This is a genomic window from Burkholderia arboris, from assembly GCF_038723655.1.
Lineage (GTDB): Bacteria > Pseudomonadota > Gammaproteobacteria > Burkholderiales > Burkholderiaceae > Burkholderia > Burkholderia arboris.
Genome location: NZ_CP109822.1, coordinates 2,220,622 through 2,335,964, shown reverse-complemented (window position 1 = coordinate 2,335,964; position 115,343 = coordinate 2,220,622). Strand labels below are relative to the sequence as shown.

The 115,343-nt window shown below is 67.1% G+C and carries 96 protein-coding genes (1 of these 96 running past the window's edge); 62 read left to right on the top strand and 34 right to left on the bottom strand.

Annotation, left to right across the window (positions count from 1 at the left end; all coding sequences use genetic code 11):
• Window positions 1-289: 289 nt before the first annotated feature.
• Genes OHZ10_RS27735 through OHZ10_RS27720 form a run of 4 tightly spaced genes read left to right on the top strand, consistent with a single transcriptional unit; the run spans window position 290 to window position 8,814 of the window.
• Complete coding sequence (locus OHZ10_RS27735; protein WP_059240374.1) at window positions 290-1,615, top strand: MFS transporter; 1,326 nt, start codon at window positions 290-292, stop codon at window positions 1,613-1,615.
• Window positions 1,616-1,636: 21 nt separating this feature from the next.
• The gene (nirB, locus tag OHZ10_RS27730; protein ID WP_059240375.1) at window positions 1,637-4,234 is read left to right on the top strand and encodes a nitrite reductase large subunit NirB; all 2,598 of its coding nucleotides are present in this window, start codon (window positions 1,637-1,639) and stop codon (window positions 4,232-4,234) included.
• A gap of 31 nt (window positions 4,235-4,265) precedes the next feature.
• Window positions 4,266-4,610, top strand: coding sequence for a nitrite reductase small subunit NirD (gene nirD / locus OHZ10_RS27725; RefSeq protein ID WP_342704984.1), 345 nt, complete (start codon window positions 4,266-4,268; stop codon window positions 4,608-4,610).
• A gap of 16 nt (window positions 4,611-4,626) precedes the next feature.
• Window positions 4,627-8,814 carry a bifunctional nitrate reductase/sulfite reductase flavoprotein subunit alpha gene (locus OHZ10_RS27720; protein ID WP_342704983.1) on the top strand — a complete coding sequence of 1,396 codons (4,188 nt, stop codon included), beginning with the start codon at window positions 4,627-4,629 and terminating at the stop codon, window positions 8,812-8,814.
• 282 nt (window positions 8,815-9,096) lie between these two features.
• Here the strand turns inward: OHZ10_RS27720 and OHZ10_RS27715 are convergent, their stop codons facing one another.
• On the bottom strand, window positions 9,097-9,873 hold the full coding sequence (locus OHZ10_RS27715) for an SDR family oxidoreductase (protein ID WP_342704981.1): 777 nt from the start codon (window positions 9,871-9,873) through the stop codon (window positions 9,097-9,099).
• A gap of 4 nt (window positions 9,874-9,877) precedes the next feature.
• Window positions 9,878-10,315, bottom strand: coding sequence for a heme-binding protein (locus tag OHZ10_RS27710; protein ID WP_342704980.1), 438 nt, complete (start codon window positions 10,313-10,315; stop codon window positions 9,878-9,880).
• Window positions 10,316-10,411: 96 nt separating this feature from the next.
• Between OHZ10_RS27710 and OHZ10_RS27705 the strand changes: the two genes are divergently transcribed.
• The 4 genes from OHZ10_RS27705 (at window position 10,412) to OHZ10_RS27690 (ending at window position 21,842) form a co-directional block, all read left to right on the top strand.
• Window positions 10,412-11,326: a LysR family transcriptional regulator gene (locus OHZ10_RS27705; RefSeq protein ID WP_342705995.1), complete on the top strand. Its 915-nt coding sequence runs from the start codon at window positions 10,412-10,414 to the stop codon at window positions 11,324-11,326.
• 79 nt (window positions 11,327-11,405) lie between these two features.
• Window positions 11,406-11,840, top strand: a complete 435-nt coding sequence (locus OHZ10_RS27700) for a hypothetical protein (RefSeq protein ID WP_342704979.1) — start codon at window positions 11,406-11,408, stop codon at window positions 11,838-11,840.
• A gap of 356 nt (window positions 11,841-12,196) precedes the next feature.
• A complete protein-coding gene (locus tag OHZ10_RS27695; protein ID WP_342704978.1) occupies window positions 12,197-21,556 on the top strand; it encodes a hemagglutinin repeat-containing protein in 9,360 nt (3,119 codons plus the stop codon).
• Between the two features lie 4 nt (window positions 21,557-21,560).
• On the top strand, window positions 21,561-21,842 hold the full coding sequence (locus tag OHZ10_RS27690) for a hypothetical protein (protein ID WP_342704977.1): 282 nt from the start codon (window positions 21,561-21,563) through the stop codon (window positions 21,840-21,842).
• A gap of 170 nt (window positions 21,843-22,012) precedes the next feature.
• Here OHZ10_RS27690 and OHZ10_RS27685 read toward each other — a convergent pair whose 3' ends face one another.
• A complete protein-coding gene (locus OHZ10_RS27685) occupies window positions 22,013-22,333 on the bottom strand; it encodes a hypothetical protein (RefSeq protein WP_256086299.1) in 321 nt (106 codons plus the stop codon).
• A 23-nt stretch (window positions 22,334-22,356) separates the two neighbouring features.
• On the opposite strand from OHZ10_RS27685, the gene OHZ10_RS27680 reads away from it, so the two are divergent.
• From OHZ10_RS27680 to OHZ10_RS27650, 7 genes are all read left to right on the top strand, one after another.
• On the top strand, window positions 22,357-23,796 hold the full coding sequence (locus OHZ10_RS27680) for a UbiA family prenyltransferase (RefSeq protein WP_342704976.1): 1,440 nt from the start codon (window positions 22,357-22,359) through the stop codon (window positions 23,794-23,796).
• Between the two features lie 14 nt (window positions 23,797-23,810).
• Window positions 23,811-25,001, top strand: coding sequence for a hypothetical protein (locus tag OHZ10_RS27675; RefSeq protein WP_342704975.1), 1,191 nt, complete (start codon window positions 23,811-23,813; stop codon window positions 24,999-25,001).
• Complete coding sequence (locus OHZ10_RS27670) at window positions 24,998-25,336, top strand: small multidrug resistance protein (protein WP_342704974.1); 339 nt, start codon at window positions 24,998-25,000, stop codon at window positions 25,334-25,336. Before OHZ10_RS27675 ends, OHZ10_RS27670 begins: the two co-directional genes overlap by 4 nt.
• A gap of 17 nt (window positions 25,337-25,353) precedes the next feature.
• Window positions 25,354-27,099: a ShlB/FhaC/HecB family hemolysin secretion/activation protein gene (locus tag OHZ10_RS27665; RefSeq protein WP_342704973.1), complete on the top strand. Its 1,746-nt coding sequence runs from the start codon at window positions 25,354-25,356 to the stop codon at window positions 27,097-27,099.
• A 120-nt stretch (window positions 27,100-27,219) separates the two neighbouring features.
• The gene (locus tag OHZ10_RS27660; RefSeq protein WP_342704972.1) at window positions 27,220-27,858 is read left to right on the top strand and encodes a hypothetical protein; all 639 of its coding nucleotides are present in this window, start codon (window positions 27,220-27,222) and stop codon (window positions 27,856-27,858) included.
• Window positions 27,859-28,397: 539 nt separating this feature from the next.
• A complete protein-coding gene (mprF, locus tag OHZ10_RS27655) occupies window positions 28,398-30,992 on the top strand; it encodes a bifunctional lysylphosphatidylglycerol flippase/synthetase MprF (protein ID WP_342704971.1) in 2,595 nt (864 codons plus the stop codon).
• Window positions 30,989-32,269 (top strand): virulence factor family protein, encoded by a 1,281-nt coding sequence (locus OHZ10_RS27650; protein ID WP_059240381.1) that lies wholly within the window; start codon window positions 30,989-30,991, stop codon window positions 32,267-32,269. The genes mprF and OHZ10_RS27650 overlap by 4 nt, the downstream gene beginning before the upstream one ends.
• Before the next feature lie 82 nt (window positions 32,270-32,351).
• On the opposite strand, the gene OHZ10_RS27645 is transcribed toward OHZ10_RS27650, so the two are convergent.
• The 6 genes from OHZ10_RS27645 to uxuA all read right to left on the bottom strand — a co-directional run bounded on the left by OHZ10_RS27645 (window position 32,352) and on the right by uxuA (window position 39,280).
• A complete protein-coding gene (locus OHZ10_RS27645; RefSeq protein ID WP_059240382.1) occupies window positions 32,352-32,789 on the bottom strand; it encodes a DUF934 domain-containing protein in 438 nt (145 codons plus the stop codon).
• Window positions 32,786-34,570 (bottom strand): nitrite/sulfite reductase, encoded by a 1,785-nt coding sequence (locus tag OHZ10_RS27640; RefSeq protein WP_059240383.1) that lies wholly within the window; start codon window positions 34,568-34,570, stop codon window positions 32,786-32,788. Before OHZ10_RS27640 ends, OHZ10_RS27645 begins: the two co-directional genes overlap by 4 nt.
• A gap of 205 nt (window positions 34,571-34,775) precedes the next feature.
• Complete coding sequence (locus OHZ10_RS27635; RefSeq protein ID WP_174991197.1) at window positions 34,776-35,171, bottom strand: hypothetical protein; 396 nt, start codon at window positions 35,169-35,171, stop codon at window positions 34,776-34,778.
• 101 nt (window positions 35,172-35,272) lie between these two features.
• Window positions 35,273-36,706 carry a PLP-dependent aminotransferase family protein gene (locus OHZ10_RS27630; protein ID WP_059240385.1) on the bottom strand — a complete coding sequence of 478 codons (1,434 nt, stop codon included), beginning with the start codon at window positions 36,704-36,706 and terminating at the stop codon, window positions 35,273-35,275.
• A 130-nt stretch (window positions 36,707-36,836) separates the two neighbouring features.
• A complete protein-coding gene (locus OHZ10_RS27625) occupies window positions 36,837-38,147 on the bottom strand; it encodes an MFS transporter (protein WP_059240386.1) in 1,311 nt (436 codons plus the stop codon).
• Between the two features lie 71 nt (window positions 38,148-38,218).
• Complete coding sequence (gene uxuA / locus OHZ10_RS27620; RefSeq protein WP_174991194.1) at window positions 38,219-39,280, bottom strand: mannonate dehydratase; 1,062 nt, start codon at window positions 39,278-39,280, stop codon at window positions 38,219-38,221.
• 270 nt (window positions 39,281-39,550) lie between these two features.
• On the opposite strand from uxuA, the gene OHZ10_RS27615 reads away from it, so the two are divergent.
• The 3 genes from OHZ10_RS27615 (at window position 39,551) to OHZ10_RS27605 (ending at window position 43,345) form a co-directional block, all read left to right on the top strand.
• Complete coding sequence (locus OHZ10_RS27615; protein WP_059240976.1) at window positions 39,551-40,273, top strand: FadR/GntR family transcriptional regulator; 723 nt, start codon at window positions 39,551-39,553, stop codon at window positions 40,271-40,273.
• Window positions 40,274-40,442: 169 nt separating this feature from the next.
• Window positions 40,443-41,573: an extracellular solute-binding protein gene (locus OHZ10_RS27610; RefSeq protein ID WP_342704970.1), complete on the top strand. Its 1,131-nt coding sequence runs from the start codon at window positions 40,443-40,445 to the stop codon at window positions 41,571-41,573.
• Complete coding sequence (locus OHZ10_RS27605) at window positions 41,570-43,345, top strand: sensor domain-containing diguanylate cyclase (protein ID WP_059240389.1); 1,776 nt, start codon at window positions 41,570-41,572, stop codon at window positions 43,343-43,345. Before OHZ10_RS27610 ends, OHZ10_RS27605 begins: the two co-directional genes overlap by 4 nt.
• A 98-nt stretch (window positions 43,346-43,443) precedes the next feature.
• Here the strand turns inward: OHZ10_RS27605 and OHZ10_RS27600 are convergent, their stop codons facing one another.
• The 3 genes from OHZ10_RS27600 to OHZ10_RS27590 all read right to left on the bottom strand — a co-directional run bounded on the left by OHZ10_RS27600 (window position 43,444) and on the right by OHZ10_RS27590 (window position 45,783).
• Window positions 43,444-43,743: a DUF4148 domain-containing protein gene (locus OHZ10_RS27600; protein ID WP_059240977.1), complete on the bottom strand. Its 300-nt coding sequence runs from the start codon at window positions 43,741-43,743 to the stop codon at window positions 43,444-43,446.
• 298 nt (window positions 43,744-44,041) lie between these two features.
• Window positions 44,042-44,299, bottom strand: a complete 258-nt coding sequence (locus OHZ10_RS27595) for a hypothetical protein (RefSeq protein ID WP_059240390.1) — start codon at window positions 44,297-44,299, stop codon at window positions 44,042-44,044.
• A 53-nt stretch (window positions 44,300-44,352) separates the two neighbouring features.
• Entirely contained in the window at window positions 44,353-45,783 is a 1,431-nt protein-coding gene (locus OHZ10_RS27590; protein WP_342704969.1) for a D-serine ammonia-lyase, read from the bottom strand.
• On the opposite strand from OHZ10_RS27590, the gene OHZ10_RS27585 reads away from it, so the two are divergent.
• Complete coding sequence (locus OHZ10_RS27585; protein ID WP_256086310.1) at window positions 45,782-46,732, top strand: LysR substrate-binding domain-containing protein; 951 nt, start codon at window positions 45,782-45,784, stop codon at window positions 46,730-46,732. The genes OHZ10_RS27590 and OHZ10_RS27585 overlap by 2 nt on opposite strands.
• 369 nt (window positions 46,733-47,101) lie before the next feature.
• On the opposite strand, the gene OHZ10_RS27580 is transcribed toward OHZ10_RS27585, so the two are convergent.
• Window positions 47,102-47,950: a sulfite exporter TauE/SafE family protein gene (locus tag OHZ10_RS27580; RefSeq protein ID WP_059240392.1), complete on the bottom strand. Its 849-nt coding sequence runs from the start codon at window positions 47,948-47,950 to the stop codon at window positions 47,102-47,104.
• Window positions 47,951-48,262: 312 nt separating this feature from the next.
• Here OHZ10_RS27580 and OHZ10_RS27575 point away from each other — a divergent pair, with 312 nt between their 5' ends.
• Both OHZ10_RS27575 and OHZ10_RS27570 read left to right on the top strand, forming a co-directional pair.
• Complete coding sequence (locus OHZ10_RS27575; protein WP_059240393.1) at window positions 48,263-49,159, top strand: LysR family transcriptional regulator; 897 nt, start codon at window positions 48,263-48,265, stop codon at window positions 49,157-49,159.
• A 118-nt stretch (window positions 49,160-49,277) separates the two neighbouring features.
• Complete coding sequence (locus OHZ10_RS27570) at window positions 49,278-49,910, top strand: LysE family translocator (protein WP_059240979.1); 633 nt, start codon at window positions 49,278-49,280, stop codon at window positions 49,908-49,910.
• A 59-nt stretch (window positions 49,911-49,969) separates the two neighbouring features.
• Here the strand turns inward: OHZ10_RS27570 and yddG are convergent, their stop codons facing one another.
• The 8 genes from yddG to OHZ10_RS27530 all read right to left on the bottom strand — a co-directional run bounded on the left by yddG (window position 49,970) and on the right by OHZ10_RS27530 (window position 59,455).
• Window positions 49,970-50,914: an aromatic amino acid DMT transporter YddG gene (gene yddG / locus OHZ10_RS27565; protein ID WP_342704967.1), complete on the bottom strand. Its 945-nt coding sequence runs from the start codon at window positions 50,912-50,914 to the stop codon at window positions 49,970-49,972.
• A 140-nt stretch (window positions 50,915-51,054) separates the two neighbouring features.
• A complete protein-coding gene (locus OHZ10_RS27560) occupies window positions 51,055-52,557 on the bottom strand; it encodes an aldehyde dehydrogenase (RefSeq protein WP_342704966.1) in 1,503 nt (500 codons plus the stop codon).
• Complete coding sequence (locus OHZ10_RS27555; RefSeq protein WP_342704965.1) at window positions 52,557-53,465, bottom strand: dihydrodipicolinate synthase family protein; 909 nt, start codon at window positions 53,463-53,465, stop codon at window positions 52,557-52,559. Before OHZ10_RS27555 ends, OHZ10_RS27560 begins: the two co-directional genes overlap by 1 nt.
• 81 nt (window positions 53,466-53,546) lie before the next feature.
• Window positions 53,547-54,878 (bottom strand): MFS transporter, encoded by a 1,332-nt coding sequence (locus tag OHZ10_RS27550; protein ID WP_342704964.1) that lies wholly within the window; start codon window positions 54,876-54,878, stop codon window positions 53,547-53,549.
• Between the two features lie 135 nt (window positions 54,879-55,013).
• Window positions 55,014-56,333, bottom strand: a complete 1,320-nt coding sequence (locus tag OHZ10_RS27545; RefSeq protein WP_256086314.1) for an NAD(P)/FAD-dependent oxidoreductase — start codon at window positions 56,331-56,333, stop codon at window positions 55,014-55,016.
• An 85-nt stretch (window positions 56,334-56,418) separates the two neighbouring features.
• The gene (locus tag OHZ10_RS27540; protein ID WP_059240399.1) at window positions 56,419-57,150 is read right to left on the bottom strand and encodes a GntR family transcriptional regulator; all 732 of its coding nucleotides are present in this window, start codon (window positions 57,148-57,150) and stop codon (window positions 56,419-56,421) included.
• A gap of 234 nt (window positions 57,151-57,384) precedes the next feature.
• Window positions 57,385-57,672 carry a hypothetical protein gene (locus OHZ10_RS27535; protein ID WP_342704963.1) on the bottom strand — a complete coding sequence of 96 codons (288 nt, stop codon included), beginning with the start codon at window positions 57,670-57,672 and terminating at the stop codon, window positions 57,385-57,387.
• Between the two features lie 97 nt (window positions 57,673-57,769).
• Window positions 57,770-59,455: a purple acid phosphatase family protein gene (locus OHZ10_RS27530; RefSeq protein WP_059240401.1), complete on the bottom strand. Its 1,686-nt coding sequence runs from the start codon at window positions 59,453-59,455 to the stop codon at window positions 57,770-57,772.
• 301 nt (window positions 59,456-59,756) lie between these two features.
• Between OHZ10_RS27530 and OHZ10_RS27525 the strand changes: the two genes are divergently transcribed.
• From OHZ10_RS27525 to OHZ10_RS27495, 7 genes are all read left to right on the top strand, one after another.
• Window positions 59,757-60,056: a YXWGXW repeat-containing protein gene (locus OHZ10_RS27525; protein ID WP_059240402.1), complete on the top strand. Its 300-nt coding sequence runs from the start codon at window positions 59,757-59,759 to the stop codon at window positions 60,054-60,056.
• 226 nt (window positions 60,057-60,282) lie between these two features.
• The gene (locus OHZ10_RS27520) at window positions 60,283-61,068 is read left to right on the top strand and encodes an RNA polymerase sigma factor (protein WP_256086317.1); all 786 of its coding nucleotides are present in this window, start codon (window positions 60,283-60,285) and stop codon (window positions 61,066-61,068) included.
• Window positions 61,065-61,484, top strand: a complete 420-nt coding sequence (locus tag OHZ10_RS27515; RefSeq protein WP_059240403.1) for a hypothetical protein — start codon at window positions 61,065-61,067, stop codon at window positions 61,482-61,484. The genes OHZ10_RS27520 and OHZ10_RS27515 overlap by 4 nt, the downstream gene beginning before the upstream one ends.
• Entirely contained in the window at window positions 61,481-61,984 is a 504-nt protein-coding gene (locus tag OHZ10_RS27510; RefSeq protein ID WP_059240404.1) for a periplasmic heavy metal sensor, read from the top strand. Before OHZ10_RS27515 ends, OHZ10_RS27510 begins: the two co-directional genes overlap by 4 nt.
• A gap of 224 nt (window positions 61,985-62,208) precedes the next feature.
• Window positions 62,209-63,603: a DUF1800 domain-containing protein gene (locus OHZ10_RS27505; RefSeq protein WP_342704962.1), complete on the top strand. Its 1,395-nt coding sequence runs from the start codon at window positions 62,209-62,211 to the stop codon at window positions 63,601-63,603.
• 2 nt (window positions 63,604-63,605) lie between these two features.
• Window positions 63,606-64,763, top strand: coding sequence for a DUF1501 domain-containing protein (locus tag OHZ10_RS27500; protein WP_059240406.1), 1,158 nt, complete (start codon window positions 63,606-63,608; stop codon window positions 64,761-64,763).
• Window positions 64,764-64,824: 61 nt separating this feature from the next.
• Window positions 64,825-65,043, top strand: coding sequence for a YXWGXW repeat-containing protein (locus OHZ10_RS27495; RefSeq protein ID WP_059240407.1), 219 nt, complete (start codon window positions 64,825-64,827; stop codon window positions 65,041-65,043).
• 34 nt (window positions 65,044-65,077) lie between these two features.
• Here the strand turns inward: OHZ10_RS27495 and OHZ10_RS27490 are convergent, their stop codons facing one another.
• Both OHZ10_RS27490 and OHZ10_RS27485 read right to left on the bottom strand, forming a co-directional pair.
• Window positions 65,078-66,271 carry a tyrosine-type recombinase/integrase gene (locus tag OHZ10_RS27490; RefSeq protein ID WP_059240981.1) on the bottom strand — a complete coding sequence of 398 codons (1,194 nt, stop codon included), beginning with the start codon at window positions 66,269-66,271 and terminating at the stop codon, window positions 65,078-65,080.
• Between the two features lie 152 nt (window positions 66,272-66,423).
• Entirely contained in the window at window positions 66,424-67,599 is a 1,176-nt protein-coding gene (locus OHZ10_RS27485) for a helix-turn-helix transcriptional regulator (RefSeq protein WP_059240408.1), read from the bottom strand.
• 222 nt (window positions 67,600-67,821) lie between these two features.
• Between OHZ10_RS27485 and OHZ10_RS27480 the strand changes: the two genes are divergently transcribed.
• Entirely contained in the window at window positions 67,822-68,202 is a 381-nt protein-coding gene (locus OHZ10_RS27480; protein WP_059240409.1) for a DUF4377 domain-containing protein, read from the top strand.
• 9 nt (window positions 68,203-68,211) lie between these two features.
• Here the strand turns inward: OHZ10_RS27480 and OHZ10_RS27475 are convergent, their stop codons facing one another.
• Window positions 68,212-69,600 carry a DHA2 family efflux MFS transporter permease subunit gene (locus OHZ10_RS27475; protein ID WP_342704961.1) on the bottom strand — a complete coding sequence of 463 codons (1,389 nt, stop codon included), beginning with the start codon at window positions 69,598-69,600 and terminating at the stop codon, window positions 68,212-68,214.
• Between the two features lie 158 nt (window positions 69,601-69,758).
• Between OHZ10_RS27475 and OHZ10_RS27470 the strand changes: the two genes are divergently transcribed.
• Window positions 69,759-70,619, top strand: a complete 861-nt coding sequence (locus tag OHZ10_RS27470) for a LysR family transcriptional regulator (RefSeq protein ID WP_059240411.1) — start codon at window positions 69,759-69,761, stop codon at window positions 70,617-70,619.
• Between the two features lie 47 nt (window positions 70,620-70,666).
• On the opposite strand, the gene OHZ10_RS27465 is transcribed toward OHZ10_RS27470, so the two are convergent.
• Complete coding sequence (locus tag OHZ10_RS27465) at window positions 70,667-71,017, bottom strand: VOC family protein (RefSeq protein ID WP_047903137.1); 351 nt, start codon at window positions 71,015-71,017, stop codon at window positions 70,667-70,669.
• Window positions 71,018-71,277: 260 nt separating this feature from the next.
• On the opposite strand from OHZ10_RS27465, the gene OHZ10_RS27460 reads away from it, so the two are divergent.
• From OHZ10_RS27460 to OHZ10_RS27430, 7 genes are all read left to right on the top strand, one after another.
• Complete coding sequence (locus OHZ10_RS27460) at window positions 71,278-72,417, top strand: LLM class flavin-dependent oxidoreductase (protein ID WP_059240412.1); 1,140 nt, start codon at window positions 71,278-71,280, stop codon at window positions 72,415-72,417.
• 168 nt (window positions 72,418-72,585) lie between these two features.
• Window positions 72,586-73,779, top strand: coding sequence for an acyl-CoA dehydrogenase family protein (locus OHZ10_RS27455; RefSeq protein WP_174991180.1), 1,194 nt, complete (start codon window positions 72,586-72,588; stop codon window positions 73,777-73,779).
• A 10-nt stretch (window positions 73,780-73,789) separates the two neighbouring features.
• A complete protein-coding gene (locus OHZ10_RS27450; RefSeq protein WP_059240414.1) occupies window positions 73,790-75,550 on the top strand; it encodes an FAD-dependent oxidoreductase in 1,761 nt (586 codons plus the stop codon).
• On the top strand, window positions 75,547-76,065 hold the full coding sequence (locus OHZ10_RS27445; RefSeq protein ID WP_059240415.1) for a flavin reductase family protein: 519 nt from the start codon (window positions 75,547-75,549) through the stop codon (window positions 76,063-76,065). Before OHZ10_RS27450 ends, OHZ10_RS27445 begins: the two co-directional genes overlap by 4 nt.
• A gap of 15 nt (window positions 76,066-76,080) precedes the next feature.
• Window positions 76,081-77,124: a ferredoxin--NADP reductase gene (locus OHZ10_RS27440; RefSeq protein WP_174991179.1), complete on the top strand. Its 1,044-nt coding sequence runs from the start codon at window positions 76,081-76,083 to the stop codon at window positions 77,122-77,124.
• Window positions 77,125-77,163: 39 nt separating this feature from the next.
• On the top strand, window positions 77,164-78,750 hold the full coding sequence (locus OHZ10_RS27435) for a FadD3 family acyl-CoA ligase (RefSeq protein ID WP_275054990.1): 1,587 nt from the start codon (window positions 77,164-77,166) through the stop codon (window positions 78,748-78,750).
• Between the two features lie 32 nt (window positions 78,751-78,782).
• Window positions 78,783-79,556, top strand: a complete 774-nt coding sequence (locus OHZ10_RS27430; protein WP_059240418.1) for an SDR family NAD(P)-dependent oxidoreductase — start codon at window positions 78,783-78,785, stop codon at window positions 79,554-79,556.
• A gap of 131 nt (window positions 79,557-79,687) precedes the next feature.
• Here the strand turns inward: OHZ10_RS27430 and OHZ10_RS27425 are convergent, their stop codons facing one another.
• Both OHZ10_RS27425 and OHZ10_RS27420 read right to left on the bottom strand, forming a co-directional pair.
• Complete coding sequence (locus OHZ10_RS27425; RefSeq protein WP_233464091.1) at window positions 79,688-80,884, bottom strand: acyltransferase family protein; 1,197 nt, start codon at window positions 80,882-80,884, stop codon at window positions 79,688-79,690.
• Between the two features lie 11 nt (window positions 80,885-80,895).
• Window positions 80,896-81,561 (bottom strand): class I SAM-dependent methyltransferase, encoded by a 666-nt coding sequence (locus OHZ10_RS27420; RefSeq protein WP_342704959.1) that lies wholly within the window; start codon window positions 81,559-81,561, stop codon window positions 80,896-80,898.
• A 691-nt stretch (window positions 81,562-82,252) separates the two neighbouring features.
• On the opposite strand from OHZ10_RS27420, the gene OHZ10_RS27415 reads away from it, so the two are divergent.
• The gene (locus tag OHZ10_RS27415) at window positions 82,253-82,993 is read left to right on the top strand and encodes a hypothetical protein (protein WP_342704958.1); all 741 of its coding nucleotides are present in this window, start codon (window positions 82,253-82,255) and stop codon (window positions 82,991-82,993) included.
• A gap of 136 nt (window positions 82,994-83,129) precedes the next feature.
• On the opposite strand, the gene OHZ10_RS27410 is transcribed toward OHZ10_RS27415, so the two are convergent.
• On the bottom strand, window positions 83,130-84,374 hold the full coding sequence (locus OHZ10_RS27410; RefSeq protein WP_342704957.1) for an acyltransferase: 1,245 nt from the start codon (window positions 84,372-84,374) through the stop codon (window positions 83,130-83,132).
• A gap of 314 nt (window positions 84,375-84,688) precedes the next feature.
• On the opposite strand from OHZ10_RS27410, the gene OHZ10_RS27405 reads away from it, so the two are divergent.
• The 20 genes from OHZ10_RS27405 to infA all read left to right on the top strand — a co-directional run bounded on the left by OHZ10_RS27405 (window position 84,689) and on the right by infA (window position 105,455).
• Window positions 84,689-85,585 (top strand): VOC family protein, encoded by an 897-nt coding sequence (locus OHZ10_RS27405; RefSeq protein WP_059240422.1) that lies wholly within the window; start codon window positions 84,689-84,691, stop codon window positions 85,583-85,585.
• A 9-nt stretch (window positions 85,586-85,594) separates the two neighbouring features.
• Window positions 85,595-86,488, top strand: a complete 894-nt coding sequence (locus tag OHZ10_RS27400; RefSeq protein WP_059240423.1) for a CoA transferase subunit A — start codon at window positions 85,595-85,597, stop codon at window positions 86,486-86,488.
• Window positions 86,489-86,498: 10 nt separating this feature from the next.
• Entirely contained in the window at window positions 86,499-87,296 is a 798-nt protein-coding gene (locus OHZ10_RS27395; RefSeq protein ID WP_256086325.1) for a CoA-transferase subunit beta, read from the top strand.
• Window positions 87,297-87,304: 8 nt separating this feature from the next.
• Window positions 87,305-88,225, top strand: a complete 921-nt coding sequence (locus tag OHZ10_RS27390) for an enoyl-CoA hydratase (RefSeq protein ID WP_059240425.1) — start codon at window positions 87,305-87,307, stop codon at window positions 88,223-88,225.
• On the top strand, window positions 88,222-89,322 hold the full coding sequence (locus tag OHZ10_RS27385) for a nitronate monooxygenase (protein WP_342704955.1): 1,101 nt from the start codon (window positions 88,222-88,224) through the stop codon (window positions 89,320-89,322). The genes OHZ10_RS27390 and OHZ10_RS27385 overlap by 4 nt, the downstream gene beginning before the upstream one ends.
• A gap of 19 nt (window positions 89,323-89,341) precedes the next feature.
• On the top strand, window positions 89,342-90,157 hold the full coding sequence (locus OHZ10_RS27380; RefSeq protein ID WP_342704954.1) for an enoyl-CoA hydratase family protein: 816 nt from the start codon (window positions 89,342-89,344) through the stop codon (window positions 90,155-90,157).
• On the top strand, window positions 90,154-91,323 hold the full coding sequence (locus OHZ10_RS27375; RefSeq protein ID WP_342704953.1) for an acyl-CoA dehydrogenase family protein: 1,170 nt from the start codon (window positions 90,154-90,156) through the stop codon (window positions 91,321-91,323). The genes OHZ10_RS27380 and OHZ10_RS27375 overlap by 4 nt, the downstream gene beginning before the upstream one ends.
• Window positions 91,324-91,358: 35 nt before the next feature.
• Complete coding sequence (locus OHZ10_RS27370; protein ID WP_342704952.1) at window positions 91,359-92,429, top strand: acyl-CoA dehydrogenase; 1,071 nt, start codon at window positions 91,359-91,361, stop codon at window positions 92,427-92,429.
• Window positions 92,426-93,577 (top strand): acetyl-CoA C-acetyltransferase, encoded by a 1,152-nt coding sequence (locus OHZ10_RS27365; protein WP_340624894.1) that lies wholly within the window; start codon window positions 92,426-92,428, stop codon window positions 93,575-93,577. The genes OHZ10_RS27370 and OHZ10_RS27365 overlap by 4 nt, the downstream gene beginning before the upstream one ends.
• A gap of 33 nt (window positions 93,578-93,610) precedes the next feature.
• The gene (locus OHZ10_RS27360; protein WP_174991168.1) at window positions 93,611-94,489 is read left to right on the top strand and encodes an SDR family oxidoreductase; all 879 of its coding nucleotides are present in this window, start codon (window positions 93,611-93,613) and stop codon (window positions 94,487-94,489) included.
• Window positions 94,490-94,492: 3 nt separating this feature from the next.
• Window positions 94,493-95,725, top strand: coding sequence for an acyl-CoA dehydrogenase family protein (locus tag OHZ10_RS27355; RefSeq protein ID WP_342704948.1), 1,233 nt, complete (start codon window positions 94,493-94,495; stop codon window positions 95,723-95,725).
• Window positions 95,722-96,918 carry an acyl-CoA dehydrogenase family protein gene (locus OHZ10_RS27350; protein ID WP_342704945.1) on the top strand — a complete coding sequence of 399 codons (1,197 nt, stop codon included), beginning with the start codon at window positions 95,722-95,724 and terminating at the stop codon, window positions 96,916-96,918. Before OHZ10_RS27355 ends, OHZ10_RS27350 begins: the two co-directional genes overlap by 4 nt.
• Window positions 96,915-97,715: an SDR family oxidoreductase gene (locus OHZ10_RS27345; RefSeq protein WP_342704944.1), complete on the top strand. Its 801-nt coding sequence runs from the start codon at window positions 96,915-96,917 to the stop codon at window positions 97,713-97,715. Before OHZ10_RS27350 ends, OHZ10_RS27345 begins: the two co-directional genes overlap by 4 nt.
• Window positions 97,715-98,200 (top strand): MaoC family dehydratase, encoded by a 486-nt coding sequence (locus tag OHZ10_RS27340; RefSeq protein ID WP_342705994.1) that lies wholly within the window; start codon window positions 97,715-97,717, stop codon window positions 98,198-98,200. Before OHZ10_RS27345 ends, OHZ10_RS27340 begins: the two co-directional genes overlap by 1 nt.
• A gap of 17 nt (window positions 98,201-98,217) precedes the next feature.
• Entirely contained in the window at window positions 98,218-99,423 is a 1,206-nt protein-coding gene (locus OHZ10_RS27335; protein WP_059240436.1) for an acetyl-CoA C-acyltransferase, read from the top strand.
• A gap of 149 nt (window positions 99,424-99,572) precedes the next feature.
• A complete protein-coding gene (locus tag OHZ10_RS27330; protein ID WP_174991163.1) occupies window positions 99,573-100,535 on the top strand; it encodes a WD40/YVTN/BNR-like repeat-containing protein in 963 nt (320 codons plus the stop codon).
• A gap of 94 nt (window positions 100,536-100,629) precedes the next feature.
• Complete coding sequence (locus OHZ10_RS27325; RefSeq protein ID WP_342704942.1) at window positions 100,630-103,092, top strand: efflux RND transporter permease subunit; 2,463 nt, start codon at window positions 100,630-100,632, stop codon at window positions 103,090-103,092.
• A 67-nt stretch (window positions 103,093-103,159) separates the two neighbouring features.
• Window positions 103,160-104,239, top strand: coding sequence for a Rieske 2Fe-2S domain-containing protein (locus OHZ10_RS27320; RefSeq protein ID WP_059240439.1), 1,080 nt, complete (start codon window positions 103,160-103,162; stop codon window positions 104,237-104,239).
• 281 nt (window positions 104,240-104,520) lie between these two features.
• Entirely contained in the window at window positions 104,521-104,724 is a 204-nt protein-coding gene (locus OHZ10_RS27315) for a cold-shock protein (RefSeq protein ID WP_006483056.1), read from the top strand.
• Between the two features lie 467 nt (window positions 104,725-105,191).
• Complete coding sequence (gene infA / locus OHZ10_RS27310; RefSeq protein WP_006483034.1) at window positions 105,192-105,455, top strand: translation initiation factor IF-1; 264 nt, start codon at window positions 105,192-105,194, stop codon at window positions 105,453-105,455.
• Window positions 105,456-105,626: 171 nt separating this feature from the next.
• Here the strand turns inward: infA and OHZ10_RS27305 are convergent, their stop codons facing one another.
• Both OHZ10_RS27305 and OHZ10_RS27300 read right to left on the bottom strand, forming a co-directional pair.
• Window positions 105,627-106,436, bottom strand: coding sequence for an alpha/beta fold hydrolase (locus OHZ10_RS27305; protein WP_059240440.1), 810 nt, complete (start codon window positions 106,434-106,436; stop codon window positions 105,627-105,629).
• A 113-nt stretch (window positions 106,437-106,549) separates the two neighbouring features.
• On the bottom strand, window positions 106,550-107,329 hold the full coding sequence (locus tag OHZ10_RS27300; RefSeq protein WP_059240983.1) for an SDR family NAD(P)-dependent oxidoreductase: 780 nt from the start codon (window positions 107,327-107,329) through the stop codon (window positions 106,550-106,552).
• 167 nt (window positions 107,330-107,496) lie between these two features.
• Between OHZ10_RS27300 and OHZ10_RS27295 the strand changes: the two genes are divergently transcribed.
• The 3 genes from OHZ10_RS27295 to OHZ10_RS27285 all read left to right on the top strand — a co-directional run bounded on the left by OHZ10_RS27295 (window position 107,497) and on the right by OHZ10_RS27285 (window position 110,050).
• Window positions 107,497-108,393 (top strand): AraC family transcriptional regulator, encoded by an 897-nt coding sequence (locus tag OHZ10_RS27295; protein WP_342704931.1) that lies wholly within the window; start codon window positions 107,497-107,499, stop codon window positions 108,391-108,393.
• A 170-nt stretch (window positions 108,394-108,563) separates the two neighbouring features.
• Window positions 108,564-109,811, top strand: coding sequence for an alkaline phosphatase family protein (locus OHZ10_RS27290; protein ID WP_174991157.1), 1,248 nt, complete (start codon window positions 108,564-108,566; stop codon window positions 109,809-109,811).
• The gene (locus OHZ10_RS27285) at window positions 109,808-110,050 is read left to right on the top strand and encodes a hypothetical protein (RefSeq protein WP_059240443.1); all 243 of its coding nucleotides are present in this window, start codon (window positions 109,808-109,810) and stop codon (window positions 110,048-110,050) included. Before OHZ10_RS27290 ends, OHZ10_RS27285 begins: the two co-directional genes overlap by 4 nt.
• Before the next feature lie 43 nt (window positions 110,051-110,093).
• On the opposite strand, the gene OHZ10_RS27280 is transcribed toward OHZ10_RS27285, so the two are convergent.
• Together OHZ10_RS27280 and OHZ10_RS27275 are read right to left on the bottom strand one after the other, a co-directional pair.
• On the bottom strand, window positions 110,094-111,473 hold the full coding sequence (locus tag OHZ10_RS27280) for an MFS transporter (RefSeq protein ID WP_342704930.1): 1,380 nt from the start codon (window positions 111,471-111,473) through the stop codon (window positions 110,094-110,096).
• Between the two features lie 409 nt (window positions 111,474-111,882).
• Window positions 111,883-112,959 carry a porin gene (locus tag OHZ10_RS27275; protein WP_340624901.1) on the bottom strand — a complete coding sequence of 359 codons (1,077 nt, stop codon included), beginning with the start codon at window positions 112,957-112,959 and terminating at the stop codon, window positions 111,883-111,885.
• Window positions 112,960-113,598: 639 nt separating this feature from the next.
• On the opposite strand from OHZ10_RS27275, the gene OHZ10_RS27270 reads away from it, so the two are divergent.
• The gene (locus OHZ10_RS27270) at window positions 113,599-113,883 is read left to right on the top strand and encodes an HU family DNA-binding protein (RefSeq protein ID WP_059240446.1); all 285 of its coding nucleotides are present in this window, start codon (window positions 113,599-113,601) and stop codon (window positions 113,881-113,883) included.
• Window positions 113,884-114,026: 143 nt separating this feature from the next.
• Here OHZ10_RS27270 and dmpG read toward each other — a convergent pair whose 3' ends face one another.
• Together dmpG and OHZ10_RS27260 are read right to left on the bottom strand one after the other, a co-directional pair.
• Complete coding sequence (gene dmpG, locus OHZ10_RS27265; RefSeq protein WP_340624902.1) at window positions 114,027-115,058, bottom strand: 4-hydroxy-2-oxovalerate aldolase; 1,032 nt, start codon at window positions 115,056-115,058, stop codon at window positions 114,027-114,029.
• Window positions 115,059-115,074: 16 nt separating this feature from the next.
• Window positions 115,075-115,343, bottom strand: the end of a protein-coding gene (locus tag OHZ10_RS27260; protein ID WP_059240448.1) for an acetaldehyde dehydrogenase (acetylating). 631 nt of this gene lie beyond the right edge of the window; the window shows 269 of its 900 coding nt (coding positions 632-900); the start codon falls outside the window, past its right edge; the stop codon is at window positions 115,075-115,077.

Sequence of the window (115,343 nt, the reverse complement as noted above, 5' to 3'; positions counted from 1 at the left end):
TGCTGCAGCGCACCACATCTGTGCCTCGCTGCATCTCGGCGCATCGTGCGTCGTGTGCCGCAGCGGGCCATACCCTCGCCGCGAGCCTTGTACGGCGGGGCTGTGAGCAGGATTTTCGATGACATGGCACGGCGTTTGCGTAAGCTGGTCCGGGCGGATCAATGGCGATTCGCTCGCAGTACCGATTACAGACGCGCCCGGCAACGGGCTTCATGGGCAACGGCGTCCTACGCATCGGGTCTCGACGAGACCGGGTGCGCAGGACGCCGTTTTTCGTTTGGCGGATGACATGACCGACAAAGCTACCCGTATCGATCTCTTCAGCTTCCGCACCGCGCCGATGCGCGCGTTCCACATGACGTGGATGGCGTTCTTCGTGTGCTTCTTCGCATGGTTCGCGTGCGCGCCACTGATGCCGCTCATCGCGCGCGAATTCCACCTGACCGCGGCTCAGGTCGCCAACATCAACATCGCCGCGGTGGCCGCGACGATCGCCGTGCGGCTGCTGGTCGGCCCGCTGTGCGACCGCTTCGGCCCGCGCCGCGTGTATGTCGGTCTGCTGCTGCTCGGCGCGATCCCGGTGTTCGCGGTGTCGTTCACGCACGACTACCTGTCGTTCCTGATCTGCCGGCTCGGCATCGGCGCGATCGGCGCGGGCTTCGTGATCACGCAGTACCACACGTCGGTGATGTTCGCGCCGAACGTGGTCGGCACCGCGAACGCGACGACGGCCGGCTGGGGCAACGCAGGGGCGGGCGCGACGCAGGCGCTGATGCCGCTGCTCGTCGCCGCCGGCCTGATGCTCGGCTTCGGCGAGGATTCGTCGTGGCGCATGGCGCTGGTCGTGCCGGGCGTGGCGATGCTCGTGATGGCGTGGGCGTACTGGCGCTTCACGCAGGACTGCCCGCAAGGCGACATCGTCGCGCTGCGCAAGGAAGGCGTGACGGTCGACAGTGGCAAGAAGGGGGGCTGGGCGAGCTTCTTCGCCGCGTGCGGCAACTATCGCGTGTGGATGCTGTTCGTCACGTACGGCGCGTGCTTCGGCGTCGAAGTGTTCATCCACAACATCGCCGCGCTGTACTACGTCGATCACTTCAGCCTGTCGTTGAAGGACGCCGGTTTCGCGGTCGGCCTGTTCGGGCTGCTCGCGCTGTTCGCCCGAGCGCTCGGCGGCTGGCTGTCCGACAAGATCGCCGCGCGCCGCAGCCTCGACGTGCGCGCGACGCTGCTGTGCGCACTGATCATCGGCGAAGGGCTCGGGCTGATCTGGTTCTCGCATGCGCAGAGCGTCGGCATCGCGCTCGTCGCGATGGTGACCTTCGGCCTGTTCACGCACATGGCGTGCGGCGCGACCTACGCGCTGGTGCCGTTCATCGACCGCAAGGCGCTCGGCGGCGTCGCCGGGATCGTCGGTGCGGGCGGCAACGTCGGCGCGGTGGCCGCGGCGTTCCTGCTGAAGGGCGTCGGCGACGTCCAGCAGACGCTGAGCATGCTCGGCCTCGCCGTCACCGCCACCGCGCTGTGCGCGATGGCCGTGCGCTTCAGCGAAGAACACAAGGCGCGCGAAGCCGAACTGCGCGACCGCGCGCTGGCCGCCGCCAACGCCGCGAACTGATCGACCGAAGGAATCGTCACCATGAAACTCATCGTCATCGGCCACGGCATGGTCGGCCACAAGCTCCTCGAATGCGTCGCGGCGGAAGCCGGTGCGGCGGGCGCGCTGCAGGTCACCGTGCTCGGCGAGGAGCCGCGTCCGGCCTACGATCGCGTGCACCTGTCGGAATTTTTCTCGGGCAAGTCGGCGGACGACCTGTCGCTCGTCGAACCGGGCTTCTTCGAGCGTCATCCGCAGTTCGACCTGCGCCTGAACGCGCAGGTCGCATCGATCGACCGCGCCGCGCATACGGTCACGCTCGCGTCGGGCGAAACGCTGGCCTACGACAAGCTGGTGCTCGCGACGGGCTCGCGCCCGTTCGTGCCGCCGATGCCGGGGCACGATCGCGCAGGCTGTTTCGTGTACCGGACGATCGAGGATCTCGAAGCGATGCAGGCGTGCGGCACGCACGCGAAGCGCGGCGTCGTGATCGGCGGCGGGCTGCTCGGCCTCGAATGCGCGAAGGCGCTGCGTGACATGGGGCTCGACACGCACGTCGTCGAATTCGCACCGCGGCTGATGGCCGTCCAGGTCGACGACGGCGGCGGCCGGATGCTGCGCGCGAAGATCGAGGCGCTCGGCGTGACCGTGCATACGGGCAAGAACACGCTCGAAATCGTCGACGGTGAGGAGGGTACGCACCGGATGGCGTTCGCCGACGGCACGCACCTCGACGCCGACATGATCGTGTTCTCGGCCGGCATCCGTGCCCGCGACGAACTGGCCCGCGCATGCGGGCTCGACACCGGCCCGCGCGGCGGCGTCGCGATCGACGACGCCTGCCGCACGAGCGATGCCGACATCTATGCGATCGGCGAATGCGCGGCATGGAACGGCATGGTGTATGGCCTCGTCGCGCCCGGCTACGACATGGCGCGTGTGGTCGCGAAGCAGCTCGCCGGTGACGCGAACGACGCAACCGGCGCCGCGTTTGCGGGCGCCGACATGAGCACGAAGCTGAAGCTGATGGGCGTCGACGTCGCGAGCATCGGCGACGCGCACGGCACGACGGCCGGCAGCCGCACCTACCAGTACGCGGACGAGCGCCGCCAGGTCTACAAGAAGCTCGTGGTGTCCGACTGCGGCAAGTTCCTGCACGGCGCGGTGATGGTCGGCGACGCGGCCGAGTACGGCACGCTGCTGCAGATGATGCTGAACCGCATCGAGCTGCCCGAGTCGCCCGAATTCCTGATCCTGCCGTCGTCGGACGGCGTCGCGAAGCCGGCGATCGGCGTCGACGCGCTGCCGGACGGTGCCCAGATCTGCTCGTGCAACAACGTGTCGAAGTCGCAGATCTGCACGGCGGTCGCGGACGGCGCGACGAGCCTCGGCGCGCTGAAGACGTGCACGGGCGCCGGCACGTCGTGCGGCGGCTGCGTGCCGCTCGTCACGCAGATCATGAAGGCCGAGATGAAGAAGCAGGGCCTCGCGGTCAACAACCATCTGTGCGAGCACTTCCCGCATTCGCGCCAGGAGCTGTTCCACCTGATCCGCGTCGAGCGCATCACGACGTTCGACGAACTGCTCGCGAAGCACGGCCACGGGCTCGGCTGCGACGTGTGCAAGCCGGCCGTCGCGGGCATCCTCGCGTCGTGCTTCAACGAGTTCGTGCTGAAGAAGGAACATGCGGGGCTGCAGGATTCGAACGACTACTACCTCGCGAACATCCAGCGCGACGGCACGTACTCGGTCGTGCCGCGCATGCCGGGCGGCGAAGTCACGCCGGAAGGGCTGATCGCCGTCGGCCAGGTCGCGAAGAAGTACGGCCTGTACACGAAGATCACGGGCGGCCAGCGCGTCGACCTGTTCGGCGCGCGCGTCGAGCAACTGCCGTCGATCTGGGAGGAGCTGATCGAGGCCGGCTTCGAATCGGGGCACGCGTACGGCAAGGCGCTGCGCACCGTGAAGTCGTGCGTCGGGTCGACGTGGTGTCGCTATGGCGTCGACGATTCGGTCGGCCTCGCGATCGACCTGGAGAATCGCTACAAGGGGCTGCGCGCGCCGCACAAGATCAAGTTCGGCGTATCGGGCTGCACGCGCGAGTGCGCTGAAGCGCAGGGCAAGGACGTCGGCATCATCGCGACCGAAAAAGGCTGGAACCTGTACGTGTGCGGCAACGGCGGGATGAAGCCGCGCCACGCGGAACTGCTCGCGTCCGATCTCGACCGCGCGACGCTGCTCCGCTACATCGACCGTTTCCTGATGTTCTACGTGCGCACGGCCGACCGGTTGCAGCGCACCAGCGTGTGGCGCGACAACCTCGAAGGCGGCCTCGACTACCTGACCGACGTCGTCGTGCACGACCGGCTCGGGATCGGCGCCGAACTCGAAGCCGACATGCAGCACGTGGTCGACACCTACGAGTGCGAATGGAAGAAGGCCGTCACCGATCCCGATACGCGCAAGCGCTTCCGCCACTTCGTGAACAGCGACGCGCCGGACACGACGATCGAATTCGTCGAGACGCGCGGCCAGATCCGGCCCGCGACGCCCGGCGAGCGCGCGGGCGGCAAGCCCGTGCCGATTCCCGTCGTCGCGGAAAGCGCGACGCAAGCCGTGACCGAACCCGCAACCGCCTGACCGATACCCGCATCACTTCAAGGAGCCCATCATGAACGATCGTCTTCCGCTGTCCTGGACCCGCGTGTGCCCGCTCGACGACATCGTGCCGAACACCGGCGTGTGCGCGCTCGTCAACGGCGAGCAGGTCGCGGTATTTCACGTCGTGCATGCCGACGGCGGCGTGTTCGCGATCGACAACGTCGATCCGGTATCGCAGGCGGCCGTGATGTCGCGCGGGCTGATCGGCAGCCTCGGCGAGCGTGTCGTCGTCGCGTCGCCGCTGTACAAGCAGCATTTCGACCTGCGCACCGGCGAATGCCTGGAAGCGCCCGAGCAGTCGGTGAGCGCGTATCCGTCGCGGGTCGAGGACGGTTTCGTGTGGATCGCGGCCTGACCGTCCCGGAGCGCGCATGACCGCCACCCCCGTCAAGAGCGTGTGCCCGTACTGCGGCGTCGGCTGCGGCATGGTGCTGCACGTCGAGGATGGCGAAGTCGTCAAGGTATCCGGCGACTCCGACCATCCGACCAACTTCGGGCGGCTGTGCACGAAGGGTTCGTCGGCGCACGTCGCGCTGCGCCGCTCCGGGCGGCTCGACCGTGCGTTCGTGCGCCGCGCACGCGAGGACGACCTCGTGCCGCTGCCGGCGCGCGACGCGATCGCCGAAACCGCGCGCCGCCTGCGGGCGGTGCTCGATACGCACGGGCCCGACGCGCTGTCGTTCTACGTGTCGGGGCAGATGTCGATCGAGGCGCAATACCTCGTCAACAAGCTCGCGAAGGGCTTCGTCGGCACCAACAACATCGAGTCGAACTCGCGTCTCTGCATGGCGAGCGCGAGCACCGGCTACAAGCAGTCGCTCGGCGCGGACGGCCCGCCCGGGTCGTATCAGGACTTCGATCGCGCGAACCTGTTCTTCGTGATCGGCGCAAACATGGCCGACTGTCACCCGATCCTGTTCCTGCGGATGATGGATCGCGTGAAGGCCGGCGCCAAGCTGATCGTCGTCGATCCGCGCCGCACCGGCACCGCCGACAAGGCCGACCTGTTCCTGCAGATCCGGCCGGGCACCGATCTCGCGCTGACCAACGGGCTGCTGCACCTGCTGCATGCGAACGGCCGCACCGATGCCGCGTTCATCGACGCGTACACGGAAGGCTGGGACGCGATGCCCGCGTTTCTCGCCGACTACACGCCCGAGCGCGTCGCGGCGATCACGGGGCTCGCGGAAGCCGACCTGCGCACGGCCGCGCAATGGATCGGCGACGCGCAGGAGTGGATGAGCTGCTGGACGATGGGGCTCAACCAGAGCACGCACGGCGTGTGGAACACCAACGCGATCTGCAACCTGCATCTTGCAACGGGCAAGCTCTGCCGGCCGGGCAGCGGCCCGTTCTCGCTGACCGGCCAGCCGAACGCGATGGGCGGCCGCGAGATGGGCTACATGGGTCCGGGCTTGCCAGGCCAGCGCTCGGTGCTGTCCGACGACGACCGGCGCTTCGTCGAGCACCTGTGGCGCGTGCCGGCCGGCACGCTGCGCAAGGACACCGGCAAGGGCACGGTCGACCTGTTCGAACGCATGGCGGCCGGCGACATCAAGGCGTGCTGGATCGTCTGCACGAACCCGGTCGCGACCGTGCCGAACCGGCAGAACGTGATCGCCGGGCTGCAGGCCGCGGAACTCGTGATCGCGCAGGACGCGTTCCTCGACACCGAGACCAACCGCTACGCGGACATCCTGCTGCCGGGCGCGCTGTGGGCCGAAGGCGACGGCGTGATGATCAACTCCGAGCGCAACATGACGCTGATGCGTGCGGCGGTCGCGCCGCCCGGCGACGCGCTGCCCGACTGGCGCATCGTCGCGGAAGTCGCGCGCGCGATGGGCTTCGGCGATGCATTCGACTATGCGTCGGCGGCCGACGTGTTCGACGAGATCGTGCGGTTCTCGAATCCGGCGACCGGCTACGACCTGCGCGGCGCGAGCCACGCGGCGCTGCGCGACGGCCCGGTGCAATGGCCGGTCGCGCCGGGCACCGCGCGCGAGCGGCACCCGGTCCGCTACCTGAACGACGGCGTGAGCCAGACACGGCGCCCGGCCGCCGACGGCAACGATGCCCCGCGCATCGCGTTCCCGACGCCGTCGGGCAAGGCGCGCTTCTTCGCGCGGCCGCACGTCGATCCGGCCGAGCTGCCCGACGACACGTTCCCGATCGTGCTGAACACCGGGCGGCTGCAGCATCAATGGCACACGATGACGAAGACGGGCAAGGTCGCGATGCTGAACAAGCTGAACCCGCGCCCGTTCGTCGAGCTGCACCCGGACGATGCGAGCGCGCTCGGCATTGCCGCGAAGGACAGCGTCGAGATCCGTTCGGCGCGCGGCCGTGCGGTATTGCCGGCCGTCGTGACCGAACGCGTGCAGCGCGGCAACTGCTTTGCCCCGATGCACTGGAACGACGTGTACGGCGACGACCTGTGCATCAACGCGGTGACGAACGACGCGATCGACCCGGAATCGCAGCAACCCGAACTGAAATATTGCGCGGTCGCGCTGCGGCGCGTCGACACGGACGCGTTCGCATCCGCCGACGACGAAACGGCGCAACCCGATGCCTGCGCCGACGACGTGCGGCCCGCGCCGGCGACGGTGCAGGCCACTGCTTCACAGGAATCCGACATGGCAGACATCGACACTTTCGCGGCCGCGCTCGGCGTCGCCGATCTCGCGCCGCCGCCGTTGACCGACACGGAACGGTTGTACGTGGCGGGCCTCGTCAGCGGGCTGAAGGCGAGCGCCGGCCGGCGCGAGGGCAGCGTGCCCGTGCTGCCGGCCGCCGCCCCGCTGACGCCGCCGGTGCGGTTCTGGCTCGACGGGATGCTCGCGGGCCTGTTCAGCCGTTCGCTGCCTGCGCATTCGCCGGTGGCCGCGGCGGCCGCGCTGCCGGCCGACGCGGCCGCGTCCGGCGGCGTGCGGATCGTGCGCACGCGCCCGAAGGTCGTGCTGCTGTGGGCGTCGCAGACCGGCAACATCGAATCGCTGACCGAAGATTACGCGACGCAACTGATGAACGCGGGCTTCGAGATTCGCACCGCGTGCATGTCCGACTATCCGATTGCGTCGCTCGCCGGTGCGCAATACGTGCTGCTGATGACGAGCACGTTCGGCGACGGCGATGCACCCGACAACGGTACCGAGTTCTGGGATGCACTGCAGGCCGGCAGTGCCGCGCGCCTCGACGGCGTGCACTTCGCGGTGCTCGCGTTCGGCGATCGCAACTACGACCAGTTCTGCGGCCACGGCCGCCGGCTCGACGCGCGGCTCGCGGAGCTCGGCGCGGCCCGCCTGTGCGCGCGTGTCGATTGCGACGTGGAATTCCAGCGCGACGCCGACCAGTGGCTCGAGCGCGTCGTCGCGCGGATCAAGGAGGCCGATGCCGCGCTGCACGCGGTGCCGTCCGGCGGGATGAGCCCGTCGGGGCTGCTGCCGACGAAGGCGCATCCGGCGCCGTCGAAGCTCGTTGCGAACCTGCGGCTGAACCGTCCGGGCGCCGCGAAAGATACGCGCTACGTGTCGTTGTCGACCGAAGGCGCGAACCTCGAATACGAAACCGGCGACGCGCTCGGCGTGTGGCCGACCAACTGCCCGGAGCTGGTCGACGAGCTGCTTTCCGTCACCGCGCTGAAGGCCGATGCGCCGGTGTCGATCGCGGGCGTCGGCGACGTGCGCCTCGGCGATGCGCTCGCGCGTCACTTCGACATCACGCGCCCGCATCCGGACACGCTCGCGTTCATCGCGTCGCGCAGCGCGAACGGCGCGCTGAAGTCGCTGCTCGGCGACGACCGCAAGGGCGACCTGAAGCAGTGGCTGTGGGGGCAGCAGCTCGCGGACGTGCTGCACGAATTCCCGGTCGAGCTGTCGGGCACGGAGCTGGTCGGGATGCTGAAGCGCATGCAGCCGCGCCTGTATTCGATCGCGTCGAGCCCGAGCGCGCACCAGGGCGAGATCCACCTGACCGTGTCGGCCGTGCGCTATCACAACGGCCGGCGTGCGCGCAAAGGCGTTGCGTCGACGTTCCTCGCCGATCGCGCGGACGACGGCCGCGTGCCCGTGTTCGTGCAGAAGTCCGCGCACTTCCGGCCGCCGGTGAACGGCGACGTGCCGATCGTGATGGTCGGCCCCGGCACCGGCGTCGCACCGTTCCGCGGCTTCCTGCACGAGCGGCAGGCGCGCGGCGCGCGCGGGCGCAACTGGCTGTTCTTTGGCGAGCAGCATGCGCAGACCGACTTCTACTACGGCGACGAACTGGGCACGATGCACGACAGCGGCTTCCTCACGCGGCTCGATCTCGCGTTCTCGCGCGACCAGGCCGACAAGATCTACGTGCAGGACCGGATGCGCGAGCAGGGTGCGGAACTGTTCGCGTGGCTGGAGGAGGGGGCGCACTTCTACGTGTGCGGCGACGCCGCCCGGATGGCCAAGGACGTCGATATGGCGCTGAAGGCCGTCGTTGCCGAACACGGCGGCATGTCGGACGAGGCCGCGAACGACTACGTCGCGCGGCTTTCGAAGGCACGGCGCTACATGCGGGACGTGTACTGAACGCGGGCGGCACGGCTTGACGCGGCCCGCCGGCAGGCGGGCCCGGCTTCGGCAACGCGTGGGCCTGCGACGGTCGGGGGCGGGAGGGCCGTCGACGGCGAACGCTTCCAGTACACGAGCGCTGCGATCCTGTCGTCGTCGGCTGATCTCGCGCGCGTCAGCATCGACGATGCCGGCACGGCCCGCAAGACGGCCGACACGTTACCGCGCACCGCGGAGTGCGCCCACCCGCGCGGCGGGCCCGGCGTTCCGTCGTGACCCGCCGGCCGCCGCCGGATCGCATCACTGCTGACGGTCCCACGCGCGCGCCTGTTCGGCACGGACGAACGCTTCCGACGACTGCGGCAACAGGTTGCGGAACGCGCCGCCGTCGCTTGCGATCACGTCGACCATCTTCGCGATCATCTCTTCCGGATCGTGCTGCTCGAGCGGGAACGTCAGCCGCTCGGGCGTCACGGTATGCACGGCCGGATCGTGCCAGCGCCGCGTCGTTTCCATCATCCGGTCGTTGAAGCCCGTGCTGTACGGGCCGGGGTTCACGACCGCGACACGGATCCCGTGCGGCGCCAGCTCCGCGTGCATCGCCTCGGCGATCGATTCGACCGCATGCTTCGACGCGCAATAGGCACCCGTGAACGGCCCCGTGATGAGGCCCGCGATCGACGACACGAACACGATCTTGCCGTGCCGGCGCGCGAGCATCCCGCGCGCGATTTGCTGCGTGAGTTCGAGCGGCCCGAACACGTTGACGTCGAACAGGTCGCGGACGATCCTGGCCGGCAGATCGACGAGCGCGCCGGCTTCGCCGACGCCCGCGTTGTTCACGAGTACGTCGACGTCGAGCTCGGCCGCGCGGGCGCGATCGTGGGCCGACGTGACGTCGAGCTCGATGGCGCGCAGCGCGGTGCCGCGTTGCGCGGCGGCGGCTGTCAGGTCGTCGATCTCGGCGGCGACGCGCACGCCGGCCGTCACGTCGTGACCGCGTTCGGCGAGCCGCAGCGCGACTTCGCGACCGAAGCCGGTGCCTGCGCCGGTAATGAGGATGCGTTTCTGTGCCATGTGATTACCTCGTGGTGTGAAGGGTTGCATGAAAGCGGTCGACGCAGTGTCGGGCGATCGCGGTGTCATCGTCGACGCTGCCGCCCGACACGCCGATCGCGCCGACGCAGCGGCCGCTGCCGTTGACGAGCGGTTCGCCGCCGCCGAACGTGACGAGCCCGCCGTGGCTGTGCTCGATCCCGCGCAGCGGGCCGTCGCCCGACATCGCGCCGAGTGCGTCGGTCGATGCGCGGAAGCGGACGGCCGTCAGCGCCTTGCGCTGCGCGAGATCGATTGCCCCGAGAAAACAGTCGTCGGTGCGCACGAACGCGAGCAGGTTCGCGCCGGCATCGACGATTGCGATGGCGACGCCGGCGACCTGCAGCGACGCCGCATGCGCGAGTGCTGCGTCGATCGTGCGGCGGGCGGCTGCGAGCGGCAGCGAGGCGGTAAGCGGATCCATTCGAAGCTCCGGTGGGACGACAGGCCCTAGTGTAGGCAGCCTCGGTATATGGGAGAATCCGTATTCCGCTCGAAAGAGTTTCAAGTTTTTCTAATGATGAGCCGACGCGATCCGATGGCCGGGCTGCACGTGTTCATGACGGTCGCGACGGCCGGCAACTTCACGCGGGCGGCCGCCGCGCTCGGCCTGACGCCGGCTGCCGTCAGCCTCGCGATCGGGCAACTCGAGGGCGAGCTGAACGTGAAGCTGTTCAATCGCAGCACGCGCGGCGTGAGCCTGACGGAAGCCGGGCAGCGCTATTGGCGGCAGACGGAGCCCGCATACCGGCAGGTCATGCAGGCGCGTGACGAGGTGAAAGATGCGCGCAGCGAGCCGAGCGGCGTGTTGCGCGTGACCGCGCTGCCGCTGGCGCGTGCGCTCGTGATCGCGCCGGTGCTGGCCGTATTCCGCGAGCGCTATCCGAAAGTGCGGCTGGAGATCCGCTACGAGAACGAGCTGGTCGATATCGCGAAGGACGGGGTCGACGCGGGGATTCGCCTCGCCGACCGGCTGCAGCCGGGGACGATCGGCGTGCGGATCGCGCCGGCGCTTTCGTGCGCGCTGGTCGCGTCGCCCGGTTATCTGGCGCGGTACGGGACGCCTGCTTCGATCGCCGAGCTAGAAACTCATGCCTGTATCCGCTTCCGGTTTTCGGAGAGCGGGCGGCTGCACAAATGGCTGCTGCACGACGGGCGCCGCGATGTCGATCTCGATCCGGAAGGTGTATTCGTGACGAACGATGCCGATGCGGTGATCGACGCGGCGCGCGCAGGTGTCGGGATTGCTTTTGCGTTCATGCGCGAACGGATCGAGCAGGACCTGCGCGACGGCACGCTTGTCGAGGTGTTGCCGGGCGTGTGCCGGACGCTGCCGCCGATGTGGCTGTACTACGTGAATCGCAAGCACGTGCCGGCGAAGCTGCGCGCGTTCATCGACGTGCTGCGGGAGCGTGACGGGGCCGGCGCGGCGTAATCCTTTCGCTAGCCGGCTGCGGCGATCGGTCCGGCGGCGCATGATGGCGGCTCCATCCACGAAAGCATGGAGTCGCGTCATGACGGCATTTCCTCATTTCCCGGTTTGTACCTTGATGATCGCCGCCACGCTGGCTGCCGCTGCGCTCTGCAGCGCACCGGCCGTCGGCCAGACGTCGACCGTACCCGCAGGTTCGGCTGCGGCGACGCCCGACAACGCGGTACTGCTGACCGTTTTCCTCAAGCACGATCAGTCGCGCCCGCTTGCGGAGCTGAATGCGCAGCTTGCGAAGCAGGGCTTCTACAAGGCGTTTCCGCCGCCGGGCGTCGAAGTGGTGAGCTGGACCGTGACGATGGGGATCGGGCAGATCGTCGTGCTGCGCTTGCCGGCGTCGCGGCTGCGAGAAGTCAATCGGGTGCTCGAGGATACGGCGTGGGGCGCGTATCGGACGGAGTTCTATCCGACTTACGACTACAAGGCGATCGGGTTGGGGGAGCATGAGCGGGCTAAGTGAGGTTGCGCGTGCTTGCTGCGTCGTCCCGCAAGCATGCAAACCGAGTCCGAATCTCCCGATGCGGCGAATTGTCTGCAACACATTTTAACTGTTTCCCGATTATCGCCACGCAGTGTGATATCGGGCGGATTCTTATCGGTGGCGAAGTAAATCGAGATTCAATACTGGCGAATTATGATTAATTGCAGTCAAAACAGAATGAATTAATTTGAGATAGAGAGGGAGTCGGAATTATCCCAAAAATACATTACTTCACATCCTTACAATGCTTGGCAATTGTTGACAGTCACCCTATGGTTTGCTGACGACTATGTTGCTAACGTTCATCGATCTGAAAAGAAGTCCAATAAAGAACGATGAATCAGAAGACCTACCGTCTGGTGTATTCCGGACTCCGGGGAATGGTGGTGGCTGTTGAAGAGACGGCTACTGCTTCGGGGAAAACAGCGTCCGGCGAGCGCCGTGGCGGCCGCCGTGCGCTTGGTGGTTCGGGCTGGCTGATCGCGGCCGCATCACTGGCCGGCGTGCCTTCGCTTGCGCCGGCGCAGATCGTACCGACGCCGGGCGCGCCCACCCACGTGATCCAGACGCAGAACGGGTTGCCGCAGGTGAATATCGCCAGGCCCTCCGGCGCTGGTGTATCGGTCAATACCTATAACCAGTTCGACGTTCAGAAGAACGGCGCGCTCCTGAATAACTCGCCGACGCTCGTCAATACGCAGCAGGCTGGTTATATCAACGGGAATCCGAATTTCGGGCCCGGCCAGTCGGCGCGGATCATCGTCAACCAGGTGAACAGCGCGAACCCGTCGCAGCTTCGCGGTTATGTCGAAGTCGCCGGAAATCGAGCGGAAGTGGTGCTGGCCAACCCGGCCGGTATCGTCGTCGACGGCGGCGGTTTCATCAATACATCGCGCGCCACGCTGACGACCGGGCAGCCTTACTACGGCGCGGACGGTTCGCTCGCCGGCTACAACGTCAATCGCGGCCTCGTTACCGTGCAGGGCGCGGGGCTCAATGCGGCGAACGTCGACCAGGTCGACATCATTGCCCGCGCCGTGCAGGCGAATGCGGCGATCTACGCGAAGAACCTGAACGTCGTCGCCGGAGCTAACCAGGTCAATCACGACACGCTGGCAGCGACGCCGATCCAGGGCGACGGCGCCGCGCCGGGCGTCGCGATCGACGTCAGCCAGCTCGGCGGGATGTACAGCGACCGGATTTATCTGGTCGGCACCGAAAGTGGCGTCGGCGTGAGTAACGCCGGCACGATCGCGGCCCAGGCCGGCGACATGACGCTGCAGTCGAACGGCCGGCTCGTGTTGACCGGCAAGACCACGGCGACCGGCAATCTCGCGATGTCGGCGGCGGGCGGTATCGACAACAGCGGCACGGTCTATGCGCAGCAATCGGTATCGGCGAACACGGTGGCCGATCTCGTAAACAGTGGCACGTTCGCTGCGCAACAGCGCACGACGATTGTGGCGGGCTCGGTGAACTCGACCGGCACGCTCGGCTCGGGCGTGAACAACGACGGCGCTGTCGGGCACAGCGGCGACCTGAACGTCACGACGTCGGGACAACTGACGGCGACCGGCCAGAACCTGGCCGGCGGCGATGCGTCGCTTACCGGTGGCAGCGTGAATCTTGCCGGCAGCCGGACGGCTGCGAACGGTGCGCTCGCGTTGAACGCGACGGCGGGCGACCTCAACCTGTCGGACGCGAAGACGAGTGCGCAGGGTGCCATTACGGCGAATGCGACCGGTACGCTTGTCAACGATCGCGGCAGCGTGTCGAGCGACAGCGGCATCACGCTCAGGGGCGGCAACGTATCGAACCAGGGCGGCAAGGTGTCGGCGCAAAGCTCGCTGTCCGTGCAGGCGGCCGGGCAGCTCGCCAACCAGTCGGGCACGTTCGTGTCGCAAGCTGCCGCGGAGGTGCGCGGCGGCTCGATCCTGAACAACCAGGGCATGATCCAGAGCGCCGCCGGGATGACAGTGGCCGGTGGGACGCTGGACAACTCCGGCGGGCGCGTCACGTCGCTGAATGGCGATGGGTTATCGGTGACGACGACGGGGCTGCTGACGAATGCGGGTGGTACGACGGCGGGTGGCGTGCAGGGTGGCGTGATGGGTGGCAACGGCGACGTCACGCTCCAGGCTGGCCAGTTGGTCAATCACGGTACGGTGACCGCTCGGCAGGATCTTCGCGCGACGAGCCAGTCGCTCGATAACGGCGGCGGCACGCTGTCGGCCGGGCGGAATGCGAACATCGATGCCGGCGCAGCACTGACGAACGCCGCCGGCAGTATCGCCGCGGGTCAGGCGGCGACCATCAAGGCGACGTCGCTCGACAACGGTGGCGGTTTCATCAACGCGGCGCAACTGGCACTGACTGCGGGCGATCTGGCGAACCGCGGCGGGTCGATCACGCAAACCGGCACGGGCGCCATGCTCACGGCTGTCTCCGGGACGTTCGACAACACCCGCGGCACGCTGGAAACCAACAGCACCGATCTGAATCTTTCGCCGACCGCGCTGGTCAACGACCAGGGCAAGATCGCGCACGCCGGCAGCGGCACGTTGTCGATCGCGACCGGCACGCTGTCGAACAACGGCGGGCAGATCGCGACGAACGGTGCACTCGCGCTGCAAGCGGCCGCGCTGTCGAACCGGGCCGGAACCTTGAGTGCGCAGCGGCAGGCTTCCGTTGCCGTCCAGTCGCTGGACAATCGCTCGGGAGGCTACGTCGGAGCCGACAGCGTCACGCTGAATGCACAGGGCCGGATCGATAACGGCGGCGGCACGATCGAGGCGAACAACGGGCTGACGGTGGCGGCCGACAGTCTCGCGAACGATACGGGTTCGATCAAGAACATCGGTGCGAGCAGCCTGAGCATGACGTCGACGAACGCGTTGTCGAACACGGCCGGCGGCACGATCGGCGGCAATGGCGACGTGTCGGTCCTGGCTGGCGGCATCGACAACTCGAACGGCTCGCTGTTGTCGGCGCAGATGCTTACGCTGAAGTCGAATGGCGCGTTGACGAACACCGCCGGCCTGATTCAGGCCAACGGCAACCTGGACGTTCATGCCCAAGGGACGATCCGCAATACCGGCGGTCAGATCGAGGCGAACGATGCGACATCGACGCTGGCGCTTTCCGGCAGCAGCATCGACAACAGCGATGGCCGGATCGTCAACGTCGGGACAGGTGCGACGACGATCGACGGCGGTGCATCGATCACGAACGGCAATGCGGCCGGCAAGCCCGGCGCGGGCGTGATAGGCGGCAACGGCGATGTGACGGTCACCGCGCAATCGCTGGCGAATACCCAGGGTGCCCAGGTGCTGGCGGGCCGCGATCTGATGCTCGCCGTTGCCAACCGGCTCGACAATTCGAACGGCGTACTGTCCGCTGCGGACAATGCAACGCTGAACGGCCCGAACACGGTGCTCGTCAACCAGGCGGGGTCCATTCGCGCGAACGGCGCGCTAGGGCTGACCACCGCCTCGATCGACAACACGAGCGGCAAGATCGGCAACGACGCAGGTAGCGGCGGCAGTGTGGCGGTGAATACCGGTGCGCTGGTCAACCAGGGCGGCGCGATCGGCAGCGACCGGGACCTGACGCTGACAGCCGGCTCGCTGAGCGGTGACGGGTCGGTCGTCGCGGGCCGCAACGGCAGCGTGTCGCTCGCAAGCGATTACACCCATACCGCCGCGAACAAACTGCACGCGAACGGCGATTTGACGTTCTCGACGTCGGGCAAGCTGACGAACCAGGGCTCACTCGACGCCAACGGCGCGCTGACCGTCAACGCAACCAGTGTCGACAACCAGGCGGGCGCCGATCTGAACTCGGCGAACACGACCGTCAATGTGAATGGCGGAACGATCGACAACGCGGGCCGAATCGAGGGCGACACGGTCACGACGAACAGCGCGACGCTGAACAATACGGCGACGATCATCGGCCGCGACGTCACGCTGAATGCTGGCGTCATCTCGAATGTCGGGGCAGCGGCCGTGATCGCTGCAGCCAATCGGGCGAACCTGTACGCGTCGAACCGGTTGTCGAACACCGGCGGGGCGAGCATCTTCAGCGTCGGCGACATCAACATCGCGGCGAACGGCCAGCGAGACGCCGATGGGTTCCTCGCCAATCGAGCGCCGACGGTGCTGAACGACCAGTCGTCGATCGAGGCGCTGGGCAGCGTCGAACTGGCGGCCGATACCTTCACGAATACGCGCCCGGCTCCCGTGGTCCACACCGAGACGACCAGCGTCGACAAGAAACACGAGACGAAGCGCAGCAAGTACATCGGTTGCCCGACCGGCAACGCGGCGCCGAATCACGGTGTTTGCTCCGATGCGACGTGGCGCGGGCCGTACAAGACGCCGCAGACCGCGACGTACTCGAGCAGCCAGCTCGTCTCCAGCACAAACGGCGACAATGCGGTCGATCGCGTGCTTGTCGTCAACGTCAACGGCCAGCCGCAGACGATCTACTACAACACGCTGACCGACAACGGCAACGGCACGCTCACGGCCGTCTACTGGGACGGCTACGACCCGCATGTCAACTACGATCCCGCCAGCGAATACGCGACCCGCAGCGACGGCCACAATGGCTACCAGCGCGTCGAGATCGCGCGCGACACCACGACGACGATCCAGCAGGACAAGGTAACGAGCCAGGCACAGCAGGCACAACTCGTCGCCGGCGGCAACATCGTCATGAAGAATGTCGGCACGATCAACAACGAATACAGTGCGATCTCGGCAGGCCGGTCAATCAAGATCGGCGATACGGACGTTGCCGGAAGCGCAGGCTCGGGCGGCTACGGTGGCACGACGGTCAATAACGTCGGGCAGACGCTGTATCAGCACCAGCGGGACGACATTGTCTCCACTTATGCGTGGAACGAGAACACCAGTTCGGACGTCGGCACGATCGTGCAGCCGTCGCGGGTGTACACGCCGGTCGCGATCGGCAATACCGGTGGCACGATCGTCGCGAACCAGTCGATCAACATCGATGCGAAGGACGTGAACAACCGCAACGTCGCAGCGGAAAACTCGGCGACGGGGGCGACCGGCGGCACGCTCGGAGCGAACCAGGCCAATGGCGGCGTGACCGGCACCGGGCAGTCGAAGGTCGGCCCCGCGACCGGGCAGAAGCCGGTCGACGCAGTGCAGTCGGTGGTGAGCCTGACCGGCGTGCTGCCCGACCTGAAGCTGCCGACGAGCGGCCTGTACTCGATCAATCCGGCACCCGGGCAGCCGTATCTGATCGTCACCGACCCGCGCCTCACGAGCTACACGAACTTTATCTCGAGCGATTACATGCTCGGCCAGCTCAACCTGAATCCGGCGAGCATCGAGAAGCGTCTCGGCGACGGCATGTATGAGCAGCAGATGGTGCGCAACCAGATCACGCAATTGACTGGGCGCACGTTCCTGCCGGGCTATACGAGCGCCGAGGACGAGTATCGCGCGCTGATGACGAGCGGCGCGAATTACGCGAAGCAGTTCGGCATGATGCCGGGGATGGCGCTGTCCGCCGCGCAGATGGACGCGCTGACGAGCGACATCGTGTGGCTCGTGAACCAGACCGTGACGCTGCCGGACGGCAGTACGACGCAGGTGCTCGCGCCGATCGTGTATCTGGCGAAGACGCATGCGAACGATCTACAACCGACCGGCGCGTTGATCGCGGCCGACGACGTCGAGATCCGCGCAGCCGGCAGTACGACGAACAGCGGCGTGATCAAGGGCGGCACGAAGACGGTCGTGACCGCGACGGACATCCTGAATCGCGGCGGCACGATCGCAAGCGGCGGGACGCACGGCACGACGGTGGTGTCGGCGAGCAACGACGTCGTGAACGCGTCGGGGCAGATTACCGGCAACCGGGTGGCGGTGCTGGCCGGGCGGGATGTGCTCAATACGACGCTGGTGGATACGGTCGGCGTCAGCGGGACAGCCGGCGCGAGCAAGGTGAGCCAGAGTCTGATCGGCCAGCAAGGGACGATCGCGTCGACGGGAGATCTCGTCGTGCAAGCCGGACGGGATCTGTCGATTCATGGCGCGAATCTTTCGGCGGACGGTGATGCGCTCGTGACGGCCGGGCGCGATATCAACGTCGATACGGTTCAGTCGAAGACGGATCAGTCGTTGTATCTGAACGACCAGCATCATTGGGAAGAGTCGACGACGACGCATGTGACAAGCGGTGTCGGCGCGAACGCCAACCTGACGATGCAAAGCGGCAACGATGCGTCGCTCAAGGGAGCGACCGTGGCGGCCGGGAAGGATCTGTCGGTCGTGGCGGGCGGGAATCTGACGGCGACGGCGGTAACCGACGAGCATCAACTGAACAACGTCGCGGTCGACGGCCGTGCGCGCAAGGAGGTCGATCGCACATACGATCAGCAGGCCGTCGGGACGACCTTCAGTGCCGGCCAGAATGCCACACTCGGGGCAGTCAACAGGACTGACGCGACCAAGGGCAACGTGACGTTGACCGGTTCGTCGGTGACAGCCGGTACGACCGCAGAGACGCCTGGTGGTGTGACGATCGCGGCGTCCAGGGACGTGACAATCACCGAAGCCCGCGAAGAGCACGACAGCTATCAGAACGTGCAGGTCAAGCGTGGCAGTTTCGTGTCGGGTACGGCGACGAAAGAATCGCACGATACGCGCGCGAATATCGGCGTGGCGAGCACGGTGTCCGGCGATACGGTGCAGATCCAGGCGGGCAGGGATCTCACGGTTCAGGGCAGCAACATCGTCGGCACGAACGATGTAAAGCTGGGCGCAGCGAACAACGTCGCGATCAGGACTTCTCAGGATACCGTCCAGTCGGCGAACAGCTACGAGAAGAAGGAATCCGGGTTCATGTCGAACGGCGGGATGTCCGTATCGGTCGGCACGCGTTCGATGTCGGATCAGCAGCATTCGACAGACGTTAGTAACACGGGCAGCATGGTCGGTTCGCTGAACGGGGATCTGACGGTCGCGGCGGGCAACGACCTGCACGTAACTGGTAGCACGCTGCACGCGGGCAATGACGCGAACCTCGCCGGTAAGACCGTCAAGATCGATGCTGCGACCGATACGACGAATTTTGCGGAGCAACAGCAGTTCCGCCAATCCGGATTGACGGTGGGCGTGACGAATCCGGTTGTCGCTGCGGTACAGACGGGCCGGCAAATGGCGAACGCGGCGCAGAGCGTGGGCGGCGATCCGCGCTTGCTTGCACTCGCGGCGGCCACAACGGGGCTTGCGGCGAAGAATACCTATGACGCGGTGAAAGCGGTCGGTGGCAATCCGGTGACGGCGGCGGCCAGTGTCGGCATCAACGTATCGGTTGGGGCGAGCAAGAGTGACAGCCAGACACAGGCACAGTCGAGCACGGCGGTGGGGAGCACGGTGTCGGCGGGTCGGAATGTGACGATCGCGGCGGCTGGTGCCGGCAAGGACAGCAATATCGACGTGATCGGCAGCACGATCTCGGCAGGCAAGAACGCGATGCTTGCCGCCGAAGGCGATGTGAATCTTCAAGCGGCTCGGAATACGAGCAGTCAGCACAGTACGAATAGTGGGTCGAGCGCTTCGGTAGGTGTTTCGTTCACCGTTGGCGCAAAGACTGGGGTTGCGCTCACGGCAGGAGTGGCGGGGAATCGTGGTAACGCTGACGGTGATTCGTCGACATCGACGAATACGCGCGTAACCGCAGGCAACCAACTCACCATTCAGTCAGGTGGAGATACGAATCTGAAGGGCGCGGTCGCATCTGGCAAGCAGGTGGTTGCGGACGTTGGCGGCAACCTGAACATTGAAAGCCTGCAGGACAAGGATCGCTACGATTCGAAGCAGCAGAACGCAGGCGTATCGGTGACCGTGTGTCCCCCGCCGTGCGTATCGAGCGTGGCAGGCAACGTCGGCCAGACGAAGATGAGCAGCGACTACGCCAGCGCGACCGAGCAATCGGGGATCAAGGCGGGCGATGGCGGTTTCCAGGTCGATGTGAAGGGCAATACCGATCTCAAGGGCGGCGTAATCGCGAGCAGCGACAAGGCTGTGCTGGACGGTGTGAACAGTCTGACTACGGCGACGCTGACGCATAGCGATATCGAAAACCATGCGTCGTACGATGCCTCGCAAGTCGCGCTGAGCGGTGGCTACAGCTTCGGTGGGGATAGCGGTTCGGGGGGCAACAAGAGCGGCCTTGGTAAGGACCAGAAGGGCAAGGCCGACAATGTGAATCCAGTTCCCGGGACCGAGTTGCCGAAGGGGGATGGTGGATTCTCGGCAGCGCCCCCAGTTGCGCTGGGGGCATCGGGTGACGCGAATTCGACCACGCGAAGCGGGATCAGCGGCGGCGCGTTGACGATTCGTGACGATTCAGCGCAACAGCAACTCACCGGTCAGTCCGCCGCTGAGACGGTCGCGAGCATCAATCGGGATACATCGAATACCGGTGGCGCACTTGCGCCGATCTTCGACAAGGGGAAAATTCAGGCCGGGTTCGATATTACGAGTCAGTTCATCAATCAGGTCGGGACGTTTGTTACGAATCGTGCTGCGGAAGCCGATGCGGCGAAGGTAGCCGCGAGTGACCCGAAGTTGACGCCGGATCAACGCGCGGCAGCGCAGAAGCATGTTGACGAACTGAATGCCAATTGGGGGCCGAGTGGTACTTATCGTCAAGTCCTGACAGCCTTGTCGGTGGCTGCGGGCGGCAATGTTACGGGGGGCGTTGGTCAATTCGCACAGAACGCTACGATTGCCTACCTGCAGGAACTCGGCACGAATCAAGTGAAGCAGATTGCTGACAACCTTGGCAGCGAAGAGGCTCGTGCCGGCCTTCACGCAATTGTCGGATGTGCGGGTGCAGCTGCCAGCAGCCAGAGTTGCGGTACGGCTGCAATGGGAGCGGCAACGAGTTCGGTACTGGGAAGTTTGCTCGCACCGTCAGGCAATTTGTCTGCATCGGAGCGTGAAGCGCGTGACAGTTTGGTGTCTAGTCTGGTTGCGGGGATTGCCGCGCTATCGAATCAGGATGTTGCAACCGCGACCGGCGCAGGCAAGATTGAGACTGAGAATAATCAACTCTCGCTTCCGGGCGGCAAGCAGCAAAATCCAGTAGTAGTGGATCTGGTAAGAAAATACTGTAGCGCCACTACGCCGTGTTCGGATGCTAAATTAAAAGAGATACTCAAGGCGCAGGCAGAGCTATCTCAGGAGGTCAATAAGTATGCGACGAACGCAGTAATTGCAGGAGGCTCTGTTGCTGCAATTGCAGGTGCTGTAATTGCTGGTCCTGGGGTGATCGAGGCATATAAGGCCGGGCAGGCAGCATATTCGTTGACTACTGGAGCTTTAACTGGCGCGGCCGTGTCTGGAGGGTTTTATACAATTCCTGCTTTTGTGAAATCGGATTTCTCGTCGATTCAGGCGTTTTACGAATCATTTGGTCGGAATTTTTCACCGATCGGATTTAGTGTTGCTGCAACGGTCGGGGCGTATAATGGCGTCTTGACTGTATCGATGCTTAACTGGGCTGGGGTTGCAAATTCACTCACGAGTTTTGGAACAATTCCTGGTTTTGTTATAAACGCCAATAAGATCGCGATAAGTCAGACTGCGGGGCGAGCGGCTCAGGCCGCGGCTCAGCCTGAAAATACGTTGCAGAAGCAAAAGGAGTAGATCTATGATCGATGGTCTATGGAGTGGTCTTTTGGGTGGATTTTTGGGGCCTGTTGTTGCAAAAATTATCGGGAAATTCTCATATTGGAAGGTTTTTGTTTTTATGCTGGTGTGTATTTATATTTTCATATTCTCGGTTGCAATATTTAAGTCTGGAGTTGAGAAGGGGTTTTCGACTGCGGTGGCAATTTCTTTGGGGATACCAGGGGCATTGGTGCCAATTGGATTTGCCGCGGTCTTTGCGTTTTGCGCTTTTCTTCAAGCGCGTTCGGGTAAGAAGGGTTGATTTTTTTTGATGGGTAAGGTGCTTGAAAATAAATTGTAAAATAGATGAAGGTGTGTTTGTAATAGATCGGAGGGGCTGATCTCGCGGATTTTTCCGATAAATACCGTGTGATCGTGGTGAGGTCTCCGGAGGAGGCAATTACCGTCAGTGAGCAGGCAGCGCGATGAGGTTCACTTGTTGCTCGCATGGAAGGAGAGGTTGGGGGTAGCCCGCAATTCAAAGCGTGCATTGGTTGCGTGCCGGATGGTGCAGATCCGCCGTTGGATGTGGATGCTGCACACGAAAATAACGTGTCCGAAATCGAGGTTATCCGACATAAATTGTCTGCGCATGACGCTTTCATTGTTGCGGCCTGGCTGCAACTGGATGAGCGAGGGGGCGTGAAATTTCCGGGTGATTTTGACGAAATGGTCGGAGCGGATGCGCTGTGTGACTGTTGCTTCTCCGGCGTGAGATAGAAATGGGTCGATGGTGAATCGAGCGGTCGTCATCGACACTGAATGAAACAGATTAAATGCGAGAGACCCAAAAACTACCACTTGTCGTCGACCTCGACGGCACGCTGACGCTATCCGATACCTTGCTGGAGTCCGTTATCCGCGTCGTCAGGCGTAAGCCTTCGAACCTGCTACGCTTGCCTTTCTGGCTCGCCGGCGGGCGTGTTGCATTCAAGGCGAAAGTGGCGGAACACGCAGATTTTCGAGCGGAGATGCTCCCGTATCGCGAGCCGCTTGTTGATTATCTCGCGCACGAGCGCGAAAGCGGCCGCAGGATCGTGCTGGCGACCGCGGCGCATCGCTCGATCGCCGAGCGTGTGAATGCGCATCTGGGCCTGTTCGACCTCGTCATCGCTTCGCGTGGCGAAATGGGCCTCAAGGGCGAGACAAAGCTCGCTGATATTCGCACACAGGTGGGCGACGATTTCGTTTATGCGGGCGACAGCAAAGCCGACCTGCCGATATGGGCAGGCGCGAAGGGTGCCATTCTGGCTGGCGTGACATCCGACGTTGCGGCTGATGTCCGGAGCCGCATTCCGATCGAACACGAATTTTCATATGTGCGTGCAGGCTTCGCCACATGGTGCAAAGCGCTACGTGTCCACCAGTGGCTGAAAAACCTGTTGCTGTTCGTTCCGCTGTTGACTGCATTTGCGTTCCTCGACACCGACAAGGTTGCCACACTCGCGCTCGCCTTCCTGTCGATGTCACTCGGCGCGTCCGCCACCTACATCGGCAACGATCTCTGGGATCTGGACAACGATCGCCGACACCCTCGCAAGCGCAACCGCGCATTCGCAAGTGGCACGCTGTCGATTGTGCAGGGGCTCGGTTGCGCGGCACTGCTGCTGACTCTGGCATTTGCGCTGGCATTCGTGGTGTCGCCCGAATTTGCCGGCATGTTTGCGCTCTATCTGCTGCTCACGACCGCATACAGTTGGCGCCTGAAATCGATCGTGCTGCTCGATGTCGTCGTGTTGTCATTGCTGTACACATATCGAATCATCGCCGGAGCCGTCGCTGCGGAAATCACGGTCAGCCGCTGGTTGCTCGCGTTTTCCGTATTTGCGTTCCTGAGCCTCGCGCTTGTAAAGCGCTGCTCCGAGCTGGTGCTTTTGCGTCAGCACAACAAACGCGCTTCGGCGGGCCGCGATTACCGCGTGGGCGATCTCGAAGTGCTGTGGCCGTTCGGTATCGGCGCATCGCTTGCCGCAGTGGTCGTCTTCGGCCTCTTCATCAACGCCCCTGAAACCGCGGCACGCTATGCGATTCCGCACTTGCTCTGGTTCGTGCAGATCGGCCTGATCTACTTGTTCGGGCGACTCTGGATCACCACGGTGCGCGGCGCGATGCACGACGATCCGATCGTTCATATCCTCGAAAACCGCGGCAGCTTCACCATGCTTTGCGTCATGGTGACGATCGTGCTGGCCGCTCACTTCCTGCCGGCGCCGTAAACGGCGACAACCCTATGACGGAAAAGAACCAAAACCGGGTGCGAGCCTTCTGCCGTTTCGCCATTGTCTACGTGCTGCTGTTCATCTGCGCCGGAAACATCACGAACAGCATGCTGTTGAAATGGGGTTTCCGCGACGATCAGAAGGGCGACTTTGCAACGAGCTACAGCCTCGTCGGCATGATGAACGGCGACGCACCGAAGCCTTATGTCTACCGGTCGTCGTTTCCGAGTGCCGCCAAGTGGATTGCCGGGCAGCTTGACCAAACTAGGCAGGGCAAGCTGTTCAAATCGATCAAACGACATGACTCACTGCGCAACGCCTACTTCACGAGCGTTCCGGAAGAATACTGGACGCCTGTCACGGCGCTCGTCTATCACGTGACGTATATCGCAATCGTGCTGTCGACCCTCTTTGCGCTTCTGCTGATCTATAAGCTGGCCAGGCTGCATGGACTGGGCTTCGGGCATTCCGTCGGCTTTCTGGCTGCGTTCAGTTTCGTCTATCCGTTGACGTTTCAGCAGGGCGGCTACTACTACGATTTCTTTGAACTGCTCGGCGTGCTGGGTGCGTGCTACTTCCTGATCAAGAGGCGAATGCTGGCATGCACGCTGATGATTGCCGTCTTCTCCCTGAACAAGGAAACGTTCTTTCTCGTACCGCTCGCGTTGTTCCTGTTGCACGAGCGGGACGTCGCAATGTCGAAGCGCGTTGCGTGGCTCGTGCTGCAGCTTGGGATCTGCATCGCGACCCGGCAGTTCATCATGAGCGGATACAGTGAAAACGCTGGTGGATTCGTCGAATATCACGTGTGGGACAACCTGAAGTTCTGGGTGAATCCCAAGTCCTATTTGTCCTTCTACAACCTCATCGGCAAAGGCATCTTCACGCCGAGTCTGGAAAATCCGCTGATGCTCGTGCCACTTGCCGTGTTCTTCCGGGCGGCCTGGCGAACGACGCCGGCGCGCTACCGAAGCTACTTCTTCGCGGCATTCCTGCCCGTGCTGGTGCTGTTCATCTTTTTCGGCTATCGGGACGAGGCGCGCAATTTCTCGGTCGTGTTTCCCGCGATCGTGTTGATTGCGCTGCACGGTGCGAACCGGTTCAACGCAATTTTCAGCAGCAGTACAGAGACATCGGGTGACAGTCGTGTCTCGCCCAATCGTCGGGCGGATATCGCCGTGGCGACGGAGGCGGCCCGATGAACTGGCTGATCGTTGTCGCAAGTGGCGTGTTCGGCGGGCTCGCCAGCGTATTGCTCAGGGTTGCCGCGCTCAAGGAAATCTCACTTGACGAGTCGGACGGTCTGCCATGGATTGCACGCGGTGCCGCCGTTGCCGCTTATGGCGTCGGGTTCGTGCTTTACGCGGCCGCATTGCGCAAGACAACCCTCGGCATTGCCTATCCCACCATGGTGGCGATCTCCATGCTCGTCGTGCTGTCGTTCACAGCAATTCATGAGCACCTATTGCGGCCGATGCAGGCGGCCGGCGCATTCGTCATCCTGATCGGCGTTTGGATGATCACGCGGTACGCGTAATCCAGAGAAACCAATATATGAAGAAAAAAATCCGGGGAGCCAACCTCGTCGCAGCGTCGGTACTGCTCGCATCGGCCGGAGTCGCGGCGCAATCCCCTTCACCAGGCACGCTACCCGCGAGCAATGATCGGCGCGCTCGCGAGCAGGAAGAAGCGCGCGAACGCGAAAGAACCGTTTCTGCACCTGCGGTTCGTTCATCGGTGACGGAGCGTGTCGCGTTCCCGTCATTGCCGGCCGAAACGCCATGTTTCCGCATCGACCGTTTTACACTCGATGTACCCGATTCACTGCCCAACACGGTGAGAGACCAGGGCGCGTCCGCGCTGCCGATGGATCGCTTCGCCTTCGCGCGCGAGTGGCTCGGCCACTATGAAGGGCAGTGCGTTGGCAAGCAGGGCCTCGATATGCTCGTGAAAGGGCTGTCCCAAGCGATCCTTGCGCGTGGCTACATCACGACGCGCGTGCTTCTGCCCGAGCAGGATCTGTCCGCAGGCACGCTCAAACTAGCGTTGATCCCCGGCGTCATCCGCCACGTGCGCTTCTCCGACGAAAAACTCCGCGGCACCTGGAAGACCGCCTTCCCGAGCAGCGACGGCGACCTCCTGAACCTGCGCGACCTCGAGCAAGGCCTCGAGCAGATGAAACGCGTCTCGAGCCAGGACGTCTCGATGCAGATCGTCCCCGCCGACACGCCGGGCGAAAGTGACGTCGTGCTCGACATCAAGCGCGGCAAACCCTGGACCGTCGTCGCCTCGATCGACAACTCCGGCACACGCGCCACTGGCCGCCTGCAAGGCAACCTGTCGGTCGGCATCGACAACCCGCTTGGCCTGAACGATATCTTCAACATCGGCGTGAGCCAGGATCTCGAACTGGGCGACAAGCGTCTCGGCTCGCACGGCTGGAACGGCTTCTACTCGATCCCGTGGGGCTACTGGACTGCGACGCTGTCGGCGTACACGAACACGTACTACCAGCAGATCGCCGGCGTGAACCAGACCTTTGTCGCGAGCGGCAACTCGAAGACCGTCGACTTCAAGCTGAACCGCGTGCTGTCACGCAGCCAGAACGACGTGTTCGGCGCGCAATTCCGGCTGTCGCGCCGCTTCGGCCAGAGCTTCATCGAAGACACGGAAATCCCGCAGCAGCGCCGCAACAACACGTTCATCGAGATCGGCCTGACCGATCGTCATTACTTCGGCGGCGCGCAGTTCGACGGGATGCTCGCGTACCGGCAGGGCATCGGCGCATTCGGCGCGCAGGACGACATCCTGGTAGCCGAAGGCGGCCCGACCTACCGCTACCGGATGGCCGTGCTCGACGCAAACCTGCAGGTGCCGTTCGCTATAGCGAAACAGCCGTTCCGCTATGTCGGCACCTTCCACGGTCAATACACGGGCAACACGCTGTACTACATCGACGACCTGACGATCGGCAGCCGCTACACGGTGCGCGGTTTCGATGGGGAGACGATGCTGGCAGCCGCGCGCGGGTTCTACTGGCGCAACGAGTTGCAGATGCCGATCGGTCAGACGGGGCAGGCCGTCTACGCAGGGCTCGATTACGGTCGCGTGTGGGGGGCGCAGCCTGTCGCGCTGGTCGGCACGCAACTGGCCGGTGCGGTGATCGGCGTGAAGGGAAGCGTCGGTACGCGATTCGGCGCTTATGCGTACGACCTGTTCGCGGGTACGCCAGTCTACAAGCCATCGGGTTTCCCGACCGCGCGCGTGACGTTCGGCTTCCAGCTGACGGCGCAGTTTTGACAGTGACGGCCGTGTGACGGAAGGCGGGTGTAGACCGCCAGGAGGGGAATGACCCGCATCGATCAACCAACGCATGCAATATCAGTAATTAGCAGTATTTAACAATAGAGGAAGAAAGAAATGAAAATGAATCGACTGTGCTTGGCAACCGTGATCGGAGCGGTGGTACTGCTGGCGGGATGCGGCGGTGGCGATGGTGACGGTAGCGGCGCCACCACAACCGCAACCGGTAACAGCAGCAGCAGCAACAGCAACAACAACAACAACAACAACGGTTCGACCGGTGCGGCGACGGATACCACGTCGACCGATCAAACCGCCACATTCAAGTGTCCGAGCGGCTACAAGTCGATACAGTTGGCGAAGAGCACGATCCCGAATGCAACCATGACGCTCGTGACCGACGACGGCGTGGCGACATATACGTTCAAGACGCCGCAGGATGGCGTAGTCCGCGACGGGACGGTGTGTCTGGGCAAGCCCGATCCGGTTCCCGCGGGCGTGCAGGCCGACGTGATCTACGAGATCAAGACATATGGCGGTTTCTATGAAATGCCCGACCGGAAACTGACCCTGAACTTCACGTCGAACCTCATTCCCGATCCGTCCCCGCCGGTTGTTGAACTGGCAGACGTATCGAGCGGAACGGTCACGTACAAGCCGGCGATCCAGGGGAGCCTCATTTCGACTCCGCCGAATTTCAGCCTGAGCGCCTATCCGAACGCTCCCGGTTTGTATGTGGTTCGCCTGAAACGGTAGGCGCTGCGCCTGGCCGTGGCGAGCGTCCGGTTTCGTCTTTCTGACGACTTGGCGCGTTGAGCCGCGGCCATCATGGGGTCACTATTTAGTGGATATCGGATCGCCCCAGCATCCCGGCACGCTTGGGCAGTGAAGGGCCGGCAAAACAGGATCAGCTTGCTCGAAAACATTTGACCCTATTAACGAAACCCGCCCGGCTTGCGGATTCGTGCTCGTCGCGGCGCATCGTTCGGGCAATTTTCTCCGAAATGCATCACAAGTTATTCATCCGATGAAAAATCCCCGCCAGTTCCCGGTATGATGCGCACCTCGCGCGTGATCGATCGCCGACTTTGATACGACATTGATACACGCAGCGCTACAAATCCGCACAACGAGCGCGTGAAAGATTTTGTAATATAAGACCCGTATACTTGTAAGTTCTGATTCAGGCGCTCCCTGCCTTTTCTTCCGGCCGACCGCCCACGCAGAACAACCAGATTCGTCGCCGCCTGGCCCTCTTGCGCCGCGACACGCTATGCATCACCACTGAACAACTTATGTCTTCCCGCCACTCAGGTTCGCCCGGCCGTGCCGCGGCGGCGATCGCCCGTGCCCGGGCGCTGATCCGCAACGAGCGCGTGCTGTCGCCGCTGCTCGCGCTCGGCATCGGCCTGCTGCTGATCGTGGTTTTCCAGCATCTGTCGGAATCCGTCGACTACCGGTCGGTGATCCGCCAGTTGCGTCACATGTCCGTCGGCGAGTGGGGCGCGTCGCTGGCCGCGACGGCCCTCAGCTATCTCGCGCTCGTCGCCCGCGATGCGGTCGGCCTGCGTTATGTCGGCGCGAAGGTGCCGCGCGTCGCGCTGTGGATCGGCGCGATTGCCGGGTCCGCGCTCGGTAACGCCACCGGCTTCGGCGCGCTGACGGGCGGTGCGGTCCGCGCCCGCGTGTACGGCGTGTCGGGCGTCACGCCCGCCCAGATCGGCCGGATGACGGTATTCACGAGCGGCACGCTGGCGCTCGCGATGGTGTTGATGACGGCGGTCGGCATGGTCTGCGTGCCGGAGGCGCTCGCCGCGATGCTGCACGTCGCGCCCGGCGTGCTCACGTGGACCGGCGCCGCGCTGCTCGTGCTGCTGGCCGCGATGGTCGTGATGTGCGGCAACGCCGCGCGCCCGGTCGTCACGCGCTTCAAGTGGCTGTCGTTCGACGTGCCCGCGCGGCGCGATCTCGTCGCGCAGGTCGTCTACGCGGTGCTCGACGTCGTTGCAGCGGGCCTGACGCTGTGGGTGCTGCTGCCGGCCGCGCCGGTCGGCTTCCCGACCTTCATTACTGTCTACGCGGCCGCATTGCTGCTCGGGATGATCGGTCATACGCCGGGCGGGATCGGCGTGTTCGAAGCCGCGATGGTGTTCACGCTGGGCCGCGAAGTGCCCGCGCACGCGATGGTCGCCGCGCTGATCGCCTATCGCGCGATCTACTTCGGCGTGCCGCTTGTGCTGTCGGCCGGCCTGCTGGCCGGCTTCGAGGGCCGCGCGCTGCGGCGCCGGCTCGTCACGCGGCAGGCCGTGCGCGTGTCGCAGCTCGCACCGGTGTTCCTGAGCCTCGTAACGTTCGCAGTGGGCGGGATGCTGGTGATCTCGAGCGCGACCCCCGCGTTCTGGCACCGGATCGCGATCCTGCGCCACATCGTGCCGCTGTGGGTGCTCGAAGGCTCGCAGGTGATCTGCAGCGTGCTCGGCGTCGCGCTGCTGTTCGTCGCGCGCGGGCTGCTGCGGCGGCTCGACGGCGCGTGGTGGATGACCTTCGCGTTGACGCTCGCGAGCCTCGCGCTGTCGCTCGCGAAGGGCCTCGCGTTCGTCGAGGCCGGCGTGCTCGGGACGCTGCTCGTGCTGCTGCTCGTCAGCCGGCGCCGTTTCAACCGCCATTCGTCGCTGCTCGCCGAGCGCTTCACGGTGAGCTGGTTCGTGTCGGTGACGATGGTACTGATGCTGGCCGTGTGGGTGCTGTTCTTCGCGTTCCGCGACGTGCCGTACACGCGCGAGCTGTGGTCGCATTTCTCGTTCGATGCGCGCGCGCCGCGTGCGCTGCGCGCCACGCTCGCGTCCGGCGTGTTCGTTGCGCTGTTCGCGCTGTGGCAATTGCTGCGTCCGGCGCCGGGCCGCTTCGTGAAGCCGGTGCCGCAGGACCTGTTCGACGCCGAACGGATCATCCGCGCGCAGGAGTGCAGCGATGCGGGCCTCGCGTTGATGGGCGACAAGTCGTTCCTGTTCTCGGAAACGCGCCAGGCCTTCCTGATGTACGCGAAGAACGGCCGCACGTGGGCCGCGCTGCACGATCCGGTCGGGCCGCGGGAAGAATGGCCGGCGCTGATCAGCAAGTTCATCGCGCTCGCTCACGCGCACAGCGGTCGCGCGGCGTTCTACCAGGTGCGCGCGAACGCGCTGCCGCTGTATCTCGATGCGGGCCTCACGCTGATGAAGCTCGGCGAGGAAGCTCATATCGCGCTCGACCAGTTCGACCTGAAGGGTTCGAACCGTTCGCACCTGCGTTACGCGCTGCGTCGCGGCGACAAGGACGCGCTGGCGATCGAGGTGATCGCGCCGGGCGACGTGCCGGCCGCGCTGCCGGCGCTGCGCGGCATTTCCGACGGCTGGCTCGACAGCCGCGATGCGCGCGAGAAGAGTTTCTCGGTGGCCGCGTTCCACGACGGTTATCTCGCGACGCAGTCGGTGATGCTCGTGCGGCAGGCCGACAAGCCGATCGCGTTCGTCACGTTCATGACGACCGACCTCAACACCGAGGCGACGGTCGGCGTGATGCGCCATCTGCCGGACGCGTCGCCGTACGCGATGGAGTATCTGTTCACGCAGCTCGCGCTGCATCTGAAGGAAGCGGGTTACCGCAAGCTGAGCCTGGGCATCGCGCCGTTCTCGGGGATGGGGGCGGCGAAGATGCCGTCGCCGTGGCACCGGCTCGGCCTGATGGTCTGGCGCTTCGGCGGCCGCTTCTACAACTTCCGCGGCTTGCGCGCTTTCAAGAGCAAGTTCGAACCGCACTGGGAGCCGCGTTACCTCGCGGCCTCGGGCTCGGTCGGCGTGTTTGTCACGCTGGCGGATCTGTCATTGCTGGCTGGAGGTCGGCGTTCATGATGTTGACGAAGGGAATCGCGCGGGCGGCAGCCGCCTGCGCGGGAATGATGCTGGCCAGCGCCGCGTGCGCCGCGCAGCCGGCCGCAGGGAAAGCCGAAACCGTGTCGGGCGGCCGCTACGGCCCCGTTACCGTGACCAAGCCGAGCGGGCCGCTGCGCGGTTTCGTCGTGCTGTTCTCGCGTGAGGCCGGCTGGAATGCCGCCGATCAGCAGGCAGCCGATGCGCTCGCGAAAGCCGGGGCGATGACGGTCGGCGTCGATTCCGAGCGTTACGCGGCAAATCTCGCTGCGAAGCAGGAGACCTGCCACCACCTCGACGGCGACGCCGAGGCGGTCAGCCACCAGCTCGAGCGTCTGGCACAGTCGTCGCGTTATTTCACGCCGATCGTCGCGGGCGTGGGCCAGGGCGGCGCGATCGCGAAGCAGATCCTGTCGATGGCGCCGGAGAACACGATCGCCGGTGTCGTTTCGGTCGGTCCGGGCGTGAAGCTCGATCCGCGCTTCAAGCCGTGCCCGCCCGATCCGACGATCGTGCGCCGCGCGATGCCGGGCTTCGTCGAAACGGCCGCCGCGGGCGACACCGCGAAGCTCGTGTCGCTCGTTACGTCGCACCTGCGCGACACCAGCAGCGGCGACGAACTCGACGTGTCGGATCTGCCGCTCGTCGAGCTGCCCGCCAGAGGCGGCAGCGACCGGCTCGCGATCGTGATCTCCGGCGACGGCGGCTGGCGCGATCTCGACAAGACGATCGCCGAGGCGCTGCAGCGCGACGGCGTGTCGGTGGTCGGCATCGACAGCCTGCGCTACTTCTGGAGCGAGAAGCCGCCCGCGCAAGTGAGCCGCGATCTGGCGCGCGTGATGCGCACCTACATGGCGCGCTGGCATGCGGGCCGCGTGGCGCTGGTCGGCTACTCGTTCGGTGCCGACGTGATGCCGTTCGCGTACAACCGGCTGCCGGCCGACCTGCGCGACAAGGTTGCGGTGATGTCGTTGCTCGGCTTCGCGCCGTCCGCCGATTTCCAGATCCGCGTGACGGGCTGGCTCGGCATGCCCGCGAGCGACAAGGCGCTGAAGGTCGCGCCGGAAATCGCGCAGGTGCCGCCGCAGCTGGTGCAGTGCTTCTACGGGGCCGAAGAGAAGGACACGATGTGCCCGGCGCTCGCGAATACGGGCGCCGACGTGATCAAGACGCAGGGCGATCACCACTTCGGCCGCGACTACATCGCGCTCGAGAAGAAGATCCTCGGCGCGTTCGGCAAGCCGGCAGCGGCGCGCTGACCGCCGGCGGCGCCCGCGTGACGGCGGGCGCCGGCCGGTTAGCTTCCGGTTCATCGTACGGGCGGCCAGCGAGCCGCCCGTTTCATTTTCCTGCCTGCGCCGCCGCGTCCTGCGGCGGCATCGCCGTTCTCGCATCGCGCTGGTAGAAGCCCGGAAACCGGTCGAGCTGCCGCCGGGCGGCCGCGATATCGGTGTCGTCGCCGAGCACCGCGCTCGAGAACCCCGTGCGTTCCATCAGCAGCAACTGGTCGACCAGTACTTCGCCGGTCGCGCGCAGGTCGCCGGCGAAGCCGTAGCGCTTGCGCAGCAGGTACGCCTGGCTGTACGCGCGGCCGTCGGTGAACGACGGAAACTGCAGGTCGATCCGCGTGACTTGCGCGATCCGCGCGGCGAGCGGCGGCAGTTCCTCGTCGTTGCCGATCGTCAGCGTCGCATCGTCGGGCGGCGGCGTGTCGCCCGCGTGTTCGGCCGGTGTCAGCAGGCGGAGGCGCGCGTGCGTGTTCGAAGTCGCTTGATTCATGCGTGCTCCACCGGATGACGCGCGTGGTTCGCGGCAGCCTTGAAGGGTTCCGCGCCGATGCGGCGCACCGTGTCGATGAATCGTTCGCTGCGGCCGTTCGCGTCGATCCGCGCGTCGAGGTACGCGTTGACGAGCGCATCGACGACATCGACGATCTCGTCCGCCGAGAACGACGGGCCGATCACCTTGCCCGGCTGCGCGGGGCCGCTCGCGGTCGAGCCGTCCGATCCGCCGAGCGTGACCTGGTACCACTCCGCGCCGTCCTTGTCGACGCCGAGGATGCCGAGGTGGCCGCTGTGATGATGGCCGCACGAGTTGATGCAGCCGCTGATGTGCAGGTCGATGTCGCCGATGTCGTGCAGCAGGTCGAGATCCTGGAAGCGCTCGGTGATCGCATCGGCGACCGGGATCGAGCGCGCGTTCGCGAGCGCGCAGAAATCGCCGCCCGGGCACGCGATCATGTCGGTCAGCAGACCGACGTTCGCGCTGGCCAGCCCGATCGCCCGTGCGTTCTCCCACAGCAGGAACAGGTCGTCGACGTGCACCCACGGCAGCACGACGTTCTGCGTGTGCGTGACGCGCGCTTCCCCGGCCGAGAAGCGGTCGGCAAGCTCGGCGAGCGCGTCGAGCTGATCGGGCGATGCATCGCCTGGCGCCTGCAGGCGGCGCTTGAACGACAGCGTGACGATGCGCAGCGCCGGGTCGCGATGCGCGGCGACGTTGCGGGCGAGCCAGCGTGCGAACGCCGGATGTCGGGCCGCCTGCGCGAAGACGCGTGCGTTCGCATCGGACAGGTCCAGCGTGCGCGCCTTGAGCCGCGGCGGGACGAACGACGCGGCGACGCGATCGAACTCGGCCTGCGGGATCGTGTGCGGGCCGCCGTCGAGGACGACGATCTGGCGGAACTCCTCCTCGACGTCGTCGATGTAGCGCTGCCCCTCGGTCTTCACGAGGATCTTGATGCGTGCCTTGTACTTGTTGTCGCGGCGCCCGTAGCGGTTGTACACGCGGACGATCGCCTCGATGTAGTTCATCACGTGCTGCCACGGCAGGAACGCGCGCAGTAGCGTCGCGATCATCGGCGTGCGGCCCATGCCGCCGCCGACGCTCACGCGAAAACCGAGCGCGCCCGTGTCGTCGCGCACGAGCTTCAGCCCGACGTCGTGCCAGTCGGTCGCCGCGCGGTCTTCGGTGGCACCGGTGATCGCGATCTTGAACTTGCGCGGCAGGAATGCGAACTCGGGGTGGAGCGTCGTCCACTGGCGCATCACTTCGGCGAACGGGCGCGGGTCGGCGATCTCGTCCGGCGCGACACCCGCGCGTTCGTCGCACGAGATATTGCGGATGCAATTGCCGCTCGTCTGGATGCCGTGCATGTCGACGGTCGCAAGCAGGTCCATCACGTCGGCCGCCTTCGCAAGCGGAATCCAGTTGAACTGCACGTTGGTGCGTGTCGTGAAGTGCGCGCTGCGGGTCGGCAGGCGCAACGTGCCGAGCACTGCCTGTGCGTCGCATGCGGTGCGGTAGGTGGCATCGTCGGGCACGTCGTAGTCGCGCGCGATCCGCGCCAGCACGCGAAGCTGCGCGCTCGACAGCTCGCCGTACGGCACGGCGACGCGCAGCATCGGCGCATGGCGTTGCACATACCAGCCGTTCTGCAGCCGCAGCGGCCGGAACGCGTCTTCACTCAGCGTGCCGTGCTGCCAGCGCTCGAGCTGGTCGCGGAACTGGGCAGCGCGGCTGTGCACGAGCGCCCGGTCGAAATCGGTATATCGATACATGACGTGATACGCGAGAGGCGCCGCGGCGTGGATTGCGCGCGGCGCAAAGAGACGTTGCGACGGGTGTCAGGCAACGGAAGACAGCGTAGGGAACGCGGTGCGGCGGGACAAGCAGCAGATCGGAACGAAAAAGGCGCAGCAGATGGCCGGCGACACGCAGGCGCCGGCGTGGAGGGGCGGGCATGCGACCCTGCCCGTGGCGCGGTTAAACGCTGGCGTCGACGACGAGCGCCGGATCGAGCGCTCGAATGCGCTGGTCGATGAAGTAACCGCCGCCCTCCTGGTAACGCAGGAACAAACGGCTGCACGAGCGGCAGCGGCTGACGCTGCAGCGGTTGTACGGGAAATGGCGCAGCGCGATCGGCGCGTCGTCCGACGCATAGCGCGTGCCGGCCGGATGATATTCCGCATAGGTCGGTTCGGCATCGCCGGGCGGCACGAGCGTGGCGACCTCGGTCAGTTGCGCATCCTGCAGCGACAGCGGCAGGGTCGTCCAGCCGGCGAGCGAGGTCTTCGTGCACGTGCACGACTGCGTGACGTGTGCCGCGTCGGCCGTCAGTTTCAACAGTGCATCGTGATCGAGGTAAGGCAGTTGGCTCATGGAAAATCGTGAAGGAGCGGCGGGATCAGCAATGTAACCCGCCCGCGGATTGCCTGCATGGCCGCGCCGCAGGCGGCGCGCACCTCACGTACCGTGGGCGGTCAGCCTGCCTTGCGGACTGACGGCTGCGCGACCAGTTCGCCGAGCACGCGGATCGCGCGCTCGATGTCGCGGCTCCACGGGTGGCCGAAGTTCACGCGCACGCAGCGCTCGAAGCCATGCGCGGCCGAAAACAGCGGCCCCGGTGCGAAGCTGATGCCGCGTGCGATCGCCTGGCGATGCAGTTCCATCGCGTCGATCGGATCGGGAAACGCGAGCCACAGGAAGTACCCGCCGTCGGGCCGCACCCACTCGACGCCGGGCGGCAGCCAGCGCCGCAGCGCGTCGTCCATCCGGTCGAGCTGTGCGTGCAGCGCGCCGCGCAGTTTGCGCAAGTGCCGGTCGTAGCCACCGTGTTCGAGATAGTTCGCGATGCCGGCCTGTGCGGGAATGCTGGCCGACAGCGTCGTCATCAGCTTGAGCCGCTGCACCCGCTCGGCGAAGCGGCCGGCGGCGGCCCAGCCGATCCGGTAGCCGGGCGCAAGCGTCTTCGAGAACGAACTGCAGTGCATCACGAGGCCGTGACGGTCGAACGCGCGCGCGGGCAGCGGATAGTCGGGGCCGAAATGCAGCTCGCCGTACACGTCGTCCTCGATCAACGGCACCTCGCGCGCCGCGAGCATGTCGACGAGTGCGCGTTTCTTGTCGGCGGACAGCGTGACGCCGGTCGGATTCTGGAAATTGGTCATGAACCAGCACGCGCGGATGTCGTGCCGGTCGAGCGCGTTCGCCAGCGCATCGAGATCGAGGCCGGTGCGCGGATCGACGGGAATCTCGACCGCGCGCAGGTCGAGCCGTTCGATCGCCTGCAGCGCCGCATAGAAGCCGGGCGCTTCGACCGCGACGACGTCGCCGGGCCGCGTGACCGCCATCAGGCACAGGTTCAGCGCTTCGAGCGCGCCGTTCGTGACGACGATCTCGTCGATCGGCTGCGAGATGCCGGTGGCGAGATAGCGCCGGGCGATCTGCTGGCGCAGCGCCTCGTTGCCGGGCGGCAGGTCGACGACCGTGCTCCACGGGCTCACGAGCCGCGTGGCCTGCGCGAGCGATTTCGCCAGGCGCGGCAGCGGAAACAGTTGCGGCGCCGGGAATGCGGAACCGAGCGGCACGATGCCGGGTTGTGTGGCCGCGTCGAGCACCGAGAACACGAGGTTGCTGATGTCGACCTTGCGCGTGGCGCCGGCGCGGCTCGCGCGGCGTTTCGTCGCCGGGCTCGCCGCCGGCTTTGCGCCCGGCGCGACGTAGTAGCCCGAGCGTTCGCGTGCGCGGATCAATCCCCACTGTTCGAGCTGGTAATACGCGCGGAACACCGTCGACTGGCTCACGCCGTGCTGCGCGATGATCTGCCGCAGCGACGGCAGGCGCGTGCCGACGGCAAGGTTGCCGTTGCGGATCTCGTCGGCGATCGTGTGGGCGAGGGTTTCGTAGCGTTTCATCGGCGTGGACGGAGGGCGTCGCCGCCGCGCGCGGGCCGGAGTGGCGCCGCGCCGGCGGGCGCGGGTCATTGTCCGATGCGCGCTTCGAAAAGGAAAGCGCGGCGCGCGTCAGCCGCGCTGTCCTGCTGCGTCACGCCGCGTTCGGCTCCGCATTCCGCCCGTTCTCGCGGCCGCGCAGCGGCGGCAGCGGCTCGACCTTGCCGACGATGAACAGGTACGACAGCGCGCCGACCACGCACAGCACGCCGGCCACCGCGAGCGGCACGACGAACGAACCCTTCGTGATCGACAGCATCACGCCGGTGAACGTCGTGATGAAGATCCCCGCGAGATTGCCCGCGAAGTTCTGGATGCCGCCGATCGACGCGACGTGCGCGGGCGTCGGCGCGATTTCGCCGACGAGCGTCCACACGTTGGCGCCCGCGAACGACAGGCTTGCATACGCGAGCGCGAACAGCCCGAGGCACGCCCACACGTTTTCGACGAATGCCGACAGTGCGATCGACGACGACATCAGCATCCCGAGCACGAGGCAGGTCTTGCGCGCGGCGGTCGCGCTCCAGCCGCGCCGGAACAGGCTGTCCGACACGTAGCCGCCGAGCCAGCCGCCGGGAATCGCGAGCAGTGCGGGCAGCATGCCCCATGTGCCGAGCGACGCGAGCGAGAAGCCGCGCGACTGCAGCAGGTAGCTCGGGAACCACGTGATGAAGAAGTAGATCGCGAAGTTCAGGCAGAACAGGCCGATCATCATCCCCCACACCGTGCGGTAGCGGAACAGGTCGAGCCACGACACCCTGGGGCCGTCGGTTGCGGCCGCAACGACCGGTGTGCTGCGTTGCGCGAGCAGCGCATCGACGGCATCCGGCGCGATCGCACGGTAGCGTTCCGGGTCGCGATAGACGAACCACCACGCCAGCGCCCACACGATGCCGATACCGCCCGTGATCACGAACGACCCGCGCCAGCCGACGATCGAGATCAGCCACGCGACGAGCGGCAGCGACAGTGCGGAGCCGACGCGCGAGCCGCTGTCGAAGATGCTGCTTGCCAGGCCGCGCTCGCTGCGCGGGAACCAGTTGAACGCGACTTTCGCGAACGACGGGATCGCGGCCGCTTCGCCGACGCCGAGCATCAGCCGCACGCCGACCAGTTGCGCGAGGCCGCGCGCGGCGCCCGTCGCGACGGTGAACACCGACCACCAGCCGACCGCCAGCGCGAGGCTCACGCGCACGCCGACCTTGTCGATGAACCAGCCGGCCGGCAGTTGCAGGAACGCGTAGGTCCAGAAGAACGCGCTTAGCACGAGGCCCATGCCGACCGCGTCGAGGCCGAGGTCGGCGCGGATGCTGGGCGCCGCGATCGCGAGGTTCGCGCGGTCGATGAAGTTGATGACGTTGGCCAGGAAGCACATCAGGATCATGGCCCATCGGATGCGTGGCATGCGGTGTCTCCGCGCGGAATGTCGTGACGGGCGACCGGCGATCCGCAGCGCCGGCCGCCTCGAAGGGCGAATTACGGCGTTGCTTGCGGCGTGCGGTCGAACTTCGCGAGCGCTTCCCACAGGCCGTTCAGGTAGACCGCGCCAAGCGCGCGGTCGTAGAGGCCATAGCCGGGCTTGCCGGTTTCGCCCCAGATCATGCGGCCGTGGTCGGGGCGCACGTAGCCGGTGAAGCCGGTGTCGTGGTACGCCTTCACGATCGCGGCGATGTCGAGCGAGCCGCAACTCGACAGGTGCGCGGTTTCCTCGAAATCGCCGTTCGCGTCGACCTTCACGTTGCGGATGTGTGCGAAATGGATGCGGCCCATCGCGCCGAACTCGCGCACCAGCGCTTCGACGTCGTTCTGCGGGCCCGCGCCGAGCGAGCCTGAGCACAGCGTCAGCCCGTTCGCGGGCGAATCGACGATGCGCACGATCCGCGCGAGATCGTCGCGGTTCTTCACGATGCGCGGCAGCCCGAAGATCGGGCGCGGCGGATCGTCGGGGTGGATCGCCATCTTCACGCCGGCTTCCTCGGCGACGGGGATGATCGCCTTCAGGAAGTATTCGAGGTTGGCCCACAGCGCGGCTTCGTCGACGTCGCGATAGTCGGCGAGCAGCGCCTGCAGCTGTTCCGGCCGGTAGCTCGAATCCCAGCCGGGCAGCGCGATGCCGTCGTTCGGGTCGATCCGGTCGACGGCGTCGGTGCTGAACGCGAGGCAGGTCGAGCCGTCGCCGAGCGTCTTCGACAACTCGGTACGCGTCCAGTCGAACACGGGCATGAAGTTGTAGCAGATGACGCGGATGCCGGCCGCGCCGAGATGGCGGATCGTCTGCCGGTAGTGGTCGATCAGGCGGTCGCGGCCCGGCTTGCCGAGCTTGATGTCCTCGTGCACGGGCACCGATTCGACGACTTCGAACTGCAGGCCGGCGCGTTCGATCGTCGCCTTCAGCGCATCGATCTTGTGCGCGGGCCAGACTTCGCCCACCGGTTCGTCGTAGATCGCGGACACGATATGCGTGACGCCCGGGATCTGGCGGATGTATTGCAGCGAGACCGGATCGGACTCGCCGTACCAACGGAAAGACATCTTCACTGGAGCGGCTCCTGGCTGGGCGGTTCATGCACGGACGACCGGGCGGCAGCGTGCCGGCCCGTCGTCGGTGTGTGCGGATTATGATTGGTATGCCAGTTATGTTGGATAGTGGTTTACCAGTTGTCCGGACCGGTAAGGGCCGGCGCGACGCTTCCGGGTCGAGCCTGCAACACCGGCCGAAGGGCCAATCCGGATGCGGGCCGGAATTGGTGTACCATTTTGTCGATCCGGCGCCGCGACGGCGCCAGCCAGCCCGTTGCGAGTCTTTCGATGACCGATCTTTCCAGCCTGCCTGCCAGCCGCGACACCGATGCCGCGGACCGCTCCTACATCGGTCTTGCGCGACAGATTCACGCGATGGTGGCCGCCGGGGCGTTCGAAGCCGGCGGGCGGTTGCCGTCGGAGCGCAGCCTGGCCGACCAGTTCGGCGTGAGCCGCACGCAGGTGCGCGAGGCGATCATCGCGCTCGAGGTGCAGGGAATCGTCGAGGTGCGGATCGGCTCCGGCATCTATGTGTCGGCGGCCGATGCCGCGCGACCGGTCACGTTCGAGGTGCCGCGCGGCCCGGGGCCGATCGAGACGCTGCGCGCGCGCGGGCTGATCGAGGCGGAAGTCGCGGCGCTGGCGGCGACCGAACGCAAGGACGCCGATCTCGACCGGCTGTTTTTCTCGCTGACGACGATGCGCGAGCGGATGGACGACAAGGCCGCGTACGACGCGGCCGATCGCCAGTTTCACCTGCGGATCGCGGAATCGACCGGCAACACGGTGCTGCTGCACATGGTCACGGCGATGTGGGACTGCGCGCGCAGCGACCCGCTGTGGGACAAGATCGAGGAGCATTTTCACTCGACTGCGCTGCGCGAGGCATCGCAGGAAGATCACCAGCGGATCTTCGCGGCGATCATGGCGCGCGACGCAGGCGGTGCACGCGAAGCGATGCGCGCGCACCTGTCGCGCGTGATCGCGGAGTTCACGCAGGCCTGGCGCTGACGTTCGTTTGCGCGGCCGGAGACGGAGAGACGGGCGCGTGTAACTGCGTCGCATTCAGCCACCGGCGCAGGTGAACGCACGCACCGTGTGCGGCTTGTTCCGATTGCGCGACCGTATGTTTTATGGTCTTGTTGCGGGATATCGCATCGACTCGAAAAGGGACAGTCGAATGCAGCCGGGCGATTCACACGGGGTCCGATTGGTCAGGGGAATCGGTGCGCGCGCGCATGCACGCGGCGCCGTGCGCAGGCTGCTCATCATATTGACGCTGGGCTTACTGACGCCCGTTCTCCCGGCCTTCGCGGCCTCTCCCGAAACCGTCAACGACACCGTGCTGCGCGTGCTCGCGTGGCCCGGTTATGCGGACAGCGATATCGTCGGTGCATTCGAGGCGCAGTTTCACGTGCGCGTCGAAGTGACGTTCGTCGATTCCGACGAAGCGCTGTGGACACGGATGCACAGCGCCGCGCCTCCGCCGTACGACGTGCTGGCTGCCAATACGGCCGAGATCCAGCGCTATGCACACGAACACCTGCTCGCGCCGATCGACTTGTCGCGCATCCCGAACCGGCGACGGCAATTGCCGAACTTCCAGCAACTCGCGACGATCGGCGGGCTCGTGCAGGACGGCTCGACCTACGCGATCCCGTTCACGTATTCGTCGATGGGGCTGATCTACGACCGCAAGCAGGTGCCGGCCGCGCCGCGCTCGATGCGCGAGCTGTGGAATCCGCGCTACCGTGGCAAGGTGCTCGACTTCAACAGTGCACAGCACAATTTCTCGTTCACCGCGCTCGCGCTCGGCTATCCCGATCCGTTTCGGTTGTCGTCCGCGCAGACGCTCGAGGTCGCGCGCAAGCTGATCGACCTGCGCCGCAACCTGCTGACGTATTACACGCTTCCCGAAGAGGCGACCGCGCTGTTCGTCCAGCATCGCGCGGCGCTGATGTTCGGCAACTACGGCACGCAGCAGGTCGAGCTGCTGCGGCGCGCGGGCGCGGACGTCGGTTACGTGATCCCCGAGGAAGGCGCGCTCGCGTGGCTCGACTGCTGGGCCGTCACGCGCGGCGCGCAACGGCCCGAGCTTGCATTCGCGTGGATCAACTACATGCTCGAACCGGCGATCGGCGCGTTGCTGACCGAGCGCCAGGGGCTCGCGAACACGCTCGAGCCGCCGCCGGGCCTCGACACCGGGCACCAGCACCTCGTGTGGCTCCAGCCGGTCGAAAGCATCGCGCGCCGCGAATCGTTGTGGAGCCGCATCGTGTCGGGCGACCGGCCGGAGCGGTTCGGAAAATGATCCGGCTCGGGCTCACGTCGAAACTGTCGGTGCTGTTCGCCTGCATCGGCGTGATCGCGTCCGGCACGACCGGCTACTACGCGTATCGCGCCAACCGTGCGATGCTCGTGCAGGAAGCGCAGCACAGTCTGCTGATGTCGACGCAGCTGCTCGGTCAGCGCTTCACGACCGCGCTGTCGGACGTTGCCGACGATGCGCTCGTGCTTGCGCAGTTGCCGTCGTCCGCGCTCGTCGCGGGGAGCGACAACCCGGACCGTGCGCCCCGCACGCGGCTCGAGCAGGTGTATTACAGCTTCATGAGAAATCACCCGGAATACCTGCAGATCCGCCTGATCGCGAGCGGGCATTTCGGGATCGAGCGCATTCGTGTCGATCGCGATGCGAGCGGCATCGTCGTGCTGCCCGAAAGCGTGTTCCAGGAGAAAGGCCAGTTCTCCTACGTATTTGACACGCTTGCGACGGCGCCCGGCCATATCTACCTGTCACCGATCGTGATCAACCACGAGACGGGGTCGCACGCGGCCGAAGGGCTGCCGATCCTGCGTGTGGGCACGCCGGTCGTCGACACGTCGGGCCGGACGGTCGGCGCGCTCGTCGTCGACGTCGAGCTGTCGCGCGTGTTCGACCGGCTCGAACGCGACCTGCCGGAAGACTATGCGGTCTATCTCGCGAACGAGTGGGGCGACTTCCTCGTGCATCCCGATCCGGCGCAGACGTTCGGTTTCGATCGCGGCCGGCGCGTGCTGATGCAGGATCGCTTCGCCGCCACGCGCGCGTTGTTCGACGACGCGCGAGCGAACGTGACGCTCAACGGCCTTGCGCAGCCGGACGAGGCGCCGGGCCAGATGTTTGCGTTCGCGCGCACGTCGTTCGGGCACGACGAGGGCAACCGCTTCGTCGTGCTCGGGATGGCGCGTCCGCTCGCGGACGTGCTCTCGCCGGCCGGCGTGCTCGGCGAACGGATCGTCAGGATGGTGCTCGTGTCGAGCCTGCTGGCGGTGATCCTCGCGATCCTGTTCGCGCGAGCGATCACGCGGCCGCTGCAGACGCTCGCGCGCGCCGCGACGCACGTGTTCGACGATCCGGCCGCCGAACAATTGCCGGTCGCGCGTGCGGACGAGATCGGCGTGCTCGCGCGCTGCTTCGACAGCATGCGCGTCGAGATCCGCACGCAGGTCGCGATGCTGCGCGCGAAGCAGCAGGAGCTCACGCACCTCGCCGGTCACGATCCGCTGACCGCGCTGCCGAACCGCCTGCTGTTCATGGAGCGTCTCGACGCCGCGATCCGGCATGCGGCCGCGGTGCGCGAGGGGTTGGCCGTGATGTTCGTCGATCTCGACGGCTTCAAGCAGATCAACGACCAGCACGGTCACTCGGCCGGCGACCGCACGCTCGTGGCAGTCGCGAAGCGGCTGAGCCACGTGCTGCGCAGCGGCGACATGGTCGCGCGGCTCGGCGGCGACGAGTTCATCGTGCTGATTGCGGACGTGCGTTCACCGGCGGTCATCGGCGATGTCGCGTCGCGCATCCAGATCGTGATGGCCGAGGAACTGGAATTCGACGAACGGCGCTTGGCCGTCGGCGCGAGCATCGGTGTCAGCGAGTTTCCGGCTGACGGTGCGTCGGCCGAGGAGTTGCTCGTCAAGGCCGATGCGGCGATGTACGCGGCGAAGGCGTCCGCACAATGCGCGTGCGTGCGCTATCAGGATCTGGTCCGCGGCGGCCACGCAATGAGCGAAACCGGCCGCGTGGCATCGGGCGGCAGCCGGTGACGGCGGGCCGGCCACGCGAGCCGTGCAAACGCAACGAGCCCGTCACGGGACGGGCTCGTTGCAAGGGCGGGCTGCGCGTGGGGCGCGCAGCGGCAGGCTTAGTGGCCGAAGTAGACCGAGTCGCGCGGGGTCTGGGCCTTGACGACCGGTGCGCCACCCTCGACCGCCGCGGCCGGCTGCGAACCGAAGCCGGTGCTGTCGACACCGTGCACGCGGGCTTGCGCGGCCTGGATGTCGGCCGGGTAGTACGGGCTCGACTGGCTCGGCTTGTAGCCGGCATTCTCGAGCTGGACGAGTTCGTTGCGCACCTGGGCGCGGGTCACGGTGCTTTGTGCGAATGCGCCGAACGAGGCGGACAGGGCGACGGCGGCAACGACTGCGGAAACGAGCGATTTCATGATGACCTCCGATGTTTGTTGGCTTTCCGCGTTCGACACCATGTCGTAAGCGGTTGATTACATCGTAGGCGTCGGGCGACCTAGGGTAAACGTGAGTTTTGGTGAAAGATCGTTGCGCTCGAGGTAATAATTTCGAGATAAACGTCTTCTGTCCCTAATCCGTGTTGCGGGGATTGCAAGGGCGGGCGCGGAAGGGAACGCAGATGGGTCGCGCGGGCGAGCGCCCGGCGGCGAAGGGGCGGCGAAGGGTCGGCGAAGGGTCGGCGAAGAGGGCGCGCCGGGCGGCGGGACGGCCGGATCAGACCCCGTCGTCGTCGATTTCCTTGCGTTCCCGGCGTTCCTCGTTGCCGCGGCGCGCGCGCAGGCGCTGTCGCGACAGGACGGCGATCACCTGCTGGGTCGGGGCGCCGGACGGCAGCTCGTTGCGGATGCGGTCGGGCACCATCGGCAGGCCCGCACGCTGCCGGCGCAGCGCCTTGGCGATTGCCTGGCGACATTCGTCTCCATGGCAATCCCATTCATCGCGGATTCTCTGGCAATAACGGCATTGTTCCATCCGGACAGTCTAACCGGTCTTCGGGAACGGGGCAGAGCGCGGGGCGGAACGCCTCAGGCGCCGGGCACGGCGAGCGCCTTCGCATGAGACTGGAAGCGGCGGTGTTCTTCCGGCGGAACGAGCGAGCCGCCGGTCGCCCAGATGATGTGCGTCGACGCGTGCAGGTCGATCGCGTGACGGCGCAGGTAGTCCCGGCCGGCCGGCGAGCGTGCCAGCCAGCCTGGCCCGCCGACGGCGGCAGCGGCCGACGGCTCCAGCTCCACCCCCGTGGCGCGTTGAACCGCGAGCAACTGCGCGTAGAGCTGGTCGTCACTGACCGTGAAGACGCCCGACAACTGCGACGCCATCAGCGGGCTGACCAGATGCGACGCTTGCGCCACCGCCAGCCCGTCGGCCTCGGTCCGGTTGTCGAGGCCCGCGTCGTAGACGGACGCGGGCTTGCCGGAGTCCGCGGCCAGCTGGACGAGCATGCATGGCGCCGCGACGGGCTCGGCGAAAAAGCAATGCACGTGCTCGCCGAACAGCGCCTTGAGGCCATACGTGATGCCGCCCGGCGCGCCGCCGACACCGCACGGGAGATAGACGAAGAGCGGATGTGCGGCGTCCACGCGGCGGCCTGATTCGGCGAGCTGTGCCGCAAGGTGCCGGGCGCTCGCGGCGTAACCGAGGAACAGCATCAGCGAGCCTTCGTCGTCGACGAAATGGCTGCGCGGTTGATGGCATGCCTGCGATCGGCCGGCTGCGACGGCCTGCGCGTAATCGCCGTCGTGCTCGACCACGCTGACACCGCGTGTTCGCAAGCGGGCCTTCTTCCACGGCTTCGCATCGGTCGACATGTGGACGACCGACTCGAACCCCAGCGCGGCGGCCATCACGCCGATGCTCAGACCGAGATTGCCGGTGCTGCCCACGATGACGGTATGCGTGGCAAACAACGCGCGCGCAGCGGCCGATGCGAGGATCCGCCGGTCGCCCGCGGGGGCGAGCAGCCCGTGGTCGATCGCGATCGACTCCGCGAGCGCGAGCACCTCATGAAAGCCCCCGCGCGCCTTGATCGAACCGGTGACCGGCAACGCGTCGTCGCGCTTGATGAACCAGGCGCCGTGCGCGTCGGCCGCGTGCGACAACGCGCGCTGCAAGCCGTCCGCCGGCATCAGCGGCGATTCGATTTTCCCCGCGGTGGCCGCGAGCTCCGGAAACAGCTCGGCCATCAGTGGCTCGCAGCGCGCCAGCCTCGCTTCGGCCGCAGCGATGGCGTCGAACGAGGGCGCGTCCGGCGGCAACGGGCGGCCGGTCACGGGGTTCAGCCACAGCAGCGGGTGGCGAGATTGCAGTCTGGCTAATAGATCGGCAGGTTGAAGCGTAACGGTCACGGATCGGCCTCGGGTTCGTTGATCGGGATACAGGACCGAAATGCTACGATTCCGGTCAACGGCGCAAAAGCGCCGATTTCTAATCAACACATTAGCCTGACTTATATTCATGCGACTGGACGGTTCGATCCTCGGTGCGCTGCTCTGCTTTGAAACGGCAGGCCGGCTGTTGAGCTTCACGAAGACGGCGCACGCGTTCAACCTGACGCAAAGCGCCGTGAGCCAGCAGATCCGGAATCTGGAGGACCGGCTGGGCTATCCGCTGTTCGTGCGCCAGGCGCGCGGGTTGAGGCTGACGGAGAAGGGCGCGATCCTGCTCGGGACGATGTCGGGCGCGTTCGGCGACATCCATCGCACGCTGCAGGCGCTCGGCATGTCGGACGCACCGCTGCAGGTCAGTTGTCTGCCGTCGTTTGCGTTGCAATGGCTGATGCCGCGCCTGACCGGATTTCACCGGCAGCAGCCGAACGTGTCGGTTCGCGTACAGGCCGAATTCCAGGTGCTGGACCGCCAGGCGATGGAGGCCGGCGACATCGATGTCGCCGTGCGCTACGACCCGGTGCAATACGGCCGGTTGCATGCGGAGGCGATGCTCGACGAAATCCTGTTTCCGGTCGCCACGCCGGCGTATCTGGCGCAGCATCCGGCGTTCGCCGGCGGGGCGTCGCTGGACGGCGTCGTGTTGCTGCACGATGCCGCTCCGTGGGGCGGCGCGCCCGAGTTCGTCGAGTGGCGCACGTGGCTGGAGGCCGTCCGGCCGGCGTGGATCGCGCATCTGGACGGGCCGCAGTTCAATTTTTCCAGCCTGGCGATCACGGCCGCGTTGAACCATCAGGGTGTCGCGATGGGGCGCTCGGCGCTCGTGCATGACGAGATTGCGAGCGGACGGCTGGTCGATGTGTTCGGCGCGCACGTGCGTGCGCCGGCACGCTACATGCTGCTGTCGCGCAACCCGGACGATCCGCGTACCGCCGCCTTTTCGGACTGGCTCAAGGCCGAATGCGTGCGATTCGGCGAAACCCGGTCGCGCGTGCTGTCGAACACGGAGCGGCGTGTGTAACGGCCGCTGCGGGACAACTGGATCGGAGTGCGAAGCAACAAGATTGAAGCCATGGCTGCAAACTACAGTTTCCCATCCGTTGCCCTACGGATGGCTTGCGCATGAACGGGGCCTGGCGGCTTATCTGAGCGACCAGATTCCCCAGATCGCGATCAACAGGCCGAGGCCGAATCCACAGCCCAGCAACACATAGGTTTCCATTTCTTGCCTCTGAAAACGTGGCAGCGCCGATGTCGGCATCAGCGTGCGCGTAGTAAAGCCTGACACGTATCGTCCGCACCTTGGGGCGGGGCGATACGCCGGGTCCGCGAATACTACGCGTTGCAGCTTTCAGAACGCATGCGCGATCGACGCGCGTGCGGCATGCGGCTACTGCTTGATCGCGTGCGCGCTGCCCGTCTGGACGGCAGACGGTCCGCCGTGCCGGAACACGCCCGATTTCCAGATCATCTGCGATGCCGCGATGAGCACGAACAGCAGCACGACCATCCGGAACAGCTTCGGTGACATCTTGTCCCGCAGCGGGCGAACGAGCCACATGCCGGCAATCGCCGGCAGGCTGGCCGCCGCCGAGATCGCGAGGTCGGCGCCGCTCGCGTGCGCGGCGCCGCTGAACGTCGTGATCAGCGTGACGATCGACACCACGAGGATGATCGCAATCTGCTTCGTGAAGACACGCCCGGTCGCGCCCGATGAAATCAGGTAGGTGGCGAGCAGCGGGCCGGGAACCGATGCGATGCTTTCCATCAGCGCCGCGCCGAAGCCGAGTGCGAAACCGACGGGCTTCTGCCACGCTGGCGGCAGGTTGAGTTTCGGCGCGGCGAGCATCAGCGTCGCGGCCACGATCAGCAATGCGCCGGATGCCGCCTGCGCGTGACCGGGATTGAGGGACAGCAGGATCGCCACCCCGACGACGTTGCCGATCACGGTGCCGACGATCGGTGCGGCGATCTTCCGCGCCGTGGCGAGTACCTGGCCGCCTTCCAGCGCCTGCGGAATGTTGCCGAGGATGATCGGCATCGACAGCAGCAGCACAGCGTGCCGGATCGGCAGGAACTGGCTGAGGATCGGCATCGCGATCAACGGCACGCCGATGCCCGTGATGCCCTTGGCCATCCCGCCCAGCAGCAGCGCGACGGCGATGCCGGCCAGCTCGAGCGAGGTGAGCCCCTGCAGGCTGGAGACCAGCACACCTTCAGTCAGATTGAAATGCATCATGGAATGGCATGTCGCGGCAGATCCGGCAGCGAGCGCGGTCGACGCAGCCCGTTGCGATCCTGCACGCATGTTGTTCTGGATTGGCGTGAACCGGTGATCCGAACGCATGGCACGGCCTGTCGTGCAAGCCTGATGCGCAGTCAATCGAAGCGACGGTTCGAGGACGCATCTTACCTGAGCGTTGCGCCGGGCATCCGGCGCGCGCTGCGCGGTGCGTGTGGCCTCCGGGTGAACGAGGCACCGGTTCAATATAATTCACGTCGCAAGCCCGCGTCATGCGCGGTGTACATGGTCCCGGAACAAGGAAACCCGATGACGCTCGCCCAGTTGCAGGCCCTGGCGGCCGTAGTCGAGCTCGGCTCGCTGACGGCCGCGGCGGACCGGCTCAGCCGCAGCCAGTCCGCGATCAGTCATGCGCTGACCGAGCTGGAGGACCTCACGGAGGTCAAGCTGCTCTGGCGCGACCGGCAGCCGGTCGTCCTGACGGCGGCGGGCGAACGCCTGTGGCCGTACGTCCAGAGCGTGGTGCGGGAAGCGCAGATGCTGCGCCAGCAGTTCAGCCTGTCGCGCGGCAAGCTCGAAGGGCGGCTGGTGGTCGCGTCGCTGCCGAGCGTCTCGCTGGCATTCGTGGTGCCCGCGCTCGAGGCGTTGAAGGAGATGCATCCGGGCGTATCGGCGGTGCTGCTCGAAGGCACGGACAGCGAAGTCGAAGGGTGGATCGACGACGGGACGGCCGACGTCGGCGTGGTGGCCGGCACGAAGACGTTCGCGCACAACCTGGCACTGCTCGACGAGGATTTCGTCGCGGTGGCCGCGGACGGCATGTTTGCCGACCGCAAGCGCGTGTCGGCCAGGCAGTTGTCCACGGCACCGTTCATTTTCTCGAAGGCCGGGTGCGGGCCGGTGATCGCGGATTATTTCGCGCGCGGCGGCGCACCGCTTCGCGCCGCATTCAACGTGGTCGAGATGCGCACCATCCTGTCGATGGCGGAGGCCGGCATGGGCGTGTCGATCGTTCCGCGCATCACGCTCACGTACACGCCGTTCGGCGGCCGCGTGCTGGAGTTGTCGCCGAGGCTGCATCGCTCCGTGCGGCTGTCGTGGAACACCGCAGGCAACGCGGTCACCGACGCGTTCGTGAGGCTCGTCGACGCACAACGTGCGAACGCAGGAAAGGCAATCCGGACGCGCGCGAAAAAGGGCAGCTGACAACCAGCTGGCACGATGAACGCCGTTCATGCGCGACTTGCATTTTATTCATGCCGGGGATGACAAAGATGCAATACATTGATCGCACCTTGTTCGTCGTGTGTCGAAGGAGATTGCCGTGCCGGCCTTGCCCACCCTGTTTGCGTTCGGACTCGTGTCGCTCGGCATGGTGCTGACGCCCGGACCGAACATGATTTACCTGGTTTCGCGCTCGATCTGCCAGGGTCGCCGCGCCGGTTTGGTGTCGCTCGGCGGTGTCGCGCTGGGGTTCGTGTTCTACATGGTGTGCGCGGCACTGGGCATCACCGCGCTCGTGATGACCGTGCCGTATGCATACGATGCGCTGCGCTTTGCCGGCGCGCTGTATCTGGCGTACCTGGCGTGGCAGGCGCTGAAGCCGGGCGGGCGCTCTGCGTTCCAGGTCCGGCAACTGCCGCACGACAGCCGCGCCAGGCTGTTCACGATGGGCTTCGTGACGAACCTCGCAAACCCGAAGATCGCGGTGATGTATCTGTCGCTGCTACCGCAGTTCATTTCGCCGGGACACGGCAGCATGCTCGCGCAATCGCTGATGCTCGGCTGCGTGCAGATCGCGGTGAGCGTCAGCGTCAACGCGCTGATCGCCTGTGCCGCCGGTTCGATCGCGGGTTTTCTCGCGGGGCGACCGTTCTGGGCGTCGGCGCAGCGCTGGTTGATGGGCACCGTGCTGGCCGGACTGGCCGCGCGGATTGCGCTGGAGTCGCAACGCTAGCGCGCGGCGGCGGACAGCCGGCAATCGTCCGGCGCGCTTGCCGAAAGCGCCGTGCATCGTCACCCGTGACAGTTGCCCTCGGCTTCTTTGCCGACCCGAACGGGTTCGACCGTTTCACGGCGCCGGCCGCGCGTCGCGAGCCAGCACAGGATCGACCCGCCGCACACCATCAATGCGCCTTGCCAGAACTCGACCGACAGCGGCGCGTGCAGCAGCGTCGCGGCAAGCGCGGCGGCGAGCACCGGCGTGAAGTACGACGCGCCGACGATGACCGTCACGTTGCCGTGCATGATGCCGGTGTTCCAGGCCGCATAGCCGAACCCCAGCGCCGACGCCGCCAGCACGAGATACAGGACCGAGTGAGCGCTGAACGTCATGCCGCCGCCGCCCTCGATCGCGAACTTGATCCAGAGCACGGCGGCGACCAGCATGAAGAACGGCGTGACGCCGTTCTTGCCGTCGGCGAGGCGGGCCGTCACCGTGCAATAGCCGGCCCAGATCAGCGCGCCGATGAATGCGAGGCCATAGCTCAGCGGATTGTCCGCGACGTTGCGCAGCATGCCGGCCGGATCGAGGCCCTGGTCGCCGCCGAGCACCCAGCAGATGCCGAGCATCGACAGCATGACGCCCGGCACGACCAGCAGGTTTGCGCGCTGCTTGTTGAATACGATGGCGGCGACCAGCGTGAGGCTCGGCCACAGATAGTTGACCATCGCGACTTCGATCGCCTGCTGCCCGTTGCTCGCATAGCCGATCGACAGCGCGAGGCACAGTTCGTACGAAACGAACAGCAGGCCACCCCAGAGCAGATAGCTTTTCGGGAACTTGCTCAGGTCGGGGAAGCCGACCGTGAACAGCAGAAGCACGGTCGCCACCGTATAGATCATCGCGGCGCCGCCGGTCGCGCCGAGGCTTTCACTGACGCCGCGGACGAGCGCGACCACCGAGGCCCATAACAGCACCGCGCCGAGCCCGGCGAGCGTTGCCTTGTTCTTGCGTTTCATGCTTCCTGCCTGTTTCAACATGCCAATTCGATTTCGGATGATACGGGGCCGTTCGCGCGTGCTGCGATCGCAAACGGAACAAGCCGGTTGCGTTCGCCACACGAGGCGGCGGCCGCAACCGGCCATGCAACGCGGCGCGTTTACGCGGGGGCCGCGGGGACGTCGATCCAGATGGTCTTGATCTCGGTGTACTGGTCGTGCGCCCAGACCGACTTGTCACGGCCGCCGAACCCGGATTCCTTGTAGCCGCCGAACGGCGTCGTCACGTCGCCTTCGCCGAAGCAGTTGACGGTCACGACACCCGCACGGATGTCGCGCGACAGCCGGATCGCGTGGTTCAGGTTGCCGGTGTAGACCGATGCGGCGAGCCCGTAGACCGAGTCGTTCGCGAGTGCGATCGCTTCGCCGATGTCGGTGAACGTCGTCACCGACAGCACGGGGCCGAAGATCTCCTCGCGGAACAGCCGGCTATGCGGGCTCACGCCGTCCACCACCGTCGGCTCGACGAAAATACCGTCGCCGGTCCGGCCGCCGAATGCGACGCGCAGGCGCTCCGCTTCGGCTTGCACGAGGTACGAACGGACTTTCTCGAAGTGGGCTTTGCTGACCATCGCACCGATGCGGTGCGCCGGGTCGAGCGGGTTACCCATCGTCCATTCGCGCATGTGCACGCCGATCCGCTGCAGCAGGTCGTCCTTGATGTCGGCGTGGACGATCAGCCGCGACGACGCCGAGCAGTTCTCGCCCATGTTCCAGAACGCACCGTTGACGATGTGCTGCGCGACCGCGTCGAGATCGGGCGCATCGGGCAGCACGACCGCCGGATTCTTGCCGCCGCACTCTAGCACGATGCGCTTCAGGTTGGATTCGGCCGAGTACTTGAGGAACTTCCGCCCGGTGTCGGTCGAGCCGGTGAAGCTCACCATGTCGACGTCCGCGTGCCGGCCCAGCGGCTCGCCGACTTCCTTGCCACCACCCGGCAGCACGTTGAAGATGCCGGCCGGCACGCCGGCTTCGTGCGCGAGTTCCGCGACACGCAGCGCGGTGAGCGTGGTCTCCTTTGCCGGCTTCACGACGATCGAGCAGCCGGCCGCGAGTGACGGGCCGATCTTCCACGCGAGCATCAGCAGCGGGAAGTTCCACGGCAGCACGAGCCCGACGACGCCGATCGGTTCGCGCACGACCAGCGCCAGCGCATGACTGCCGACAGGGGCCGTGTTGTCGTAGATCTTGTCGATCAGCTCCGCGTGCCAGCGGATCGTATGAATCGTCTCGGGCACGTCGGTGTTCTGGCACTCGCGGATCGGCTTGCCGCTGTCGAGGCTTTCCATCGTCGCGAGTTCGTGCGCATGCTGCTCGAGCAGATCGGCGAACTTCAGCAGGACGGCCTTGCGGCGCGACGGCGCAAGCTTGCGCCAGCGGCCGTCGTCGAATGCCTGCTTCGCATTGGCGACCGCGATGTCGACGTCGGCGGCGTTGCACGCGCCAATGTGGGCGAGTACGGCGTCGGTGGCCGGATTGACGGTCGCGAACGCGTCGCCGGTGCTGGACGCGCGGAATGCGCCATCGATGAACGGCCCGGTCGGGAACCGCAGGTCCGCGGCCAGCGCCGCGTATTCGGACGCACTGAGCAGGTCGGCCATCAGGCGTTGCCTCCGGTGACGGCGGCGACTTCACGCTTGATGCCGGCAACGATCGCGGCCAGCGCCTGCTTGTCCTGTTCGTCGAGCGCGCGCAGCGGTGCGCGTACGCCGCCGGCATGCAGCCCCGCGAGTTCGCAGCCGTACTTGATCGATTGCACGAACTTGCCGCCTTCGAGGAAATCCATCAGCGGCATCATGGCGGACATGATCCGGCGGCCCTTGTCGAAATCCTTTTCGATCGCGCACGCCCGGTAGAGCGCGATGTGCTCGGCCGGCAGGAAGTTCGAGCCTGCGCACACCCAGCTGCGTGCGCCCCATGCAAAGAATTCGAGTGCCTGGTCGTCCCAGCCGCAAGACACGCTGATGTTCGGGAACTCGCGTACCAGCATGTGCAATTGACCCGGCTGGCCCGAGCTTTCCTTGATCGCGACGATGTTTTTCGATGCGTCGCAGACGGTGCGGAAGAACTCGCGGTCCATCGACACGCTCATCCGGCCCGGGTAGTTGTACAGCATGATCGGCAGGTTGGCTGCGCGATCGATCTCCAGTGCGTGTGCCGCGTTCTCCTGCTGCGTGGGCAGCGCATAGGGCGGAGAGCCGACCAGGATCGCGTCGGCGCGCACGGCCTTCGCTGCCTTCGCGTACTCGACGGAATCTTCGGTGCGCACCGCGCCGGTGCCGATCACGAGCGGCACGCGCGACCCGATCACTTCACGCGCCCACGCACCGAGGTCGAAGCGTTCCTGTGCGGTATGCGCGTAGTACTCGCCGGTCGAGCCGCCGATGATGATGCCGTGCACGCCGGCCGCGATCAGCGATTCGATCACGTCGGCGAATGCGGTCTTGTCGATCTGGCCGGCGTCGTTCAGGGGCGTGATGGCCGGGGTGTAGATGCCTTCGAAATTCATGATGTTCTTCCGCGGAAATGGAAACAGTCGGGTTGACGAAAGGCGCGCGGCCGCGAACGCGGCAGCGCGCGGGTGACGGGGTCAGTGGTTGAGCGACGCGGCTTCCTGCAGGCTGAGCGAGCGCGTCTCGGGCGCCAGTGCGAGCGAGGCGGCCAACCCGACGAACGAGACGGCAGCAGCGGCGTACATGGTGTTGCCGATGCCGACGGTCTGCAGCGCGATCGGCACGAGCCAGGTGCCGACGGCCGCGCCGATGCGCGACAGCGACGCGCCCATGCCGACCGCAAACGCGCGGATGTCGGTCGGGAAGATTTCGTTCGGGTACACGAGCTGCAGCACCTGCGCGCCGCCGATCAGCACCGCATACGCGCCGAACAGCACGAGGATCAGTACGGCCGAGCCACCGGCGCACGCACCGAGGCCCAGCAGCGCGAGGCCGGACCACAGGAAGCTGTGGATCACCATCGCGCGGCGGCCCAGTTCGTTGATGATCCGCGTTGCGATGATGCAGCCGACCACGAACAGCAGCGTGATCGCGACGGAGCCGAACGATTCCCACTTGCCGGTCAGGTGCAGCGCTTCGAGTACGCGCGGCGCGAACGAATAGACGGCGAACACGGGAATCACGGAGCAGCTCCAGAACACCGACACGAACAGCATCCGCTTGCCGTAGCCCGAGTGCAGCAGTGCCCACAGCGAGATCTTCTTCCCGGCTTGTTCTTCCGGCAGGTTCTTCACCGAGAACGACGGGCCGTAGACTTTCCGGATGACATCGTCGGCCTCGGCGATGCGGCCCTTGCTGAGCAGCCAGCGCGGCGATTCGGGGGTGCCGATGCGCACGACGAACAGGACGAGGCCGATCACGGCCGGGCTGGCCAGCACCCAGCGCCACGCGTCGGGGCCGGCGCTGCCGAGGATGATGTTGCCGACGATATAGGCGAGCGCCGCGCCGAAGAACCAGATGATCGTCAGCATCGCGAGGCGTGGCCCGCGATACTTGCGCGGCATGAACTCGACGAGCAGCGAGCCGGCCACCGGGTATTCGATGCCCACGCCGATGCCGATCAGGAAGCGCAGCACGAACAGCGCTTCGCCCGACTGGACCCAGAGCTGCGCAAGCGAGCAGACGAAGAAGATGACGGGGCCGAAGAAGTACGGCTTTTGCCGCCCGAGCCGATCGCTGAACCAGCCGCCGAGGAAGCCACCGAAGAAAATCCCGATCAGTGCGGATGCGGCGACCATGCCTTGCCAGAAGTTGGTCAGGCTGAGTGCGGCCGAGAACTGCACCATCGCGACGCCGATGATGCTCAGCACATAGCCGTCCATGAGCCAGCCGCCGCCCGAGCGGATCGTGAGCAGCTGATGGAATCCATTGAGCGGGACATCCTCGATGGAGTTGCGATTCGTTGACATTGCCTGTCTCCTTCCATGAAATTGAGTGCGGAATACGATCGCGCGATTTATTGATGTGGTGTACTAAGCGTAATGCGTGAATCTGTATCGATTTTCCAGGGGCTTCTTGCCGGTGCTACGTTCGTCTCAGCCGGTTCAGCTTTCGAGTCCCGCCTTGCGTTGGCCCCACCAGAGGGTCGCGTTGACACCGATCGACAGGAACGGTTGCGGCGGGGTGCGGTTCGGTCCCGACGTTTCCAGCAGGAAATCGATCAGGTCGCTGCGCTTGCCGGCCAGCCAGTCGGCGAGCAGGGTGCCCGTCACGGTACCGCGCGTGATGCCGAGCCCGTTGCAACACAGTGCGCCATAGACGTTTGGCGCAAGTTGCCCGAAGAAGCCCTTGTGGTTTTGCGACAGCGCGAGCGAGCCGCTCCACGTGTATTCGAACTCGACTTCCGGCAGCATCGGGAAGCGGCGCTCGAACGACAGCCGATGCCGGTCGGCGAAACGCGGCAGGTATTTCTCCCGCGGGCGGCCGTCGGGGTTGAAGCTGAAGCTGTTGCGCACCAGGATGCGGTTGTCGTGCGTGCGGCGCAGCGTGCTGCCGTACGGGTCGGCCGGAATCACGCCCCAGAACGGCTTGCCGCCCAGTTGCGCCTGTTCGGCGCCGGTCAGCGGCCGCGTGAGGCTCGCATACAGGAACACGGGCAGCATCGTGTGCTGCAGAAAGCCGAAATGCATGCCGAACGCGTTGTTCGCGAGCACCAGCTTGTCGACCGTGATCCGGCCGTTGCGATGTGCGAGCACGATCCTTTCGCCGTACTCGACGTCGGTGATCGGGGTGTGCTCGTACAGCGTCACGTTCGGCGGCAGGCAGTCGGCCAGTCCTTTCACGAGCGCCGATGGCTGGATCAGCACGGTGCCGGGCGTGAACAGTGCTTTCCGGTAGAACGACGTGCCGATATGGTCGGGCAAATGCTTGCCTTCGATCATCTCGTAAGGTTGCCCGAGCTTGTCGAGGCCGCGGCGGTACGCGTCGAGCACGGCAATGCCGCGTGCTTCGACGGCCGCCTGGTATTTGCCGGACGCGCTCATTGCACAGTCAATGCCGTGCTCGGCGACGAGCCTGCGCAGGATCGTCTGGCCGAGCACGTTCAGTTTCAGCGTCGTACGGGCAGTCGGAATGTCGCCGATGTAGTCGTCGGCACCGATGTCGTGCGGCAGGTCGATCGCGAAACCGGCATTGCGCCCCGACGTGCCGAAGCCGACTTCCTGCGCATCGACGAGGATGATCTCGTCATCCGGGAAATTCAGTGCCAGTTGGCGGGCGGCTGCGAGGCCGGTGAAACCGGCGCCGACGACGGCCCAGCGTGCGCCGGATTCCCCGCTGTGCGACGGCCTGGGCTGGCGCTGCCGGCTGGTGTGATACCAGCCGCACATCCTGTCGTCGGAGGGAAGCGATGTAACATTCTGCATTCCTGAATCCAATATCTGTAAAGAGTACTAATCGTAACCATGAAGAATCGGCGCACGATCGAACGTGCACCGTCTTGCGCGGTGATTAAAACTGGATAGGTACGTCGAGGCCTTCGGGAATCACGTACTCGGCCATGCGGCGGCGCGACAGCTCCATGTGGCTGCGGACGAGTTCACCGGCGCGCTGCGCGTCGCGCTGCGCAATCGCTTCGATGATCTCGTCATGCTGCTCCACCGCTTTTTCCAGGTCCTGCTGCATGTCGCTCGTCGTCGGCGAGCGGTAGAAAATCTTGCCGAGGCGCGCGTGGTCGATCAGCACCCGGCGCAGGCTCGGCATCAGGTAGGCGTTCCGCGCGATCCGGCCGATCTCGAAGTGGAACGCGTCGTTCTGCAGCACGCGCGCCTGAAGATCGTTCTGCTCGATCGCCGCGCGAAACTGCGCCTGGATCGCCTTCAGCCGTTCCACTTCTTCCGCCGTCGCGTGGCTTGCCGCCAGCTGCGTGGTCGCGACGTAGATCAGCGGCGCGGCCAGGAAGAAGCTGCGCAGCGACTGATAACCCATCGGCGACACGCGGGCCGGCCGGTTCGGCTCGAGCTCGAGATAGCCTTCCGCCGCCATCTGGCGCATCAGCTCGCGTACCGGCGGGCGCGAGAGCCCGAACTCCTCGCTGAGCGCGAGCTCGTCTACCACGGCGCCGGGCGCGAGCTCCATGCTCACGATGCGCCGCCGCAGTGTCTCCGCCATGATGTTCTTGCGATCTGCCGAACCGCCGGATTCGGCATCCGGCGCGGCAGTCTGAAGCTTCTGTCTCGACATGATTTCATTGTCTACAAACTGTAGACACAGTTTAGGTTGAGAATAGACCAAGTAAAAATAAGGGTTTACGCGTTATCTTGGCGCACGGACGAGGCAGGTGCGGACACGGCCTGTCGCGTCCGGATATGTGTAGCTTATAGAGGCGGAGCCGCGCGGGCCGAACGGCGGGCGTCGACGCTGGAGCGAAGCGGCGTGTGCGGCCGGGTCAGGCGAGTCGCTGGAAGGGGCCGCGGGTCATGCGTCATCGATGCGCCAGACTGCGCCGATCGCCGACAGCGCATGTCCGATCGAGTCGAGCATGGCGTTCCGCGTTGGCCCGAGCGTCGTGACCAGGAAGAAGCCGTCTTCGTCGGCAGACAGTCCGATCGGCGGCCAGCCGCCGGTGTCCGCCCGAACCTCGAGCCGGTCTCGGGCGGGATCGATGTCGATGTCGCCATGCGCCTGTCGCAGCGCATTCGCGATGGCATGGAAGGCGGCGGCCGACGGAGTCGTGTGGATGCGGTATTCGAAGCTCATCTGCATGGGCCGGTGTGCGAGGCGGGCAGTCTAACCCGGGCCACCGCATCCCGTCCGTCGACGGCCACGCAACCGGCGCCCGCCGCAGCGGGCGCCGGCCCAATCACCGCTCGTGCCGCTTCTTGCTCAGCTCGATCGTTTCGAACAGCTCGTATTGCGCGGTCGGGTGCTGGTCGGCACCCGGCGCGTGGTAGTAGCGCATCGTGATCGTCGTATGGCCGCCCGGTTTGCCCGGATCGTGGTCGAACACCGCAATCCCGTAGCCGGTGCCCGTGTCGCGGCGCGCGGACCAGATCGCATCCTCGAGCGCGTCGGCCGGCTGGCGCACGAACGTGTTCGGCGCGGTGCCCGGCACCGGCCGGTTCGGCTTCGTGAATACCTTCGCCTGGGCAAAGCCGGTCGACGGGTTTTCGCCGTACACGTCCAGCGGTGCGCTGGTGCCGCCGCCGCCGAGGATCAGATGGATCGTGCCGTGGCTCGTGTCGAACTTCGTGCGGTCCGGATCGTTCGAGCCGACCGGGCGCGGTTGCAGCGTCTCGACCACTTCGCCGGTCGTCGCGTCGACGCCCGCGCGGTGATTGCAGCCGCGTACCGGATAGCTGCGCTCGTAGTCGTGATCGTGGCCGCACAGCACGAGATCGACGCCGTAACGGTCGAACAGCGGCAGCCAGGCTTCGCGAATGCCCTTGTCGGAACCGTTGCCCGTCTTCGACGAGCTGAGCGCGTCCTGGTGCATCTGCACGACGATCCAGTCGATGTCGTCGTCGTGCGCGGCATGACGGAGCGTGCGTTCGAGCCAGCGGGTCTGCTCGCCGTTGCTGTAGCCGCGCACGTAGAACGACGTGCCGGGCTCGATCGGCGGGCGGCCGGTGCTCGCGGCCGGCACGAGCGGCGCCGGGCCGCCGACGAACGCGGCGGCGTCCTGGTACACGACGTCGTCCGCGTCGAGCGACACGAACAGCACGGAGCTCACGCGGAAGCTGTACCAGCGGCCGGGGAAGTGCGTCCCATTCTCCGGCAGCGTATAGCGCGCGAGATACGAGTCGAGCCCCTGCGGACCGTTGTTGAACTCGATTTCGTGATTGCCGGGGCACGGCATCCACGGGCGGTTCGCGGCCGACGTCTGGTTGTTGTTGCCGAAATCGCGCCACACCTCGGGCTGGTGTCCGGGGTTCAGGTTCGCGTAGCAGAGGTCGCCGTTCAGCAGGTGGAACAGCGGCTGGAACTGCTCGACGGCCTGCACCGCGAAGCGGCTCTGCGGCGACGACAGCACCCACGCGCCGTTGGGCGTCGCGAGATCGCCGTAGCTCGTGAAGCGGAACGGCGCACGGCCGCGCGGCGCGGTCGAGAAGTTCGCGGAGAACGGCTGCGCGGCATTGCTGTCGTTGTCGGCCGTGATCTCGTAGCGGTAGCGCGTATTCGGCTTCAGCCCGTGCACGCGCGCGTGGTACGCAAACACCGTCTCGCCGTTCAGGCCGTCGGTGTAGAGGCGCTGGACGCCGTGCACGGTGCGCGCCGGCTCGCCGTCGGCGACGATGCGGGCGCGCGGATTGACGGCCGATGCGAGCGACGCCCACGAGATCACGACATCGGACGTGGGGTCGTTGCCCCACGTCAGGTGAACCTGTTCCGGCGTGCCGTCCGGGGTCGACGTGGCGGCGCGGGCGGCCGCGAGGCCGCCGGCAGCGGTGGCGAGGCCGGAGACGCCGGCGAGTTTCAGGAAGCCGCGACGCGACACGGAGGCGGCCGGCTCGTTCGGCTGATCGGGGAGAGTGTCCTGGTTCGACATGGTCGGTGTTTTCGTTGATGGGGACGCGAGATGCGGAACCGCGCGGCCATGCGAGAGCACGGCCGGGGCGTGGGCCGGAAACGAGCGGGATCCCGGTCGCATGCATTGTCGAAGGGCAGTTTTGCCGCGGTGTGACAGGACGGCAACCGCGGGGTCGCGCATCGCGGCAGCCGGCCCGCTTCGACCTCCGTTCGATCCTCACGAGATTTATTTGCAGATTCCGCGACGGAATTTTTTCGCCCGCGCCGTTTAACGCATGAACGGCCGCTTCCGGTCGATGCCCGTTACTTCGGAGTCTTTCATGAAACTTTCTGTGCCATTGCGATTCGCCGCCGGATGCGTGGCCGCGCTCGCGGCCTCCGCCGCATTCGCGCAGGCCGTCATCGTCGCGCCTTACGCACCGCCGCCGCCGCGCGTCGAGGTGATGCCGGCGCCGCGCGCGGGTTACGTATGGGACCAGGGGCACTGGCACTGGCGGCAGGGCCGTTACGTCTGGATTCCGGGCCACTGGCAAATGGTGCGTGTCGGTTACCACTGGGTGCCCGGGCACTGGGCCGCACGCGGCCCGGCCTGGCGCTGGGTGCCGGGTCACTGGGCCTGACGCGTACGCCGTCGCGCGGCACGTGTTGCCGGCGCGGCGGATTCTTCACGCCACCTCATGAGTCGAAGCCATGCCTTTCCGAACCGTCGTGATACTGGCGGTTGCAGCCTTCGTGCTGGCCGGCTGCGTCGTGGTGCCGGCCCGTCCGGTGTATTACCGGCCGGCGCCGGTCGTCGTATATTGAGCGCGCCGGCCGACGGTCGCGCGGCCGGCAGACAGGATCGATATGCCGTGCGAACCGGATGTCGATGACACGGACATGGCCGACGCCGTGTGCGACGCAGGGCGCGATGCGCACGGCGTTGGCGAACAGTCGGAGTGGCGCCGTCCGGTGATGGCCCGACGCATGCAAGGAGAGCACGACGATGAGCTTCAGCCGGGCGGCGGGTACACCTGCCGTGACAGTGCGGCGCCCGCGCGCCGCGCGACGGAGCAGGCGGCGTTGAACGACCGTAGCGACCGCGATCCGGACGCGGAACTCGTCGCGCGCGTCGGCGCGCGCGATTCGTCGGCCGTGCGCGTGCTCGTCGCGCGCAAGCTGCCGCGGCTGCTCGCATTGGCGACGCGCATGCTCGGCGACCGGAACGAAGCCGAGGACGTCGCACAGGAGACGTTCTTGCGAATCTGGAACCAGGCGCCGCGCTGGCGCGAAGGCGAGGCGCGCTTCGACACGTGGCTGCATCGCGTCGTGCTGAACCTGTGCTACGACCGGTTGCGCGGCCGGCGCGAGGAGCCCGTCGATACGCTGCCCGACGTGCCCGACACGCAACCGGAGCCGGCCGCGCATGCGGAACTGCGTTCGCGCGACGCGCGCGTGCGGCAGGCGCTGGCTGCGTTGCCGCCGAGGCAGCGCGAGGCGCTCGTGCTCCAGTACTATCAGGAAATGTCGAATGTGGAAGCGGCCAACCTGATGGGCATCACCGTCGATGCGCTGGAAAGCCTGCTGGCCCGCGCGAGGCGCAACCTGCGCGCGCAACTGGCCGGCGACCCACCAAGCGAGGACAAGCGATGACACCCGAACGATTTCGTACCATCGTCGCCGCGTACGGCTCGGACGCGCGGCGCTGGCCGGCCGGCGAGCGCGCGGCCGCCGAGGCGTGGGCGCAAGCGAACCCGCGTGAAGCGCTGCTCGCACTGGACGACGCGGCCGACCTCGATGCGTGGCTCGCGTACGACACGGTCGCACCGCCCGCTCCGTCGCTGGTCGAGCGTATCGTCGCGACGGCGCCCGCGCCGCAGCGTGCGCGCCGGCGTGGCAATGTGTGGTGGTCGGGTGCGGCGTTCGCCGGTGTCGGCCTGGCCGGTGCGCTTGCGGGCGCGGTGGCCGTGTCGATGCTGATGCTCGGCAGCGCACCGACGTCGCAGCACGAACCGGGCTATCTGACGACGACGTTCGGCGGTCCGAGCGTGGACTGGAGTGACGAATGACTGAACGTGGCTGGAAATTCATCCTCGTCGGCTCGGTCGTGCTGAACGTGTTCATGCTCGGCGCGATCGGCGGCGGCGCCTATCAGTGGTTCTCGACGCATGGCGACCTGCATGCGGCAGGCGCACCGGCATCGCGCACCGCGTTGCGATTCGCGGCAGACGAATTGCCCGACGCACGGCAGCGCGAGTTCGCCGCCGCGCTGAAGGCGGCGCGCAAGGACGGCCGCGATTTTGCGCGGGAAGGGCGCGACGGCCGGATCACCGTGCTGGATCTGCTCGCCGCGCCGCAACTCGATCGCGCGGCGATCGACGCCGCGCTTGACCGCACACGCGCGGCCGATACGGCGATGCGTACCCAGGTCGAGCGCAGCGTCGTCGATTTCGCGGCGACGCTGGCGCCCGACGAGCGCGCGAAGTTCGTCGATGGATTGCAGCGCAGCGGCAACTGGCGTTTGCCGCCGAAGCTGCAGAAGAAGCAGGGCGCGCCGGCGAGCCAGTAAATCCTCGCGCCGGGGGCGACACGCGAGCTGCGTGTCGCCGTCGAGTGCTGTCGGTCACGCGCAATGCGTGCGCGGGTTCCGGTCGATCGCGCGGTCGTTGTCCATCGATGACCGACGCGATCGCACTGCGCGACTTCCGCCGATCAAGATTATTTTTCGTTTCCGCGACGGATTTCCCGGTGTTTCCGCGTTGAACGTGGGTACGCACCGCAAGAGAGCCCGTCATGGACCACCCGAACGACACCACGCCAGCCGCGATCGCGCTGAACCGCTTCGGCCTCGGCGCGCGGGCCGACGAAGCGCCGCCCGCCGACCCGAAGGCGGCGCTCGTCGCGCAATTCGACCGTTACGACGTACGGCCTGCCGCGTGGGCCGACGAGCCCGACGCGATCGCGCTCGCCACGCGCTTCGCGAATGCGCGCAACGCGATGACGGGCGACGACGCAGCCGCGAAGCGCGCGACCGCGCAATCGATCCGGCGCGACGGCTACGACGCGTATCGCAGCGCCGTCGCCGCACGCATGAACAGTGCGCTGAACACGCCCGCGCCGTTCGTCGAACGTCTCGTGCATTTCTGGGCGAACCATTTCGCGGTATCGGTCGACAAGGGGCAGGTGGCCGCGTATGCGGGCGCGTTCGAACGCGACGCGATCCGCCCGCACGTGCTCGGCCGCTTCGAGGACATGCTCGTCGCCGTCGAGCAGCATCCCGCGATGCAGGTGTTTCTCGACCAGGCGCGCTCGGTCGGCCCCGACAGCCCGGCTGCGCTGCGCGCCGAAGCGCGCAATCCGTCGGCGAAGCGCGGGCTCAACGAGAACCTCGCGCGCGAAATCATGGAACTGCATACGCTCGGCGTGCGCACCGGTTACACGCAAGCCGACGTGACGGAATTCGCGCGTGCGCTGACCGGCTGGAGCATCGCCGGCGGGCGCGGGCCGCAGCCGGGCGATGCGGCGCCCGGCGCGTTTGTGTTCCGCCCGAAGCTGCACGAACCGGGCTCGCGCACGGTGATGGGACGCACCTACGATCAGCCGGGCGAAGCGCAGGCGCGCGCGATCCTGCACGACCTCGCACGCTCGGACGCAACCGGCCGGCACATCGCGTTCCAGCTCGCCCGTCATTTCGTCGCCGACAATCCGCCGCCCGCGCTGACCGACCGGCTGGCCCGCGCGTTCGATGCGAGCGGCGGCGATCTGCCGACCGTCTATCGCGCGCTTGTCGATGCGCCTGAAGCGTGGTCGCCGGTCAACCGCAAGTTCAAGACGCCGTGGGAGTGGGCCGTGTCGTCGCTGCGCGGGCTCGGCTGGCGCGATACGGGCGACCTGAAGGCCGCGCCGTTGCTCGCGCAGCTCGGCCAGCCGGTATGGCGGCCGGGCTCGCCGGCCGGCTACGACGACGTCGCCGCGAGCTGGGCCGCGCCCGACGCGCTCGTGCGCCGCGTCGAGATCGCCCAGCGCCTCGCCGCGCGCACGGGCGACCGGCTCGACCCGCGCACGCTCGGCGGCACGCTGCTTGCCGGTTCGATGAGCGCGCCGACCGCGACTGCGCTGTCGCGTGCGGAGAGTGCGACCACGTCGCTCGCGTTGCTGCTCGTTTCGCCCGATTTCCAACGGAGATGACCATGGCACTGTCCCGCCGACAATTCCTGAGCGTAGCCGCCGCCGGCGCGGGCGCGATCCTCGTCGCACCGCAAATCGTGTTCGCGAACGTCGCGACCGACCGGCGTTTCGTGTTCGTGATCCAGCGCGGGGCGGCCGACGGCCTGAACATCGTCGTCCCGTATGCGGAGCCCGCGTATGCGTCGCTGCGCGGCCCGCTGGCGATCGACACGACGGCCGCGACGCGGCTCGACGGCACGTTCGCGCTGCATCCGTCGCTGACGCAGACCGCGCAGCTGTACCGCGACGGGCAGGCGCTGTTCGTCCACGCGATCGCGTCGCCGTATCGCGACCGCTCGCATTTCGACGGCCAGAACGTGCTTGAAACCGGCGGCCGTGCGCCCTACCAGGTGAAGGACGGCTGGCTGAACCGGCTCGCCGCGCTGCTGCCGGCGACGCGCGACAGCGCCATTGCATTTGCGCCGACCGTGCCGCTCGCCTTGCGCGGCACCGTGCAGGCCGCGTCGTATGCGCCGTCCGGATTGCCGGCCGCGCCGGACGACCTGCTTGCGCGCGTGTCCGCGCTCTACGAAGCCGACGCGCAGCTCGGCCCGCTGTGGCAGTCGGCGATGGAGGCACGCGGTCTCGCCGGCGATGCGCATGCGCGCCAGGACCCGGCCGGGGTCGGCAAGCTCGCCGCGACGTTTCTCGCGCGCGACGACGGCCCGCGGATCGCGATGATCGAGACGGGCGGCTGGGACACGCACAGCGCGCAGAACGCGCGGCTCGCGAATCAGTTGAAGGCGCTCGACACGATGCTCGCCGCGCTGCGCGACGGCCTCGGGCCCGTCTGGCAGCAGACCACGGTGCTGGTCGCGACCGAGTTCGGCCGCACGGCCGCGGTGAACGGCACGGGCGGCACCGATCACGGGCAGGCATCGGTTGCGATGCTCGCGGGCGGCGCGGTCGCCGGCGGCCGCGTGATCGCCGACTGGCCGGGGCTGCGGCCGGGCGACCTGTACGAAGGGCGCGACCTGAAGCCGACTGCGTCGCTCGACGCGCTGATCTCGGGCGCGGCTGCCGAAAGCCTGCGTCTCGATCCACGCCGCACCGCAGCCGCGTTGTTCGCGGAAAGCGGCGCGACGCGGCCGATGAGCGGCCTGATTCACGGGACTGCGTGACGCGGCGCATGCCGCGTTCGTGCCCGCCGACCGATTACACACACAACAGGGAGAATTGACGATGAAGATCCGATCCGCTTCGCTTGCCGTGCTGGTGAGCGCGAGTGCCGTGCTGATGTCCGCCTGCGTGGTCGAACCCGTGCGGCCGCCGCAGCCGGCGCCGCTCGTCGAAGTGGCGCCGCCGCCGCCCGCGCCTGGCTATCGCTGGGCGAAGGGCCATTACCGCTGGGCCGGCAATCACTGGGCGTGGGTGCCCGGGCACTGGGTGGGCGTGTACTGACCGGGCGTGATGTACGGCGTGGTGCGGATGCCGGCTACCACCCGATCCGGTGTTTCTCTTCCGTCTCGCGATGCCGCCAGTCGTCGTCCGCGTGCAGGTACTGGCTCGTCGTCGTGAGCGACACGTGGCCGAGGTTGTCGCGCACGAGCCGGAGGTCGACGCGGCCGTCGGCCATGTGCGAGCCTGCGCTGTGGCGCAGCCAGTGCGCGGACGCCTGTTCGAGCACCCGAGCCGCGTGTGCGCCGGCTTCGCCGTTCGCACGCAGCCGGTCGGCCGCGTGCCGGAACACCTGCTTCACGATCCTGTGCAGCGCCGCACGCGTGAGCGGCTTGCGCGCCTGGCCGACCGGCAGCACGAGCGGCGTGGGCTCGCCGTCCGACGGCAGCGCGGGCAGGCCATGCGCGCGCCGGTAGCGCGACAGTTCGGCCATCATCTCGCCGGTGGCCGGCACGAGCCGCTGCCGGCCGCCTTTGCCCGTGACGTCGAGCCACCAGCGGTCGTGTCCGTTCGCGTCGCGCCGGCAGAAGAACTGGCCCATCGTCGTATCGGCCGCTTCGGTGATGCGCAGCCCGCCGAGATACAGCAGCGTGAACAGCCAGCGTGCGCGATCCGCATGGAAGCACGCGCGCGCATCGTCGCGCGGCATCGCGGCGATCGCGTCCTTGACCGACTGCCATAGCGGCTGCCCGAGATGGCGCGTGACGCGCGGTGCGGGCCGGCGCTGCCGTTGCCGCGACAACGCGAGCGGGTTGCCGGCCAGATAGCCGGCCTGCACGAGCCACGAGAACATCACGTTCAGGATCACCAGCGCCTGCCGCTGGCTGGCCGCCGACAGCGGCCCGTAGAACGGCCGCCAGCGCGGATCGTCGCGTGGATGCTTGCGGCCGCCGTTTGCGCACCACAGGTCGGCCGGCGCGGGCGCGAGCAGGAACTGCCGGTAGACGACGAGATCCTCGTGCGTGAGCGACGACAGCGGCTTGCCGCACGCGATCACGGCCCACAGCAGCAGACGCTCGGCTTCCTTGCGGTAGTTCTGGAACGTGGTCGGCGTGTCGACGAAGCGCGCGAGCCAGGCGCGCACGGCGTCGAGATCGTTGGTCGCGGCGATCTGCGGATGCGCGCTGCCCGAACGGTTGGAGCCGGTGCGTCCGTCGAGCGAGGCCGGCACGGTCAGCGTATCGATCGGCAGCGGGCGCAGCGCGGCGTCGGACGGAACGGGTGAGGGCATGCGAAGGGAGGCGCGCTGCACGAACCGCGCGGGCATGGCCGGGCGGACGACGGCAGCGCGTCAATGCGTATCGGGAAGCGCCGATGGTACACGATCACCGCACGGTGAAACCGCCGTCGGAGGCGATCGACTGGCCGGTGACGAAGCGCCCGTTACCCCAGCGACAGCACACTGTTCAACAACATCCGCACCAGCGTGGCCTGCCGCGTGACACCGGTTTTCGAAAAGATCGCGCGCAGGTGCGAACGCGCGGTGTTCTTGCTGATCGCGAGTTCGTCGGCCGCTTCCTCGAGCGTTTGCCCGTTGACGAGCGCGAGTGCCAGCGCGGTCTCGGCCGGCGTGAGGTCGAACAGCTTGCGCACGATGTCGTGCGACGCCTGCGACTTGCGCTCGGCATCGCGGATGAAGATCGCGCACGCCGGCCGGCGCGGGTTGTCCTCGGACCACTCGCTCAACGGCACCGCACGGATCAGCACGCCGAGCCGCGGCTTGCCGGACGGGCGCGGCACCGCGATCGCGTGCGCGACCGACGGCGTGACGCCCGTGCGTTCCGCGAGCACCTGGCGGATCAGTTTCTGCAGCTTGCGGTCCTCCAGCGGATACGACGCTTCGAGCGTGCCGCCGCGCACGCGCAGGCCGTCGCATTCGGCGAAGATCTCGTCCGCGACGGAGTTGGTCCGCATGATCGTGCCGCGCTCGTCGAGAATCGCGGTGCCGACGAGCATGCGGTCGATCGTGCTGGCATACAGCGTGCGCTCGGATTCGACCATCCCGAACTTCGCGTGCAGCCGCACCGCGCGCTTCAGGTGCGGCAGCAGCGCGTTGCAGACGGCCTTGTCGGCTGTGGAGAACGCGTGGCCGCGATGCGAACGGCAGACGCGAAAGCGGCACTCGACGCCGTCGTGCGTGCGCAGGTCGGCGCCCATCAGATAGCCGACGTCGAACGGCTGCAGGAATTCCGCATACATCGCGCTGTTGCGCCACACGCCGACGCCGAGCAGTTCGTCGACGGTGACGACGCGATCGGCCGGCAGGTTCACGAACGGATCGAGTGCGTAGTAATAGTTGTTGTACGACGCGACGCCCGTCAGCGGTGCGCTCTCCTCGGACGCGTTGATCATCAGCCCTGTATGGCCGCTGGCCGGCCAGCGCAGGATCATCGTCACGTAGTTCGCGTGGAGGTGCACGCGGATCTGCTCGAGTGCGGCGCCCCACGGCACGTCCTCGAGCGGGCCTTCGTAGATTTTCGTGAGCAAAGCGTCGAACTGCTCGAGCGTCAGTTTCGATTGGGCAAGGTTCGGCGGCAGGGCCGGGGGCGCCGTGGTCATTCGGGTTGTCTCCTGTTTCGGCCGCCGGGTCGCGATGCGCTTGGCGTGCACGTTCGGCCACCGGCGGCGATACGCGCGGCGGCACCGGAACACGGTAACGTATCGGGATAGGCGCGACATCCCATAAATGAGGGGGGCGGGCACGTTCTGTAAGGTAATTGTGAACTTTCTCGCCGCGCCGGGCGTCTAATCGGCCCTCCAACGCTTCCAGAGGCACATCAGATGATTCACAAGACCCGAACGCTGCTTGGCGCGGCCGTCATTGCCGGCAGCACGCTCCTCGCCGGATGCCAGACCGACGCGGCCGCCACGGCACCGAATGCGGCCCGCCCGGCCGACGGCAAGCCGGTGACCAGGACCGTCTATGTCGCGCCGCAGTCCGCGCGCTGCATGGGCGTCGCGCCGATGGAGTGCCTGCAGGTGCGCAGCAGCCCGAGCGAGCCGTGGAGCCTGTGGTACGCGGGCATCGAAGGGTTCGCCTATCAGCCCGGTTACCTGTACACGCTTGAAATCGACGAATACCACGTCGCGCAGCCGCCGGCCGACGGTTCGTCGATCCGCTGGGTGCTCAAGCGCGTGGTCGAACGCCGTCAGGTGAACTGACGGCCGCGCTTACGCGGACGATCGTGCCGCCGCATGGGTCGGCGGTGCGGCCGTATCGATCCGCCGGAACACGGCGGACGACAGCAACGTGACGGCCCCCATGCACGCGAACGACAGCATGAATCCGTGCGCCATCGAGCCCCAATAGGCGGCGAACAGGTTCACGAGCCCGCCGCCGATCGACACACCCAGGCCCATCGCGAGCATCTGCATCATCGTGAACAGGCTGTTGCCGCTGCCGGCGTCGGCATGCGAGAGCCCTTTGAGCGTCACGCCGTTCATCGCCGCGAACTGCATCGAGTTCGCCGCGCCGAACACGATCAGCAGCACACCTTCCAGCACCGGCGCGGGCCGCGCCGACACCAGCGCGAATCCCGCGATCGCGCAGCCGACGATTGCCGTATTCACGACCAGAAACGCCGCATAGCCGAAGCGCTTCACGAGCGGCGCGATCCAGCGTTTCGCGATCACGCCTGCGATTGCGGCCGGCAGCATCATCAACCCCGATTGCAGCGGCGTATAGCCGAGCTGCACCTGCATCAGCAGCGGCAGCATGAACGGCACCGAACTCGTGCCGATCCGGCACAGCAGGTTGCCGAGCAGCCCGGAACCGAAATTCGGCTCGCGGAACAGCCCGAGCCGGAACAGCGGTTGCGCGCGCCGCCGCGCATGCGGCAGGTACGCGAGCGCGCTCGCGAGGCCGGCCACGGCGAGCCCGGCCGCCCACGCGGCGCGATGCGCGGGCATGGGCGGGTCGATCGCGAGCGACAGCGCGATCATCGCGACCGACAGCAGCGCACAGCCGACGAAGTCGAACGGTGGCGGCTGCGTCGCCTGGTCGTGCGGCAGGTAGCGCTGCACCGCGATGAAACCGACCACGCCGACCGGCACGTTGACGATGAACACCCAGTGCCATGAAATCGCCTGCGTGAGCCAGCCGCCGAGCGTCGGCCCGACAATCGGGCCGAGCTGGCCGGCGATCGACACGAACGCGATCGCCGCGACGTACTGCTCGCCCGGCACGCGCCGCAGCACGGCGAGCCGCCCGATCGGCAGCAGCATCGAGCCGCCGATGCCCTGCACGGCGCGCGCAATGACGAGCTGGCCGAGCGTGTGCGACGCCGCGCAGCCGATCGACGCGAGCACGAACACGAGGATCGCGACGGAGAACACGCGGCGCGTGCCGAACCGGTCGGCGAGCCAGCCGGACGCCGGCGTGAGCATCGCCATCGTCAGCGTGTAGACGACCACGACCGGCTGCATCGCGAGCGGCGACGCATGCAGGCTTTGGGCGATCGAAGGCAGCGCGGTGTTGACGATCGTCGTGTCGAGCGACTGCATGAAGAATGCAGCGGCGACGATCCAGAGCAGCGCGGAGTGTGTGGGTTCCCGGAACATGGCGAAATCGGTGGTGCGAAAGCCCGGCGCAGGTGCGCCGGTGCGCGGTCGCGCGGCGCCTGCCGGACTTCAAGCGCTCGATGGTACCGATTCCGGTGGTCATCGGGAAGCCGCCTCAAGACATTGACTGTCATCGGAATTGCCGATGACAATGCGGAATGCTCAATCCCGTCTGGCTCAAGACCTTCGCGACCGTCACGAACTGCCGCAGCTTCACCGAAGCGGGGCGGCAGCTCGGGCTCAACCAGTCGAGCGTCAGCGAACACATCCGTCGCCTCGAAGAGAGCGTCGGCCGGCGGCTGTTCGTGCGCGACACGCATTCGATCGCGATGACGGCCGACGGCGAGGCGCTGCTCGTGCATGCGAACGTGATCCTGCAGGCGCTGAACCGCGCGGAATCGCAGTTCCGCAAGCCGCGGCTGCAGGGGCGTGTGCGGCTCGGCGCGTCCGACGACCTCGCGCTCGTCGCGCTGCCGGACGTGCTTGCCGGGTTCCGCGCTGCGCATCCCGACGTCGCGCTGGAAATCACCACCGGCATGACGAGCCGGCTCTACGAACTGATGGATGCAGGCGCGCTGGATCTGATGATCGGCAAGCGGCGGCTCGGCGAGCGGCGCGGCACGCCGCTGCTGCGCGCACGGCTCGAATGGGTCGCGCGGCCCGGCACCGTCGTCGACCTGGAGCGGCCGCTCCCGCTCGTGCTGGTGGCCGAGCCGAGCGTCACGCGCGCGGTGGTGCTGAATGCGCTCGCGGAAAAGGGGATCGGCTGGGAAGTCGTGTGTTCGAGCAGCAGCCAGCCGGGCTGCATCGCGGCCGCCCGTGCGGGGCTCGGGCTGACCGCGACGTCGCAATACCTGTCCGCGCGTGGCCTTGCGCCACCCGTGAACGGCGACGGGTTGCCCGTGCTGCCGGACGTCGAATTCATCGCGCTCGCCGCGAAGCGGCTGAGCCAGCCGGCCGGCACGCTGCTCGAGCTGCTCGAAACCAGCGACCTGCGCGCGTCGGGCGCGGACGCGTAACGCCGCTTGCGCCTGTGTTGCGTGCGGCGTGCCCGCGCCGCGCGTCGTCAGGCTGACCGCTTCTGCGAAATCACGAGCAGCGCGCCGTTCTTGTCCTCCAGCACCGCGCGGTATTCGTGCGGCCCGGCCTGCACGGGCACGCGCACCGATGCGCCGGCCTTCACGACCCGCGCCATGGCCGCATACAGGTCGTCGTCCTCGTCGACGCGCAGCGTGAGCGCCGCGCGCTCGACGATCTGCTCGTCGCCCGCGACCAGCGCGATCGTCAGCGGGCCGCCGTCGAGCGCGCAATAGCGGTCGCCGTCGCGGAACTTCACGTTCAGGCCCAGTCCGTCGACGAACAGCGGCAGCGCCGTGTCGATGTCGTCGACCGGATACAGCAGCATCGATACCTTCATTCCGGTTCTCCCTTGTCTTGATGAGGGCGGCGTGCAATGCGCCGCCGGTCGATGCTAGCGCGTCGCTCGCGCCGTCACGCAGTCCGATCGGATGACGGTGAAACCCCTCTGTCCCCGCCGGCATACAGATACTCCGAACAGATGATGCCCACGCCAGCCGGCGCGCCGACACTCCCATTCGTGGACCGTCGCTATTCGTCCGTATCGTGCGGGCGGGCCGCACGACCCCGACTCGTCCAACATACATGGAGACGCACGCAATGAAGTTTTCCCTCATCTACGAAGCCCAGACCACCGACGCATCGCGCGAGGGCGACCACCAGGTGTTCAAGGAGACGGTCGAGCAGGCGTTGCTCGCCGAGCAGGTCGGTTTCGACACGATCTGGTGCGTGGAGCACACGTCGCTGACCAACTATGCGCACATGAGCGCGCCGGAAACCTTCCTTGCCTACCTGGCCGGCCGCACGACGCGCATCGGCCTGGGCCACGGCGTCGTGTGCCTGCCGCCGGCGATGAACCATCCGATCAAGGTGGCGGAACGCGTCGCGCTGCTCGACATCCTGTCGGGCGGCCGCGTGCATTTCGGCGTCGGCAAGGGCGGCAGCCAGCAGGAAGCCGGCGCGTTCGGCTACGACCTCAACGAACTGCAGCCGATGATCGACGAATCGATGTATCTCGTGCCGAAGATGTTCGTGCAGGACGAGATCGAGCACGACGGCAAGTACATCAAGATCCCGAAGCGCCCGATCCACCCGAAGCCGTTCCAGGATCCGCACCCGCCGATGTACCTCGCGTGTACGAACACCGATGCGCTGCTGCGCGCCGGCCAGCGCGGGATGGGCGCGCTGGTGCTCGGTTTCGGCGGCCCCGACGAAGTCGCGAAGAAGAACGCCGTCTACCGTGAAGCGTGGGCGAACCGCAAGCCGGAAGACCAGGTCGGCTTCCGCCCGACCCAGCACCTCGCGGCGCTGTGCCCGACGGTCGTGATGGCCGACGGCCAGGCGGCCCGCAAGATCGGCATCCGCGGCCAGCGCTACTTCATGGAATCGCTCGCGTACTGGTACACGGGCGGCGAGCGTCCGGACCCGGCGAAGTGGGGCGACGATCTCGTGCAGGCCGACACCGGCGAGATGGTGATCCGCTCGCGCTTCGCGTCGGAGGAAGTCGTCGTGAACTTCGCCGACCCGGCGCTCGCGATGATGAACCCGAACCACGCGTACGGCACGGTGGACGACTGCATCGGCTATGTCGGCCGCCTGCAGGAGGCCGGCGTCGACGAAGTGCTGTTCCTGTGCCAGATGGGCACGGTGCCGCATGAAGCGCAGATGGAGACCATCCGCAACATCGGCGAGCACGTGATCCCGTTCTTCAACCGCGAGAAGGAACGCGCCTGCGCGTGATGCATGAGGCCGCGCCCGTCGTCCCGTCCGGTCGGACGATGCGGCGCGGTCGCGCGAAGCCGACCATCGGTGGTGGCGAGCATCGCCCGCGGCCAGGCCGCGCCGAACAACTTTGAACGAGAGCGGGGCGGGTGCCACGGCGCAGCCCCCGTTCCACAGGAGACATTCGTGCATCGCGACAACGATTCGAACGCATTGGCTGCCACGCTGATCGCCCGGGCCGAGGCACTGGCGCCGATACTGGCCGGCCGCGCCGCGCAGGCGGAAGCGCAGGGCCGCATCCCCGCCGAGACGATCGCCGACATGCAGGCCGCCGGCTTCTTCAAGGTGCTGCAGCCGAAGCGCTACGGCGGCCACGAGCTCGATCCGCAGGCCTTCTTCGACATCCAGATGGCGCTCGCGCGCGGCTGCATGTCGACCGCGTGGGTGTACGGCGTCGTCGGCGTGCACAACTGGCAGCTCGCGCTGTTCGACGAACGCGCGCAGCAGGACGTATGGGGCCACGATCCGGCGACGCTGATCGCGTCGACCTACATGCCGGTCGGTCGCGTGACGCCGGTCGACGGCGGCTTCCGCCTGTCGGGCCACTGGAAGTTCTCGAGCGGCAGCGAACTGTGCGAATGGGTGTTCCTCGGTGCGCTGGTGCCACCGGCCGAAGCCGGCCAGCCGCCTGAATACCGGACCTTCCTGCTGCCGAAATCCGACTACCGGATCCAGCAGGACTGGGACGTGCTCGGCCTGCGCGCGACCGGCAGCCACGACATCGTCGTCGACGACGCGTTCGTGCCTGCGTACCGCACGCACAAGGCGATCGACGGGATGATGGGCACGAGCCCCGGTCTCGCCCTCAACGACGCGCCGCTGTTCAAGCTGCCGTTCGCGCAGATCTTCGTGCGCGCGGTGTGCACGTCGTGCATCGGCGCGCTGCAGGGCGCGCTCGACGATTTCACCGGCTATGCGGCAACGCGCGTGTCCGCGAACAGCGGCGCGAAGACGACCGACGATCCGGGCGCGCAGAACGCGTGTGCGAACGCGGCCGTCGCGATCGACGAGATGAAGGTGCTGCTCAAGCGCAATTTCGCGGAACTGATGGCGTCGGTGACCGGCGGGCCGGCCGTGTCGATCGAGCGTCGCGTGCATTTCCGTTACCAGTCCGCACAGGTCGCCGAGCGCTGCGCGCAGGCCGCGAATACGCTGCTGCGCTATGCGGGCGGCAACGGCATCTATCACCGCAATCCGCTGGTGCGCCGCTTCCTCGATCTGCACGCGGCCCGCGCGCACTACGCGAACAACGTGGACCGCTTCGGCCAGAACCTCGGCGCGGTGATGCTCGGCCGCGAAAACACGGACTTCTTCATCTGACGAGGCCGTGATGAACGACACGCAAGCACAGCAATACACGTTCGACGTGGTCGTCGTCGGCTCGGGCGCGGGCGCACTGCTCGCCGCGTGCCGCGCGGCCGACCACGGGTTGTCCGTCGTCGTGATCGAGAAGACGGCGCTGTATGGCGGCACGTCGGCCGTTTCGGGCGGCGGCATCTGGATTCCGTGCAACCACCATATCGCCGAACTCGGTGCGACCGATTCGCGCGAGGCCGCGCGCGGCTATGTCGACGCGTGCGTGGCCGGCGCGTCGACACCCGAGCGGCTCGACGCGTATCTCGATCGCGCGCCGGAGATGCTGCGCTATCTGGAATCGAAGACACCCGTGCGCTTCCAGGCGTTGCCGAAATACGCGGACTATTTCCAGAAGCTGCCGGGCGCGATGCCGGGCTATCGCGCGCTCGATCCGATGCCGTTCGACGGCGGGCTGCTCGGCGACGAGTTCGACCGGCTGCGGCCGCCGTCGCCCGGCACGCTGATCTTCGGGCGTCTCGCGGTGACGTCGAAGGAAGCGCACACGCTGTTTGCGCGCGGCCCCGGCTTCATGACGCTCACGATCAGGCAGTTCGGCCGCTACTGGCTCGATTTCGGCATGCGCCGCCGCACGCGGCGCGACCGGCGCCTGACGCTCGGCAACGCGTTGATCGGCGGCTTGCGTCGTGCGCTGCTCGACCGCAGCGTGCCCGTGTGGCTCGACACGCCGATGCGCGACCTGCTCGATGTGGACGGCCGCGTGACGGGCGTGCGCGCGCAACGCTTCGGGCAGCCGGTGACGATCGCCGCGCGGCACGGCGTGATCCTCGGCGCGGGCGGCTTCGAGCGCAACCAGCCGATGCGCGAGCGCTACCTGCCGCAACCGACCCAGGCGCAGTGGAGCGCGACGCCGCCGTCCAACACCGGCGACGCGATCGCCGAAGGCCACCGGCTCGGCGGCGCGCTGGATTTGATGGAGCACGTGTGGGGTGTGCCGACGGTCCGCGTCGCGGGCGAGGAGAAGCAGCGCGGGCTGTTCGTCGAACGCAACCTGCCGGGCTGCGTGATCGTCAACGGTCTCGGCAAGCGCTTCGTCAACGAAGCCGCGCCGTATTCGGAATTCGTGCCCGCGATGTATCGCGACCATGCGCGCACCGGCGCGACCGTGCCCGCGTGGATGGTGTTCGACGCGCGCTTTCGCCGCAAGTATCCGTGCGGGCCGGTCATGCCGGCGTCCATGATGCCCGATGCGCGGATTCCGCAAGCGTTTCGCGAGGTACTCGTGAAGGCCGACACGATCGATGCGCTTGCCGCGAAGATCGGTGTCGACGCGGCCGGCCTGCACGACACGCTGCGCGACATGGCGCGTTACGCGGCCACCGGCGTCGACGAAGCGTTCGGCAAGGGCGACAACGCGTTCGACACCTACTACGGCGATCCGCGCAACACGCCGAACCCGTGTCTCGGGCCGGTCGACGAAGCGCCGTTCTACGCGGCGCGGGTCGATGCGGGCGATATCGGCACGAAGGGCGGGCTCGTCACCGACGTGCACGCCCGCGTGCTGCGTGCCGATGGCGAGCCGATCGACGGCCTCTACGCGATCGGCAACACCAGCGCATCGGTGATGGGCACGAGCTACCCCGGCGCGGGCTCGACGCTCGGTCCGGCGATGACCTTCGGGTATCTCGCCGCCGACCACCTGGCTGCTCGCGCAGCCGAGGCCGGAGGCCGGCAGGCCCGGCCATCCACGACTGAACTTGACGGAGTCCGATCATGAGCGATCTCACCAACCATCCACTGCGCACCGACATGCTGCTCGCGATGCGCCGCCTCGCGCGCTCCGTCACGGTCATCAGTAGCACGCACGACGGCCGGCGCTACTCGATGTCCGCGACGGCGGTCGATTCGTTGTCGACCGATCCGCCTTCGCTGCTGATCTGCATCAACCGCACCGCGTCGCTGTATCCACCGCTCGATGCGGGCGCGCCGTTCTGCGTGAACGTGCTGTCCGCGCGGCACGAAGGCATCGCGATCGACTGCAGCGGCCGCCTGAAGGGCGAGGCGCGCTTCACGACCGGCGACTGGGATACGTCGCCGCACGGCGTGCCGTATCTGCGCGATTCGCAGGCAAGCCTCGTGTGCGAGCAGGACGGCCGTTTCGAATACGGCACGCATACGGTGTTCATCGGGCGCATCCGCGAGGTGCTGATGAGCGGTGACGTCGATCCGCTCGTCTATCTCGACGGCGCGTATACGACGCCCGGCGCGCCGGTGGCCCGTGTGGCCGCGTGACGCAAGGATCTGGCCATGAGCGATCCACGCTTCCACCGGCTGACCGTGGCCGAAGTGATTGCCGAAAGCGACGACGCGTGTTCGTTCGTGTTCGACGTACCGGCCGGGCTACGTGATGCATTCACGTACCGGCCCGGGCAGTTCCTGACGCTGAACGTGCCGTGTGCGGACGCGACCGTCGCGCGCTGCTATTCGCTGTCGAGCGCACCCGGCATCGACGCGGCGCCGAAGATCACCGTCAAGCGCGTGCGCGACGGCCGCGCGTCGAACTGGCTGTGCGACCGCGTGAAGGCAGGCGACGCGCTCGACGTGCTGCCGCCGGCCGGCGTGTTCACGCCACGCACGCTCGACGGCGACCTGCTGCTGTTCGCGGGCGGCAGCGGCATCACGCCGGTGCTGTCGATCCTGAAATCGGCGCTCGTGCGCGGGCGCGGGATGCTGACGCTGATCTATGCGAACCGCGACGAACGCTCGGTGATTTTCCGCGACGAGCTGCAGCAGCTCGCGCAGCGTCATCCGGGCCGCGTGCGCGTGATCCACTGGCTCGACAGCGTGCAGGGGATTCCGCAGCAGCGTCACCTCGAGGAGCTCGCGCGGCCGTTCAGCCAGCAGGAGACGTTCATCTGCGGGCCCGCGCTGTTCATGGAGAACGCGCTGGCCGCGATGCTCGGCCTCGGGTTGCCGCGTGCGCGCGTGCATGTCGAGCGATTCGCGTCGCTGCCCGATGCGCCGGCGCAGGCCGACACCGCGGCGCAAGCCGCGGCAACGGCGGCGTCCGGCGACGGCGCGGCGATCGAGACGGTGCTCGACGGCGACGCATTCGCGTTCGACAGTGCGCCCGGCGAAACGCTGCTCGATGCGATGCTGCGTGCGGGTGTCCCTGCGCCGAATTCCTGCCGGATGGGGCAATGCGGCGCGTGCATGTGCCGGATCGAGCGCGGCGAGGTCGTGCTCGACAGCAACCACGTGCTCGACGACGACGAGATTGCGGCCGGCTGGACGCTCGCCTGTTGCGCGCGGCCCGCGAGCGATGCGCTGCGCGTGGTGTTTCCCGACTGAGCCGTGCCGCGCCGGCGGCGCGCACGGCAACCTTGATCTATGACGATGGACAACGAAATCCTGACCACGCCCGCGCTGATCGCGCGGGCTGCCGCGCGCCACGGCGCGCATCCGGCGATCGAGTCGGAGCACGGCCGGCTGACCTACGCGGAACTCGATGCCGCACGACTCGATGCGGCCCGTGCGCTGCTGGCGAGCGGTATCGACGCCGGCGACCGTGTGGCGGTCTGGGCGCCGAACCTGCCGCAATGGATCGTCGCGGCGCTGGCGATCCATACGGTCGGCGCGATTCTCGTGCCGGTCAATACGCGAATGAAGGGGATGGAGGTCGGCGGCATCCTGCACGACGGCGGCGTGCGGCTGCTGTTCTGCTGCGGCACCTTCCTCGGCGAATCGTATCCGGCGATGCTCGCGCCGCACCGGCCTGCGATGCTCGAGCGCGTTGTCGTATTCGACGGCGAACCGCCTTCAGGCGCGCGCGACGAGACCTGGAACGCATTTCTCGCACGCGGCGCGGCGGTGCCGCTTGCCGCGGTGCGCGAACGCGAGGCGCAGGTCACGCCCGACACCGTGATGGACCTGATGTTCACGTCCGGCACGACGGGCCGTCCGAAAGGCGTGATGACCGCGCACGGCCAGAACCTGCGCGCCGCGCAGGCGTGGGCGGCGATCGCGGGTGTACGGCAGGACGACCGCTACCTGATCGTCAATCCGTTTTTCCACACGTTCGGCTACAAGGCCGGCTGGCTCGCCGCGCTGTCGAGCGGCGCGACCGTGCTGCCGCATCTCGTGTTCCAGCCGGCCGACGTGCTGCGGCGCGTGGCCGACGACCGCGTGTCGGTGTTGCCCGGCCCGCCGACGCTGTACTACGCGCTGCTCGACGCGCCCGATCGCGCGACGCGCGACCTGTCGTCGCTGCGGATCGCGGTGACGGGGGCGGCGGCGATCGCTCCGAGCCTGATCGAGCGGATGCGTGCGGAGCTCGGCTTCGAGACGGTGCTGACCGGCTACGGACTGACCGAATCGTGCGGCTTCGCGACGTTGTGCCGTCAAGGCGACGATGCGGAGACGGTTGCCTATACGTCGGGCCGGCCGATGCCGGGCGTCGAGCTGCGCATCGCGGGGCCGGGCGGCGTGCCGCTCGGGCCGGACGAGACCGGCGAAATCTGGGTGCGCGGCTACAACGTGATGCGCGGTTACTTCAACCAGCCGGACGCGACGCGCGAGACCGTCGATGCCGATGGCTGGCTTCATACCGGCGATCTCGGCTGCGTCGATGCGAATGGCAACCTGAAGATCACCGACCGCATCAAGGACATGTTCATCGTCGGCGGCTTCAATTGCTATCCGGCGGAGATCGAGCGGCTGCTCGCCGCGCATCCGGCGATCGCGCAGGTCGCGCTGGTCGGCGTGCCCGATACGCGCCTCGGCGAGGTCGGTCACGCGTATGTCGTACTGCGCCCGGGCGCGCAGGCCGATGCCGATGCGCTGAACGACTGGGCGCGCAGCAACATGGCGAACTACAAGGTGCCGCGCTTTTTCACGTTCGTCGAGCAACTGCCGACGAGCGCGGCGGGGAAGGTGCTGAAGTACCGGCTGCGCGCAGCGACCGAGGCGGCGGCCTGAGCGATGAGGCGACACATGAACGGGATGAACGCATGAACGACAACGGATTTCCGCCGGGCGCGGTACTCGTGTTCGGCGGTAGCGGCGGGATCGGGCAGGGCGTCGCGCTCGAATTTGCGCGCGCCGGCGTACCGGTCGCGGTGGGCTATCGCAGCAAGGCCGACGTCGCCGAGCGCGTCGCGCGCGACGTTCGCGGCGAAGGCGCGGCGGCCACCACGCACTGCGTGGACGTGACCGATCCCGCGCAGGTCGATGCCGCGCTCGCGGCCGCGATCGACGCGCATGGTCGCGTGCACACGGTCGTGTGGGCCGCCGGCCCGTTCGTGAACCAGCGCCATATCGGCGACATGACGCACGACGACTGGCGCCGCGCGATCGATGTCGAGACGATCGGCTTCTTCGTGGCCGCGAAGGCTGCGCTGCCGCATTTCCGCGCATCGGGCGGCGGGTCGTTCGTGACGCTCGGCTCGGCCGGACACCTGCGCTGGCCTGATCGCGACGGGCTGTCGGTCGCGCCGAAGGCGGCGAACGAGGCGCTGGTCAAGGGGCTGGCGCGCGAGGAAGGGCGTTACAACATTCGCGCGAATTCGATCCTGGTCGGCGTGATCGAGGCCGGGATGTTTCCGGTGCTGCTCGAACAGGGGCAGTTCGACCAGGCGTGGATCGACGAGACGCAGAAGATGCTCGCACTGAAGCGCTGGGGGAAGGCGCACGACGTCGGGCGGGCGGCCGTGTTCCTGGCGTCGGATCGGGCTGATTATGTGACGGGGCAGCAGTTGAATGTTTCCGGGGGGTACGGGCTGTAGCTGTCGCGCGGCCGACCGATCGTGCCGGACGGGCCGCTCGTTGCGAGCGGCCTTTGCATTGGCGGTCCGGTCATGCCTGCGGTATCGCGGCGCACGCCGGCATGACCGGACCGATGCCTTCCGTCGCCGACTCAGCGCGATCCCGAGGTGCGCTGCGACAGGAATGCGGCTGCGTTTCTGCCCAGCGCGATACCCGGTTGCTCCACGAAGCGGTGGATGAGCGGGGATACCAGCAGCGAGCCCGGCAACGCAACGGCCAACAGGACGATCGTCCTGATGTTGCCGTGTGCCGCCAGGCGGGGAAACTCGCCCGACAGCACCAATCCGGTCAACGCGATGAAGAAGCCGTGAAAAAGATACATGCCGTACGAGGCATCCGATAGCGCATGGGCATGCCGGCCGCCGAGGCGGTTCGCGACGGGTTGCAGCAGCGACGACACCGGTTTCCGGTTGACCGTCAGCGCGTATAGCGACGCGGAAATGACCGGAAGGAGCCACGACTGGGCAGCGTAGCTCGACGTTTGAGCGAACGGCAGCAGCAACGCCAGCATGCCGATCAGGATCGTGGCGGTTTTGTCCGTGCCGAACGGAATCTCGGCGATCAGCATGCCGGTCACGAACAGCGAGAGCTTCAACGGCAGGAAGCCCGGCTCCGGAAACACGCCGGCGAGCGCGTGGCTTGCCGCGAGCGCGAGGGCGGCCAGTACGATCGACGCCGTCAGCGGGCCGACTTTCCGCATCAGCAGATAGAGCAGCGGGAACGCGAGATAGAACTGCATCTCGAGGCTGAGGCTCCAGTCGGGCAGCATGGTCGCAAACGTGTATTTCGGTATCGCTCCGAAAACGAACGTGACATGGGCGAGCAGATTGGCCGCGGTGAACCTGATTGTGTACGGATCGTAAATGCCGCCGCTTCCCCAGAATCCGGGGTTCATCGACTGGAGTGCCTTGTAGCCGTCGAAAAAGGGCGCCGATGCGAGGACCGCGAACGCGAGCGACAGGTAATAGGCCGGTGCGATGCGGAAGTACCGGCGGATATAGAACCGGGCCCAGGTGGCGGGGTGCGTCATGGGCTCGATCGACTCTCGTCGGCGGGCGTTGTAGGCCATCAGAAAGCCTGAGATCGTCATGAACAGATCGACGGCGATCTTCGGGTCCGGTATCGCGGTGAGCGTCCACCCGCCCCAGATCATGCAGTGGGCGATGACGACCCAGGTTGCGGCAATGCCGCGCAAGCCGTTCAGATAGGGAACGTCGCTCGGCATGTTGAAGTCACGGGGAAGCGGGGTGCGCGGTTGCGCACCCGTGTTGTTCTGATGGGTCGTCACTGATGTATCGGCTAAAGCTTCAGGATCACGCAACCGATGTAGTCGGAATGATCCGGGGACAGTTCAACGATCTGCGCGATGCCTTCGATCGCCTGCGAGACGCTGAAGGTATCCGTTCGATCCGAAATCTTGAAGTCGCGCCCGACGACGTGGAAGTTCCACTGGTGGAAGCCTTCCCAGTTCTCGTTCAGCGCCTCGTTCGCTGCATGCTCGGTCGCGATGAAGCCACCGGGTTTCGTCACGGCGATCATCTGCCGAAACGCTTCGACCGGATTGTAGCAGTGGTCAAGCGTGTTCTTCGCATAAGTCAGGTCGAACGTGTCGGCCGGGAACATCGTGGTCAGGCACTCGCTTTCGCACTGCCGGGTTTTGATGAGGGGAAGCCCTGAGGGGAAATCCAGGCGGCTGTACAGGTCACCCAACGCATCGACGGCGGTGATGTCCAGCGGCAGGCCGTTCATCTTCTTGCCCAGCACCGTCATCGGGCCGGCGCCCACGTCGAGGATCTTCGGATTCGGGATGCCGTTCAGCAGTTCGGCCATCCACTGATGTACTTCGGTGTCGGGGTTGATGCGGAACTGAAAGTCTTCTGGCCACGCACCGCCCTTTGTCTCCAACCACTTCGACCAGAATTCGATTTCGTTATCGATTCCGCTAGACCACTGCAATTTTTGCATTGTGTCCGTCCAGAGGGTATGGACGGACGATTCTATCATCCGCTGGCAGGCTGTCATCGGGCGACGAAATATTGGGTGTTGCGGCAATCGGTGCGGTGTACTGATCGGCTTGCAGCCCGCGCGCCGATCCTTTCGCGCGGCATGCGCGAGGCGGCATCCGTATTCACCCTGACTCGCCGGGCAAGCTTGCGCGTCGACCTCGCACGCGCTTCGTGCGAGGTCGCACCTTTGCAACGCTTCTTCGATGCATGCCGCCACGTGTGCCCGGCGGTAACGGTGACGAACCCGCGCTGACGGCCGCCCGGCCTTGTTCTGCGCGCATCGCGATATCGATGCGTGCGCACACAATCGCGCGCGGCGGGCTTGCGCGCCGAATATCGATGCGTTCCTGAAACATTTCCCCCTGTTTCGCGCTGCGCGATCGCGCGTGTTGACCCGCGACGCTTGCCACGCGTGGGTTTGCGTTATATGGCACGTGCCTTGCGATTGACCCGGTGCCGCCTGTGCAGACGAATCTCGCCAGAACGATCAGTGCATCGGCGGCGTGGAGCGACATCGAAACAAACGGGGAATCGGATCGGGTCGCGGGCGCCGCGTGTCACGGCGCATGCGCCGCGCATGATGTATCGGTCATGCGCACGGCGCACCGCGTTCCCGATCCGTCGAACAGCAAGCGTGCTTGCAAGGTGTCGTGCCGGGGTTCGCACCGCGCATCGCGACGAAGGCCGCGGGCGCGACGCGTCGCACCCGGCACAAGTCGGGGGAGGCGCCCGTGAAAACGACAGTGAACCAATGGGCAGCGGTCGCGGTGATGTTCGTCGCGAGCGCGCACGCGCAGGAAATTTACCTGCAGGGCGGCACGCAAGGCGTCGGCATCGGGGCTGCCGTGAGTTTCAATTCGATGCTGGGTGCGCATGCCGATTTCAATGCGATCGACCTTTCGCATGACTTCACGGTGGCCGGCAATCGCTATCAGGACGACCTGAAACTGCGCCAGGGCGGCTTGTACGCGGACATCTTTCCGTGGCACGGCAGCGGCTTCCGGGCGACGATCGGGCTGCGCTTCAACGACGACGAGCTGCGCGGCGTGTCGGTGCCGACCAACGGGACCTACGTGTTCGGCGGCAAGCACTATCCGGCGCTGCCGGGGATGTACGCGGTGGCGGAAGCGCGCTATCCGACCGTGATGCCGTATGTCGGGATCGGCTACGGGCACCGGCCGGCGTCGAAGGGGCTTGGATTCGTCGCCGATATCGGTGTCGCGTACGGGATCCCGAAGTGCTCGTACACGCTGTCGCCCGAACTGGCTGCCGCGGCCGGGCCGGCGAAGAGTCAGGTCCTGGTCGCGAGCGGGCTCGATGAACTGCGACAGGTGATGTCGCGATATCGGTGGTATCCGGTCTTGCAGATCGGGATTTCGTACCGGTTCTGAGCGGATGCGCGGTCGCCGTACCTTCCGGGTACGGTATTGCCGGCAAGGCCGTGCCGGCGGTTGCCCGCAATCCGGGAGCCGCCATCGGATCCGCCGGCAAGCTGCCCGGCCGGCGGCTGTTTCCGTATGCGACGCATCAATGGTATCCGGCGACTTTCTCGGGTTCGGCTCGGGCCGTTTGCTTGTCGCTCGTGAGCGCAACCGCGCCGCTGCGATCGTCGGTGTTCCCCATCGATCTGTCTCGAAGCCGAATATAAGGTTGTTCGATGAACGTGTAGGTCAGGGTCGCGAATGCGTAGTACAGACAGACAAGCGTGATGTAGAGCGCGGCCGTCGCGAGCTGCCCGTCAACGGAGATGCCGCGACTGGCAAAGAGACCGAGCCCGAGCGTCAGCATGCAGATGTGACCGAGATACAGCGAATACGAAATCTTGCTGGTCCAGCCGATGAAACGGTCGAACAGACGGCTGCCGGATGTGCGAACCTGCATCGCTGCGGGCAGCAGCGCGGCGATGACGACCGACAGCATCGGGAAGAACATCACACGCAGGAGGCCGTTGCCGGCGAGATAGGGCGCACCGAACGCGAAATAGAACGTCAGGCCGACAAACAACGCCAGCGGCATTTTCCAGGACTTCGCGAAACGGGTGAACATCGCGGGCCGCTCGATGCGCAGATAGGCGGCAATGACGCCGATGAACAGCGAGTCGAGGCGGCAGATCACGATGGATCGCACGTAACGATCGACATCGGCCAGCGATTGCGCGTGCCAGCTGAAATAGATCCGGGCGCAGAGCGGCAGCACGATGAATGCGGCGCAGGTCGCGAGCAACGCCCGCCCGTTCGTCCTGAGTACCGTGAGCGCGGCAAGAAACGCGCACGGCAGCAGCAGATAGAACCATTCTTCGACGGCGAGGCTCCACGAGTGCTCGAAGAACGGCGCCATCGGCCAGGCCAGGTTCTGCAGGAACAGGAAGAACGGCCACGCGACGTCGAGGGTGGCCGGGCCGTGGTAGTCGAACCGAAGATAGACGAGCAGGAAGAACGCATAAAGCGGCAGCGTTCGTGCCCAACGACGTTTCCAGAAATCGAGAATGTCGCGCGGCGCCCGGAGCTTGCCGGTTTTGTATGACTTGATGAGTATGCTGCCGATGAGAAAGCCGCTCAGCACGTAGAAGATCTCGACGCCGATGGTCCCTTGAGCCCAGAAATACCACTTCAGCCAAGCGGGCGGTGCGCCATGCGCGACCGTGTGACAGGCCAGCACAAGCAGGACGGCGACCGAGCGCAGTACATCCAGTCCGAATACACGCTGGCTTGGGGAGGAAGGGGCGTACTTCGTCATCGGTGAAAGAGGCGGTTGGACGGCGAAGTTTAACAAAAGTGCCTGCGGTGAATTCTCCGGCCCGGCAGTCGCGACAAGGCCGCGCCGGCGGTGGCAGCCCGTTCGTTCGCATTGGGAACAAGGGCGCGATCGTCTTCCGGGACGCAATCCGGCCGATGCCCGGACCGTACGACCTCGCGGCAGCCGCTCGCGCCGCACCCTGCCACCGGATCCCCGTCCGGCACACCGTTCGCGCCGCCACCCCGGCTTTTTCCCGCCGCTTCTCTCGTCCCAACAGACGATGTAACGCCACCCCCGACCGGCCAGAATCCTTACACGAACAACGGATTCTGAACCAGGAGGAGGCCGACATGATCGATGTCCGTGCGCTTGGCTACGTCGTCGTCGAGGCGACGCGCGTCGATGCGTGGCGCCGCTACGCGGAAGACGTGCTGGGCATGCAGGCGCTCGATGCGCCCGACGGCGCGTTGTACCTGAAGATGGACGAGCGTGATTTCCGCTACGTGATCGTCCCCGGCGCGACCGACCGCTATTTCGCGTCGGGCTGGGAATTGCCCGACGGCGCCGCATTCGACGCCGCGCTGGCGGCACTGCAGCGCGCGGGCGTCGAGCCGGTGCGCGCGACGCGCGACGAAGCCGCGCTGCGCCGCGTGCAGGCGATGGCGTGGTGTAGCGACCCGTCCGGCAACCGCCACGAGCTGTACTGGGGCGCGCGCTGCGACTTCCGCCGCTTCGTGTCGCCGCTGGGCGTCGCACGGTTCGTCACCGGCGACATGGGGCTCGGCCACGCGGTGCTGCCCGCACCGCAGTTCGATGCGACCGACGCGTTCGTGCGCGGCGTGCTCGGCTTCGAGCTGTCCGACATCTACCGCGTGAAGTTCACGCCCGATCCGGCCGAACCGGAAAAGCGCATCCATTTCATGCACTGCCGCAACGCGCGCCATCACAGCCTCGCGCTGTTCGAGATGGCCGTGCCGTCGGGTTGCGTGCACGTGATGACCGAAGTCGACTCGATGGACGAAGTGGGCCGCGCGCTGGATCGCGTCGCCGCGCACGACGTGAAGATGTCCGCGACGCTCGGCCGCCACTGCAACGACCAGATGATCTCTTTCTACATGAAGACCCCCGGCGGCTTCGATCTCGAATACGGCTTCGGCGGCCTCACGGTCGACTGGTCGAAGCACGCGGTGTTCGAGGCCACCAAGGTGAGCCAGTGGGGCCACGATTTCAGCATCGGATACCGGTAAGCCAGCACGATGACGATGAAACCTCTCGACAAGACGATGTCCGCGCGCGACGTGGTCGCGCAACTCGCCGACGGCATGACGATCGGCATCGGCGGATGGGGGCCGCGGCGCAAGCCGATGGCGCTGGTGCGCGAAATCGCGCGCTCGAACCTGAAGGACCTGACGATCGTTGCGTACGGCGGCGCCGATGTCGGCCTGCTGTGCGCGGCCGGCAAGGTGCGCAAGGCGGTGTTCGGCTTCGTGTCGCTCGACGTGATCCCGCTCGAGCCGCATTTCCGCCGCGCCCGCGAACAGGGCCGTATCGACGTGCTCGAACTCGACGAAGGGATGTTGCAGCTCGGCCTGCGCGCGGCGGCCGCGCGCCTGCCGTTCCTGCCGACGCGCGCCGGGCTCGGCACCGCGCTGCTCGATCACGCGCCGCAATTGCGCACGGTGCAATCGCCGTACGACGACGGCGAGACGCTGCTCGCGATGCCGGCGATCGAACTCGACGTCGCGCTGCTGCACGTGAATGCGGCCGACCGGATGGGCAACACGCGCATCGACGGCCCCGATCCGTTCTTCGATGCGTGGATGGCGCGCGCCGCGCAGCGCTGCTACGTGTCGTCGGAAACGGTCGACGCATCGCTTGCGAGCGAAGACCTCGATGCCGCCAAACGCAACCCGTTCGAGCGCTCGCTCGTCAACGGCGTCGTGCACGCGCCGGGCGGCGCGCACCCGACGTCGTGCGGGCCGGCCTACGGCTGGGACCTGCCGCACCTGCGCGCGTACTGCGCCAGCGCGGAAGACGATGCGAAAACGGCGGCGTACCTGCGCGACGTGGTCGGCCAGGACGAACGCCAGTACCTCGAAGGCGTCGGCGGGCTGTCGCACGTGACGACGCTGCCGTTGCCGATTCTGTAAAGGAGCGCCTGTGAGCGAATCTCTCGACCATTCCCTCGCGGAACTGATGATCGTCGCGTCCGCGCGACTCTGGCGCGACGACGGCGAAGTGCTGGCGACCGGCATCGGCACGGGCCCGCGGCTCGCGGCCGGCCTCGCGCGGCTCGCGTACAACAGCGGGCTGATGCTGACCGACGGCGAAGCGTATCTCGTCGAGGAGCCGGTGCCGCTCGGCCCGCGCCCCGACGGCTATCGCGTGAAGGCGAGCGGCTGGATGACCTACGAGCGCGTGTTCGACTGCCTGTGGCACGGCCGCCGCCATGCGCTCGTGATGCCGACGCAGATCGACCGTTTCGGCCAGGCCAACATCTCGTGGCTCGGCGACGACTACGACCGCCCGAAAACCCAGCTGCTCGGCGCACGCGGCTTCCCCGGCAACACGACGAACCACGCGAACTCGTTCTTCGTCAGCGGCCACGGCAAGCGCACGTTCGTCGACGGCGAAGTCGACATGGTGTGCACGGTCGGCTACAACCCGGCGCGCCGGCTGCCGGGGATGAAGACCTTCGTCGACCTGCGCAGCATCGTCACCGACCTGTGCGTGATGGATTTCGGCGGCCCCGACCATGCGATCCGCGTGCGTTCGCTGCACCCCGGCGTGAGCTTCGACGAAGTGCAGGACGCAACGGGCTTCCCGTTGATCGCCGCACCCGAGATCGGCACGACGGCGCCGCCGAACGCGGAGGACCTGCGCATCGTGCGCGCGCTCGATCCGCACAACCTGCGCGCGACGATCGTGCGCAACAATCCGGCGCCGCGCCGGGGATGAGATCCGACATGGAAGCGACCCAGATGACGTTCGGCGACGGTGTCGTCGACTACGCGGTCGAGGACGGCATCGCGACGATCACGATGAACCGCCCCGAGTATCACAACGCGCAGAACTCGAAGATGACGTATGCGCTCGACGCGGCGTTCCGGTGCGCGGCGCACGACGACGCAGTGAAGGCCATCGTGCTCGCGGGCGCCGGCAAGCATTTCTCGGCGGGCCACGATATCGGCACGCCGGGCCGCGACATCCACGAATCGTTCGATCGCGCGTCGCTGTGGTACGACCACGTCGACAAGGAAGGCGGCGAATTCCTGTATGCACGCGAGCAGGAGGTATACCTCGGGATGTGCCGGCGCTGGCGCGACCTGCCGAAGCCGACGATCGCGATGGTGCAGGGCGCATGCATCGCGGGCGGGCTGATGCTCGCGTGGGTGTGTGACCTGATCGTCGCGTCGGAGGATGCGTTCTTCGCGGATCCGGTCGTGCGGATGGGGATTCCGGGCGTCGAGTATTTCGCGCATGCCTACGAGCTGAACCCGCGCATCGCGAAGGAATTCCTGTTCCTCGGCGAGCGGATGCCGGCCGAGCGCGCGTACCAGATGGGGATGGTCAACCGCGTGGTGCCGCGCGAGCGGCTGCGCGACGCGACCTACGCGATCGCCGCGAAGATCGCGACGATGCCGCGCCTCGGGCTCACGCTCACCAAGCAGGCGCTGAACCACGTCGAGGAGCTGCAAGGCAAGCGCGCGGCAATGGATGCGGCGTTCGCGTGGCATCACTTCGCGCATGCGCACAACGAACTCGTCAGTGGCGATCGTCTCGGCGGCTACGACGCGCGCAGCATGGCCAGCTCGCAGCGCCAGCCGAACGGCGCGGATCGCGGCGACGCGGCGGCCCCGGTTGCCGTCAACGGAGCCGCCGCATGAGCACGACGCTTCAGAGCCCGCTGCATACGCCGCTGTGCGACCTGCTCGGCTGCCGTTACCCGATCGTGCAGACCGCGATGGGCTGGGTGGCCGACGCGCGGCTCGTCGCGGCGACCGCGAACGCCGGCGGTTTCGGCTTCCTCGCGGGCGCGACGATCGAGCCGGAGCAGGTCGAGGCCGAGATCCTGAAGGTGAAGTCGCTGACCGACAAGCCGTTCGGTATCAATTTCCACATGTTCCAGAAAAACGCCGCACAGGTGGTCGATCTCGCGATCAAGCACCGGCTGCGCGCGGTCAGCTACGGCCGCGGGCCCGATGCGAAGACGATCCGCCGCTTCAAGGACGCCGGCATCGTCTGCATGCCGACCGTCGGCGCGCTGAAGCATGCGGCGAAGGCCGTCGAACTCGGCGCGGACATCGTGACGGTGCAGGGCGCGGAAGGCGGCGGCCACACGGGCTCGGTGCCGACCACGCTGCTGCTGCCGAAGGTGCTCGATGCGGTGCGCGTGCCGGTCGTCGCGGCCGGCGGGTTCTTCGACGGGCGCGGACTGGCTGCCGCGCTTGCGTACGGCGCGGCCGGCATCGCGATGGGCACGCGCTTCCTGATGAGCGCCGAATCGCCGGTGCCGCGCGAGACGCTCGACCGCTACGTCGCGGTCGGCGACCCGGCGCGCATCCGCGTGTCGGACGCGCTCGACGGGCTGCCGCAACGGATGATCGACAACCCGTATCTGCTGAAACTCGAACGCTTCGGCCCGCTGCGCCGCACGTGGTTCGCGTTGAAGACCGCCGAGGCATGGCGGCGCCAGAACGGGCTGAGCACGGGCGACATGCTCGGCCTCGCGCTCAAGGCGCTGCGCTCGCATGACTACACGGCGAGCCAGACGCTGATGGCCGCGAACGCGCCGTTCCTGATCCAGCGCGCGATCGTCGAGGGCCGCCCGGATGAAGGCGTGCTGCCGAGCGGCCAGGCGGCCGCGATGATCGGTGCGATCGAGTCGTGCGACGCGCTGATCGCGCGGATCGTCACGGAAGCCTGCGAGCGGATCGATGCGCTGGCCGCGTTGCGCGGCGCGGCAGCGGCGCAGGCCGCATGACACACATCACAGGGAGGCAATGGAGATGACAGCATCCAATCAACCGGCCGGCGCGATGCCGTTCCGGATCGATCGCGCAGACGGCATCGCCGAACTGGTGATCGCCCAGCCGCCCGTGAACGCGCTCGACGCGCAGGGCTGGCATGCGCTCTCGCGTGCGCTCGACGCGCTCGGCGCGGACGACGACGTGCGTGTGATCGTCGTGCGCGGCGAGGGCCGGGGCTTCTGCGCGGGCGTCGACATCAAGGAGCTGGCCGCGCATCCGGAACGGATCGTGTCGGTCAACGCGGGCAACTACCAGACGTTCCGCGCGGTGCACCGCAACCCGAAGCCGGTGATCGCGGCCGTGCACGGCTTCGTGCTCGGCGGCGGGATCGGCATCTGCGGCGCGGCGGACATCGTCGTCGCGGCCGATTGCGCGCGCTTCGGCGTGCCGGAGATTGACCGTGGCGCAATGGGCGGCGGCGCGCACCTGCAGCGGCTGTTCGGCGTGCAGAAGGTCCGCGCGATGTACTTCACCGGCGACATGATCGACGCGGCCGAAGCGTACCGGCTCGGCGCGGTCGAGCAGGTCGTCACGCGCGACACGCTGCGCGACGCGGCGCTCGCGATCGCCCGCAAGATCGCCGAGAAGAGCCCGGCGATGGTGCGGCTCGCGAAGGAGGCGCTGAACGGCGTCGAGGACGGAAATCTCGAGGACAAGTACCGCTGGGAGCAGGGCTTCACGCTGCAGGCGTACATGACGAACGACTCGACGGAAGCGCGCGCCGCGTTCGTCGAGAAGCGCGATGCGCGTTTCGACGCGCAGGCAACCGCCGGGGAGGCACGCGCATGAACCTGACCTATACGCCGCAACAGCAGGCGTTCCGCGCGGAAATCCGCGAATGGCTCGCTGCGCACGTGCCGCGCGAGCGGCTGCCGAGCTTCGACACCGAGGAAGGCTTCGCCGCGCACCGCGAATGGGAGCGCACGCTGCACTCGGGCCGCTGGAGCATGGTCACGTGGCCGCGCGAGCTGGGCGGGCGCGGCTGCGACCTGATCGAGTGGCTGATCTTCGAGGAAGAGTACTGGCGTGCCGACGCACCGATGCGCGTGAACCAGAACGGCATCTTCCTGCTCGGCCCGACGCTGATGGATTTCGGCTCCGACGCTCAGAAGGCGCGCTTCCTGCCCGCGATGGCGGCCGGCGAGCATGTGTGGGCGCAAGGCTGGTCGGAGCCGAATGCCGGTTCGGACATGGCCGCGATCCGCACGACCGCAGCCCGTATCGGCGACGAATACGTGCTGAACGGCCAGAAGATCTGGTCGACCCGCGCAGTGTGGGCCGACTGGCTGTTCGGGCTGTTCCGCAGCGATCCCGAATCGTCGCGCCACCATGGCCTCACGTTCCTGATGGTGCCGCTGTCCGCGCCGGGCATCACGGTGCGGCCGATCCGGCAGCTCAACGGGCAGACGGGTTTCGCGGAAATCTTCTTCGACGACGTGCGCGTGCCGGTCGAGAACCGGCTCGCGGCCGAAGGCGCGGGCTGGCAGGTCGCGATGGCGACGGCAGGCTTCGAGCGCGGGCTGATGCTGCGTTCGCCCGCGCGCTTTCAGCGCACCGCGCAGGCGCTGCGCGACCTGTATCTCGCGCACCGCGACAGCGCGGATCGCGACCCGACGCTGCGCGAGCGCGTGGTGCAGGCCTGGATGGATGCGCAGGCCTATGCGCTGTCGACCTATGCGACCGCGAGCCGGCTGCTGAAGGGCGGCCATATCGGCGCGGAATCGAGCACCAACAAGGTGTTCTGGTCGGAACTCGACCTGCGCATGCACCAGACCGCGCTCGACATTCTCGGGGCGCACGGCGAGGTCGTTCCGCAGACGCCCGCGCAGCACGCGACGCTCGGCCACTGGCTCGACGGCTTCCTGTTCGCGCAGGCCGGCACGATCTACGCGGGCACCAACGAGATCCAGCGCAACATCGTCGCCGAACGGATGCTCGGCATGCCGCGCGCATAACGGCGCCGGCGCCCCCCTCACTGAACGGACATCCCATGGATTTCGTATTCGATGAAGACCAGGAAGCGCTCGCGGACAGCGTGAAGCGCCTGCTGATGACCGAGATGACGCCCGAGCTGATCCGCGAGCTCTGGGCGACGCCGACCGGGCGCTCGGATGACCTGTGGGCGCTGTTCGCGTCGCAGGGGCTGACCGCCGTGTCGGTGCCCGAGGTGCAGGGCGGCCTCGGCCTGACGGAAGTGGAATGGGCGCTGCTCGCGCAGGCCTACGGATATTTCGGCAGCCCCGAGCCGCTGCTCGACACGGCGCTCGTGTCGGCCGGCGTACTGGCGCGGCTGCCCGCGAGCGACTGGCGCGACGCGCTGCTGCGCGACATCGCCGAAGGGCGCGCGCGCGTCGCGCTCGTACATCCGGTGAACCCGTACGCGGCCGACGTGCACGTTGCGAACACGCTGCTGTGCGAACACCGCGGCGAACTGCACCGCGTCGACCCCGCGCAGTGCGCATGGCGGGCGGTCGACAGCGTCGACCCGTCGCGGCGCCTGTTCACGCTCGACTGGGAACCGTCGGCGGCGACCCGAATCGCGACGGCCGACGATGCCGCACCGCTGCTGAACCGCGCGCTCGATCACGGCGCGTTCGCGGTCGCCGCGCAGTTGCTCGGCCTCACGCAGCGCGTGCTCGACGTTGCGATCGACTACAGCGCGCAGCGCAAGCAGTTCGGCAAGGCGATCGGCTCGTATCAGGCGCTCAAGCACTTGCTTGCCGATGTCGCGATCCGCTACGAGTTCGCGCGGCCGGTGGTCGCGCGCGCCGCGCAGGCGATCGCCGACGATCACCCGCAGCGCGCGGTGTTCGTGTCGCACGCGAAGCTTGCGGCGACGTCGGCCGCGCAACTGGCCGCGCGCCACTCGATGCAGGTACATGGCGCGATCGGCTACACGTGGGAACTCGACCTGCAGATCTTCATGAAGCGCATCTGGGCGCTCTCCGGAAGCTGGGGCGACAGCGCGTTCCACAAGGCCCGCGTGGCCGACGCGATCCTCGGCGACGCGTTGCCGATCGGCCCCGCGCAGACCTTCGACCTCGAGGAATCCAACCAATGAAACAAGCCTATATCGTCGACGCGCTGCGCACGCCGACCGGCCGCCGCAAGGGCGGGCTCGCGCACGTGCATGCGGCGGACCTCGGCGGCTTCGTGCTGAAGACGCTCGTCGAGCGCAACGCGATCCCGGCCGACGAATACGACGACGTGGTATTCGGCTGCGTCGACACGATCGGCCCGCTCGCGGGCAACATCGCGCGCACCTGCTGGCTCGCAGCCGGGCTGCCGCTGCAGGTGCCGGGCGTGACGGTCGACCGCCAGTGCGGGTCGTCGCAGCAGGCCGTGCACTTCGCCGCGCAGGCCGTGATGAGCGGCGTGCAGGACGTGGTCGTCGCGGGCGGCGTGCAGACGATGACGCAGATCCCGATCTCGTCCGCGATGACCTGCGCGGCACCGCTCGGCTTCACCGATCCGTTCTCGGGCAGCACCGGCTGGCGCGCACGTTTCGGCGATGCGCCGGTGTCGCAGTTCGTCGCCGCGCAGCGGATCGCCGAGCACTGGAACCTGTCGCGCGACGCGATGGAGCGCTATGCGCTGGAGAGCCACCGCCGCGCGGTCGCGGCGATCGAGGCCGGCCATTTCAAGCGGGAAATCGTGCCGCTCGAAGGGGTGATGCACGACGAGACGCCGCGCCCCGATACGTCGCTGGAGAAGATGGCGACGCTGGAACCGCTGACGCCGGGCGGCTCGCTGACGGCGGCCGTCGCGAGCCAGACCTGCGACGCGGCGGCCGCGCTGCTGATCGTGTCGGAAGATGCACTGAAGCGCTACGGCCTCACGCCGCGTGCGCGCATCCATCACCTGAGCGTGCTCGGCGACGATCCGCTGTGGATGCTCACCGCGCCGATTCCGGCAACCAGGGCCGCGTTGAAGAAGAGCGGGCTCGACCTGGCGCAGATCGACGTCGTCGAGTTGAACGAGGCGTTCGCGTCGGTCGCGCAGGCGTGGCTCGCCGACACGCGCTTCCCGCCTGAAAAGACCAACCCGAACGGCGGCGCGATCGCGCTCGGCCATCCGCTCGGCGCGACCGGCGCGCGCTTGATGACGACGCTGCTGCACGAGCTGGAACGCACCGGCGGCCGCTACGGGCTGCAGACGATGTGCGAAGGCGGCGGCCTCGCGAACGTCACGATCATCGAGCGCCTGTGAGCGCGTCACTTTCACGATCCACGAGGCACAAGCATGGGAATCTGTAACGGACGCACCGTCATCATCACCGGCGCGGGCGGCGGGCTCGGGCGCGAATACGCGCTGGCATTCGCGGCCGAAGGCGCGGCGGTCGTCGTCAACGACATCCGGCACGACGCCGCGCAGGCCGTGTGCGACGAAATCGCCAGGCGTGGCGGCCGCGCGCTCGCGAATTCGGACGACATCACGCAGACCGACACCGCGCAGCGGATCGTCGACGCGGCGCGCGAAGCGTTCGGCGACGTGCACGTGCTCGTCAACAACGCGGGCATCTGCCGCGACAAGATGTTCACGAGCATGACCGAAACCGACTGGGACGACGTGATGCGCGTGCACCTGCGCGGCCACTTCTGCCTGTCGAGCGTGCTGGCGCGCGTGTGGCGCGATGCGGCGAAAGCGGGCCGCACGGTCGATGCGCGGATCGTCAACACGAGTTCGGGCGCCGGCCTGCAAGGCTCGATCGGCCAGTCGAACTACGGCGCGGCGAAGGCCGGCATCGCCGCGCTCACGCTGATGCAGGCGGCCGAGCTGCAGCGCTACGGCGTGCGCGTGAATGCGCTCGCACCGGCCGCGCGCACGTCGATGACCGAAGGCGTGTTCGCCGACATGATGAAGAAGCCCGAGGACGGCGGCTTCGACTATTTCGATCCGGCCAACGTCGCGCCGCTGGTCGTGTGGCTCGGCAGCACGCTGTCGGCCGACGTGACGGGCCAGGTGTTCGAGGTCGCGGGCGGGATGATCGCGGTCGCGGAAGGCTGGCGCACGGGACCGAGCGTCGATCGCGGCGCGCGCTGGGCGGCGGCCGAGGTCGGCCCGGCGGTCGCGCAGCTGCTCGCCGATGCACGGCCCGCGCAGCGCGTGTACGGGAGCTGACAGATGGATCTGGCGCTCACCGACGAACAGGCGATGATCCGCGACGCGGCCGCCGACGTGCTCGCCGAACGCAGCGCGTCGGCCGACGTGCGCCGCGCGCTCGAGCAGTCGGCCGGCCGCGACGACGCGCTGTGGGCCACGCTCGCGGGCGAACTGGGCTGGAACGCGCTCGCGCTGCCGGAAGCGGCCGGCGGGCTTGGGCTTGGGGCGGTCGAGCAGACGGTGCTGATGGAACAGCTCGGCCGGCGCGTCGCGTGCGTGCCGTATTTCCCGACCGCGTGCCTCGCGGCGACCGCGCTGGCCGGCTGCGACACGCCGCTGGCGAACGGCTGGCTCGCGAACATCGCCGGCGGCACGTGCAGCGCGACGCTCGCGTTGCCGTTCGACTTGCCGGCCGGTGTAGGGCGACTGCCGGTCGTTGCGGAAGAAGCGGCGGGCGGCTATGCGCTGTCCGGCACGATCGAACAGGTGATCGACGGTGCGCGCGCCGACCTGCTGCTGATTCCCGCGCGAATCGCAAACGAAGGGCAGGCGATCGGAGTGTTCGCGATCGACGTGGCATCGGCGTCGGGCCTGACCGTCACGCCGCTCGACACGCTCGACGCGACGCGGCCGATCGCTCGCGTGGCGCTCGACGACACGCGCTTGCCCCGCGACGCGTTGTTCGCCAGCGGCGCCGCTGCTGCACGGGTGCTCGAACGCGCCGCATGGTTCGCGGCGCTCGCGCTGGCCGCCGAACAACTCGGCGGCGCGCAGCAATGCCTCGACCTGACGCTCGACTACACGAGCCAGCGTGTGCAGTTCGGCCGTGCGATCGCATCGTTCCAGGCCGTCAAGCACCGCTGCGCGCAGATGATGGTGCTGATCGAATCGGCGCGCTCGGCCGTGCTCGGCGCCGCGCATGCGTGGGACGCCGAAGCGGGCGCAACACCGGGCGTCGCGCTGCGCGCCGACATCGCGGCTGCGAAAGCCGCCGCGAACGACGCGTATGCGTTTTGCGCGCAGGAAGCGATCCAGCTGCACGGCGGCGTCGGCTTCACGTGGGAATACGACCCGCATCTCTATTTCAAGCGTGCACAGGCGTCGGGCGCGCAGTTCGGCGGCACGCCGCAACTGCTCGAATGGATCGCCTGTCATGCGATCGACGACGGTGCCTCGCAGCACGACGACACGCTCGCGCCGTCGGTTGCGGCAGCGTCCCGTCCGTCGGCCGCGCGCGCAGGAGCACTCCAATGAACAGCGAAACGCGCGAACAGCAATTACGGCACGAAGTGGCCGACTGGGTGCAGTCGCACCTGACCGGCGAATTCGCGTGCCTGAAATACCGCGGCGGCCCCGGCGACGAGGAGGCATGGCCGGAACTGCGCAAGGCGTGGGAGCAGGCCCTGGCGAAGGGCGGCTGGACCGGGCTCGGCTGGCCGGTGAGCGCCGGCGGGCGTGGCTTCTCGGTCGCCGAGCAGGTGATCTTCCACGAGGAATACGCCCGCGCGGGCGGCCCCGGGCGGATGGGCCATATCGGCGAAGGGCTGCTTGGGCCGACGCTCGTCGCGTGCGGCACCGACGACCAGTGCGCGCGCTTCCTGCCCGGCATCCTGGCCGGCACGCAGTTCTGGTGCCAGGGCTATTCGGAGCCGGGCGCGGGCTCCGACCTGGCCAACGTGCGTACGCGTGCCGAACAGGAAGCGGACGGCACCTGGCGCGTAGTCGGCCAGAAGGTGTGGACGTCGCTTGCACACGATTCCGACTGGATTTTCGTGCTGGCACGCACCGATCCCGAGTCGAAGGGCAACAAGGGGCTGTCGTTCCTGCTGATGCCGCTCGACCAGCCGGGTGTCGAGATCCGCCCGATCAAGCAGCTCAACGGCGGTGCGGAATTCAACGAAGTGTTCTTCGACGGCGCACGTGCGGAAGCGCGCGACCTGGTTGGTGCGCCGGGCGACGGCTGGCGGATCGCGATGACGCTGCTCGGCTTCGAGCGCGGAATGTCGACGCTCGGCCAGCAGATGCAGTTCGTCCGCGAACTCGAATGGGTGATCGACGCCGCGCGCGAATCGGGCGCGGATCGCGACCCCGTGCTGCGCCAGCGGATCGGCCGCGCATGGGCCGGGTTGCGCGTGATGCGCTACAACGCGCTGCGGATGCTGTCCGGCGCGGACGACGCCGACGCGAGCGCGCCGCTGCGCCGCGAGGCGCTGATCTACAAGTACTTCTGGTCGAACTGGCACCGCGACCTCGGCCAACTGGCGATGGACGCACTCGGCCCGCGCGCGAACGTGATCGATCCGGCCGACGAAAAGCTCACCCATCTGCAGCGCGTGTTCCTGTTCTCCCGCGCGGACACGATCTACGCAGGCACCAACGAAATCCAGCTAAACATCATGGCCGAGCGCGGGCTCGGCATGCCCAGAGAACCACGAGGCACAGTATGAACGAACCCCAGATCCAGAAAGCACCGGCCTACGTGCCGGGCCACCAGCTGCTCGCCGGCAAATCGGTGCTGATCACGGCCGCCGCCGGTGCCGGCATCGGCTTCGCGGCCGCACGCCGCTGCGCGGAGGAAGGCTGCCGCGCGCTGTTCATCTCCGACATCCACGAAAAGCGCCTCGAGCAGGCTGTCGAAACGCTGCGCGTGGAAACGGGGCTGCAACAGATCCACGGCCGTCTGTGCAACGTCGCGGTCGAGGCCGACGTGCAGGCGCTCGTCGCCGACGCGCAGGACAAGCTCGACGGCGTCGACGTGCTGATCAACAACGCCGGACTTGGCGGGTCGACCCGCATCGTCGATATGGACGATGCCGAATGGTCGCGCGTGATCGACATTAGCCTTACCGGGACGTTCCGGATGACGCGCGCGATGCTGCCGCACATGCAGGCCCGAGGCCGCGGCGCGATCGTCAACAACGCATCGGTGCTCGGCTGGCGCGCGCAGGCGGAACAGGCGCACTACGCGGCCGCGAAAGCGGGCGTAATGGCGCTCACGCGCTGCGCGGCGCTCGAGGCGTCGCCGTACGGCGTGCGCATCAACGCGGTCGCGCCGAGCATCGCGATGCACGATTTTCTGAAGAAGTCGGCTCCGGCCGATCTGCTGAATCAACTGGCGTCGCGCGAAGCCTTCGGGCGCGCCGCCGAAGTCTGGGAGGTCGCGAACGTGATGGTGTTTCTTGCAAGCGATTACGCGTCGTACATGACGGGCGAAGTGCTGTCGGTCAGCAGCCAGCACGCATGATGGACACGTCCCTCGAACCCGTGCTCGCGACGCCGCGCGTGTTCGCGCACCCCGGCGAACTCGCGGCCGCGGTCGGCGACACGCTCGGCGCGAGCGCGTGGCTCGCGATCGACCAGCGCCGCATCGACGGTTTCGCCGATGCGACGGGCGATCACCAGTGGGTGCATGTCGACCCGGCGCGCGCGAAGGATGGCCCGTTCGGCGCGTGCATTGCGCACGGCTACCTGACGCTCTCGCTCGTCAATTACTTCCTGCCGCAGATCGTGCGCATCGACGGCGCGCGGCTCGGCGTCAACTACGGCTGCGACAAGATCCGTTTCCCGGCGCCGGTGAAGGTCGGTGCGCGCGTGCGCGGCGTCGGCGAGCTGCTGCGGGTCGAGCCGCTCGAAGGCGGCGTGCAGGCGTGGGTTCGCGTGACCGTCCAGATCGACGGCGAAGCGAAGCCCGGCTGCGTCGCCGACACGATCAGCCGTTACTACTTCTAGATTCAGAGAGCCAGCACATGGAAGACGCAGTCATCGTTTCCGTCGCACGCACGCCGATCGGCAAGGCGTTTCGCGGCATGTTCAACGACACGGAAGCGCCCGCGCTCGGCGGCCACGTCGTGCGCACCGCGCTCGAACGCGCGGGCGTTGCGCCGGTCGACGTCGACGACGTGCTGATCGGCTGCGCCGCGCAGCAGGGCACCCAGGGCTACAACATCGGCCGCCTGTCGGCCGCGGCGGCCGGGCTGCCCGCGTCGGTGCCCGGCATGGCGATCGATCGCATGTGTTCGTCGGGCCTGATGTCGATCGCGAGTGCCGCGCGCAGCATCGGCGCGGGCGACGCGCGGATCGTCGTCGCCGGCGGCGTCGAGTCGATCTCGCTCACGCAGAACAAGCACAAGAACGCCTATCGCGCGCGTTCGCAGGCCGTGCTCGACCACCAGCCGGCCGCGTACATCGCGATGATGGAAACGGCCGAGATCGTGTCGCGCCGCTACGGGATCTCGCGTGACGCGCAGGACGCGTTCGCGCTGCAGAGCCACCAGCGCACCGCCGACGCGCAGGCGGCCGGCCGCTTCGACGCGGAAATCGCACCGCTCGACGTGCGGCGCGCGCTGTTCGACAAGGAAGGCAACCCGGCCGGCCACGAGGATCTGCGTGCGGCACGCGACGAAGGCGTGCGCGCCGACACGACGGCCGAACGGCTCGCGGGGCTGAAGCCGTCGTGGAGCGGCGGCAAGGTCGTCGAGCAGGGCGAGTTCGTGACGGCCGGCAATGCGTCGCAGCTGTCGGACGGCGCGGCGGCCGTGGTCGTGATGTCGCGCAGCGAAGCGGTGCGCCGCGGGCTGACGCCGCTCGGCGCGTTCCGCGGCCTTGCGGTGGCCGGCTGCGAGCCGGACGAAATGGGCATCGGCCCGGTGTTCGCGATTCCGAAGCTGCTGGCGCGCTTCGGGATGACGGTGGCCGACGTCGGGCTATGGGAGCTGAACGAGGCGTTCGCGTGCCAGGCGCTGTACTGCCGCGACATGCTCGGCATTCCCGACGACCGGTTGAACGTGGACGGCGGCGCGATCGCGCTCGGCCACCCGTTCGGGATGTCGGGCACGCGCATGACGATGCACGCGTTGCTCGAAGGCGCGCGGCGCGGCGTGCGGCACGCGGTCGTGACGATGTGCATCGGCGGCGGGATGGGTGCCGCTGCGCTGTTCGAAGTCGGCGCGTAGCGGTACGCGGGCAGGCCGCGCCGCACACGCGGCCATCCAGTCAGGACCATTCGAGGCCGCGGCAACGACCGGCGGCCCGGAGACTTGCAGCCGGCGGCGGCTGGCGCTTCGGCGCGAACCGCCGTCGAACGCAGACACAGGAGACAAGCATGAAACGAACCTTGCCCGGACTCGCGATGTCGGCGCTCGTGCTCGGCGCCGCGCTGTTCGCGTTTTCGCCGCGCCCGCTGCCGGCGTTCCCGGCCACCGCGATCCACGCGGACCGGCTGCAGATCAACGGGCTCGCCCGCGCCGGCACGACGCGCATCGTCGCGGTCGGCGAACGCGGCGTGATCCTGCTGAGCGACGACGCGGGCGCGCACTGGCGGCCGGCGTCGATCGCGCATGACCAGGCATCGACCCTCACGCAGGTGCGCTTCATCACGCCGACGCTCGGGATCGCGGTCGGTCACGACGGCCTGATTGTCCGCAGCGACGACGCGGGCGTGCACTGGCGCGAGGTCCACATGGACCACGAACATTCGGACCCGCTGCTGTCGATATGGGGCACCGCGGACGGCCCGCTGTTCGCGGCCGGCAGCTTCGGCCAGCTGCTGCGCTCGGACGACGCCGGCGTCAACTGGCAGACCGTGAAGACGCCGGCCGGTGATCGCCACCTGAACGCGATCGTCGGCGACGGCCACGGCAACCTGCTGATCGCGGGCGAAAGCGGCACGCTGCTGCGCTCGAGCGACAACGGCGCCACGTGGGACAAGCTGGCGTCACCGTATGCGGGTTCGCTGTTCGGCGCGCTGATGCTCGCGAACGGCGACTGGGTCGCGTATGGGATGCGCGGCAACGTCGTGCGCAGCACCGATCACGGCGCGACCTGGACGCACGTCGACAGCCACGTGCCGGTGTCGTACTTCGGCGCGACCCAGCTTGCCGACGGCGAACTCGTGCTGGTCGGCCAGGGCGGCGCGATCGTCGCATCGCGCGACGGCGGGCTGACCTTCGACGTGCGCAAGCTCGGCGGCGTGCAGAGCCTCGCGGCCGTGCTCGACATGGGCCACGGTGCGCTGTTGCTCGGCGGCGAATCCGGCGTCGCTCCGCTCGCCGCGTCGCCGTCCTGACGCGCGGACGCGGCGGCCGCGACAGACGCAGCCGCCGGTTTCCGCACGCTTCCGTTCGTTTCGCATCGCCAGTCCGTACCGACACGAGAATTCCATGAACGACCAGTCACGCCCCCCTGAAGCCGTCCCTGCGTCGCGCCTCGCGACGTTCGTCGAGCGCTGCGCCAATACGATCATCCGCCAACGCAAGCTGCTGATGCTGCTGTGCGTCGCGGTGACGCTGGCGCTCGGACTGTCCGCGACGCGCCTGAAGCTCGATCCGGGCTTCAACAAGATGATCCCGATGCAGCACCCGTACATGCAGGTGTTCGAACGCTATGCGGGTGCGTTCCCCGGCGCGAACACGATCCTCGTGAGCCTGCGCTGGAAGGGCGACGGCGACATCTACAACCAGACGTTCATGGACGGGCTGCGCCATGCGACCGACGACGTGTTCTTCATCCCCGGCGTCAACCGCTCGCGCGTGTTCTCGCTGTTCACGCCGAACGTCCACTACACCGAGGTGACCGAGGCCGGCTTCCGCGGCGACGTGGTCGTGCCCGGCCAGTTCTCGAGCGCGAACCCGGACGATCTCGCGAAAGTACGCCGCAACGTCGCGCGTTCGGGGCAGATCGGGCGCCTCGTCGGCAACGACCTGAAGTCGGCGCTGATCCGCGCGGAGCTGCGCGAGACCGATCCGGCGACCGGCAAGCGGCTCGACTACAGCGCGGTCGCGCGCCAGCTCGAGGAGATCCGCGCGAAGTATGCGAAGCAGGGCATCGACGTGAACATCATCGGCTTCGCGAAGCTGGTCGGCGACGTCGAGAACGGCATCGCGGGCGTGATGGCGTTCTTCGCACTCGCGTTCCTCGTGACGGCTGCGCTGCTGTTTGCCTATACGCGCTCGCTGAAGACCACGGTACTCGCGCTCGTCGTCGCGCTGCTGCCGGTCGTCTGGCTGCTCGGTTCGCTGCCGCTGCTCGGGCTCGGCATCGATCCGATGTCGATCCTCGTGCCGTTCCTGATCTTCTCGATCGGTGTCTCGCACGCGGTGCAGATGACCAATGCGTGGAAGCAGGCGCTGGTGCGCGGCGCGTCGTCGGTCGACGCCGCGCGCGACGCGTTCCGCAAGCTGTTCGTGCCGGGCACCGTCGCGCTGCTGACCAACGCGCTCGGCTTCATGGTGATCATGCGGATCAAGATCGACATCGTGCGCGAGCTCGGCATCACCGCGTGCCTCGGCGTGCTGCTGATGATCGTCACGAACAAGGTGTTCCTGCCGATCCTGCTGTCGTACACGCGCCTCGAACGCGGCACGCTGGCGCGCGCGCAGCGCACGGCGGCGGCCGGCGGCAGCCCGATGTGGTCGCGCTTCGCGGTGTTCGCGCGGCCGGCGCCGGCGCTCGGCGTGTTCGCGGTCGCGCTCGCGCTGCTCGCCTACGGCACGCTCGAGTCGCGCAAGCTGGAAATCGGCGACATCGGCACGGGCGCGCCCGAACTGCGCACGAACTCGCGCTACAACATCGACAACGCGGCAATCACGCACCAGTACAACATCGGCGTGGACGTGCTGTCGGTGATCGTCGAGACGACCGGCTTCGACGACGCGTGCCTGCATTACCCGGTGATGAGCGCGATCGAGAAGTTCGAGATGAACATGCGCGGCGTGGCCGGCGTGCAGTCGGTGACGAGCGTGTCGTCGCAGGGCAAGGTGTTCATCGCCGCGTTCAATGAAGGCAACCCGCGCTGGGCCGCGCTGCCGCGTTCCAGCGACGGGCTCACGCAGGGTTCCAATGCGTTCGACCCCGACAACGGGATGAACACCGCGAACTGCAAGGCGATCCAGGTACTGATCTACACGAAGAACCACGAAGGCACGACCATCGCGCACATCGTCGACGAGATCAAGCGCTTCGCGGCCGAGAACCCGACGCCGAACGTCGCGTTCCGGCTCGCGGGCGGCAACGTCGGCGTGATGGCCGCGACCAACGAGGCCGTCGGCGACGCGGAGGTCGCGATGCTGCTGTCGATTTTCGGGGCGATCGCGCTGCTTTGCGCGGTGACGTTCCGCTCGTGGCGCGCGGTGCTTTGCATCATCGTGCCGCTCACGCTGGTGTCGATCCTGTGCAATGCGGTGATGGCGCGGCTCGGCATCGGGCTGAAGGTCGCGACACTGCCGGTGATCACGCTCGGCGTGGGCGTCGGCGTCGACTACGGGATCTACCTGTACGAGCGCCTGCAGCACGACATCCGCCACGGCGCGACGCTGCCGGACGCTTTCGCCGACGCGATGCGCCAGCGCGGTACCGCGGCGCTGTTCACGGCCGTCACGATGTTCATCGGCGTCGGCACGTGGGCGTTCTCCGCACTGAAGTTCCAGGTCGACATGGGCGTGCTGCTCGCGTTCATGTTCCTCGTGAACCTGTTCGGCGCGGTGTTCCTGCTGCCCGCGCTTGCCGCGTGGCTCGGCGTCGAGCGTGCCGAGCGCCGCGTGTCGAAGCAGCCGCAGCCGTTGCAGGCGACGCCCGCGCCGCTGAAGCCGTCGCCCGCACTCGAACCCGGCAACCCGATGCGCTGAACGGCGCCCCATTTCCCCCGCGCGCGGCCGGCCGCCGCGCGTTCTCCCAAAGAAGGAGTCAACCCACATGTCCGCACGCCCTTACAAGATCGAAGCCCAGCCGCTCGCGCAGCGCTATGCGCGCGGTTGGCACTGCCTCGGGCTCGCCCGCGACTACAAGGACGGCAAGCCGCATACGCTGAACGTCTTCGGCCGCAAGCTTGCCGCGTTCGCCGATTCGACCGGCAAGGTCAACGTCGTCGACGCGTACTGCCCGCACATGGGCGCCGACCTGAGCCTCGGCACGGTCGAAGGCGACAACCTCGTGTGCCCGTTCCACGGCTGGGCGTGGAGCGGCGAAGGGCAGTGCGCGTCGATCCCGTACTGCAAGCGGATTCCGCCGAAGGCGCGCATCGGCGCGTGGCCGACCTGCGAGGAAAACAACCTGCTGTTCGTGTGGAACGACCCGGAAGGCAATGCGCCGCCGGCCGACGTCGCGATTCCGCGCCTCGACGTGTGCTTCTCCGACGAATGGTCGGACTGGGTCGTCGACAAGATGGTGATCCAGGCCAACTGCCGTGAACTGGTCGACAACATCTCGGATGTTGCTCACTTCGCGACCGTGCACCACGCGCCGATCGACTATTTCGCGAACCTGTTCGAGGACCACAAGGCGACGCAGCTCATGGTCGGCCGCAGCGAGAAGCTCGGCGGCGACAGCCTGACCGCGCTGTCGACCTATTTCGGGCCGGCCGTGCACATCACGCAGATGACGGGGCAGAGCAACGGGCAGCCGATCCACTCGGTGCTGCTGAACTGCCACGTGCCGATCGACATGAACAGCTTCGAGCTGCGTTACGGCGTGATCGTGAAGAAGGTGGCCGGGCTGACCGACGAGCAGAACATGGAGATCGCGAACGCGTACGTGAAGGAAGCGCAGCGTGCGTTCTACGAGGACGTCGACATCTGGCACAGCAAGACGCGGATCGACAACCCGCTGTTGTGCGAAGGCGACGGCCCGCTGTACCAGATGCGCGACTGGTATTCGCAGTTCTACCTGGACGCCGCCGACGTGCGGCCGACGAGCGTCGCGCGCAAGGCGTTCGAGATGCGGATTCGGGAAGGCGGCGAGCCGCCGGCGCTGCATCACGTGTTCGAGCCGCAGTAAAAACGGGCAGGCCGGCCGAAAAACAGGGGCGCATCGAAACGGGGGGCATCGGCCGGCAACCCCCGCCGTACAAGGCGCGGCGGCACCTTTGCTTGTGCGTCGCACCAAAATGACTTGACGAAACGCCCACTCCCGCGTAGTGTCCTAGACCGAAGTCGTCAAGAAGTTCGATTGCTCATCATTCGCCGCACGCTGTGCGGCAGTCGTTGGTCTCTCCCTCTTTGATTCTTTCTGTGCCCGTCGAGGGCGCATGTTCAATCGTTTGTATTAAGGAAGTATTTGTGGATACCGGTACCGTCAAGTGGTTCAACGAAACCAAGGGCTTTGGTTTCATTTCCCCGGACAACGGCGGCGACGATCTGTTCGCCCATTTCTCGGAAATTCGCGGCACGGGCTTCAAGACCCTGGCCGAAGGCCAGAAGGTCAGCTTCGAAGTGAAGCGTGGCCCGAAGGGTCTGCAAGCGTCGAACATCACGCCGCAGTAAGCCGCATCGGCAGCGGTCGCCGGTCGGCGGCCGAGGCCGGATGGAGTATCGCGCGGGGCGCCGCATGACGGCGGCCTGCGCGTTCCGATGCGCACGACCGATGCATCGCGACATTCTCGATGCATCGGTCGTGACGCCTCCCTCATCGCATGCGTAACCCGCATGCGACGCAACGCCCTTGCGAAGCGCACGCTGCTTCGCGAGCGCATCACCGCTTCAACGCATCAACCTGAGCAGACCGCCGCCATGTCGTAGCTGGCGCGGTCCCGACTTGCGCGGCGCTCATCCCGCCGCCGCCACCGACCGCCCGAACGCCGCAACGCGCCGGGCTCCGATCGCAAGACAGGCCCTTGGCCCGTCTGAACGAACCGATCCCCGGCAGCCTGCCGGCGGCCGTCCCGTTGCGGGATGCGGCGCCGGGCAGATCGCCGCGGCCGCGGTCTATCACCTTGTCTGGAGGAATTGGTTTGGCAAAAGAAGAACTGCTGGAACTCGACGGGATCGTCGACGAAGTGCTGCCGGACAGCAAATACCGTGTGACGCTGGAAAACGGCGTCGTGGTTGGCGCGTACGCGTCGGGCCGCATGCGCAAGAACCACATCCGCATTCTCGCGGGCGACCGCGTGACGCTGGAACTGTCGGTCTACGACCTCACGAAGGGCCGTATCAACTTCCGTCACAAGGACGCGAATTCCCCGCGTCCGCCGCGAAGCGGCCAGCCGCGTCGTTGAGCGGCGACGGCCGGCGCGCGGCACATCGCGCCCCCGGTCGAAACCTGTCCGGCCACACGGCCGGACGAACCGGATGAACGGCACGCTGCGTGCCGTTCGTCGGTCGCCGGCGGCGCCATCGCGCCGCGGCGGCCAGTCCCGCCTTTACCGGCCGCCGCGCGTGCGCAACGCTCAGGCAGCCGCGTCCCGCAGGAAATCCTCGACGACCTTCGCGAAGTACGGCGGACATTCCTGCATCGGGTAATGCCCGCAATTCGGTATCGTCACGAGCTTTGCGTTCGGATGCCATGCGAGAAAGGTCGCCTGCATCGCCGGCGCGTCGAGCCCCGGATCCTTGTCGCCGACGATCGCCAGAAAACGCGTGTCGAGCCCGCGCACTTCATCGACGAAATCCGTACCGGTCAGCATGTCGAGATACGGAAGCCGGCAACCGGGCGCCACCCGCTCGCGGTTCTGCCGCAGCTTCAGGTCGGCCCAGCGCGCCGACAATCCCCCCGTCACGAACCGCACGAGCCGGCGAAACGCGTCGTCGTCGACGGTCGTGCTCGCGAAGAAGGCGCGTGCGTCGCCGGGCAGGCGGTTGCCGGCCGCCGACACCGGGCACACGGCGATCGCGCTCTTGATGCGCGACGGCGCATCGGCGGCGAGCCGTTGCGTCGCCATGCCCGTCATCGAATGGCCGATCACGTGAAAGCGCTGCCAGCCGAGGCGATCCGCGAGCGCGAGGCAATCGGCCGAGATTTCGTCGATCGTATACGCGCCGCTCAGGTGACGGGATGCGCCGTAGCCGCGCAGGTCGACGAACACGTACGTGAAGGCCGTTTCGTCGAGATACGGCAGCAGCGCCGCGTAGTTCGTATGGTCGCCGAGCCAGTCGTGCAGCACCATCACGCATTCGGGGCCGGTGCCGTGCTGCAGGTAGCCGAGGCCCTCGTGGCGGCCGTCCGGGCGGGCGGCGAGGGCGGGGTCGATCGGGTTCATTTCAAGTCGTTTCCTTCTGGTTGGTGAACCAAAACGAAACGCCCTCCCGGCGGACCGGGAGGGCGTCTTGAAAGTGCATCGATCGTATCGGGCCGCCCAGCGAAAGTCAACGCTCAGAGCGCCATCCCGCCCGACACCTCGATGCGCTGCGCATTGACCCAGCGGTTGTCGTCCGACAGCAGCGACGCGATCATCGGCCCGATGTCGTCAGGCTCGCCCACACGGCCGAGCGCGGTCCATTCAGCGACGCGCCGGTTGACCTCCGGATTGTCGCGCACCATCCCGCCGCTGAAATCGGTCGCCACCGCGCCCGGCGCGACGACGTTCACCACGATGCCGCGCGGGCCGAGCTCCTTCGCCAGATAGCGCGTCAGCACCTCGACCGCGCCCTTCATCGACCCGTAGGCCGCGCTGCCGGGCACCGCGACGCGCGTGAGGCCCGACGACACGTTCACGATGCGGCCACCGTCGCGGATCAGCGGCAGCAGCGTCTGCGTGAGGAAGAACACCCCCTTGAAGTGCACGCGATAGAGCGCGTCGAGATCGGCTTCGGTCGTCTCGGCGATCGGCGCGTGATGCGACGTGCCCGCATTGTTGACGAGGAAGTCGAAGCGGTCGGCGCCCCAGCCTGAAAGCGCGTCGCGGAGCTGTTCGGCGAAGCGGCCGAACGTGGCGGTATCGCCCGTATCGAGCGGCAGCGCGAGCGCCGGTTGCCCGGCGTCGGCGGCCAGCGCGACGACGCGATCGGCTTCCGCGCGATTCGAGCGGTAGGTGAAGATCGTGCGCACGCCGCGTTGCGCGAGGTGAAGCACCGTGTTGCGGCCGAGCCCGCGGCTGCCGCCGGTGACGACGGCGATTTTCCGGGCGGTACCGGTGGAATGTACTGCAGTCATGCTGTGCTCCTGGTCGAAGTCGGTGACGGACAGCCGCAAGCGTAAGGCGGCCGTCGTCCCCGATGAATGCCGGAACCGGCTGCATTCTTGCCTGATCCTGCCCGGCCGCCCCGATGCGCGCGGTGCCGCGTGTACCATCCGCACATCGGGATACGGAGGGCTGCACCATGTCGGAGGAACTGGTCGAACGCGTCGCGCGCCTGACCGGCGAGCAGGGCGACGAACGCCGGTTCGAGACGGCGATCGACGGGCTGATCCTGCTGCGTTCCAACCGCGAGCGGCTGCCCGCGCCGCTGATCATGAGACCCGCGCTGTGCGTCGTCGTGCAAGGCGCGAAGTGGACCACGTTCGGCGGGCGGCGTTACGACTACGGGCCCGGCCGCGCGCTCGTCGTCAGCGTCGAGATGCCGGCGACGAGCCGCATCGTGAAGGCCAGCGAGACCGAACCGTTCCTCGGCATCGTGCTCGAATTCGATCTCGCGATGATGCGCGACGTGCTCGAACGGCTCGATGCGCCGCCGCAGGCGGCCGGCCCGATCGGGCATGGCGTGTGCGTGACCGATTTCGGCGGGCCGCTCGCCGATTGCGTGCTGCGGATGATGCGGCTGCTCGATACGCCGGCCGCGATTCCGGTCGTCGCGCCGCTCGTGATGCGCGAGATCTGCTACTGGCTGCTCGCGGGCCCGCACGGCGGCGAAGTCTCGCGCGTCGTGTTCGCCAACGGTCACGCCCAGCGCGTCGTCGCGGCGATCCATGCGTTGCGCGGCCAGTTTGCCGAGGCGATTCGCGTCGAGGAGCTCGCCGCCGTCGCGCAGATGAGCCCGTCGGCATTTCACCGGCAATTCAAGGCGCTGACATCGATGACGCCGCTGCAGTACCAGAAACAGTTGCGCCTGCTCGAAGCGCGGCACATGATGGTGACCGGCGCGGCGAACGCGGAAACGGCCGCGTATCGCGTCGGCTACGAAAGCGCGTCGCAGTTCAGCCGCGAATACGCGCGGATGTTCGGCGCGCCGCCACGGCGCGATGTCGTCACGCTGAAAACCGCGCCGGTCGAGGGCTGAACCGACACGCGGTGACGCGGTTCGTATGACGCTTTACGCGCGGGGCGGCGCGGTCGTACACTCGTCGGCAATTCGCGGCCCGCGCGTGTGGCTTTCAATCCCTTCAGTGGCTTTCAGCGGGCCAACGACCGTGCCAGCCGGACATTCGTCGCGCGACGCCAGGAGGCGCCATGAGTGCAGACGCAGCCCCCGCATCCCCGTCCGTTCAGGACCGCATCCAGCATGTGTTCGTGCTGATGCTCGAGAACCGTTCCTTCGATCACCTGTTCGCGCTGTCGGGCATCGCCGACATCGTCGCCGCGTCGCCGGGCAACAGCAACGCGTATGGCGGCGCGGTCTATCCGTTCGGTGGCGGCGCACCCGACCGGATGCCGACCGATCCATGCCACGAATTCACCGACGTGCTCGAGCAGCTGTGCGGCGCGGGCGTGCCGTTCGTGAAAGGGCAGGCTTATCCGCCGGTCGGCAATACGGGTTTCGTGTCGAACTACGCGACGTCGCATTCCGAAGGCACGCCGCCGCAGCCGGCCGACGCGGGCAAGATCATGCAGGGCGTCAACGTCGCGACGCAGGCGCCGTCGCTGTACGCGCTCGCGAATGCGTTCGTGCTGTGCGATGCGTGGCATGCGTCGATGCCGGGGCCGACCTGGCCGAACCGCTTCTTCCTGCACGGCGCGTCGTCGGCCGGGCTCGACCATTCGCCGACCAAGGAAGAGATGGGCGGATGGGACGCATTCGACGGCTTTCCCTATCCGAAGGGCTCGATCTTCGGCGCGCTCGGCGACGGCAACTGGCGCATCTACCAGGACCAGACCGGCGACCCGCTCGGCCGTGTGCCGCAGGTTGCGTCGCTGAAGGGCATCAGCTTCTTCGACGTCGACGATCTCGCGCACTTCGAAGCCGATCTCGCGGCCGGCTACACGGCGCGCTACACGTTCATCGAGCCCGGCTACGGCGACATCGTGCACGGCACCTATCAAAACGGCAGTTCGCAGCATCCGATGGACGGGCTGGCCGGCGGCGACCAGCTCGCTGCGCGCGTGTACAACGCGATCCGCAATTCGCCGGTGTGGAACAGCAGCCTGTTCGTGATCGTCTACGACGAGCACGGCGGTTTCTACGATTCGGTCCGGCCGGGCGCCGCGCCGCCGCCGAACGACGGCGCGGCCGAGACGCTGAACGCGAGCGGCTTCGGTTTCGACGTGTATGGCGTGCGCGTGCCGGCGATCGTGATTTCGCCGTGGGTCGCGGCCGGGCAGGTCGACCACACGCCGTACGACCATGCGTCGGTCGCCGCGACGCTCGAGCGGCTGTTCGGCTGTGCGCCGCTGACTGACCGCGACCGGCTCGCCAACGACCTGCTGGCGCTCGTGACGACAACGTGCCGGACGGATTGTCCGCAAAGGATCGGAACATGAGTACGACCCCGGACCCGCGCGATGCGCTGCCCGTGCGCGACGGCACGAGCCTGATCGCGTATCTGCACATCCTGAGGAAGGCGCATGCGGCGCTGGTCGGCCAGGACAAGGCGCACCAGCGCTTCAGCGAGATCGTCACGCGCGGACAGGCGCGGCAATATATCGAGGAGCTGATGCCGGCGCTGCTGCAGAAACGCGCCGAGCACCGGGCGCGCAAGCACGGCGGGAAACATCACTGAGCGGATAGTGCGGTAGCGCCGTACCCAGCAGGAACGCCGCTTGTCACGTTGCCTGCTGCACGCTGACCGCCGACACCACCGCGCCCGTCAGTTGTACGGCCGCTCCGACGAACATCGCCGCGCGCAAGCCTGCCGCGCCGCCGTGCGCGGCCGCGAACAGCGTGCCGAGCACCGCGATCCCGAGCGTCGCGCCGGTCATCCGCGCGACGTTGACGAGCGCGCTTGCGGTGCCCGAGCGCGCGGCCTCGACCGCGCCGACCGCGATGGTCATCAGCGGGCCGGTCGCGATGCCCATCCCGAGCCCTGTCAACGCGAGGCCGATCTCGGCGTCGAGCAGGCCCGGTGAACCGGAGGATGCGCCGATCACGGCGAGCCCGCTCGCGATCACCGCGACGCCGCCGGCCGTCGTCGTGCGCGTGCCGAGGCGCTCGGACAGCGGGCCGGACCACGGCGACACGACGATGAACACGAGTGCCATCGGCAGCAGTGCAAGGCCCGCGCCGGTCGAATCGAGACGACCGGTGCTCTGCCACGTCAGCGGCAGCAGGAACAGCACGCCGTACATGCCGAACGTCATGCCGGTGGTCGCGGCGATCGCGCCGCGAAACGCGCTGATCCGGAAGAGGTCGAGCGGCACGAGCGCGGCTTCGCCGCGGCGGCGTTCGATCGCCGCGAAGGCGACGAACGACGCAACTGCAACGCAGCCCGCGAACGCACACGCGGCCGCAGAATCGCGGAACACGATCGCCGCATACGCAAGCGCGCCGAGCCCGAGCGCCCCCGCGACTTGCGCCGCACCGTCAACATGCCGGCCACGCGGATCGGACGACTCGGGCACGGCCGGAATCGCGAACAGCATCGCCGCGATGCCCAACGGCACGACCACGAAAAAGATGCTGCGCCAGCCGAAGTGCCGGATCAGCACCCCGCCGAGCGTCGGGCCGATCGCCATCGCCACGCCGTTGCACGCGGCCCAGATGCCGAGCGCGCGGCCGCGCTCGACCGGATCGCGCCACACGACGCGCACGATCGCAAGCGAGGCCGGCAGCAGCAGCGCCGCGCCGACGCCGGCCAGCGCACGCGCGGCGATCAGCACCGATACCGACGGGGCGAGCGCGCACGCCAGCGACGCGACGGTAAAGAGCGCGGTACCGGCGATGAAGAGGCGGCGCCGGCCGTGCAGGTCGGCGAGCAGCCCGCCCGTCAGCAGCAGCACCGCGTAAGTGAGGTTGTAGCTGTCGACGACCCATTGCAACGCGCCGACGCCGGCGTGGAAATAGTCGCCGATCGCGCGCGTCGCCAGATTCACGACGGCCGTGTCGACCTGTGCGACGAGCACGGCGAGGCAGAGGGTCAGGAGCGTGAGGCCGCGCCGTTTGGCGGTGCGCTCGGCCAGTGCGGCGAGTCCTCCGGTATGAGCCACGGGCGGTGCTCCTCGGGTTTCGGTCCATCGAGCTTAGATACCGTCTGCTGACAGCGTGGTGTCAGCAGACGAGCGCGAGGGCATGCAAACGGTGTGCCTGCCGTCATGACCGATCACGTCGAAAGACGCGACACGTGCCCGTCATGCGTTGCGGCCTGGCTTGCGGCATGGCCGGCATGCTGGAATATCCTGCCGGTGCTGCGGTGCTGCGGTGCTGCGGTGCTGCGGTGCTGCGGTGCTGCGGTTCAAAGGGAAAATGCTGCAGCTACGCCGTGCGAAGGAGGTACGTCGGCGTAGTTGAGCTGACCGAAGCGCAGCGAGATTGCCGCGGATGCATTCGACGTGCCCGGAACCGGGATGACGCAGCGCGCGTGACCCACGTTTCCGGACGTTCGGAACAGCGCTGCGATCAGAACTTCGCGCGAATCCCCGCGCCGAACGTGTTGCCGTTCGACAGGCCGCTGATGCGGTCGTTCATGTACGCGGCGTAGAGGTCCGTGCGTTTGGACAGCGGGTAGTCGTAGCCGACGGCCCAGGTCTGGCGCGTCTGGTCGAGGCCGCCTGCGTCGCGCGAATACGCGTACGAGGCCATCGCGTTGCCCGCGCCGAGCGGCACCGACACGCCGCCTTGCGCAGTGTTCACATGCCAGCTTCCGGCGACCTGGTCATTCTTCGTGTACATATACTGGCCAAACAGCTTCACGAGCTTCAGGTCGTAGGTTGCGCCGACCAGCGCGATGCCCTGGCTCTTCATCCCGGCGACGAGCGCGCTCAGGTCGCGCGGGCCGTTGTTGAAGTTCACGTACTGATACGTGGCGGTTGCCGCGAACGGGCCGTTCGCATAGTTGAACTGAGCGCTCCATTTCTTCGAGCCGTTGTCGCCGGCCTGGTTGCCGAATGCGTACATCGCGCCGAAGTTCAGTCCACCGAACGAAGGCGATGCATACGAAACCGCGTTGTTCCAGCCGGAATCGCCCACCGCACCCTGATCGCTCGGGTAGGTCGGGAACGTGCCGAGGCCGAGGAACACGTGATACACCATCGGCGAGAACGTGTACGAGTCGTAGAACGGGTTGAACAGGATCGTCGACAGGAACAGGTGCGTCGTCAGGCGGCCTGCCGTCACCGTGCCGTACGGCGAATCGATGCCGACGTACGCATTGCGCGCGAAGAACGTGTCGCCCTGGAAGCGGCCGTACTGGCCGTTCTGCGCGCGGAAGAAGCTTTCCAGCGTGAAGATCGCCTTGTAGCCGCCACCGAGATCCTCGGCGCCATGCATGCCCCAGTACGACGTCGACATGCCGCCGCCGCTCACGTTCCATGCGCGGTCGCTGCCGGGGAACTTGGTTGCGCCGACCCATTCGTCAACCTGACCGTAGAGCGACACGCTCGACTGCGCATGGGCGGGCACAGCTGCCGCCACGCAGGCGGCTGCGGCGATCAGCTTGACGGACGTGCGCGACGCACGGCGAGCGAATGACTTCATGAGGTCTCCTGTATTGATTGATGGCGGGCTGACTGGTTTCGAGTAATGCATTGCCCGGGGTAAGAAGGGGAATTCGATTGGACGGCGGTGTGAGGCGCGATCGAGGCCAAATGAAACCGCGTGATTTATCCGCTTCTGAATTGCCTCGTCAGAATGAGGTTGAATCGTAAATTTGTTGCTTCTGATCAGCCATTGGACGAAGGGCATCATGCGTATACGCCAAGCCGTATAAGTCAGGGTTATGCGCCGGGATGCATGTCGATATCGGCGTATACGCTCATACAGCGCCATTTATGCGATGGATTTCATGCGCAGCCGATATGGACGAACATTTACCATTTTCCGGATCGGGCGCTGTCGCGCAATACCGGAGAGACACTGACAAAGCAGGCCGGACGGTGTCCTCCGGGTACCTGACAGACGGATTGCAATCGTTGTCATATGGTCCGGTTGGACGACGTGCGATGCGCCGTTTCGGTGCAGCCTTGCCGGGTTGCCGATGATGGCAGTCGCAGCGGGTCTTGCGCCGTTTCGAACGGCCGGCCGTGGCACGCGCTACGCGAACCGCAGCAGGACATCGCGAATACAACAAGGCCGGTAACACGAATACCGGTTTTTCTTTTGACGCAGGAGCCACTGATGAATAAACAAGGATTGGTTGACGCCGTGGTTTTTTCCACCGGTTTGAACCGGGTCGCGGCCACTGAAGCAGTGGACACGGTGATCAATACGATCGTCGGCGCGGTCGCGGCCGGCGCAGCCGTTCAGCTGGTCGGTTTCGGCTCGTTCAGGCAAGGGAAGCGCGCGGCCCGAGTGGGCAGAAATCCGTCGACCGGAGAAGAGATCCGTATTGCGGCCGTGAAGACCGTCAAGTTCACCGCGGGCACCGCATTCAAGAGTGCGGTGAATGCGATCAAGAAGTAAGCGGGGCGGCGGGGCGCCAGCCAGCTGGCGGCGCAGATCGAACGGTACCGTTCGAGCGACACGCCGCCCGGCGCAACAACCGTCCTCAAAAAAAAGACGGGGCATGTGCCCCGTCCCGTACGACCGGCGATGAAGCCGCGTGATTACGCCGCCACCTCCCGTGCCCGCACCATCGTCAGCGCCGCATCCTCGATCATGTCCTCCTGGCCGCCGACGAGCCGCTGCCGGCCCAGTTCGACGAGAATGTCGCGCGCCGGAATCCCGTACTTCGCCTCCGCGCGCTTCGCGAACAGCAGGAACGACGAGTAGACGCCCGCATAGCCGAGCGTCAGCGCATCGCGGTCGAGGCGGATCGGCACATCCATGATTGGCACGACGAGATCCTCGGCGACGTCCGAGATCGCGAACACGTCGACGCCCGTCTCGATCCCCATCCGGTCGCACACCGCGACGAACACTTCCATCGGCGTGTTGCCCGCGCCGGCGCCGAGGCCGGCCGCGGCCGCGTCGATCCGGTTCGCGCCGGCGGCAACCGCCGCGACCGAGTTCGCGACGCCCATCGCGAGATTGTGGTGGCCGTGGAAGCCGAGTTCCGTCTCCGGCTTCAGTGCGTCGCGCACCTGGCTGATTCGCGCGGTCACGTCGTCGGGCAGCATGTGGCCGGCCGAATCGGTGATGTAGATGCAGTTCGCACCGTACGACTCCATCAGCTTCGCCTGCACGACGAGCTGCTCCGGCGACGACATGTGCGCCATCATCAGGAAACCGACCGTATCGAGCCCGAGCGTGCGCGCAAGGCCGATATGCTGCTCCGACACGTCGGCCTCGGTGCAGTGCGTCGCGACGCGGATCGTGCCGACGCCCAGTTCGTGCGCCATGCGCAGATGCTCGACGGTGCCGATGCCGGGCAGCAGCAGCGCCGACACCTTCGCCTGTTTCAGTTCCGGAATCACGGCGCTCAGGTACGCCTCGTCGGTGTGCGCGGGGAAACCGTAGTTGACCGATGCGCCGCCGAGGCCGTCGCCGTGCGTGACCTCGATCAGCGGCACGCCGGCCGCGTCGAGCCCGCGCGCGATGTTGCGCATCTGGTCGAGCGTGATCTGGTGGCGCTTCGGGTGCATCCCGTCGCGCAGCGACATGTCGTGGACGGTGATCTTCTTGCCTGCAAGTGACATCGTGTGACTCCTCGACTCAAGCGGTAGCGGCCGTCGCGGCCAGCATCTGTTCGGCGAAACGCTCGGCCGTGGCGGCTGCGGCGGCGGTCATGATGTCGAGGTTGCCCGCGTACTTCGGCAGATAGTCGCCGAGCCCTTCGACTTCCATGAACACCGACACGCGATTGCCGTCGAACACCGGGCCATTCTTCAACGTGTAGCCGGGTACGTAGCGCTGCACTTCCTTGACCATGGCATGCACGGACGCCGTGATCGCGTCGACGTCGGGCGGCCCGTCGGTCAGGC

Coding starts and splice junctions, on each gene's coding strand:
- OHZ10_RS27735 (WP_059240374.1), top strand. CDS start 290: ATGACCGACAAAGCTACCCGTATCGATCTCTTCAGCTTCCGCACCGCG.
- nirB (WP_059240375.1), top strand. CDS start 1,637: ATGAAACTCATCGTCATCGGCCACGGCATGGTCGGCCACAAGCTCCTC.
- nirD (WP_342704984.1), top strand. CDS start 4,266: ATGAACGATCGTCTTCCGCTGTCCTGGACCCGCGTGTGCCCGCTCGAC.
- OHZ10_RS27720 (WP_342704983.1), top strand. CDS start 4,627: ATGACCGCCACCCCCGTCAAGAGCGTGTGCCCGTACTGCGGCGTCGGC.
- OHZ10_RS27715 (WP_342704981.1), bottom strand. CDS start 9,873: ATGGCACAGAAACGCATCCTCATTACCGGCGCAGGCACCGGCTTCGGT.
- OHZ10_RS27710 (WP_342704980.1), bottom strand. CDS start 10,315: ATGGATCCGCTTACCGCCTCGCTGCCGCTCGCAGCCGCCCGCCGCACG.
- OHZ10_RS27705 (WP_342705995.1), top strand. CDS start 10,412: ATGAGCCGACGCGATCCGATGGCCGGGCTGCACGTGTTCATGACGGTC.
- OHZ10_RS27700 (WP_342704979.1), top strand. CDS start 11,406: ATGACGGCATTTCCTCATTTCCCGGTTTGTACCTTGATGATCGCCGCC.
- OHZ10_RS27695 (WP_342704978.1), top strand. CDS start 12,197: ATGAATCAGAAGACCTACCGTCTGGTGTATTCCGGACTCCGGGGAATG.
- OHZ10_RS27690 (WP_342704977.1), top strand. CDS start 21,561: ATGATCGATGGTCTATGGAGTGGTCTTTTGGGTGGATTTTTGGGGCCT.
- OHZ10_RS27685 (WP_256086299.1), bottom strand. CDS start 22,333: ATGACGACCGCTCGATTCACCATCGACCCATTTCTATCTCACGCCGGA.
- OHZ10_RS27680 (WP_342704976.1), top strand. CDS start 22,357: ATGCGAGAGACCCAAAAACTACCACTTGTCGTCGACCTCGACGGCACG.
- OHZ10_RS27675 (WP_342704975.1), top strand. CDS start 23,811: ATGACGGAAAAGAACCAAAACCGGGTGCGAGCCTTCTGCCGTTTCGCC.
- OHZ10_RS27670 (WP_342704974.1), top strand. CDS start 24,998: ATGAACTGGCTGATCGTTGTCGCAAGTGGCGTGTTCGGCGGGCTCGCC.
- OHZ10_RS27665 (WP_342704973.1), top strand. CDS start 25,354: ATGAAGAAAAAAATCCGGGGAGCCAACCTCGTCGCAGCGTCGGTACTG.
- OHZ10_RS27660 (WP_342704972.1), top strand. CDS start 27,220: ATGAAAATGAATCGACTGTGCTTGGCAACCGTGATCGGAGCGGTGGTA.
- mprF (WP_342704971.1), top strand. CDS start 28,398: ATGTCTTCCCGCCACTCAGGTTCGCCCGGCCGTGCCGCGGCGGCGATC.
- OHZ10_RS27650 (WP_059240381.1), top strand. CDS start 30,989: ATGATGTTGACGAAGGGAATCGCGCGGGCGGCAGCCGCCTGCGCGGGA.
- OHZ10_RS27645 (WP_059240382.1), bottom strand. CDS start 32,789: ATGAATCAAGCGACTTCGAACACGCACGCGCGCCTCCGCCTGCTGACA.
- OHZ10_RS27640 (WP_059240383.1), bottom strand. CDS start 34,570: ATGTATCGATATACCGATTTCGACCGGGCGCTCGTGCACAGCCGCGCT.
- OHZ10_RS27635 (WP_174991197.1), bottom strand. CDS start 35,171: ATGAGCCAACTGCCTTACCTCGATCACGATGCACTGTTGAAACTGACG.
- OHZ10_RS27630 (WP_059240385.1), bottom strand. CDS start 36,706: ATGAAACGCTACGAAACCCTCGCCCACACGATCGCCGACGAGATCCGC.
- OHZ10_RS27625 (WP_059240386.1), bottom strand. CDS start 38,147: ATGCCACGCATCCGATGGGCCATGATCCTGATGTGCTTCCTGGCCAAC.
- OHZ10_RS27615 (WP_059240976.1), top strand. CDS start 39,551: ATGACCGATCTTTCCAGCCTGCCTGCCAGCCGCGACACCGATGCCGCG.
- OHZ10_RS27610 (WP_342704970.1), top strand. CDS start 40,443: ATGCAGCCGGGCGATTCACACGGGGTCCGATTGGTCAGGGGAATCGGT.
- OHZ10_RS27605 (WP_059240389.1), top strand. CDS start 41,570: ATGATCCGGCTCGGGCTCACGTCGAAACTGTCGGTGCTGTTCGCCTGC.
- OHZ10_RS27600 (WP_059240977.1), bottom strand. CDS start 43,743: ATGAAATCGCTCGTTTCCGCAGTCGTTGCCGCCGTCGCCCTGTCCGCC.
- OHZ10_RS27595 (WP_059240390.1), bottom strand. CDS start 44,299: ATGGAACAATGCCGTTATTGCCAGAGAATCCGCGATGAATGGGATTGC.
- OHZ10_RS27585 (WP_256086310.1), top strand. CDS start 45,782: ATGCGACTGGACGGTTCGATCCTCGGTGCGCTGCTCTGCTTTGAAACG.
- OHZ10_RS27590 (WP_342704969.1), bottom strand. CDS start 45,783: ATGAATATAAGTCAGGCTAATGTGTTGATTAGAAATCGGCGCTTTTGC.
- OHZ10_RS27580 (WP_059240392.1), bottom strand. CDS start 47,950: ATGATGCATTTCAATCTGACTGAAGGTGTGCTGGTCTCCAGCCTGCAG.
- OHZ10_RS27575 (WP_059240393.1), top strand. CDS start 48,263: ATGACGCTCGCCCAGTTGCAGGCCCTGGCGGCCGTAGTCGAGCTCGGC.
- yddG (WP_342704967.1), bottom strand. CDS start 50,914: ATGAAACGCAAGAACAAGGCAACGCTCGCCGGGCTCGGCGCGGTGCTG.
- OHZ10_RS27560 (WP_342704966.1), bottom strand. CDS start 52,557: ATGGCCGACCTGCTCAGTGCGTCCGAATACGCGGCGCTGGCCGCGGAC.
- OHZ10_RS27555 (WP_342704965.1), bottom strand. CDS start 53,465: ATGAATTTCGAAGGCATCTACACCCCGGCCATCACGCCCCTGAACGAC.
- OHZ10_RS27550 (WP_342704964.1), bottom strand. CDS start 54,878: ATGTCAACGAATCGCAACTCCATCGAGGATGTCCCGCTCAATGGATTC.
- OHZ10_RS27545 (WP_256086314.1), bottom strand. CDS start 56,333: ATGCAGAATGTTACATCGCTTCCCTCCGACGACAGGATGTGCGGCTGG.
- OHZ10_RS27540 (WP_059240399.1), bottom strand. CDS start 57,150: ATGTCGAGACAGAAGCTTCAGACTGCCGCGCCGGATGCCGAATCCGGC.
- OHZ10_RS27535 (WP_342704963.1), bottom strand. CDS start 57,672: ATGCAGATGAGCTTCGAATACCGCATCCACACGACTCCGTCGGCCGCC.
- OHZ10_RS27530 (WP_059240401.1), bottom strand. CDS start 59,455: ATGTCGAACCAGGACACTCTCCCCGATCAGCCGAACGAGCCGGCCGCC.
- OHZ10_RS27525 (WP_059240402.1), top strand. CDS start 59,757: ATGAAACTTTCTGTGCCATTGCGATTCGCCGCCGGATGCGTGGCCGCG.
- OHZ10_RS27520 (WP_256086317.1), top strand. CDS start 60,283: ATGCCGTGCGAACCGGATGTCGATGACACGGACATGGCCGACGCCGTG.
- OHZ10_RS27515 (WP_059240403.1), top strand. CDS start 61,065: ATGACACCCGAACGATTTCGTACCATCGTCGCCGCGTACGGCTCGGAC.
- OHZ10_RS27510 (WP_059240404.1), top strand. CDS start 61,481: ATGACTGAACGTGGCTGGAAATTCATCCTCGTCGGCTCGGTCGTGCTG.
- OHZ10_RS27505 (WP_342704962.1), top strand. CDS start 62,209: ATGGACCACCCGAACGACACCACGCCAGCCGCGATCGCGCTGAACCGC.
- OHZ10_RS27500 (WP_059240406.1), top strand. CDS start 63,606: ATGGCACTGTCCCGCCGACAATTCCTGAGCGTAGCCGCCGCCGGCGCG.
- OHZ10_RS27495 (WP_059240407.1), top strand. CDS start 64,825: ATGAAGATCCGATCCGCTTCGCTTGCCGTGCTGGTGAGCGCGAGTGCC.
- OHZ10_RS27490 (WP_059240981.1), bottom strand. CDS start 66,271: ATGCCCTCACCCGTTCCGTCCGACGCCGCGCTGCGCCCGCTGCCGATC.
- OHZ10_RS27485 (WP_059240408.1), bottom strand. CDS start 67,599: ATGACCACGGCGCCCCCGGCCCTGCCGCCGAACCTTGCCCAATCGAAA.
- OHZ10_RS27480 (WP_059240409.1), top strand. CDS start 67,822: ATGATTCACAAGACCCGAACGCTGCTTGGCGCGGCCGTCATTGCCGGC.
- OHZ10_RS27475 (WP_342704961.1), bottom strand. CDS start 69,600: ATGTTCCGGGAACCCACACACTCCGCGCTGCTCTGGATCGTCGCCGCT.
- OHZ10_RS27470 (WP_059240411.1), top strand. CDS start 69,759: ATGCTCAATCCCGTCTGGCTCAAGACCTTCGCGACCGTCACGAACTGC.
- OHZ10_RS27465 (WP_047903137.1), bottom strand. CDS start 71,017: ATGAAGGTATCGATGCTGCTGTATCCGGTCGACGACATCGACACGGCG.
- OHZ10_RS27460 (WP_059240412.1), top strand. CDS start 71,278: ATGAAGTTTTCCCTCATCTACGAAGCCCAGACCACCGACGCATCGCGC.
- OHZ10_RS27450 (WP_059240414.1), top strand. CDS start 73,790: ATGAACGACACGCAAGCACAGCAATACACGTTCGACGTGGTCGTCGTC.
- OHZ10_RS27445 (WP_059240415.1), top strand. CDS start 75,547: ATGAGCGATCTCACCAACCATCCACTGCGCACCGACATGCTGCTCGCG.
- OHZ10_RS27440 (WP_174991179.1), top strand. CDS start 76,081: ATGAGCGATCCACGCTTCCACCGGCTGACCGTGGCCGAAGTGATTGCC.
- OHZ10_RS27435 (WP_275054990.1), top strand. CDS start 77,164: ATGACGATGGACAACGAAATCCTGACCACGCCCGCGCTGATCGCGCGG.
- OHZ10_RS27430 (WP_059240418.1), top strand. CDS start 78,783: ATGAACGACAACGGATTTCCGCCGGGCGCGGTACTCGTGTTCGGCGGT.
- OHZ10_RS27420 (WP_342704959.1), bottom strand. CDS start 81,561: ATGCAAAAATTGCAGTGGTCTAGCGGAATCGATAACGAAATCGAATTC.
- OHZ10_RS27405 (WP_059240422.1), top strand. CDS start 84,689: ATGATCGATGTCCGTGCGCTTGGCTACGTCGTCGTCGAGGCGACGCGC.
- OHZ10_RS27400 (WP_059240423.1), top strand. CDS start 85,595: ATGACGATGAAACCTCTCGACAAGACGATGTCCGCGCGCGACGTGGTC.
- OHZ10_RS27390 (WP_059240425.1), top strand. CDS start 87,305: ATGGAAGCGACCCAGATGACGTTCGGCGACGGTGTCGTCGACTACGCG.
- OHZ10_RS27385 (WP_342704955.1), top strand. CDS start 88,222: ATGAGCACGACGCTTCAGAGCCCGCTGCATACGCCGCTGTGCGACCTG.
- OHZ10_RS27380 (WP_342704954.1), top strand. CDS start 89,342: ATGGAGATGACAGCATCCAATCAACCGGCCGGCGCGATGCCGTTCCGG.
- OHZ10_RS27375 (WP_342704953.1), top strand. CDS start 90,154: ATGAACCTGACCTATACGCCGCAACAGCAGGCGTTCCGCGCGGAAATC.
- OHZ10_RS27370 (WP_342704952.1), top strand. CDS start 91,359: ATGGATTTCGTATTCGATGAAGACCAGGAAGCGCTCGCGGACAGCGTG.
- OHZ10_RS27365 (WP_340624894.1), top strand. CDS start 92,426: ATGAAACAAGCCTATATCGTCGACGCGCTGCGCACGCCGACCGGCCGC.
- OHZ10_RS27360 (WP_174991168.1), top strand. CDS start 93,611: ATGGGAATCTGTAACGGACGCACCGTCATCATCACCGGCGCGGGCGGC.
- OHZ10_RS27355 (WP_342704948.1), top strand. CDS start 94,493: ATGGATCTGGCGCTCACCGACGAACAGGCGATGATCCGCGACGCGGCC.
- OHZ10_RS27350 (WP_342704945.1), top strand. CDS start 95,722: ATGAACAGCGAAACGCGCGAACAGCAATTACGGCACGAAGTGGCCGAC.
- OHZ10_RS27345 (WP_342704944.1), top strand. CDS start 96,915: ATGAACGAACCCCAGATCCAGAAAGCACCGGCCTACGTGCCGGGCCAC.
- OHZ10_RS27340 (WP_342705994.1), top strand. CDS start 97,715: ATGGACACGTCCCTCGAACCCGTGCTCGCGACGCCGCGCGTGTTCGCG.
- OHZ10_RS27335 (WP_059240436.1), top strand. CDS start 98,218: ATGGAAGACGCAGTCATCGTTTCCGTCGCACGCACGCCGATCGGCAAG.
- OHZ10_RS27330 (WP_174991163.1), top strand. CDS start 99,573: ATGAAACGAACCTTGCCCGGACTCGCGATGTCGGCGCTCGTGCTCGGC.
- OHZ10_RS27325 (WP_342704942.1), top strand. CDS start 100,630: ATGAACGACCAGTCACGCCCCCCTGAAGCCGTCCCTGCGTCGCGCCTC.
- OHZ10_RS27320 (WP_059240439.1), top strand. CDS start 103,160: ATGTCCGCACGCCCTTACAAGATCGAAGCCCAGCCGCTCGCGCAGCGC.
- OHZ10_RS27305 (WP_059240440.1), bottom strand. CDS start 106,436: ATGAACCCGATCGACCCCGCCCTCGCCGCCCGCCCGGACGGCCGCCAC.
- OHZ10_RS27300 (WP_059240983.1), bottom strand. CDS start 107,329: ATGACTGCAGTACATTCCACCGGTACCGCCCGGAAAATCGCCGTCGTC.
- OHZ10_RS27295 (WP_342704931.1), top strand. CDS start 107,497: ATGTCGGAGGAACTGGTCGAACGCGTCGCGCGCCTGACCGGCGAGCAG.
- OHZ10_RS27290 (WP_174991157.1), top strand. CDS start 108,564: ATGAGTGCAGACGCAGCCCCCGCATCCCCGTCCGTTCAGGACCGCATC.
- OHZ10_RS27285 (WP_059240443.1), top strand. CDS start 109,808: ATGAGTACGACCCCGGACCCGCGCGATGCGCTGCCCGTGCGCGACGGC.
- OHZ10_RS27275 (WP_340624901.1), bottom strand. CDS start 112,959: ATGAAGTCATTCGCTCGCCGTGCGTCGCGCACGTCCGTCAAGCTGATC.
- OHZ10_RS27270 (WP_059240446.1), top strand. CDS start 113,599: ATGAATAAACAAGGATTGGTTGACGCCGTGGTTTTTTCCACCGGTTTG.
- dmpG (WP_340624902.1), bottom strand. CDS start 115,058: ATGTCACTTGCAGGCAAGAAGATCACCGTCCACGACATGTCGCTGCGC.